The following is a 111185-nucleotide window of genomic DNA, read 5'->3' on the forward strand; positions in this document are numbered from 1 at the left end:
TACGATGTTTGCAGAATTCAGCACAACGAATGCCGCAAAGGCCACGATGAAGAACCCAAGCCCGGGCCGTTTCCGCCACAAAAGACCAAGGCACCCCAATAACAAAGGGATCGCGATTAATCCGAGCGAAAAGCCAATGAAACCGGCCCAATCAAAGCCCGATGCAACGCCTTCAGATAAGATAATGTAAAGCGGAAAGCCCGCCTGCAGACCCCAAAGCAGAATGAACGTGAACAGCACCCACCACCCCGTCCGGCGACGCGGGCGGGGGGTCGTATCCGTGTCTTCAGCCAAGGCTCATCGAGGCAGCGCTTTCGGGCAGTTCCTCGTCAAAGCAACGCTGGTAGAACTCTGCGACTGTCTGGCGCTCAAGCTCGTCACATTTGTTGAGGAACGAGACGCGGAAAGCGTAGCCCACATCGCGGAAGATCTCGGCATTCTGCGCCCAGTTGATGATCGTCCGCGGGCTCATCACGGTCGAAAGCTCGCCGTTCATAAATGCCGTCCGCGTAAGCTCACCCACCGTGACCATCTGGTTCATCGTCTTGCGCCCGGCTTCGGTGTTGTAATGCGGGCATTTGGCCAGAACGATGTTCACCTCGGCGTCATGGCTAAGGTAGTTCAGTGTCGCCACGAGGCTCCACCGGTCCATCTGCGCTTGGTTGATCTGCTGCACGCCATGATAAAGGCCGGTTGTATCGCCCAGACCGACAGTGTTGGCCGTGGCGAACAGGCGGAAGTTCGGGTTCGGCGTGATGATCTCGTTCTGGTCCATCAGCGTCAGCTTGCCGTCATGCTCCAGCACGCGCTGGATCACGAACATCACGTCCGCACGGCCCGCGTCGTATTCGTCGAACACGATCGCAACCGGGTTGCGTAGCGCCCAAGGCAGGATGCCTTCGTGGAATTCGGTGACCTGCTTGCCGTCGCGCAGCTTGATCGCGTCCTTACCGATCAAGTCGATCCGGCTGATATGGCTGTCGAGGTTTACACGCACCGTCGGCCAGTTAAGCCGCGCGCCGACCTGTTCGATGTGCGTGGATTTACCTGTGCCGTGGTAGCCCTGAACCATAACGCGGCGGTTGTTGTTGAAGCCAGCAAGGATCGCCATCGTGGTGTCGGGGTCGAACTTGTAGGTGCTGTCCACCTCAGGCACGCGGTCGGTGCGGTCAGCAAAGCCCTTCACCTTCATATCGGTGTCGATGCCAAACACTTCCCGAACCGAGATCTCTTCGGTTGGCTTTGCATCGATGTTCAAGCTGCTTCCGTCGGCCATGGTGCCCTCAAATTCGTCGGATATTCGCGTCGCGTCGGGATGCAACATATATCGGGGGGCTGCAAGGGGAAGGGGTGGTTGGATCGATGCAGAATTGTGATTGGAATTATAACGATTGGCGTGCTTCTGTCAGGGGATGGCGACGCCGCAAGACCTTGAAAACATTATGGCCCGGATCAAGCTCCGGGACCGCGCGGCATTCTCCGAGCTCTACTCCGCCACCTCAGCGAAACTTTTTGGCGTGGCCTTGCGTGTCTTGAAGGACCGCGCGGCGGCGGAGGACGTCTTGCAAGAGGTCTTTGTTAAGATCTGGAACAAAGCAGACCGCTACGCCGTGACGGGGCATAGCCCGATGACCTGGCTGATCACCATCGCCCGCAACACGGCGATTGATCGGCTTCGGGCGTCTGGCCCCGCGACAGAGGACGTGGATGAGGTTCTTGGCCTCGCCGCCGCCGGGCCAACGCCCGAACAGGCAGCGGTGGCTGCAGGTGAAGCCCGACGGATTGTCGAGTGTTTGGGGGAATTGGAGGCTGACCGCGCTGAAGCTGTGCGGGGGTTCTATTTGGAAGGCTATTCCTATCAGGAGGTCGCCGAGCGGTATGATGTACCGCTCAACACAATGAAAACCTGGCTGCGACGCAGCCTGATGAGCTTGAGGGAGTGCCTCGCGTCTTGACCGACCGCTACGACATATCGCCCGAGATGGGGGTCCTTGCGGCGGAATACGTCCTTGGCACGATGTCGGCTGAGACGCGAGCGGCATTCAAGGCGCGTCTGGTCAATGAGCCTGCTTTGGTCGAAGAGGTCCGCGCGTGGGAGGCTTATTTCGCCACAATGGCCGAGCTTGAGGTCGAGGAAGTGACGCCGCCTGCACGTATCCAACGGGCTTTGGAGGCTCAGCTTTTCGGTGAACCTGCCGGTGCGGTCGAGGCCGCCACGCAATCGATCTGGGAAAAGGTCTCGTTCTGGCGCGGCGTGTCCCTGGCCTCCAGCGCCGTGGCCGTCGTTGCCCTTGGCGTGGCCGTGCTGCCGTACATCCAGCCGCCCGATCCCGGTGCGATGCCTGAAGGGCTGGATGCCACAGGGATTCCGGATGGCACGATCCTCATGACGCATTTGATCCCGACCGAGAACAGTACCCTTGGCCTTGCCGTGACGCGCGAACCCTCAGGGCAGTTGCAGGTGCGCCGGGTCGCGGGCGACATGTCCGATGGCCGCGCGCAGGAGCTTTGGCTGATCGTGGGCGACGGTGCACCGGTCTCGCTTGGCCTGCTGGGTGAGGACCCGTTGACGACCATCGACCCCGATCCGCAGGTTGCCCGATTGTTTGAAGCCGGCGCGGTCCTTGCCATTTCGGATGAACCAGCGGGCGGCTCCCCCACCGGGGCACCCACGGGTGAGGTTCTTGCACTGGGCACGCTTGTCGCCCTCTGATCGGCTCAGAGGCCTGCCATCACGCACCTGTGTTCCCGGATTTTACATTTTATCGCAACGATTTAGCGGCATTAAGCAGCAATCATTGGGACTGCCTGAAACCTCCCATGCCGTCCAACCGTGACTCCCTGCAAGCCCGGCAATCCCGCCGGGCAATGGTTCCGTAATGGCGGGCTGCATGGTCAGGGAGGCGTGTGGACCCGTCCGGCGGAGGGAAGCGGACATAACCGCCCCTTCGCCACCCTTCTTGTCCCCAACCTCCCTGCACAAAGTCTGCGCGAGCCCGGCGGCCCTGTCCCGTGTCCCGGGGTGTCCCCTAGGTGCGCAGACAGAAAGGCCGGGCAATGCGCCCGGCCTTTCGACTGTCTCAATGTCGGTGCTGTGCGGTCAGCGTCAGTTCCAGCAGCTCACGCGAACCGTCATGTCGGCGGCCTCACGGCTCAGGTTTTCGCGGTTCAACGCACCTGCGGGCTGCCCAACCGTTAGACCAACGCCGGCTTCCTGCAACAGCGCGATCAGCTGATCCGAGCGCAATGCCAGTGTCACCTCATCGGGCAGGGTGCGCCCTTCAACCGTGCCGGGAAGGACCATGCCGATGACATTTCCGGTCACATCCAGAACCGGGCCACCGGCCTCGGTATCTGCCGTTGCCACTTCCAGCCGCTGCACGGTTTCTTCACCATTCACACCACGCAAATCGGCCAGACGTCCGAAGGTTGTCGAAGCCGCCGAAAGCGCGCCGCCGAAAGGATAGCCGGCGACTGCAATATCAGACCGCAACCGGGCCGGGCTGTCTGCCATCCGCGCAAAGCCAAGCGGTGCCAGCGCCTGTGTCGGGCGCAGCACGACAATCCCAAGTGCATCATCGCGGAACGTGACCGACGCGTCATAGGCATTGTCGATCAGGATTTGCTGGCACTGACCGGCAACTTCCGTTGTGGTCAAAACCGTGCCTTGCGCATCCAGGAAGAAACCCGTGCGCACCAGATCGGGGGAACGGACGGTAAGGCCGGAGACCATGTCGATGCTTTCATCCAGCCCCTCAGGCACCGCAGCCGGGTCCAACGCGCCGTCAACGGCCTGGAAGGTTTCCTGCATCATCGGCAGGACGCGGGCGATCTGATCGTCCGCCGAAGGCTCCCAGATCAACGTGAAACCCTTCACGGCCCCGCCCACAAGACGCGCTTCGGTGTGGCTGCGTAGGTCTTGCGATTGGCCCGTCAGCAGGAAGCTGTCACCCTGCCGTTCACGCTCACCTTCCAGGGGCACGATCTCAAGCGTTTGCATGATCTCATAAAGGCCAAACAGCGTCGCACGATCGCCCGGCTGACTGATCAACATGACACGCACGCCGCTATCGTTGATCTCTTCGTACTGCGCGAAGGGGAAGTTGTAGCTGTCGAACGCCACCATGGCCATTGGCAGGTCCATCTGGATGCCCGCGCGCTGATCCAGCACGTTCTGCATCCCCAACGCGGCGAGCTCGCCGTTATATTCGTTCAGCAACTGTGCGCGCTGGCGAGTCGTCAGAATACCCGTAGGCTCCATCCCGCGGTCAATCTGATACGCTTCCATTGAGCCGCGCGTGCCGGGGCCGAATGCGCCGTCGATGCCGCCGGTGTAAAAGCCGAACCACTGCAACGCGATCTGCAATTCGTCCCGCTGTTCGCGGGTCAGCTGGCCTTCCGACTGCCGCGCTTCTTGCGGTGTCTCGTCTGGGATATCAACCGGCTCTGGCTCTTCCTCGGCAACGGCCACTTCCTCGACCGCTTCTTCCACAGCAGGCTCTTCATTCAGCGCCGCTTCCGTCGAAACCGCGGTATCACCCTGCAACGTGTTCGTACCGACCGGGAAGAACTGGGTCGCATAAAGATCGCCATCTTCAAGGAACGAGTCCCGTGGGATCAGCCCCTGCGCCAGCAGCTGACGCAGCACAGTCTGGCCAACATCCGGCTCATACGGCCCCAGCGCCACAGCATAGAGGCCGGTGGTCGCCCGAAACCCGTTCACATTCTCAACCAGTTGCGAATAGGCCCGCACGCGCTGTTCGGCGGCGGCAAGGGATTGGTGCGCCTCAATCTGCACCCACACACGGTCCTGCGCCTGCGCGCTCCCCACAGTCAGAACGCCAAAAACGGCCACAAACGTCAGGGCGAGAGCCCCCCGCAAAATACGCATCGCCATGATTATTATCGAAACCCTGTTCTTAGATACCGTGTCTATCCGCGCGCCGGTGAATGCAGGCAGCAAGCGGTCCGAGCGCGACGTTATCTTTGCGCGCCTGTGAATGCACCCTGATTCCCGATAGTTTTCCACAAGGCGTGGCTTAGATGGGACATGCGCGCGACCGGCCCGCGTTGACCCTTGCGGCGCACGGGTCTACTCAGGCGCCGAACCCGACGCCGGAGCTTTGATATGGCCGAGCCCAACACCCCCCGTTCCTTTCAGGAGATCATCCTGAGGCTTCAGTCCTACTGGGCCGCGAAAGGCTGCGCGATCATGCAGCCCTACGATATGGAAGTGGGCGCGGGCACCTTCCACCCGGCCACCACTCTGCGCTCGCTGGGGTCAAAGGCGTGGGCCGCAGCTTATGTACAGCCTTCGCGCCGCCCGACAGATGGCCGCTACGGCGAAAACCCCAACCGGTTGCAGCATTACTATCAGTATCAAGTGCTCATCAAACCCTCGCCGCCCGATCTGCAGGACCTCTACCTTGGTTCGCTGCGCGCCATAGGGATCGATACCGATATCCACGACATCCGCTTTGTGGAAGACGATTGGGAAAGCCCGACCCTTGGGGCCTGGGGCCTGGGCTGGGAAGTCTGGTGTGATGGAATGGAAGTCAGCCAGTTCACCTATTTTCAACAGGTCGGCGGTCATGATTGCCACCCCGTCTCGGGGGAGCTGACCTACGGCCTCGAACGCCTCGCCATGTATGTCCTCGGCATCGACCACGTGATGGACATGCCCTTCAACGACCCCGACGCGCCTATCCCGTTGAAATACGGCGATGTCTTCCGCCAGACGGAAGAGGAATACAGCCGCCACAACTTCGACACCGCCACGACCGAGACGTTGTTGAAGCACTTCGAAGATGCCGAGGCCGAGTGCAAACACATCCTCGATCAGGCCCATGACGATCCCAAAACCGGCAAGCGCATCATCATGGCGCACCCGGCTTATGATCAGGCCATTAAGGCCAGCCACGTCTTCAACCTTCTGGACGCGCGCGGCGTGATCTCTGTCACCGAGCGACAAGCCTACATTGGCCGCGTCCGCGCGCTGACCAAAATGTGCGCCGACGCCTTCGTCCAGACAGAAGCCGGAGGCGCAGACGCGGCATGACGTCTGGAAAAATCCTCGTATCGGTGATCGTCGGCGTCACCGCGATCTTCGGGGCCGCTCTTTGGTGGTTCGTAAATTATGCATTCTATGAAGAACTCGACGATGTCGCCCTGATCGTGCAGCGCGGCGATGGCGCAGCCTTCGAAGTGCCCCTCGATCCCGTCGGAAATCAGGTCAGCGGCATCAACGCCGAAAGCTCCCCGCTGCGGTTCCGTGCCTGCTTCACCCTGCCAGCGGAGCAAGCAGCCGACCTGCTGACTGAGGCTTTCCCTTATGACGACCCCATCCCCTTGGGCGCGCCCGGCTGGTTCGAGTGTTTCGACGCCGAAACCATCGGCACCGCCCTTGAGGCGGGCGAAGCGCAGGCCTTCCTAATCCAGCGTGACATCACCCGTGGCATTGACCGCGTCGGTGCCCTCTTCCCCGATGGGCGCGGCTTCGCCTGGCATCAACTCAACGGCACGCTCGAATAGCCGCCTTGCCCAATCAACACACCGCGCGATAGACCGCGGTCGATACCATCCGCGCCACTGGCGCGCGCCCGATCACAGGACCAACCCGATGCCCGATCTTCTGCTGGAATTATTCTCCGAAGAAATCCCGGCCCGTATGCAGGCGCGTGCAGCCGATGATCTCAAGCGGCTGGTCACCGATGGTCTGGTCGAGGCGGGCCTGACCTATGCCTCCGCCGGTTCCTTCGCCACGCCGCGTCGGCTGGTGCTGACGGTTGAGGGGCTGACCGACGCATCCCCCACCACCACCGAAGAACGCCGCGGCCCCAAAGTTGGCGCGCCCGTCAAGGCCATCGAAGGCTTCCTGCGTGGGGCAGGGGTGGCGCGCGAAGATTTGGTGGAGCGGGAGGAGAAGAAGGGCAGCTTCTATTTCGCCCAAGTCACAACCGAAGGCCGCCCTGCGTCCGACATCATCGCAGATCTCGTCCCCGGCGTGATCCGCAATTTCCCTTGGCCCAAGTCGATGCGCTGGGGCGCGGGGTCCTTGCGCTGGGTGCGCCCGTTGCAATCCATCCTCTGCATCCTGTCTGATGAGGCAGGGGCGGAGGTCGTGCCGTTCGAGGTCGACGGCTTCACCGCAGGCAACACCACCGAAGGCCACCGTTTCATGGAACCGGGCAGTTTTGCCGTTTCGTCCTTCGCGGATTACGAGGCCAAGCTCAGCGCCGCCAAGGTGGTCCTGTCAGCCGAGGCGCGGGCCGAGACGATCTGGCATGACGCCACCAACATGGCCTTCGCCGCCGGTCTGGAAGTCGTTGAAGACAAAGGCCTTCTGGCCGAGGTCGCGGGTCTCGTCGAATGGCCCGTTGTTCTGATGGGGGAGATTGGCGAGGATTTCCTTGGCCTGCCGCCGGAAGTCCTGCAAACCTCCATGCGCGAGCATCAGAAGTTCTTTTCCGTCCGCAATCCGGCGACCGGTCGGATCGAGCGTTTCATCACCGTGGCCAACCGCGAAACCGCCGATCACGGCGCCACAATCATCGCAGGCAACGCCAAGGTGCTCTCCGCCCGTCTGGCCGATGCGAAATTCTTCTGGGACAACGATTTGCGCATAGCCCGCGACGGCATGGGCGCGTGGCGTGAAGGTCTAGCCAACGTGACCTTCGAGCGCCGTCTTGGAACGCAAGCCGAACGGGTCGACCGCATCGCAGCTTTGGCCCACGAAATTGCCCCCATCGTCGGGGCGGACCCCACGGCGGCTGAAACCGCCGCGCGCATCGCCAAAGCCGATCTGAACTCCGAAATGGTCTATGAATTCCCGGAACTCCAAGGGGTAATGGGCAAGTACTACGCGCTGGAAGCCGGCCTCGACCCCGCCATCGCCGCCGTCGCGGAAGAGCACTATGCCCCCCTCGGCCCCACCGACGACGTCCCCACCGCACCGCTTTCGGTGGCCGTCGCGCTCGCCGATAAGCTCGACCTGCTCACCGGCTTCTGGGCCATCGACGAGAAGCCCACCGGCTCGAAGGACCCCTTCGCTCTCCGCCGCGCGGCCTTGGGCGTCATTCGGATCGTCGAAAGCAGCGAATTGCGCCTTCAGCTCGACCGCTTCTTTGACGCGCAACTGGTGCGGCACAAGGGTGGCCTGATTGAGGATGTTGAAACCGACGAGGTCATGGATTTGCTTCGTGAGATTGCGGACCACGGCGTCTTCGGCGCGGCGTTCCGTGCTGTGAAAGAAGCGCGCGGCAAGGCCTCTGATGGGCTGGAGGAGATGGCATCACAAGTCCCTGACAAATCCGACGACCTCCTTTCCTTCTTCCACGACCGCCTCAAGGTCCACCTCCGTTCCGAAAACATCCGCCACGATGTCATCGACGCAGCACTCTCCAAGCCGCCCACCGATGACCTCACTCTCGTCGTCGCCCGCGCCCGCGCGTTGCAGGCCTTCCTCGACACGCCCGATGGCGAAAACTTGATCCAGGGCTACAAACGCTCCGCAAACATCCTCGCGCAGGCCGAAGAAAAGGACGGCGTCGAATATCGCTACGGCGCAGACGCCAAGTTCGCGGAAACCGACGAAGAACGCGCCCTCTTCACCGCCCTCGATACCGCCAATCAAGCTATTGCGCCTGCGATGGAAGCTGAGAACTTCGTCGACGCCATGTCCGCCATGGCCAAGCTCCGCGCGCCCATTGATGCCTTCTTCGAGGCCGTTCAGGTCAACGCCGACAACGACATCGTCCGGCGCAACCGCCTGAACCTTCTGCACGACATCACCCAGACCTGTGGCGCCATCGCAGATCTGTCGCGAATCGAGGGCTAATCCGTTTTCGCCGCGCCGCAGCGATCACTTTTCTTTGCAATCGCAGCATAAACGCTGCGTTCTGACACTATTTGCGTCCGCAAAACTGGACACAAAGCCTTCCGGTTGTATCGTGTGTACAAGTTTACCGGAGGCGAGCCGATGCTCACCACACCCGACTTTGTCGAAATCACCCAGACCGCTGCCATCCGCAAGGATCGGCACGGCAACCGTGCGAAATGCCTTCAGCGGCTGATCCGGCTTGATCTGCCGGTGCCCCATACCGTCGCGCTCAGCTTTGACACGGTGCGCGCGATTGCCGATGGGCGGATGCCCGACCTCGAAGCGCTCGTAGGCGTGTTCGGTGAGAATGCGTTGCTGTCCGTCCGATCTTCTTCGGAAACCCCGGATTGGGGCGGGCCGGGAACGATCCTGAATATCGGTATGGGCGATGAAGTGGCCCGTCAGCTTGCCGAAACCCACGGCACCGACGTCGCAGACGCTGCCTATACTTCCTTCATTCGGACCTTTGCCGTCGAAGTGCACCGTCTGGATGCCGATGAATTCGAAGGCCCAATCACCCCCCGCATCGCGAAAGAGGCCTATGAGGCCGAGATGGAAGAACCCTTCCCGCAGGACCCTACCGTCCAACTGGCCGAGGTTTTGCGCTCCATGGCGCGGGCCTGGGATGGCACAACCGCCCGCCTGCTGCGACAGGCGCAAGGCGCACCAGCGGATGCCGGGCTTGGCCTTGTGGTGCAGAAGATGGCGCTTGGTCCGGGGCAGGGGATTTCGGGGGCCGGCGTCGTGCAATACGTCTCGTCCGAGACTGGAGAGCCGCAAGTCACAGGCCGCTACCTCCCGCGCGGGCAGGGGCGTGAAGCGCTAACTGATGGGGAGGCTCAGTTCATCGAAGCCGATCCCCGTGGGGCCGCACTTGAGGACATAGCACCCGACCAGGTGCAGGCCCTCCGGGAGGCCGCCGCGCTGATGCGCATTCGCCTGCGCGAGGAAATGCAGACCGAATTCACCCTTATGGACGGTCAGCTTTCCATTCTCGATGCGGTGCGCGCGCCGCGTTCCGCCCGGGCGGAGGTCACAATCGCTGTGGCCTTGGCCGAAGATGGTGTCATCCCCCGCGAGGAGGCGCTTACACGCATTCCCCCGTTCACCCTGAACGGCCTTCTGCACCGCCAGATCGCGGCAGGCGTTGAACGTGATGTTCTGACCTCGGGCGTTGCTGCCGCCCCCGGCGCAGCCACTGGCAAAATCGTCTTTTCCGCCGCCGCAGCGCAGGCCGCCGCCGCGCAGGGGGAGCCCTGTATCCTTGTCCGCCGCGAAACCAGCCCCGAAGACATCCGGGGGATGCACGCCGCACAGGCGATCCTGACGGAACGCGGCGGCGCTACGTCTCATGCCGCAGTGATCGCGCGCGGCCTTGGCCTGCCCTGCGTCGCAGGGGCCACGCGCCTGCAACTGGATATGCGCAAGAAAACCCTGACCGTCGCAGGGCGTAAAGTGTTCCATGAAGGCGACATCATCACCATCGACGGTACGGCGGGTGAGGTGCTGGCCGGAAGCGTGGATATGGTGGAACCCGCACTAGGCGGGGCCTTCGCCACCTTGATGGATTGGTCCGACGAAGCCCGCGACATTGGCGTGCGGGCCAATGCCGACACGCCCGAAGATGCAGCCATGGCCCATCGGTTCGGCGTCGATGGCATCGGCCTGTGCCGGACGGAACACATGTTCTTCGATCCGGTCCGCCTGACCGTGATGCGCGAGATGATCTTTGCCGAAAACGCACAGGATCGCGAAGCCGCACTTGAACGCTTGCTGCCGATGCAACGCGCGGATTTCATTGAGCTTTTCAAGCTGATGCGCGGACAGCCCGTCACAATCCGCTTGTTCGATCCGCCCTTGCACGAATTCCTTCCCGGCGATCGCGAAGGCACGCGCGCTTTGGCTGAGGCGCTGGATCTGCCCGTCAGCCGCGTCTCTTCTCGCATTGAAAACCTGCAGGAATTTAACCCGATGTTGGGTCTGCGTGGGGTCCGGCTTGGCGTGACGATCCCCGAGATCTACGAAATGCAGGCCCGCGCGATCTTCGAGGCGACGATCAAGGTCTCCAAGAAGGGCGCGCCAATTGTGCCAGAGATCATGATCCCGCTCGTCTCCGCCCGGCGCGAAGTTGAGTTGGTGAAGGCGCGCATTGATGGCATCGCCGCTGAGGTGCGGGCCAAGTCGGGGGTCGAATTTGATTATCGCCTCGGCGTTATGGTCGAAACACCGCGCGCAGCGTTGCGGGCGGGCGAGATTGCCGAGCATTCCGCGTTCCTGTCATTCGGCACGAACGACCTCACCCAAATGACGTATGGCCTCTCCCGCGATGATGCCGGACGTTTCATGTCCGCCTATGTGCAGCAGGGCGTGTTTCCCGAGGATCCATTCCGTGAATTAGACGTCGAAGGGGTGGGGGAACTGTTGCTTTTAGGTTCCGAAAGGGGCCGTGCAGCACGCCCTGACATCACCTTGGCGCTGTGTGGAGAGCATGGCGGGCACCCCGAAGCGGTCGATTTTTCGCGCAAAGCGGGCTTTGATTATGTGTCCTGTTCGCCGTTTAGGGTGCCTGTTGCAAAACTCGCAGCGGCGCAATTTGCTATACGGGACAAAGGCTTGGGATAAGCTATTAAAGTATCGCTTTAACGCGGGCGGACCCAATAGCTAGGGGCAGGATAACCGATAAACGCAAGATTCAGAGCCGATTTTGTGAATTTTCCGAAATGCGTTACGTAGCCGAAAAAGGACAAGGGGTCCGGATCCGCTGAGCAGAGCGGGTCCATCAGGAACTCCTGGAAGGGTACGAAAATGATGCATCGGACTTTGGCCGCGTTTGGCGCGGGCCTACTCGGTTTGTGTGTGACCACTGGGGCAGTGGCGCAGAATGTAACGGAACTGGAAGTGACGCTTAGCACCTCGGCCACGGCCTCTGGCCTGTCTGGTGTGCTAGATCAGCTTATGGGCGTGGAAAATGCCTCGCTGTCCGGCGTGGCCGCCACGCGCCTGCGCACTTTAGCCTCGCCATTTTCCGGCGGTGCTGCGGATGATCCCCGCATCATGGATGCCTCCGCGCTTATGGCGTTGCCCACCCCGCGCGGCGGCGAAGGCTGGCGCTGTTTGACCGAAGCGCTTTACTTTGAGGCGCGCGGTGAGCCTGTCGAAGGCCAATATGCCGTGGCTGAAGTAATCCTCAACCGCGTGGATCATGCCAACTTCCCCGACAGTATTTGTGGCGTAATCAACCAGGGCACCGGTCGGCAATTTGCCTGCCAGTTCACTTATACCTGCGATGGCCGCCCCGAAAACATTGGTGATGACAATGCCTGGCACCGCCTTGGTCACATCGCCCGCATCATGATCGACGGCGCACCGCGTGATCTGACATCGGGGGCCACCCACTACCACGCTGATTTTGTGAACCCGCAATGGGCCTCGCTCTATCCGATGACGGCCGATATCGGCATCCACCATTTTTACCGCCAGCAATACTGACCCATTGGTCGGAATTGGCATGATACGCGCCGCAAGCTGGTCCTTGCGGCGATAATCTCCTGTGCTATCCCGCGCACGGCGGATAGCGAGGAGAGCCATGAGCGACGAGATTTCACAAGCCTTCGGCCACCCGTCCGAACGCGCCAAGGCCACAGCCGGCGACGTCCCCCGCGACCGTATCTCCATGACCGACCATGTGCGCGAGGTCGAAATCGGGGCATTTCAGGCCGAACGCGGCGTGACGCAGAAAATCCGCTTCGATGTCGTGGTTGAAGTCGAAACCCGCGCTGAACAGGCCGTCGATGATGTCGACCGCATCCTCAGCTACGACACGATTGTGGAGGCGATTGACGCGGCACTGCACGCCGAACGCGTGAACTTGCTGGAAACCCTTGCCGCCCGCATCGCCGATGGCATCATCGAACACCCCTTGGCCGCCCGCGTCTTCGTGCGCATCGGCAAGCTCGACCGTGGCCCATATACGCTTGGCGTTGAAATCGTTCGCACTCCGCCGCAAGGCCGCCGCCGCCTCCGCCTGCTGGCCGACGCCGCCCCGCACCCGGTCGTCGTGTTCCTTTCGAACGCGGCTGTGGCCCGGCCCGATCTCTCCAACCTCCTTGACCGGCTGGAAGAACTCGACGCCCCGCTAATCCTCTGCGTCGACACGCCCGACCTGCCGCATCCTGAGGCCGCCCACGCCATGCCACAGCGCCGCATTGAGCTTCTGGCAATTGAACAAGGTGCTTGGGTTCTTGCCGCGCGCGACCCGCGCTGCGTTGTGGTCGACAGCCGGACCGAGCTCGATTGGGCCATGAAACAAGGCCAGATCAGCGTCTGGGCGCCTTCAAAACTTGTGCTCGACGCCGTCGAAGGCCCGGGCGCCCATGTCACGGAACCGCTTGCGCTGACGCGTTGGCTGGCCGAGGCGTTTGAAGCCCAATCCTTGCTCCTCTTCGGGGCCGATGGACCGCAATCGTTCGCCGCAGATGCCCTGCCAAACCTGGCCGATATCAGCCCAAGCGCATAAGCAACTGCCCGTCCGCATTCTGTGCCTCCGCACGGAACCCGGCCTTCTCCATCACGCGCTTCGATGAATCGGATCCCCCCGATACCCGTCCAAAGAAACGATGCTCTTTCAAAGTGCCGCGCGCATGGTCCATGGCCGCCAAAAGGAACTCGCTGGCCAATCCCTGGCCCCACATGTCGGGAAGGAAGTGAAACAATACCTCCAGCCCATCATCACCGAACCCAAGCCGAAACCCGCCCACACCAACGTCGTTTCCCGCATGGGACAGCGTCCAGGGTGCAATCTGGTGCCGCCCCCAATCCTGCATGTCACGCTCCAGATCCCCCTCACCGCTTTCACGGAAGAGCCGCTTATATAGACCCAGCGCCAGCGGGTCTGGCGCGCGCCCCGTCAGGCGCAGCGTGCGGAAGGAAAAGCCATCATTCATCTTTCAAATCATCTCAGAGTTTGCCTTGGGCTGCGACCCTCAAGTTGATGGCCTTTCCAATGCTCTGCGGTCTTGCCCGTATTCCGACTTCAAGTTACCCGACGCCATGACCCAATATTTTCGCCCCATCCCATCTTGTGATCCCGCTCGCCCGAATGGGGCGATGTCGCTGGCTGGCGGCTGGTCTTGGTTTGACCGGGTCGAAGTGCTCGAACGCGACACTCAGCCCGACATCATCCCGGCGTCCAATGCGCCGGACTACGCGCTGGCCCGTATGACCGCTCCACGCCCTGCTTGCGGCCCGTTGGAGATGAGCAACCCGCGCCTGATGGGCATTCTCAACACAACGCCAGACAGTTTCTCGGACGGCAGCCGCTTCACCGAGATCGACACCGCTCTGGCTCATGCCAGAACCATGCTGGACGACGGCGCAGACCTTATCGATATCGGCGGCGAATCCACCCGGCCGGGGGCGGAAGAAGTGGCCATTGCCGAAGAAATCGCTCGCACTGCGCCCGTGATCGAAGCGCTGGCCCAACAGGACGCGGCCTTCATCAGTCTCGATACCCGCAAGGCTGCTGTGGCCGAGGCTGGATTGGCCGCGGGCGCTGGTGCACTCAACGATGTCTCCGGACTTCGGTTCGATCCGCGTCTTGCAGAGGTGGCGGCCTACAGCGGTAAGCCGTTGATCCTGATGCATTCCATTGAAACACCCGAAACGATGCAGGCCGCCGCTGAAACGGCCTACTCAGATGCGTTGCTCGACGTCTATGATGGCCTGCAGGCCGCAATTTCAACGGCGGTTGCGGCGGGCGTCGACCCGAACCGCATCATCGTCGATCCCGGCATCGGCTTCGGCAAGACCGAGGCGCAGAACCTCGCGCTCATTGCACGCCTGTCCCTCTTCCACACCCTGGGCTGCCCGATCCTGTTGGGCGTGTCCCGTAAAGGCTTCATCGGACGCATCTCGGGTGAGGCAAAGGCAGACCAGCGCGGAGCCGGATCGGCAGCAATCGGCCTGTGGGCCTTGGCGCAGGGCGTTCAAATTCTGCGCGTTCATGATATAAAGTTGCACAGACAGGCAATCGACCTGTGGAGCGCCGCCAACGCGGTGCAGTAAACGGAACCGGGGTACGAGCAGACATGACACGCAAACTCTTCGGCACCGATGGGGTGCGCGGGCAGGCCAATTCCTATCCGATGACCGCCGAAATGGCGCTCAGGATCGGCGCAGCCGCCGGCCGCTATTTCCGCCGCGACGGGGCCGCTGGCCATCGTGTCGTGATCGGCAAGGATACGCGCCTGTCGGGCTACATGATCGAGAATGCGCTGACGGCGGGGCTGACCTCCACGGGCATGAACGTTCTGCTGCTCGGGCCCGTGCCGACGCCAGCCGTCGGGATGCTCACCCCCTCGATGCGCGCGGATTTGGGTGTGATGATCTCGGCCAGCCACAACCCGGCAGAGGACAATGGAATCAAGCTTTTCGGGCCCGATGGCTTCAAGCTGGACGATACGGCCGAGCGGGCGATCGAAGATATGGCCTTGGGCGTCGTTGAACCTGTTCAGGCCACCAATATCGGGCGTGCCAAGCGAATTGATGATGGCCGCTTTCGCTATCTTGAGCGTGTGAAATCCACTTTTCCCTCTGCCTTGCGTCTCGACGGTTTGAAGGTCGTGATCGATTGCGCGAATGGCGCAGCCTACCGCGCCGCGCCAGAGGTGCTTTGGGAATTGGGGGCCGAGGTTATTCCACTGGGTGTTGAGCCCAACGGCCTTAACATTAATAGCGGTTGTGGCTCCACCAAGCCCGAAGCTGCCGCTGCGAAAATACGTGAAACCGGTGCGGATGTCGGCATTTGCCTTGATGGTGATGCCGACCGGGTGATCCTTATTGATGAAAACGGGGCCGTGGCCGATGGCGATCAAATCATGGCGCTTTTTGCGAACCGTTGGGCCGAAGATGGCCGCCTGAAAGGCGCGACTTTGGCCGCTACCGTCATGTCGAACCTCGGGCTGGAACGTTTCCTCGCAGATCGGTCAATCCGCCTGCACCGCACCGCTGTAGGCGATCGTTATGTCGTTGAAGCGATGCGGGCCAATGGCCTCAATCTCGGCGGCGAGCAATCGGGTCACATCGTGATGACCGATTATGCGACGACCGGCGACGGTTTGGTGGCAGGCCTGCAATTCCTGGCTGAGATGGTGCGCACCGGCAAACCCGCCAGCACGCTGACCCGCAGTTTCGAAAAGGTGCCGCAGCTTCTCAAAAACGTCCGCTACGGGGCAGGGGCCACGCCGTTGGAGGCCCCCGCCGTCAAGCAGGCCATTGCCGATGCCGAGGCGCGGCTAGATGGATCGGGCCGTTTGCTCATCCGCAAATCCGGGACCGAGCCGCTCATCCGCGTTATGGCCGAGGCCGAGGATGAAGGGCTGATGACAGAGGTCGTTGACCAGATCGTTGGGGCGGTTGAAGCATCGGTTTGAGCGTGCGCATCATTCAAGAATGAATAAGTGGAAGCGGCAAGCGGCCCATTCGCATTCATTCCTGAATGATCAACGTGATCCGCACCTCGTCCGCTTAACCCCGTGACGTGGCGTTTCGCTTTGGTTTCCTGCCGTCTGGGCGCAGGCTCGGCGCATGGAAATCTTCGACTTCGCCAAACAGATCTTCGACGCACAGCCCTTCACCCAGCTTTTGGGCGCAGACCTTCTGGAAGCGTCCCCGGACGGCGTCGTCGTCGCCCTCGATCTCGCCCCGCACCACCTGCAACAACACGGCATCGTCCACGGCGGTGTGCTCAGCACGATGGCCGACATAGCGCTCGCCTTTGCAGGCGGCCTCGCCATGGGCTCAGACGCGGTGACCTCAGAGTTCAAGATCAACTATATCCGTCCCGCAAAAGGCAACGGCCTGATTGCCAAGGCGCAGGCAATCGGCGTCACAAAACGACAAGCGTTGGTCCGCAGCGAGATATTCTGTGGCGAAACCCTGTGCTGCGCGGCGCAGGGCACGATCCTCAAAGTGTGACAGGCTCCCCGGCCACATAGACCTGCGCCACCGCGCGGTCATCGCCCATCATTATGGTTGGGAAAACAGCCTCCCAAATATCTTCTGCCCGTGCAGCCCGCTGCGCGATGGCAGGCGTGGAGGAAAGGTCCAGCACGCAGAGATCAGCCTCGATCCCGGGCTTCAAACTGCCGATCTTGCCTTCCAGTCTCAGCGCCTCCGCCGAGCCAGCAGTTGCCCGCCAGATCAGCTCCGCCGGGTGCAGCGCAGTCCCGCGTAGCTGAGCGACCTCGTATGCGGCGGCCATGGTCCGCAACATCGAAAAGCTGGACCCGCCGCCTGTATCCGTCGCCAGCCCCACGCGCATCCGGTCGGCCAGCCCCATGTCGAACAGGCCCGAGCCGATGAAGGTATTCGACGTCGGGCAATGGACCACAGCTGCACCAACCTCGGACAGTCGATCAATCTCGCGCGGTTCCATATGGATCGCATGGCCATAAAGGCCGTTGGCGCCCAAAAGGCCATGCGCTTCATAGGTATCAAGGTAGTCGCGCGCGTCCGGAAAAAGCTCCCGCACCCAGGCGATTTCATCGACCTGTTCACTGATATGGGTCTGCATCAGGCAGTCCGGATGCTCGGCCCAAAGCGTCCCCAGCGCGTCCAATTGATCCGGCGTGGAGGTGGGCGAAAAGCGCGGGGTGATGACGTAGGACAGGCGCTCGACCCCATGCCATTTGGCCAGAAGTGCCTTGCTGTCATCATGGGCAGATTGCGCCGTGTCGCGCAGGCCGTTCGGCGCGTTGCGATCCATGCAGGTTTTGCCCGTCAGCGCGCGCAGGCCGCGGCGCTGCGCCTCGGTGAAATAGGCATCGACGGAGGCCGGATGGATGGTGGCGTAGCTGGCGACAGTGGTGGTGCCGTTGGCCAAAGTCAGATCGAAATAGCGCGCTGCGATTTCAGCGGCATAGGCAGCGTCATCAAAGCGGGTTTCTTCCGGAAACGTGTAAGTGTTGAGCCAGTCGATCAGCCGCTTGCCCCAAGATGCAATGATCGCGGTCTGAGGGAAATGCGCATGGGCATCGACAAAGCCCGGCAGGATCAGGTTCTGACCATGATCGGTGATTTCTGCTTGAGGATGGGTGCGGCGCAAATCATCCGCCTCACCAATCGCGGCAATGTGCCTTTTGCGGATCAGAACACCGCCCCGGGACGTGTGGCGCAGGCCGGACGGCCCCGCTATGCGCGGGTCGGCCTCGTAGAACAGGCATTGCCCAAGGATCAGGCGGTCTTGCATCTTTGGCCCCTCGTGTCGTGCCAATTGATAGCCCTTCGCTGCGACCCGTGTTAGGCCAAAAGTGCGCAACGGACGGGGACCTCCATGGCAGAGCAGGCGGAAGAACTCATCGAAGATGGCCGCGATGCCTATGCGCTCGACATTTCGCTGAGAGCGGCCCTGCGGGATGCGGTTGCCGCGCAGGATGTTGACTCCATCGATGCCTTGATGGAACCGCTGCATCCCGCCGATATTGCCGACCTTCTGGAGCAAATCTCGCCAGCTGAACGAGAAGGCTGGCTGTCCCTTTGGTCCAAGGGGATCGATGGTGAGGTGCTGTCCGAGCTGGAAGAGGGGCTTCGCGAAGCGGTTCTGGAGATCCTGCCTGACCAAGTGATTGCGGACGCGGTGCGTGAGCTGGACTCGGACGATGTGGTCGATCTTGTCGAGGACCTTGAAGAAGAGCAACAGGAGCAAATCCTCGACGCGCTGGAACCTGCGGACCGCGCCGCCGTAGAAGCGGCGCTGAGCTACCCGGAAGAAACAGCCGGCCGCTTGATGCAGCGCGAGATTGTCGCGGTTCCTGAGCATTGGACGGTGGGAGAGGCGATTGACTATATCCGCGGGCAGGCAGGGCATCTGCCGGAGGAATTCTATCACGTCATTCTGACCGATCCGCGTATGAAACCAACGGGTTACGTGATGCTCGGGCGGCTTTTGGCGTCGGTTCGCGACGTCCGCCTTCTGGACATCACCGAGGACTCGTTTCGTCCGATTCCGGCCAACCAGCCGGAAGAAGAAGTCGCCTATGCCTTCAACCAATACCACCTGATTTCGGCCCCAGTTGTTGATGATGACGGGCGACTTGTCGGGGTGATCACCATCGACGACGCCATGATCGTGCTGGATGAAGAACATGAGGAAGACATTCTGCGTCTGGCCGGTGTGGGCGAGGAATCGAGCCTGTCAGACTCAGTGGCAGAGACCACGAAGCGGCGCTTTCCCTGGCTGTTTGTGAACCTTGTGACGTCGATCCTGGCTTCGCTGGTGATTGCGCAGTTTGAGGCGGCGATTGCGCAGATCGTGGCCTTGGCTGTGCTGATGCCGATCGTGGCGTCAATGGGTGGCAATGCGGGGACGCAATCGCTGACGGTGGCGGTACGCGCGATTGCGACGAAGGATTTGACGAGCTCCAACCTGATGCGAGTTATCACCCGAGAGGCCGGTGTTGGCCTGATTAACGGCGCGATTTTCGCAGTTGTGATGGGGATTGTGGGCGTCGTGTGGTTTGGAACACCGATGCTTGGCGTCGTAATAGGGGCCGCGATGGTGATCAACCTGCTGGTCGCTGGGTTGGCGGGAATTATGGTGCCGGTTGTGCTGGATCGACTGCGGATCGACCCGGCGCTTGCGTCAGGCGCTTTTGTGACGACCGTTACAGATGTGGTCGGGTTCTTCTCGTTCCTTGGACTTGCAGTGATATTGCTTCTGTAAGGACGTGATCCAACCGCTACTCGGGCCGTCTTGATGGCCCTTCCCCCTGCTTTCGTTAGCCCGGGATTTCCAGCGTCACGGTGCGTCCGTTGCGGACATATTGCAGCGTTGTCTCGCCGATTGCGGCCACTCGGCCCCCATCGAGACGGTCGCCAACAGCAACGCGCACAAAGCGGCCAGAGGACAGGCGCACAAGGGCGCGGCGATCAGAATTGGTGCCGGTCACGCCGATCAGGTTTACGTTCCGCAGGCGGATGGCGTTTCGCTCGGTCGCGGCGCGGCTGACATCGGCGTTCGACGGAATGTCAGGGCCTGGGGCGACGGCGGCAACTTCGACGGCGGTGGGCTGTTCGACTGGGCGCCGGTCCGCGCTGGCCACGATCTGCGAGATGTTTGAAGGGCGTGTAGACGGCAAAAGAGAGCGGGCCACGGCCAGATCGGTTCCGCCGATGGCTGCACTGACGGCGGCGTCCACATCCTCATCCGCGACGCCACCATCGGCGGGGAACAGGGAGGCCGCCGCGGCCGCTTCCTGTGGCGATTGCGGGCGCTCCGTTGGGCGACGCTCGCCCAATTCATTCTGTGTCAGGCCGCCAAGCACAGCGCGTTCGCGCAACTCCGCCAGGTTGGCAGGGCGCGCTGTCGGTCGAAATGTGCCCAGAACGGCATCGTCCACGTCGATTGCGGGCGTTTCCTCCTCAATCTCGCGGGGGCGCTGGCGGGCGGCGACGGGGGGCGTTCCAGACACAACGAAAGCCCCTTCGGGCGTCACAACCCCCTGAGGCGTCGCCGCGACGAGACCCTGATCTGTCAGGTCAAATTCGACACCGAAGGGCGGCGGGGGCGGGAAGCGGCGCAGCAATTCGCCGGGGTTCACACCGGGATCGGGCAGGGCGACGGCATCCAGCGCCGCGATCTGCGGGTCGATGGACGCGGTGTAGATGCGGTCCAGCAGATCGAAAGGGCGTAGATCGGGCCGCTCGGGCGAGCGTGCCCAAATGCCATCTTCCGCGTAAAGCGCTTCTGCCTCTTCAAGGCTGGGGTTCTGACCTTGATCAATGGGTGGCAGGGGCGGCAGATCCAACTCTGCATCGATATCGGGCAGGTCGCCTTCGTCCACGTTTGGGGCGAGCACACCTTCCGGGGTGCCGGAGTCATCGGGAAGGGCGGCGAGGTCGATCCCGTCGGCGGCGGCCTCATCTTCCAGGCTTGGCGTCGTAGTCCCGCCTATCGTGGGCGCTTGCGTGAAGACATCTGGCGCGTTGTCTCCCGTTTCTACACCGGCCACTTGCTCGTTGCCTCCAAAGCCAAACAGGCGAGCGACGGCACTGTTTGGCAGGAAAACCGCAGACCAGATTGCCACCAGCGCGAGAAGCAAGAGAAGCACAACCGTCAGGATCAGGCCTGTCTTAAAGGATGGGCCGGAGGACGGCACCGATTTGCGTGCCAACAGGCCGGAAGTAAAATTCTCATCCTCTGCCACGGCTGTGCCATCTGCGGCGACTGCCGTTTCGGGTTCGGGCGTCTTATCGCGCCGCAGAAGGCCACCTAGCCCGCCACCGGCTGCTGCAGGCCCTGCCGTTGATTTCGCGGCCCCGCCGCGTCCTCGCAAAGCTCCACCCAATAGGCCTTTTTTGGCGCCGGATGGCATTTCATCGGATTGGCCCGGTGGCGGTCCGTCAAAGGGGGAAGCACGCAGTTGTGGCCCGCTGTCCTGTTCTTCAGGTGGGCGTGGTTCAATCTCAACCCGTGGGCGCGGCGGTTGAGGAGCCGCGGGGCCGCCCGCCTTGGGCTTGGCTTTGCTTGCATTGCGGACGCGCTGCAACTGCTCGGCCAAACGCGGCATACCGGCATTGGGCCCGGCCGGCGCGTCACTTGCCGGAGCGGCGTCTTCGGCAGCCGTTTTTGCGTTGTCAGTCGTGCTGCCCGTGCCCTCTGGATGCGACAAGCCTATGCGAGAGCTGCGCTGTCCGACCAGGGACCCTGCGGGAGTATCCGGCGCAGCGACACGGCCCCTGCGCGCGGAGAATTGCGGCTCACCATCAGCTGGGGCTTCCAGCGCGGGTGTAGGCGCTTCGCCCCGGATGATCCGGGCCCGCTGGCGCGCCTCCCGCGCGGCGGGAGGAGGGGCTGGCGGTAACGGATCATCGCCACTCGCCGCGTCTTCTACGGGCTCGTCCGAGATCGGTTGGACCGGTGTGCTGATGTCGTCGATTGCAGGAATGTCGGCGAGGTCATCTTGCGACGTCATTGCGAGGGCTTCGGCCAGTGCCGGGTTTTGATCCTCGGCTGGCACCGGGGCAACGCCACGTGCCTGAACCGCATCATCAGCGGGGTCGTCAGTTGCAGCTTCCGCGGTCGCGGCAGAGGGCTCTTCATCCGCGTCCTGAGCTGCTAGCGGTTCGTCACGCGGTTGGTCGGCCTCAGCCTCCGCTTCAGCAGCCGTTGCGGCCTCGGCTTCTGCGTCTGTCTCGGGCGCAGCCTCGGCCTCGTTAGCGGGTTCAGGCTCCGCTTCAGGCTCAGGCTCTGGCTGACCATGTGTATCTGGCCCGAAAGCAATGCCATCGGCACTGAAACCAAACTGATCGGAATCGCCTTCAACATCGAAGGTCGGTACACCAGGAAACCGCTCCATCGGCGGCATGGCGGCAAAGCCGGCACCGTCAAAGCCGTACTGGGCGGCGAAGGCCTTGGCCTCTTCCAGCGTTTCGCGGGCAACGACCGCAATCTTCACGCGATCCTCTTCCAGCATCCGCCAGTCGTATTCGAGCTCGGTCACCGCATAGGGTGTCATCCCGTCCAGACCTTCTTCGATCCGGAAGGCGGTCAATTCAGGGTCCGAGGTCGGCGCGGTCAACGAGGTATAGAGCATTTGGTCATCGGGTAGGACCAGAAGCGTCTTGAAGTTATCGCCTTCGCGCGCGACGGCTTCTTCTCGCAATTTGGACAGAGCCGCCCCAAGGTCAGAAACCGCCAGTGGCGTCTCACCAATCATGGCCCAATGGCCAGCCGCCTGCCGATGGGCAAGTGCTATGCCATCTGCCGAAAGGAAGAGTGCGATATTCACCGTCAAGTCAGACCTCAGTCAATCGTACAGGGGCGTTGCGAAACCGCAACAATCGCCCCCTCTTACAGCGCTTTGCGTCCGGGGCAAACCATTCCATGGCCGGGTAAGCCCCATCGGCGGTCTTAGTGTAAATCTTTTGCCCGCCTCGCAAAAGGGGGCGCAGTCGGATGAAGACCGCGCCCCCTTCAGGCTTGTATCCGCGTCCGGCCCCAACCGTACGCGAAATTGGTTAATTTTCTCTTCTTACGCCGTGGCCGCAGAGAGTGCGCGGTCGAGATCGGCGATCAGATCGTCAGCATCTTCGGTCCCGATCGAGACCCGAACCACGTTCGGGGCCGCACCGGCGGCTTCTTGCTGTTCCGGAGTCAATTGGCGGTGTGTGGTGGAGGCCGAATGGATGATCAGCGAGCGCGTGTCGCCCAGATTGGCCACATGGCTGAAGATTTCGAGCGAATCGACCAGTTTCACGCAAGCCTCGTACCCGCCTTTCACCGCGAAGGTGAACAAAGCGCCTGCGCCCTTGGGGCAAACGGTTTTAGTGCGTTCGTAGTAAGGGGAGGATTCCAGACCCGCATAGGTCACGAAATCCACACGATCATCCTGCTCCAGCCAATTGGCGATCTTTACCGCATTCTCGACATGGCGCTCCATACGCAAGGACAGCGTCTCGATCCCCATCAGCGTGTAATGGGCGGCTTGCGGGTTCATCGTCATGCCCAGATCGCGCAGGCCGATGGCAATGCCGTGGAACGTGTAGGCCAATGGGCCGAACGTCTCGTGGAACTTGAGGCCATGGTAGGCAGGCTCAGGCGCCGACAGCGAAGGGAACTTGTCGGACGCCGACCAATCAAATTTCCCCGAGTCCACCACGCAACCGCCGGTGACGGTGCCGTTGCCAGTGAGGTATTTGGTGGTCGAATGCACCACCAGCGTCGCGCCATGTTCAATGGGGCGGTGCAAGTATGGCGTGGCGGTGGTGTTGTCGATGATCAGCGGAATGCCGGCAGCGTCCGCCACATCGGCCACAGCGCGCACGTCCATGATATAGCCGCCGGGGTTTGCGATGGCCTCACCAAAGACAGCGCGAGTGTTGTCGTCGATTGCGGCTTTCACTGCATCCAGATCGTCCATGTCTACGAACTTCGCCTCCCAGCCGAAGCGTTTGATGGTCTGGGAGAACTGCGTGACCGTGCCACCATAAAGGCGGGTGGAGACGACAACGTTCTTGCCGGGGCTCATCAGCGGGAAGAGCGCCATGATCTGGGCTGCGTGACCCGACGAGCAGCAGACCGCACCAACGCCGCCTTCTAGCGTCGCCACACGCTCTTGCAGAACGGCGACGGTCGGGTTGGTCAGGCGCGAATAGATGTAGCCGACTTCCTGCAGGTTGAACAAAGCCGCTGCGTGCTCGGCATCGCGGAACACGTAGGCGGTGCTTTGGTAGATCGGCGTCTGACGCGCGCCGGTGGCGGGGTCAGGCCGTGCGCCCGCGTGGATTTGCAGCGTGTCGAAACCGTAGCTGGGTCCGTCGGTCATGGGTATCTCCCTCGTCAAATGTTGGCGCGCTTGTAGAACAGGGTGCCTGTGGGCTGCAATCACCGCACAGAAAGCAAGGCCGGGCGTTCTTTAGCGCGGTCGCTTTGCCAAACACCTGTTCTTCCTGCTTTCAAAAACACATCTGGGGTTTGGGGCAACGCCCACCATCTTGAAAATCGGCTGCGGCGGCAGCCGCTCCTTTTGACAAAGGCCGCGACGGCTTGGCACTGGACGCCCGCGCACCAAACGGGCAAAACGCCAATCAAACGACCCATGCGAGGCCTGACCATGCTCGACTTCCTCAAACGCGCCGTTACCTGGTGGAATGGCCAGACACTCGGCACGCAGCTTTTCACCGCCCGCAATGGCGAGCGTGTGGGTGAGGATGCGCAGGGCAATATCTTCTACCGCAATGCCGATGACACCAAACGCTGGGTCATTTTCAATGGTGAGGCCGAAGCTTCCCGCGTGGAAGCCGAATGGCATGGGTGGCTGCACCACACTTGGGATGAGCCGCCCACCGACACGCCACTTGTCCACAAGGAGTGGGAAAAGCCGCACTTGCCGAACCTGACCGGCTCCACCGCCGCTTATGCGCCCGCAGGCTCCATCCGCCGGGCCGAACCGGAAGAGCGCCGCGATTATGAGGCCTGGTCGCCGGAATAAAGGTGCCGGGGAAAGGGTGCGGGAAACCTCCCCCTTGGCCTTGCCCTCCGCGACGGCTATCCCCGTTCCATGGCTGACACAGACTATTCCATAACCGAGATCGCAACCGGCGGCGCCGTTTTGGCCGCAGCAGTTGGGTTTTTCCTTTACGCGAGCGGTTCAGGCGGCGCTGCCAGCGGGTCTTCGTATGATCTTCAGGCGCATTTCCGCTCCGCCGAAGGGATCGGTATTGGCACCGAAGTGCGCTTGGGTGGTGTGCAGATCGGCACCGTGACGGACATGGAGCTGAATCCCGACACGTTTCTGGCAGAGACCACCATCAGTGTAACGGACAGCATTGTCCTGCCCGATGACAGCGCAATCGCCATCGCGTCTGAGGGGCTGTTGGGCGGATCCTTCGTTGAGGTGATCCCCGGCGGATCCCCCTTCAACATGGAGGAGGGGGGCGAGTTCATCGATACGCAATCCTCCGTCAGCCTCATCACGCTTCTGCTGCGGTTCTTTGGTGGAAGTGGAGACAGCTGATGCTGCGTGCCGGTTTGCTTTCAGTGTGCCTTCTCTCCCTCGCCGCGCCCATTGGCGCGCAGCAATTCGATAATTTCGACGGCGACAACACGTTCGAGGATTTCCAACTGGATACTGGTGACGGAGAAGGCACGGGCCTGACGCTGTCCGAGGATGGCGGCCTTGTCCCTGACGGAGGCGGAGGCGATATCCAGCTCAATCTAGGCGATGGTGGCTCCCAAGGCACCTTTGAGAGCTTTCCCGGCGTTTCTGGCCCGGTCACGTCTGTCAGCCAGCCAGCAACGGAGCAGGGCACCATCGTAACCCTGCGCGCGCTCGACAAGATGCTGGGGCAGCCCACAGATGTGGAGCTGTCCATGGGCCAGACGGTTGTGTTTGGCCGCATCGCGATCCGGGCGGTCGAATGTCGCTATCCGGCCGGTGATCCGGGCGGTGATGCGTTTGCACATCTTGAAGTGCTTGATCTGGAGGGGAATTCCCTGTTCGACGGCTGGATGATCGCCTCCAGCCCTGCGCTCAATGCGTTGGAACATTCGCGATACGACGTATGGGTTTTGCGCTGCACCGCGTGAGGCGTCAAAGCTGCAGCGGCGCGTCCTCCGGCAATGCATGAAAATCTGCTGGCAGCAGCAATGCACGGCTGAGTTCCGCGCGATAGTCTGTCCGCGGCAACTCCACAGCCCCAAGTGACATCAGATGATCTGTCACGAATTGCGTGTCGAACAGCGTAAAGCCCCCCGCGCGCAATCGGTGGATCAGATGGCCGAGGGCCAGTTTTGACGCATCCGTACGCCGCGAGAACATGCTTTCCCCGAAGAAGGCTGAACCCAACACCACGCCGAACACCCCACCGGCAAGGCCCTGTTCATCCCAGATCTCTACGGAATGGGCGAGGCCCTGGGCGTGCAGAACCTGATAGCAGGCCATCAGATCATGGTTAATCCAGGTCGGGTCGCGATCTGCGCACCCGTCGACAACGCCCGAAAAATCCCGATTGATATGAACCTTGTAGCCGCCGCGTTTGATGCGTTTGCGCAGCGATCGGGAGATGTGGAAGGCATCAAGCGGAAAGACACCGCGGCGCTGTGGATCGACCCAAAAGACATTTGGGTCGTCATTGCCCTCAGACATAGGGAAGATACCGGCGGCGTAGGCGCGCACCATCAACTCCGGCGTCAGGAGCGGTCGATCCTCTGGGTACATGTCATGCGCCATACACAACAAGTAGGCGTCATTTGTTAAAAGGCCCATAAAATTGTGCCTGAACGCGTTCGAGAGCGGTCTTTGCGACGCGTTTACCGGCCCTTAACGGGTATATGGTTGTATTGGGCTCATGGAATTACCAGCGCCTGTCTAGATTCGTCGGCAGGATTTAGATTGAGGTCTCGACGGCCGCTTCGATCTGACCCGTGGGTCGATGTCCGTCTGCTCCTCAATCACATAGCAAGGCGTTCACGTGCTTGAACGCTGTCTGCTGCATCAGAAACGGCGTTGCGGGTTCTCACCCCGCAGCGCCGTTTCGCTTAGCAGCTCAGTTCAAATTCTCTTCCAACCAACCTTCCAGCCAGTGAATTGTGTAATCACCGGTCTGCACTGCATCGGTCTGCAAAAGCTCATGGAACAGCGGCACGGTTGTGTCGATACCATCCACAATCAACTCACCCAGCGCGCGGTTCAGCCGCGCTAGCGCCTCGGGCCGATCGCGGCCGTGGACGATCAGCTTCGCAATCAGTGAGTCGTAGTAGGGCGGGATGCGGTACCCATCATAAAGCGCTGAATCCATCCGCACACCAAGGCCACCCGGCGCATGATATTGCGTGATGGTGCCGGGGCAGGGCGCGAAATTCGGCAGTTTCTCGGCGTTGATGCGAACCTCAATGGCGTGACCCTGAACCTGCAAGTCTTCCTGCTTGAAAGACATCGGCTCACCCGCGGCCACACGGATCTGCTCGCGCACGAGGTCCACGCCCATGATCGCCTCGGTCACGGGGTGTTCCACCTGAAGGCGGGTGTTCATCTCGATGAAGTAGAACTCGCCATCCTCATAGAGGAACTCGATCGTACCTGCGCCTTCATAGCCCAGATCAGCCACGGCCTTGGCGCAAGTCTCGCCGATACGAGCGCGCGTCTCCGGGTCGATGGCGGGGCCGGGCGCCTCTTCAAACACCTTCTGGTGGCGGCGCTGGAGCGAGCAATCGCGTTCGGCCAGATGCACGGCACTGCCTTTGCCATCACCGAAAATCTGCACTTCGATATGGCGGGGACGGCCAAGGTACTTCTCGATATAGACTTCATCATTGCCGAAGGCGGATTTGGCCTCGGACCGGGCGGAGCGGAAGGCGATTTCCATCTCATCGCGGGTCTTGGCCAATTTCATGCCGCGCCCACCACCGCCTGCGGTGGCTTTCACGATCACCGGGTAGCCGGCTTCATCGCCGACCTTGTAGGCCGCCTCAAGGTCCGGCACGCCGCCGTCGGAGCCGGGCACGCATGGCACGCCCAGTTTGATCATCGTGTCCTTGGCGGTGATCTTGTCGCCCATCATGCGGATATGCGCGGCAGACGGGCCGATGAACTTGATGCCGTGGTCTTCAACCGCCTGCACGAAGGCTGCATTTTCGGACAAGAAGCCATAGCCCGGGTGGATCGCCTCCGCGCCTGAGATTTCGCAGGCCGACAGGATCGCGGACATGGAAAGATAGCTGTCGGTCCCGGGGGCGGGGCCAATGCAGACCGACTCGTCTGCCATGCGCACATGCATCGCGTCGGCGTCAGCGGTGGAATGCACGGCGACCGTTTCAATACCCATCTCGCGCGCGGCGCGGATGACACGAAGCGCAATCTCGCCCCGGTTGGCGATCAGGATCTTGCGGAACATGGGGTGCCCCTTTCCGGTTTATTCGATGATCATCAGGGGCGCGCCGTATTCGACCGGGGCACCATCTTCGACCAGAATGCGTTTGACCGTTCCGCCGCGCGGTGCGGGGATCTGGTTCATCGTCTTCATCGCCTCGACGATCAGAAGAGTTTGCCCCTCGGATACCTTGTCGCCGACGCTGACAAAGGCGGGGGAGCCGGGCTCAGCCTGTAGATATACTGTACCCACCATCGGCGACGTCACGGCGCCGGGGGCCTGAGCGGGATCTTCTGCCGCCTCTGCCGGGGCGGCGGCGGCTGCGGCGGGTGCAGCGGCGGCGGCAGGTGCGGCGGCCATGGGGGCTGCGGCGACCGTTGCGGCCACGGGTGCTGCCATCATCTGGCGGGCGACGCGGACGTTCAGCCAATCGGATTCGGCGTATTCACGTTTCACATGCAGTTCTGTGAGGTCATTTTCCCGCAGAAGCTCTGCCAACGCCTTGATAAAGGCCACATCTTCGTCGCGTGTTTTCTCAGCCATGTTGCTCCTCGCCGTTGCCCTGCTGCCCGTCTCCGGGTCTCTTGGTCCATCGCGCTATAGCGCAGGGTTGACGCGGGGAAAAGCCGCCGCGTTCGGGAAGATGTGGGAGCAGGGCGCGGCGATTGCACGGGCAAAGTGCACAAAAACAGGGCGGCGGGCCGTTTCACGTGCAAAAAATCTGCCTCTCGCAGCATTTGATTTTTTACCATTTGATAAATTTTCGAAGTCGTGCCAGCCTGATTTGCAACCAAGCCAGTCGATCAGCGAGGGATATGCCGCATGACGAACAGCCCGTTCACGCCTGGAATTGCATCGGCGCGTTTGCCGGATGAGGCTTTGGCCGAGAACTTTGCCGACTTGCACGCGCCACTGGACGGACACGAAGCGCTGGTCGCCGCCGACCGCTGCTACTTCTGCCACGACGCGCCGTGCATAACGGCTTGCCCCACTGACATCGATATCCCCCTGTTCATTCGCCAGATCGCCACAGGCACGCCCGAAGCGGCGGCGGAAACGATCTTTCACCAGAATATTCTGGGCGGCATGTGCGCCCGCGTTTGCCCGACCGAAACGCTGTGCGAAGAAGCCTGCGTGCGCGAGGCGGCAGAAGGCAAGCCGGTGGAGATCGGGCGGTTGCAGCGGTTTGCGACCGACACCGTGATGGCCAAAGGTGTGCATCCGTTCGAGCGCGCAGCTTCAACGGGCAACAAGGTGGCGGTGGTTGGTGCGGGGCCGGCGGGCCTCGCCTGCGCGCACCGCTTGGCGATGCATGGCCATGACGTGACGATCTTTGACGCTCGGCCCAAACCCGGCGGGCTGAATGAATACGGGATCGCCAGCTACAAAAGCACCGATGACTTCGCGCAAGCCGAGGTGGAGTGGCTGCTGAAAATCGGCGGCATCGAGATGAAATACGGCACCGCGTTGAATGGCGACGTGACGATGGGCGCTTTGCAAGAGACGTATGACGCTGTCTTCCTCGGCATGGGCCTTGGCGGGGTGAATGCACTGCGCGCCGAAGGCGAGGGCCGAGACGGCGTGCAGGATGCCGTGAAATTCATCGCTGACCTGCGTCAGGCGGACGATCTTGGGACACTGCCGGTTGGCCGCAATGTCGTGGTGATCGGCGGGGGTATGACGGCGATTGATGCCGCTGTGCAATCGAAGCTGCTGGGGGCGGAGAACGTGACAGTGCTCTATCGGCGTGGGCGTGATGCGATGCCTGCCAGCGCTTACGAGCAAGACCTTGCAGCCTCCAAGGGCGTACGGTTCATCTTCAATGCGATGCCGCTGGAGGTGCTCGGGAACGGGGCCGCGACGGCCCTGCGCTGTGAATACACGAAGGTCGCGGGACGGTCTGTGCAAGGCACGGGCGAGACCTTCGACATCCCCGCCGATGAAGTGCTCAAGGCCATCGGGCAGACGCTAGAGGGCGCGCCGGAAGGCCTGAAGCTCGATGGCGGCAAGATCGCTGTGACCGGCGCGGGTCAAACCAGCGTCGAGGGCGTCTGGGCTGGGGGCGATTGCGCGTCTGGCGGCGAAGACCTGACCGTAACGGCGGTTGCCGAGGGCCGGGATGCGGCGGAAGACATTCATGCGAGGTTGAGCGGATGAAGCCAGCCCTCCTCGCATGTTCCATGCTGCTCGCAGCTGGCCCGGCTTGGGCGCAGGACGGCTGGTGGTGTGCAACGGATGGCGGGGAACGGCTGAGTTTTGATGCGGGAACCGTTTGGTTCAATGAACATACACACTGCACAGCGGACACTGCCGTCGAGCTGACCACAGCCAACGGCGATGCGTGGGATGGGCCCGTCTCGTGCGAGAATATCTACTTCGCGGGTCGTGATGAAGAAGGTGAATTGATCGTGCAGCGCGTGCCGGTTGAGGACGTGACCTGGATCAGCCTGACCGGTGCCGCCGATGGCACGCTTTACCTGCGCACAGACCCAGATGGCGACGACCACGCCTACCTCCCTTGTTGAGATTTTTCCGAAAGGAGCCCTGACCATGGCTGACCTGACCTCAAACTTCCTCGGTATCTCCTCCCCCAATCCGTTCTGGCTGGCATCGGCGCCGCCGACGGACAAGGAATACAATGTCCGCCGCGCATTTGAAGCCGGGTGGGGTGGCGTTGTTTGGAAGACGCTTGGCGCCGAGGGCTTGCCGGTCGTGAACGTCAACGGACCCCGTTACGGTGCGATTTACGGGGCCGATCGGCGGCTGTTGGGCCTCAACAACATTGAACTCATCACCGACCGCGACCTCTATACGAATCTTGAAGAGATCAAGCGCGTCAAAGCAGATTACCCGGACCGCGCGATGATCGTGTCAATCATGGTGCCGTGTGAGGAGGAGGCGTGGAAAGCCATCCTGCCGCTGGTGGAAGATACCGGCGCGGATGGGATCGAGCTGAACTTCGGCTGCCCGCACGGGATGAGCGAGCGCGGCATGGGCGCGGCGGTGGGGCAGGTGCCCGAATACATCGAAATGGTCACGCGCTGGTGCAAGCAATATTACTCCAAGCCCGTGATCGTGAAGCTGACGCCGAACATCACCGACATTCGCAAGCCAGCTGAGGCCGCGAAGCGCGGTGGGGCCGATGCGGTTAGCTTGATCAACACAATCAACTCGATCACCTCCGTAAACCTCGACACGATGTCGCCTGAGCCTTCGATTGACGGCAAGGGCAGCCACGGCGGCTATTGTGGCCCGGCGGTGAAGCCGATTGCGATGTCGATGGTGTCGGAAATCGCCCGTAATGGGGAGACGCACGGCCTGCCAATATCGGGCATTGGCGGTGTTACCACTTGGCGCGATGCGGCGGAATTCATGGCGCTTGGCGCGGGCAATGTGCAGGTCTGCACGGCGGCAATGACCTACGGCTTCAAGATCGTATCGGAGATGATTTCCGGCCTGTCGCAGTATCTCGATGAGAAGGGCATGAGCCTCGATGATCTCATCGGCAAAGCCGTGCCGAACGTGACCGACTGGCAATACCTGAACCTGAATTACGTGACCAAGGCGCGGATCTCTCAGGACGATTGCATCAAGTGCGGGCGCTGCTACGCGGCCTGCGAAGACACCTCGCATCAGGCGATTTCCATGAGCGAAGACCGCGTGTTCGAGGTGATCGACGCCGAATGCGTGGCTTGCAACCTGTGTGTGAACGTCTGCCCGGTGGAAGGCTGCATCACGATGGAGGAGCTTGCGGCGGGTGCTGTGGATGAACGCACGGGTAATGTGATTTCGCCCGATTATGCAAACTGGACGACGCACCCAAACAACCCAGGCGCGGTGAAGGCCGCGGAGTGAGCGTTGTTGGAATATAGTTTCTGTTCAGTTGCTTAGGGCGCGAGTAGCCGCGTGAAGAGCGTGTCGAGAAAGACCTCAGCCTCTGCAATCGGATCGCGGCCTTCACCCAGAACAGCTCGGACCTGAACGTCGAAATCGGCGTAGTGCTGTGTGAGCGACCAGATCGAGAAGATCAGGTGATGCGGGTCGATATCCGCGAGCTTTCCCGCCGCCGTCCAGCGCCGGAGGACCACGGCCTTCTCATCCACAAGTGCCTTCAGATCGGTTGCCAGCCCATCCTTCATGCGGGGCGCGCCTTGCACGATTTCCTGCGCAAAAAGCCTTGATTCTCTGGGGAAATCCCGGCTCATCTGGAGCTTGCGACGAACATAGGCGCGCAATTCCTGCTGCGGGTCGCCGTCTTCGTTCAGCTCCCGCAACGGGTCGAGCCAAGTGTCCACCAGCCCTTCCAGAAGGGTGACGTGGATTTCGTCCTTTGAAGCGAAATAGTAGAGCAGATTGGGCTTAGACAGCCCGGCCTCCTGCGCAATCTCATCAAGCGTCGCGCCACGAAATCCGTGTTTGGAGAAGACCTCCAAAGCGGCTTCCAGCACGCGGGCGCGGTTTTTCTCTTGAATGCGGGTGCGGGGTTTTGGTTCGCTCATCTGGCCATTCATTTCGTGCCCAATGTGTGGGCCAAATCCTCCCATCTGGGAGCATCTCCTCCCAAACGGGAGCAATTTCAGGCCGAGATGCTTCCATATAGGAGCATGTGCCAATCGTTTTCGTTGACTGGCCCTTGGCTTTTGCTAGCGTGGTCTTGACCATTTGGTCAAAAAGAAAATGTGATCCACGATGATCGCGGGGGAGACCGCCATGGCACTTGACCGTAGCAATCCAGTTCCAAATGACCTGAGCGCATTCTGGATGCCGTTCACCGCGAACCGGCAGTTCAAGCAGACCCCGCGCATGTTCGTGGGCGCGGACAAGATGCACTACACCACCGCCGATGGGCGGCAGGTTCTGGACGGAACGGCGGGCCTGTGGTGCTGCAACGCGGGCCACAACCAGCCGCGCATCGTGGAGGCGATCCAGAAGCAAGCCGCCGAGATGGATTATGCGCCTGCCTTTCAGATGGGCCACCCAAAGGCGTTCGAACTGGCCAACCGCCTGCGCGACTTGGCGCCAGAGCCGTTTGAACATGTGTTCTACACGAACTCCGGCAGTGAATCGGTTGAGACCGCGCTGAAGATCGCGATCGCCTATCAGCGAGCGATCGGGCAGGGCTCGCGGACCCGTTTGATTGGCCGTGAGCGTGGCTATCACGGGGTTAATTTTGGTGGCATCTCTGTCGGCGGAATCGTGAACAATCGTAAGGTTTTCGGTTCATTGTTGACGGGCGTGGATCATTTGCCCGCCACTCACCTGCCGGATCAGAATGCCTACACCAAAGGTCAGCCCGAACATGGCGCGCATCTGGCCGATGAACTCGAACGGATCGTCGCCTTGCATGGGGCGGAGACGATCGCGGCTTGCATCGTGGAGCCGATGGCGGGGTCGACCGGGGTGTTGATGCCGCCCAAGGGCTATCTGGAACGGCTGCGGGAGATCTGCACAAAGCACGGGATCCTCCTGATTTTCGACGAGGTGATTACTGGCTTCGGGCGGCTTGGCAGCAGCTTTGCGGCTGAGCATTTCAACGTGATGCCGGACCTGATCACCACTGCTAAAGGTCTGACAAATGGCGTTATCCCCATGGGGGCGGTGCTAGCCACGAAGGGCATTCACGACGCCTTCATGCAAGGACCAGAACACCTGATCGAGCTGTTCCACGGCTACACCTATTCGGGCAACCCAATTGCCTCGGCTGCCGGAATTGCGACGCTGGAGACCTACAAGGAAGACGGCCTCTTCGAACGTGCGGCGGAGCTTGCACCGTATTGGGAGGAAGGGCTGCATTCGCTGAAAGGCCTGCCCCACGTGATCGACATCCGGAACATGGGCCTGATCGGGGCGGTTGAGTTGGAGCCGATTGCGGGCGAGCCCACAAAGCGTGCGTTCCAAGCCTTCCTCGATTGCTACGACAAGAATGTCCTGATCCGCACAACGGGCGATATCATCGCCATGTCACCGCCGCTGATCATCTCGAAGTCGGAGATTGATACGTTGTTCGGCACGTTGGGAGATGTGTTGAAGGGGCTGCACTGAATGGCGCCTGTCTCGGATACCTCTGCCATGATCGCAGGCATGAACCCGGAGCGGATGCCGGGGCGGTGGGCGTTTCGCACAATTGCGGCTGAGGATTTGGCAGTTCTGTTGCCCGATGCGCTTGCCGTGTTTCGCGAGGCCGAAGGGATTTCAGCGCTGGTGCCCGCGAACACGGAAGAGGCCGCGATGGCGCAGATCACGCTCAAAGTGTTCTCGTCGCTCGAGGGTATCGGCCTGACCGCGGCGGTTTCCACTGTCTTGGCCGAGGCCGGCATCGCCTGCAACGTGATCGCGGCGACGCTGCATGATCATATCTTCGTGCCAGAAGACCGGGCGGATGAAGCGATAGCACTGCTCAAGGCCCGTGCGGCTGAGGAGGTCGCCTGATGGCAGAGGCGCGGGCCGAGACGCTGATTGATGATGACCGCGTGCGCGTCACACGGTTCGATTTCGCGCCCGGAGACGAAACAGGATGGCACGTGCATGGTATGGACTACGTGATCACCACGCTGACGGATTGCCAGATGCGGCTGAAAGAGCCGGGTGGAGAGACGCGCGAGGTGATGATCCCTGCGGGCACGGTTTACCGGCGCGAGCAGGGTGTGAAACACAATGTCATCAACGGCGGCGACGCGCCGATGACATTCATCGAGACGGAATTGAAGTAGGACGAACCCATGGCAGCGGCCCCCGGCGAAAACATGAAAATCAACGGCGAGCGCCTGTGGGACTCGCTGATGGAGATGGCCAAGATCGGCCCTGGCATCGCGGGCGGGAACAACCGCCAGACGCTGACCGATGAAGATAGCGAGGGGCGGCATTTGTTCCAGCGCTGGTGCGAGGATGCGGGCTGCACGATGGGCGTGGACGAGATCGGTAACATGTTCGCGCGGCGTGAGGGGACGGACCCCGACGCGCTGCCGGTTTATGTAGGCTCGCACCTTGATACCCAGCCGACGGGCGGAAAATACGACGGGGTTCTGGGCGTGCTTGGAGGCCTCGAAATCCTGCGCACGATGAATGATCTCGGCATCAAGACAAAGCATCCGATTGTGGTGACGAACTGGACCAATGAAGAGGGCACGCGCTACGCGCCCGCGATGCTGGCCTCGGGCGTGTTCGCTGGCAAGCATACGCTCGATTGGGCCTATGACCGCGTGGATGCGGACGGAAAACGCTTTGGCGATGAGTTGGAGCGTATCGGCTGGAAGGGCGAAGAAAAGGTCGGCGACCGCAAGATGCACGCCTTTTTCGAGTTGCACATCGAACAGGGTCCAATCCTGGAGGCTGAGGGTAAGGATATCGGTGTCGTCACCCACGGGCAGGGCTTGCGGTGGATCGAGTGCACAGTGACGGGCAAGGAGAGCCACACAGGCTCCACCCCCATGCACATGCGCAAGAATGCAGGGCGCGGTCTGGCACTGATCACCGAACTGGTCCACGAGATTGCGATGAAAAACCAGCCCAATGCCGTGGGGGCGATTGGGCATATCGACGTCTACCCGAACTCCCGCAACATCATTCCGGGCAAGGTTGTGTTCACCGTCGACATGCGCACGCACCTTCTGGACAAGTTGAACGCCATGGTGGCCGAGCTGATGGAGCGGGCGCCGAAATTGTGCGAGGATATCGGCGTGACCTTCGAGGCCGAGATCGTCGGCCAATTCGACCCGCCCGCCTTTGATGACACATGTGTCACAGCAATTCGCCAAGCCGCTGAAAGGCTTGGATATTCGCACATGGATATCGTATCCGGGGCAGGGCACGATGCGTGCTGGATCAATGATGTGGCCCCGACGGCGATGGTGATGTGTCCTTGCGTGGACGGCCTGAGCCATAACGAGGCCGAAGAAATCAGCCCCGAATGGGCGACGGCCGGCACGGATGTTCTGTTCCATGCGGTCGTGGAAACGGCGGAGATAGTGGAATGAAGTCAGGTATTTTGCTGGCGCTTGGTGCGAGCGTTGTTCTGGCAGGCTGTGTGTCGACAACACCGCAGGGTCAGTTCGAGGAAGCGTTGCCCGAAGAGGTTCTGGCCCTGGTGGCACCCGGGCAGGACGTCAATTCGGTGCGGCTGGAAGGCGACGGGTGCTACTGGTACCTGCATCACGGTCCAGTCGAGAGCACCTACCTGCCGCTTTTGACGCGGGATCAGCGGATGATTTGCGTGACGGCGTAAGGATATAACCAACGGGGGATCATATGAGTAAGGTCATCAAGGGCGGCACGATCGTGACCGCTGACCGCCAGTGGAAGGCGGATGTGCTGATCGAGGGCGAGAAGATCGCCGAGATTGGTGAGAACCTTTCGGGTGATGAGGTCATCGACGCCTCCGACGCCTATGTGATCCCTGGCGGGATTGACCCGCACACCCATCTGGAAATGCCCTTCATGGGCACAACGGCGGCGGAGACGTTCGAGACCGGGACCTTTGCGGCGGCGGCGGGCGGGACCACGATGTTGGTCGATTTCTGCCTGCCGGGTGAGGATGGTTCGCTTCTGAACGCGATTGATGAATGGGACCGCAAGTCGAAGGATCAGATCTGCGTCGACATCTCGTACCACATGGCAATCACCGGCTGGAACGAGAGCATTTTCAATGAGATGGAGGCCGTTGTTAAAGAGCGCGGCATCAACACGTTCAAGCATTTCATGGCCTACAAAGGCGCGCTGATGATCGAGGACGACGAGATGTTCGCCTCCTTCAAGCGCTGCGCTGAGTTGGGCGCGCTGCCGCTGGTCCATGCCGAGAACGGCGATATCGTGGCCGAGCTCCAGCAGAAGTATCTGGCCGAAGGTGTGTTCGGGCCGGAAGGGCATGCCTATTCGCGGCCGCCTGAGGTTGAGGGCGAGGCCGCGAACCGGGCGATCATGATTGCCGATGCGGCGGGCACGCCGTTGTACATCGTGCATGTGTCCTGCGAGCAGGCCCATGAGGCGATCCGCCGGGCCCGCCAGAAGGGGATGCGGGTTTATGGCGAGCCGCTGATCCAGCATCTGACGCTGGATGAGACGGAGTATTTCGACAAGGATTGGCAATACGCCGCGCGCCGCGTGATGTCGCCGCCGTTCCGGTCAAAGGACCATCAGGACGGGCTTTGGAACGGGCTTGCCGCCGGATCGTTACAGGTTGTCGCGACGGACCACGCGGCCTTTACAGATGAGCAAAAGCGCATGGGCGTGGACAATTTCGCCATGATCCCCAACGGGACCGGCGGGCTTGAGGAGCGGATGGCGATGCTCTGGACCAAGGGGGTCGAGACAGGCCGCCTGACGCCGGAGGAATTCGTGGCGGCGACGTCAAGCAACATCGCAAAGATCCTCAACATCTATCCGATGAAGGGCGGGATCAACGTGGGCGGCGACGCCGATGTGGTCGTCTGGGACCCGAAGCTAGGGCGGACGATTTCGACGGCGACGGCGAAATCCATCCTTGATTACAACGTGTTCGAGGGAATGGAGGTGTCTGCCTCGCCCCGGTTCACCTTGTCGCGCGGCGATGTGGTCTGGGCTGCGGGCCAGAACAGCCAGCCGCAACCCGGGCGTGGCCGGTTCGTGAAGCGGCCCCCGGCGGCGAGCCCGTCGCGGGCGCTTTCGAAGTGGAAGGCATTGAACACACCACGCAAGATCGAGCGCGATCCACTGAACATTCCGGCGGGGGTTTGAGTGGCATGAGGCCCATGCCGCGCGTGCTGCGTGTTGTTTTGGCCTATTGCGCAACGCTTTTGGTTTGCGCCTTCGGGTCTCTCGCCTTCGGCTTCGTGACGTCCGGGTCTTCAGCATGGCCGGGTGGGGCGACACTCTTCTTGGTATTTTGGCTGTACATGGTTTTTGGCCTGCTCTTCACCGTAGTTCCGTTCATCATTGCCCGCGCGACATTGGCCTATTTCGAACGTCGTGATGTGCGTGCCTTTGTCATTGCGGGTGGCTCTGTCGGGGCGGTGACAGGAATTGCGCTCTGGCAAGCATATGGGTTCACCTATGTCGGTGAAAGCGCATGGCCTCGGATGATGTCTTGGATCATTGGCAACGGGCTTTGCGGTGCCATTGCAGGTGGCGTGCAATGGATGGTGGAGCGGAAGCTGGGGCTTGGCGCGGACTGGCGCATATCGGGCACTATAGAGACAACGTAAATGACTGTAATCGCTGCTCAATCCCTTGATCTTACGTTCCAGACCAACGATGGCCCGGTGCAGGCGCTGTCGGATGTGAACCTTGAGATCAACAAGGGTGACTTCGTCTCGTTCATCGGGCCATCTGGCTGCGGAAAGACGACCTTCCTGCGCGTGATTGCCGCGCTGGAGCAACCCACTGGCGGGACTGTGTCTGTCAACGGTATGACACCGGACGAGGCGCGGAAGGCGCGGGCTTATGGGTATGTGTTCCAGGCGGCGGGGCTTTATCCGTGGCGGACGATTGAGAAGAACATCAAGCTGCCGTTGGAGATCATGGGATACTCCGCCAAGGACCAGCAGGATCGTGTGAACCACGTCTTGCAACTGGTTGATCTGGAAGGGTTCGGGAAGAAATTTCCTTGGCAGCTTTCGGGGGGAATGCAGCAGCGGGCCTCGATTGCGCGGGCCCTCGCTTTCGATGCGGATATCCTTCTGATGGACGAGCCGTTCGGCGCGCTGGATGAGATCGTGCGGGACCGGCTCAACGAAGAACTTCTGAAGCTTTGGGCGCGGACGGAGAAGACGATTGGGTTCGTGACGCATTCGATTCCAGAGGCTGTATATCTCAGCACCAAGATTGTCGTGATGAGCCCGCGTCCGGGGCGGATTACGGATGTCATCGAAAGCGATCTGCCGCGGGAAAGGCCGCTCGATATCCGCGACACGCCGGAGTTTTTGGCGCTGGCGCACCGGGTTCGCGAAGGCCTGCGCGAGGGGCATGCTTATGACGAGTGAGGACGGTTTTCCGGTATATGGAACCTGTAGTGAATCTGTAGTGCTTTTGTACCTACACGATTTTCGCACTGTTGAGCCCGCCCCCTCAGCCTTCTGTGCGGTGGCGCAATGAGCGGTCTCGCCATACGACCCGCTGAGGCCCCTGATATGGTGGCCTGTGCCGAGATCACCTCTGACTGGATCGCGACCCGCAATTGGGCGCGGGATCTGCACACGGCGGATGAGGTGATGGCTTTCTATACTGGGCCGGTCTTCGAGACCCGCGAGACATGGGTAGCGGGCGATCCAGTCGACGGCTTTTACACCTGGCACGCGGAAGACGGTGAGGTCACCGCGCTGATGGCGCGGACGCCGGGGCGGGGCATCGGCAAAGCCTTGCTGGACCATGCCAAAGCGACCTACGGGACCTTTGTGCTTTTCGTGATGCAAGACAACACGCGGGCGTGGTCCTTTTATTTGCGGGAGGGTCTTGTGGAGGTGTCGCGCACGGATGGCGACAATGAGGAAGGCTTGCCGGATGTCCTGATGAAGTGGGAGGCGGCATGAGCGCGGTTGAGGCTCAGCCACCCTGCGCCTTCTGCATGGCGATGCGGCGGATCAGCATGGCGATCCTTCCGGTGCTGACAGTTGTCGGGGTGATCGTGTTGATCTGGTATGCGGGCGCGTATTTGATGAACCGGTGGGTCACCTTGGACACGGCTCAACGGCAGGGCGTGGAGTTATCGTTTCAGGAGGTCTTCGCCGACACGATGGCGCAGGAGCGGCCGCGCTTGCCCGCGCCGCATCAGGTGGTGGCAGAGCTGTGGAATACGACGGCGGGGGAAGAGATTTTCCGCGAGCGGCGGGGAGAGTTGCGGCCAAATCCGCGCAACCTGCTGTTCCATGCGTTCCAGACATTAGCGCCGACGCTTTTGGGTTTTGTGATCGGCTCGTTAGCCGGGCTGCTGCTGGCCATCGGGATCGTGCACAACCGACCGATGGATTTGAGCGTGATGCCCTGGGCAATTGCGTCGCAAACCATTCCGATCCTGGCGGTCGCCCCGATTGTGATCGTGGTATTGAACGCGGTGGGACTGACGGGTGTGGTGCCGAAATCACTGATCTCGGCCTATCTATCGTTTTTCCCAGTAGTCGTCGGGATGGTGAAGGGTCTTCGCAGCCCGTCGGCGATGGATTTGGACCTGCTGCGCACATACTCGGCCAGCCGAACTGAGACTCTGTTCAAATTGCGGTTGCCGGCCTCGGTGCCGTTCCTGTTCGCATCCTTAAAGGTAGGGATCGCGGCGGCGCTCGTGGGAACCATCGTAGCGGAACTGCCGACAGGGGCACGGTTCGGGCTTGGCGCGCGGCTTCTGACGGGCAGCTATTACGGTCAGACGATCCAGATCTGGAGCGCGCTCTTCATGGCGGCGATTTGTGCGGCCTGTCTGGTGGCGATCCTTGGGTTGATTGAACGTACGACCCTGCGCCGGATGGGGCTGAACCGATGAGTGCGGCCTTGCGGAACATCCCGATCCTGCCCGTGGCGGCTGTCGTGGTGCTGGTCTTCGCCGGGTTCTACGACTTGCGGTTGTGGGTGCTGTTGGCGGTGTGGCTGGGGGCCTGGTACATCAACACACGGCTTGCGCGCAGTGACGGGCCGGTTGTGGCCGTCTGGGTGCCGGTGATCTTTGGCCTGACCTTGGTGGGCCTGTGGGAATTGACCGTGCGCCTTTACGAGATCAGCCCGGTGATCCTGCCCGCGCCCTCGGCCATCGCGTTGGCGTTTGCGCAGAACACCGACATCCTGTGGGCCGACTTCGTGCAGACGATCCTGAAAGGCGCTTTGGTGGGCTATGTGATCGGCTGCGGGGCGGCGTTTCTGGTGGCTTTGGCGGTGGATCGGTCGCCGTTTTTGCAGAAGGGGATGTTGCCGGTGGGCAGCTTCCTCGCCGCGTTGCCGATTGTCGGCACGGCGCCGATTTTCGTGATGTGGCTGGGGTTTGGCCCTGCGTCCAAGGCGGCGGTGGTCGTCGCCATGGTGTTCTTCCCGATGCTCGTGAACGCGGTGGAGGGGTTGAAGGCATCCGACAAGATGCAGCGCGATTTGATGCACACCTATGCGGCGTCTTATTGGCAGAGCCTTCTGAAACTGCGCCTGCCCACGGCCTTGCCGTTCCTGTTTAACGGGTTGAAGATTTGCACAACGCTTGCGCTCATTGGTGCTATCGTTGCTGAATTCTTCGGCTCACCGACCGTTGGGATGGGCTTTCGCATCAAGATCGAGGTCGGACGGCTGGCGATGGATGTCGTCTGGGCCGAGATTACTGTCGCGGCGTTGGCGGGGACCGGGTTCTATGGCCTGATGACGCTGCTCGAGCGGCAACTGACATTCTGGCACCCGTCGCAGCGGCGGGCGTAGAGCAAAATAATCAATGGGTCCAACTTGGAGGGAAAGACTATGAAAAAACTTACAATTGCAGGGGCCGCGCTTCTGGCTTCGGGCGGTATGGCATTGGCGGATGGGCATCTGGATGAGGTGAACCTGCAGCTGCAATGGGTCACGCAGGCGCAATTCGCGGGCTACTACGTGGCGCTTGAGAATGGCTACTACGAGGATGAGGGCCTTGCGGTGAATATCATCCCCGGCGGGCCGGACATTGCGCCGCCGCAGGTGCTTGCGGGTGGTGGCGCTGACGTGATGCTGAACTGGATGCCTTCGGCCCTAGCGGCGCGCGAAGGTGGCTTGCCGGTTGTGAACATCGCGCAGCCGTTCGTGCGCTCGGGCCTGATGCTGACCTGCTGGGCCGATAGCGGCATCACCGAGCCTGCCGATCTTGCGGGGGCCACGGTGGCGCATTGGTTCTTTGGCAACGAATACCCGTTCCTGAGCTGGATGTCCCAGTTGGGCATCGGCGTGGATGGCGGCGAAGATGGCGTGACCCTGCTGCAGGCGGGCTTCAACGTTGATCCGTTGATCCAGCGGCAGGCCGATTGCATGTCGACGATGACCTACAATGAATATTGGCAGGTGATTGATGCGGGTGTGACGCCGGAAGAGTTGGTGACATTCCGCTATGAGGATCAGGGCGTGGCAACGCTGGAAGACGGCATCTGGGCGCTGGAAGAGAACCTCGATGACCCTGAGTTCGTGGATCGCATGACGCGCTTTGTGCGCGCCTCGATGCAGGGCTGGGCCTGGGCGGCTGAGAACCCCGATGACGCGGCGATGATCGTGCTGGATTACGACGAGACCGGCGCGCAGACCGAGGAGCATCAGCTGCGCATGATGGGTGAGATTGCTTTGCTGGTTGAAGGTGGCGATGGCCGTTTGGACGAGGAAGCCTATCAGCGCACCGTTGATACGCTTCTGGCCGGTGGCTCTGACCCGGTGATCTCGGCGGCACCTGAGGGTGCTTTCACCCACGTCATCACGGATGCTGCGTTGGCTGAGTAATCAGCCGAATTACAGCGCCAAAGCGGCCCTGCGCGGCACAGCGTGGGGCCGTTTGCTTTTGGCGGACCGGATTGCCTCAGCGGCGGATGTCGACCGTTGGCGATGACGGATTGGGGGCGCCGCTGGTGTAAGGGCTTTCTTCGGGGCGCGATGTGTCCGGGCTATTGGGTTCGGTGCCGGTTTCATCCATTGCCGTAGGCGCTTCGCTCGTCGGTTCCGCCTCTTCGGAAGGGACGTTTGCAGGCTCAGGCAAATCCAATGGAACCATTGCCAGTGACTGGCGCGGCGGGTCCGGTGGTACGGGCAGATCGTCGTTATCGCCGACTTGAAAGACATCAAGCGGCTTGATGGGCTGCGCATTGGCTGCGGTGCTTGCGCGGGACTGTTCGGCGGCGGTGACAGGGTTGGCGGTTTCAGGGCGCCCGGTCACGTCGCCGGGTTTCAGCCGCGCCTCTGTTGGCGCCTGCGGAACGGTCAGTTCGGGCCGGGCGGGTGTATTTGTAATGTCCATATCTACGCTCCTCACACGCGATGCGAATTGTACCTCCACGACCCAACTGGCTATCCGACGCACCTTAATGCTTGGTAAATTTGCCTATGCGGCGTGGGGCAGATTTGTCTCAAAACTGACGGAGTGGGTTGGGCGTGAGGCGATAATTTAAATCTGTAAATTTCGTGTAAAGCTTGTAAAGTTGGAAGCATGGAACCAACAAATCCCCCCGACATCACCGGCAGCCGTATTCGAGAGCAGCGCCTTGCGCGCGGGCTGAAACAGGGGGCTCTGGCAAAGGCTGTTGGCGTCTCACCCTCTTACCTCAACCTGATTGAACACAATCACCGACGCATCGGGGGCAAGCTACTTCTGGAGCTTGCGCGGGTCCTGAACGTAGAGCCCTCGGTTCTGAGCGAGGGGGCTGATGCCGAGGTGAGCGCGCTTTTGGATGCGGCGGCGCGGTCGCAGGTTGGCCTTGGGGCGGAAACTGACCGTATTGACGAGATGGGCGCCCGTTTTCCGGGGTGGACGGCCCTGATCGCGGCACAAGAGGCGCGATTGCAGGCGCTCGATGCGCAAGTTGAGGCTCTGCGTGACCGGCTGAGCCACGATCCCGTCTTGGCAGAAGCGATGCATGACGTGCTTTCCTCGGTCGCCGCGATCCGCTCAACAGCGGATATTCTGGTGCGAGAGACGGATCTGGACCCAGCTTGGCGCGGTCGTTTCCACCGTAACCTGCATGAGGAGGCAGAACGGCTTTCCGATCAAGCGACGGGATTGCTGGCCCAGTTCGAGGCGCCCGATGCAGAAGGTGGATCGCCTGCAGAAACGGTTGAAGCGATGTTTGATGCGGTCGGCCACGTCTTCCCACACATAGATGCGCAGGGAGCCGGGGCCATTGAGGCCATTCTTGACCAGACCCCCGGAATGGAAAATGCGCCGACGCGCGCCATGGGGCAGGCCAGATTGATGGAATATGCGGGCGACGCGGCCCTTTTACCGATGGAGCCATTCATAGCGGCAGCAAAGGAAGTGGCCTTTGACCCAGTGGCCTTGGTGGCGCGATTGGGTGTTGGCGTGGCCCCTGTTTTGCGGCGAATGGCGAGTTTGCAGCCGGAAACCGGTGCTCCGCCCATGGGGCTGGCCATATGCGACGCGTCCGGTGCGATGGTGCATCGCCGTCGCCTTCCGGGATTCGCACTGCCACGAGTTGTGGCGGGGTGCCCGCTTTGGCCGCTTTACACAGCCCTGTCCCGACCGGGGCAGGCGGAAGAGGCGGAGATTGAAATGCCCCATGGCGCCCGGTTCAGCGCTTGGGCCGTGGCGGAGGCCAATGAAGGGCGCGCATTCGGGGCCGCGCCTGCCTTGAAGGGGATAATGCTGATCATGGAGGCCCGGCAAAGAGATCGGCCGATGCCAGCGATCGCCGCGGGCCCGGGGTGCGAGACCTGTCCCCGCGTCGGATGCGATGCACGACGCGGCGGCTATGCAGGTCCGTGACGCGAATTTCTTGCGTGTTGCCCAAGCATTGGGCAAAGTTGGAAAACCAGGCCCGGGGCGAACGACACTTACCCGGGGGGAGGACTGGGTATGACAATGGACATGCGACCATCTGATACGGCCCCGCGAACAGGGCCGGGGACCGTTCTGATCATCGAGGATGAAAGCAACATCCTCGAAGCGCTCACCTTTATCCTGAGCCGTGCGGGCTGGGATGTGCGCGGCCATGGCAAGGGCGATTCAGCGCTTGCAGAAGTCGCGCGGATTGGCCCGGATGTGCTGGTGCTGGATGTCATGCTGCCCGGCCAGTCGGGGTTCGATATTCTCCGCGCGCTGAGGGCCGAGCCAGAGACGCGCGATCTGCCTGTCGTAATGTTGACCGCCAAGGGTCAGACCCATGATCGCGATCACGCCATGGGACTGGGGGCGAATGCTTTCCTGACCAAGCCATTCTCGAACGATGAATTGCTGGCGGTCATCACGGATCTGGCCCCGGCCCCAACAGATCGGCCGGCCGCAGCCGGTCAGGGGTGAGCCATGGCCTCAAGGCTGTTTCTTGAGCGCCGCAGATACAGGCTCAACCGGTTGCAAGACGCAGCGCGCCTCTTGCCGATCCTCGGTCTAATCCTGATTTTTGGCCCGATCTTCATCCGCGGCACGGGTGACGAGGCGGAAAGCCTGTCTGTGACCCTGGTTTATTACTTCGGCATCTGGATCGGGCTTATCGTGCTTTCGGCATTGGTCAGTGTCGCACTGACGCGCCTTGGCGTTCAGGATGAGGCCGGCGGCCCGCCTGAGGCGGGGCCTGCGCAGCCGCCTGAGGCCGAGTAAAATGCTGAGTTTCAACGGCCTCGTCTCGATCTGTATTCTCTATGTATTGGTGCTGTTTGCCGTGGCCTTCTGGGCGGAACGCAGCGCCAAGGCGGGCCGGGTGCGGTGGCTGAATTCGCCGATCACCTACACGCTGTCCCTGTCGATCTACGCCACGGCATGGACGTTCTACGGCGCCGTTGGGTCGGCGGCCCGCTCGGGGCTGGAATACCTGACGATCTACCTTGGGCCGACTTTGGTGTTCATCGGTTGGTTCTGGTTGCTGCGAAAAATGGTCCGCATCGGGCGCGCGCAGCGGGTCACATCCATCGCCGACATGATCTCTAGCCGGTATGGCAAGTCTGGCGGATTGGCGGTGTTGGTGACGTTGTTGGCCGTGTTGGGGACAACGCCCTACATCGCGCTGCAATTGCAGTCGGTCACGCTATCCTTCTCGGTCTTCACCAATGCAGGTGCGGGTGAAGGCACATCGAGCACAGCGATGTGGATCGCAGCGGGGCTGGCCGTTTTCACGATCATCTTTGGCACCCGGTCGCTCGACCTGAACGAACGCCATCCCGGCCTTGTCAGCGCCATTGCGGCTGAGGCAGTGGTGAAGCTGGCAGCGATTGTTGCGGTGGGTGTGTTTGTTGTGTGGGGCGTAGCGGATGGACCCGGCGATATGCTGGCGCGGATTGAAGCCTCGCCTGTCGCAGAAACGCCGCTAAACGGCGCACGGTGGCTGGGGCTGACGGCCTTGGCAGGGGCCGCGATCCTGTGCCTGCCGCGAATGTTCCAGGTGTTAGTGGTCGAGAATTCGGACGAGCGGCATCTGGCAACCGCGGGATGGGCTTTCCCGCTATACCTTTTGTTGATCTCGCTTTTCGTGGTGCCGATTGCGGTCACGGGTATGAGCTTGCCCGGAACCGGAGACAATCCGGACCTGTACGTTCTAACCGTGCCGTTGAGCTTGGGGCAGGACGCGCTGGCGCTTTTGGTTTTTCTGGGCGGTTTCTCCGCCGCGACTTCCATGGTGATTGTCGCCGCATTGGCGCTTTCAACGATGGTGTCGAACCACGTGATTGTGCCGCTTTGGCTGCGCAGTTCACGCGATAGCGTGGTGTTGAGCCAGGACATGCGAAAAGTGGCGCTCACGGCGCGCCGGGTGTCCATCGCGGCGATCCTGTTTCTGGGATGGGTGTACTACAGCTTGTCCGGTGGCACGGCTGCTTTGGCCTCGATTGGTCTGATCTCGTTTCTGGGCGTATCACAGATTCTGCCCGCCTTGGTCGGTGGTATTCTATGGCGCGGGGCAACGCGGTTGGGGGCAGCGCTTGGCATCGGCGCGGGCCTGTTGATCTGGGCATGGCTTCTTTTGCTGCCCAATATCGCGGAGACGGGTGGTTTGATGCCCGAAGTGCTAAGCTCTGGCCCTTGGGGAATTGGTTGGCTTGCCCCGCATAGCCCATTTGGCTTGCAGGCCAGTGATCCGCTTTTGACAGCGATGGTCCTTTCGCTCGGCGTGAATACGGCGCTGTTTCTGTTGGGGTCGCTGTTCAGCTTTCCCAGCCCGCTTGAGCGGCTGCAAGGGGCGCAATTCGTCAATGTCTTCGACCATTCGCGTGCTGTGAGGGGATGGACTGGCGCGGTTGGTGCGGCGGATGATTTGCGAATCATGGCACAGCGGATCATGGGCGATGACCGGGCCATCGCCCTGTTCCGCGACGCCGCGCGGGCGCAGGGCCGAGACGGGGAATTGCCGGAGCCGACGCCAGATTTCCTCGCTGAGCTAGAGCGGGAGCTTGCAGGTTCCGTCGGAGTTGCGACCGCCCACGCCATGGTGGCGCAGATTGCCGGCGCAGCGAGCGTGAGCGTGGGTGATCTGCTGGCCGTGGCCGACGAGACGGCGCAGATCATGGAGTATTCCAGCCAACTTGAGGCCAAGTCAGAAGAGCTGGCCCAAACCGCAGGTCGATTGCGTGAGGTCAACGCAAAGCTGACCGAGTTGTCGGTGCAGAAGGATGCGTTCCTCAGCCAGATCAGCCACGAATTGCGCACACCCATGACGTCGATCCGATCTTTCTCGGAGATCCTGATGCAAGCCGACAAGGTGGACGATGCAGCACGGACGAAATTCTCACGGATCATCCACGATGAAAGCCTGCGCCTGACGCGCCTGCTGGATGATTTGCTGGATTTGAGCGTGCTTGAGAACGGTCGTGTGACCCTCAATATGGCTGAGGCGCAACTGGCAGACGTGTTGGACCGCGCCATTCATGCGGCGGGCGCGGAAGCGGGCGATGGCATCACGCTGGTGCGCGATCGGGCCAGCGAGGCCGTTGCGTTGTGGACCGATCCTGACCGGTTGGCCCAAGTCTTCATCAACCTGATCTCAAACGCACGGAAATACTGCGATGCCGATGTGCCGGAACTGGTGATTTCGGTCGTGGATACGCAACAGGGGTTGGAGATCGAGTTTTCGGACAACGGCTCAGGCATTCCAACCCGGCAAGAGGCCCTGATCTTTGAGAAATTTGCCCGCCTCGATACTGCGCGAGGGGCGCCGGGGGCCGGGCTTGGGCTCGCGATCAGCCGTGAGATCATGGCGCGTCTTGACGGGGATTTGATCTACGTGCCGGGGCAGGGCGGCGCGACCTTTCGCGTGCGATTGCCGGTGCGCGCCTTGAAAGCTGCGTAAGCGGATAAAGCAGGGGCGCATAAGGGCTTCGTTAACGGCTTTTGTGGCAAAGCTACGCGCACGAACCCCCGTATCCGTTTGCCAGAAGGCACAAATACGCCCATGCCCGCGACTGATCAGCGCCACGTTCTGGCCCGCAAGATTGCGGCGCATGCCGGTGTGCGGCATCGCCCGGATGATCTTGTTCCGGCACTGGAGGCGGGATTGACGCGCGCGGTGCGCCGGGCCGCCGCGCCGCTGGATGGGCTCAATGTGACGCTTGAGGCGGTCACTGTGACCATGCAGGCCAGTTTGGATTCAGCACTTGAGGCCTTGCCTGAACACGGCCTTATTGCTGCAACCGAAGACCGGGATGGCAGGCGGGGCCTGCTTGCCCTGGAGCATTCTTTGGTTGATGCCTTGATCGAAGTGCAGACGACCGGTCGCGTGGAAGACGTGCAGGGCCCGGCGCGCCCGGTCACACGCATTGATGAAGCATTGTGCCGCGACTTTATCGATCTGTTCTTCGCGGGGTTTGCCCACGAAACAAGCGCAGAAGCGGGGCGCGATTGGCCTGAACGCATCGCTTATGCCAGTCAGATCAAAGATCGAGGTCAGATCAACCTGCTTTTGCCCTCAAAAGGCTTTCACCTGCTGCACGTCAACGTCAATGCAGCCGGGCTTAAATCCGGCCGACTGCTGGTTTTGCTGCCCGCGGACCCAAGTCTGGCGCGTCGCGCCACTCAGAAATCCGATGCTAAACCAGCCACCCGTCCCGACACATGGGGAAGCGATGTGCTTGCAGCCTTAGGTCCGGCCCCGTTGTCCCTCAATGCGGTCTTACTCAGATTGCACATGCCATTGTCGAAAGTGCAGGACTTGAAGGATGGGGATCTGGTTCCTTTTGATCGCAGCGATTTGGAGACAGTGACGCTGGAAGACGACAACGGCCATATCTTTGCGCGGGGGAAGCTGGGGCAGATCGGCGGGCGGCGTGCAGTGCGGCTGGAGGCGAGGCGAAAGAAAGGGGCCGGTTCAAGCGAAGCGACGCCAGACTCTGGGCCGGACGCCCTGAAACGTGCCGCGAAGGCGTCAGATCAGATGTCGCCGGAAGCATTGATGCCGCAGGCAAATAGGCTGCCATTGGCAGACGGCCTGGGCGGTACAGCGGGTGCTGAGGCAGCGGCACCGCAAGCCATGCCTGATCTACCGATGCCAGACTACGATCCGGACGCGCCGACTGCGTGAAATCTCGGCACCTTTTGTGGATGTAGATATGCGCCCGTGGGGCGGACACGGCCAGCGCAACCAAACACCCAGATGGCTTGTGTTCTGTCATTGAGACCGCCAATCTCCGCCCATCGGGTCGGCGCGATGCTGATCTGTGCGTCGAAAGGGGAGCGCCAATGTCCATTTCCGAGTTCCGCAAGAAAGTGACCGGCGGAACAGCCTTGGCGGGCACGTTTATGAAGACGCCAAGTGTTGACATGTTGGAAGTATTGATCCTCTCGGGCCTCGATTTCGTGTGCCTCGATTGTGAACATGCCCCGTTCGACCGCGTGACGATCAGCGCGTGCATGGCGCTGGCCCGCGCGGCTGATTTCCCCGTTCTCGTGCGCGTCCCTTCCAGCGCGCCCGAAAATATCGGCAAAGCGCTGGACGATGGCGCGGTCGGCGTCGTGGTGCCCCATGTCACCTCGGCGGACGTTGCCGAAAAAGTCGCCCGCGCTGCTCGGTTCGGCCATGGCGGGCGCGGATATGCGGGCTCCACCAGATGGGCGGGTTATGCCACGCGGCCTATGCCCGACGTGCTGGCACAAAGCGCCGCCGAGACCATCGTGATCGCCCAGATCGAAGACCCGGAAGGCGTGGACACGGCGGACGCCATCGCCGCCACACCCGGCATCGACGCGCTGTTTCTTGGCCCCGCTGACCTGAGCGTCGCTTACGGCTATGACCACCAAAACAGTGATGAGCTGAATGCGGCCATGGAAAAAGCCGGCGCTGCTGCCAAGGCCCATGGCAAAGGTTACGTGACCTTTGTGGCCGACGCGGACCGCGCCGCTGCGATCCGCAAACATGGGTTTTCGATGTTTTTCATCGCCTCGGAGCATGCCTGGATTTTGCAGGGCGCGCGGGCGCAGGTTGCCGGAATTCGCGCACTGGACTAGCGGCGCACGGACACATTCCCGCCGCATTCGTCTCAAATCAGCCCCAATTCGGGCGGATTGTTTCCACGCAATCACCCTTGAAAAATCACACAGCCTCCGCCTTTGCGCCCTGCTTTTTAGGCAAATTTACTGTGTTCCGGCGACAAATGACCGGAACGCGTAACGAAAAAACCTAGTGCAAACGGCAATCCCCGGATGCTCCGCGCATCCGTCGTGCAGGAGAAAACCAATGATGAAATCCCGTTTCATCCCCGCAATCGTTCTTGGTGCAGCCCTGGCTGTGTCTGGCTGTGTCAGTGGTGTTGATGTGTCGCGCGAAGTCGCTTTTGACACGCCGCCGCCCGCTGTCGAAAACATCGTGATCCAGGATTGGGACGTTGTGGCTGTCGATGTCGACGTGCCGCGCACCCTGACGGTGAGCGAAGCCAACACCATCAAGCCGCGTGCTGACATCGTTTGGCGCGAAGACCCGATCGGTGACCGCCACACGCAGGTCGACGACCTGATGACTGAGGCGCTTACGCCCGCGTTTGAAGATGTGAATGGCTCGATCCCCGTGATTGTGAACATCGAAGTCACACGGTTCCACGCCCAGACACAGCGCGTGCGCTATTCGAATCTGCCGTCTGAGCAGGAGATCGAGTTCATCATGACGATCGTTCACGCCGAAACCGGTGTGATCCTGTCTGGTCCGGACGCGCTTGACCTGACCTTCCCGGCGCTCGGCGGCAATGACGCCATCGAAGCCGATGCCGCTGGCCTGACGCAGCGCCTGCGCATCACGCGTCGCTTGCAGGATTGGGTGCAGGCCGAATTCCTTGGCACCGTCGCGCCGAGCGTTCTGGTCGCCGCGGCTGAGTGAGCCTTTTCCCCATCTGAAGAACCCGGTAGAGGGGGCGCCATGACAGCGCCCCCTTTTCCTGTTCTGCGTCTGAAACCCAAGGCCGATGCTCGCCGCATTCGCCATGGCCATCCTTGGGCCTGGGCAGATGATCTTGTGCTAGACCGTCGCGCCAAGGCCGTGCCTGCCGGTGCGCTGGCCGTGTTGCAGGATGCGAACCGGGAGCCGCTTGGTCTGGGCATCGCAAGCGTTAGCGCGCGGATCGGGTTTCGGCTATTGGACCGCAACCCGGAGGCGGTGATCGACCGCGATTGGTTGGCCGGGAAAGTGACGCGCGCGCTGGCGTTGCGCACTGCCCTTTACGACGCGCCCTTCTATCGCCTGATCCATGCCGAAGGCGATGGTTTGCCCGGCCTGATCGTGGATCGCTTCGGCGATACGCTGGTGATGCAACCCAATGCGATCTGGCTGGAGGAACGGTTGGACGACCTTGTCGCCGTCCTGTCGGAGGCCACCGGCTGCTCAACCATCATCAAAAACGGAACCTCGCGCGCACGGGCGCTGGAAGGGCTGACGGAGGAGATGGCCGTGTTATCTGGCACCGCCCCGACTGCGCCCATTCCTGTTCCGATGAATGGTGCCACCTATATGGCAGACGTCATGGGCGGGCAGAAAACGGGCCTGTTCTACGATCAACGCCCCAACCACGCCTTCGCTGCCCGCTTGGCCGATGGCGCGCGGGTGTTGGATGTATTCTCACATGTGGGCGGCTTCGCATTGGCTGCTCTGGCGGCTGGAGCGCAATCGGCGCTGGCTGTGGACGCGTCTGCCCCCGCGCTCGAATTGGCCACGTCCGGGGCAGGGACCATGGGCCTCGCCAACCGCTTCACAACACTACCGGGCGATGCCTTCACCACGATGGAAGCTTTGGCCACGGACGGCGCAACCTTCGATCTGGTCATTGCTGACCCACCGGCCTTTGCCCCCTCCAAACCCGCGCTCGACAAAGGCCTGCGCGCCTATGAGCGGGTGGCGCGACTGGCAGCACCTTTGGTCGCAGAAGGCGGAACGCTGATCCTGTGCTCCTGCTCCCACGCTGCCGATGTCGGAAAATTCCGCGCCTCCTGCCTGCGCGGGGTCGGGCGCGCCGGGCGCGAGCCCCGGATCCTCCACACAGGCTTTGCCGGGCCGGATCACCCCGTCCACCCGAGCCTGAGTGATACGGGCTATCTGAAAGCCATCGCGTTCCGCTTATGATCGCAGTCCTTGATGCCTGCGTGCTTTACCCAACGGTGCTGCGCCAGATCCTTCTGGGCTGTGCGGAGCGTGGGCTATTCACGCCCATCTGGTCGGACCGTCTTTTGGAGGAGTGGCGTCGCGCGGCGTTGCGAAATGGCGGTGAGGCGGATGCGGCCCTGGCTGGGGCAGAGATGTCGCGCGCCAATGCCCGCTTTCCCAAAGCCCTCACCGCGCCCGGCGACGAGGCCCCACTTTGGCTGCCGGATCCTGCCGACATTCATGTGCTGGCCACAGCCATCGCTGGCAAGGCTGATACGATCATCACCCTCAACCTGCGCGATTTCCCGGCGCGCGAACTTTCCGGCCACGGCATTACCGCCCGCCCACCCGATGCCGTGCTGATGGATCATTGGCTGAGCGATCCCGATGCCGTGGAAGAGGCCGTGATGACCACCCATGCCGAGGCCGAGCGTTTGTCTGGCGAAACGCTGCCACTCCGCGCGTTGCTCAAACGCGCCCGCCTTCCGCGACTCGGAAAAGCGCTTACCCGCTGAACCCGCCCGTCACTCCGGTTGGCCGGAATCCTGCCACCGTGCCTCTAGCGCCTCGATGGCTGAGATCCGTTCTGCCGTTTTCGGGTGGCTCATCAACCAGGCCGGTGCTCCGCCGCCTTTTAGTCCGACAAGTCCTTCCAGCTTTTCGAACAGGGTCTTTTGCGGGCCGGTTCCGATCCCGGCTGAAACCAGCAGGGCGGAGGCATAGGCATCCGCTTCATACTCATCCTGACGGCTGAGCCGCGCGGCCAGAAGGGACGCGACCATACCCCCGATCCATGGGCCTATCCCCGGAATGATGCGTCCCAAAACGCCCGCCAGAACCGCGCGCACAGCGTTTTGCCCGGAGAAATCAATCATCCGCCGCCGTGTATGGCCGAGCGCGACATGCCCAAGCTCGTGTGCGATCACACTGGCAATTTCCTCGGCCGTCACTTCACCTGCCCGGTAGCGGTCATAAAATCCGCGGGTGATGAAAATACGCCCGTCCGGCGCGGCCAGCCCGTTCACGGCGTCCACCTCGTAGACGTTCACGCGGATTCGGTCGACGTCGAGCACTTTGGCAAATTTGTCGGTCAGCGCGATCAGCGACCGGTCTGCCAGCTCAGACGAGCGTGCGTCGAGTTCCCGCTTCGTGCGCCAGGACGAGAACAGGTACATCACCAGGCCATAGCCTACGGCCAGCAGGATCGGGGTCAGCTTCAACATGGGTCAGATATGGGGCCGGGCAGGGCCTTCGGCAATGCGCGTTACGACACAGTCAGCAGGTCCGTGCCGTGGCGCGAAAGGCGTTCTGCTCCGTCGGCGGTCACAAGCACCGTATGGCCAAGCGTCATGGCGAGGCCCGCGTCGCTGTCCATAACTATCATGTGTAGGAAGAAGGCCTGATTTTCCTGCATGATCAGTGGGTTGCCCTCATAAAACATCGGGAATTCCACCCAGATCGGGTTGTAGGCGATGCCCATGCCGTAGCCGCAGGCCTGGAGGCGCGCATGGCTGAGGCCGCGTTTATCGAAGACGTCGGCATGGGCGGTGTAGACGTCTGCCATCGGGCGGCCGGGGCGAATTGCGGCCTCGCACGCCTCCAACGCCTCTTCACAGGCGGCGTGCATCTTGCGCTGTTGATCCGAGGGCGTCCCGATGACGATCGTGCGCATGGCGGCCGCGTGGTAGCGCGCGGCCGAGCCGGACCATTCCAGCGTCAGCTGATCGCGCGCATCGAGGTGCCTGCGCCCCGCGAAAGACCGGCAGAGGAGTGCGTTCGCGCCCGAACCGATCACTGTTTCATTGCCCGCAGGCTCCCCACCCATGGACAGGATCGCCGATTGCATGGCGGCATGAATGTCGCCCTCGAACGCGCCGGGCGTCGTGGTTCGCAAGGCGGCATCTAGGGCGGCGTCGGTCATGCCCGCGGCCCGGCGGATCATGGCGATTTCCGCGTCCGATTTCACCCGGCGCAAAACGGGGATCAGGTCCGACGCATCGGTCAGGTTCGGCACCGCATCCGCAATGCTTTGACCATTCGCAAAGGTCAGCCCGGCTGTGCGCGTCTCCCACCCCAGCCGCTTTCCGGACAAGCCTAGATTGCGCAGCAGGTCGGCCAAGTCGTTCGCCGGAGCGGCGTCTTGATGCTCCGGCCAGATATGGATGCACTCGCACGGAAGGACTGAGGTATTTTGCGCCTGCCGCAGATCGGGCAGGCGGGTCAGCAGATCAATCCGCCCATCCGCGTCCAACACCATTGCCTGAAACATCGCAAAGCCGAACGTGTCATAGCCCGTCAGCCAATACATGCTTTCAGGCGCGAAGATCAGCAGTGCGTCGAGGTTGGCGTCACGCAACGCTGAAGCGGCATTTGCTTGCCGCATCGCGTATTCGGAGGGCGCAAAAAGAGGCGGCGTGGCCGCGAGGATTTCTGACATCTACTTCCCCAACTCCCGCATTCCGCGGTCAATGCCTTCCAGTGTCATTGGCACCATGCGCCCTCCGAAGATTTCGTCAATCATCTGGGTAGATTGGGTGTGGCGCCAATGCCGTTCGGGCGTTGGGTTAATCCACAGGTGATCGGGCCATTGCGTCCGCGCGCGCTGCAACCAGGTGCTGCCCGCTTCCTCATTCCAATGCTCATTTGCGCCGCCGGGAAAGGCGATCTCATAAGGCGACATGGCCGCGTCACCCACAAAGATGCATTTGTAGTCGGGGCCGTAGGTGTTCATCACCTCGTAGGTCGGGATTTGTTCGGACCAGCGACGGTGATTGTCGCGCCATACGGCCTCATACAGGCAGTTGTGGAAGTAGTAGTATTCGAGGTGTTTGAATTCGGCCTTGGCCGCGCTGAACAGCTCTTCCACCACCTTCACGTGATCGTCCATCGAGCCGCCCACATCGAGAAACAGGATCACCTTCACCGCGTTGCGGCGTTCGGGACGGGTTTTGACGTCGAGCCAGCCTTGTTCGGCGGTGGCGCGGATCGTGCCGTCGAGGTCCAATTCTTCCGCCGCGCCGTCACGGGCCCATTGGCGGAGGCGCTTGAGGGCAACCTTTATGTTGCGGGTACCCAGTTCCACGTCGCCGTCGAGGTTCTTGAATTCGCGCTTGTCCCAGACTTTTACGGCCTTGCGGTGGCGGCTTTCGTGTTGACCGATCCGCACGCCCTCTGGGTTGTAGCCATAGGCACCGAAGGGAGAGGTGCCCGCTGTGCCGATCCACTTGCTGCCGCCCTGGTGGCGCTTTTCCTGTTCCTTGAGGCGCTGGCGGAGGGTTTCCATCAGTTTGTCGAAGCCGCCCATTGCCTCGATCTCTGCACGTTCTTCCTCAGACAGGTGCTTTTCGGCGAGTTTCTCCAACCATTCGCGGGGGATTTCGGTGGCCTCCAGTACGTCATCGAAGCTGATGCTCTCCAACCCGGAAAAGGTATGGGCGAAGGCTTGATCGAAGCGGTCGAGGTGGCGTTCATCCTTCACCATCGCGGTGCGGGCGAGGTAGTAGAAGCCGTCGACGTCATAGGTGACGAGGCCGCGGCTCATCCCTTCCAGAAAGGCGAGGTATTCCCGCAAGGAAACGGGGATGCGGGCGGTGCGGAGGGTCTCAAAGAACGGCAGGAACATGCATGTGTTCTAGCGCGGACGGGCGGCGGCGTCGAACGGGAAATCGCAGGCTGCTCACGCGTGAGCAAGAAGGTTAAGCTGAAGAAATATAGAGACAATTCCGATCTCGTTTGCGAAAAACAAACCCCTGTATTCGCCTCGGGCTCCCGACACGGCCCTACCGAAACGCCGCCTGCATGGCGCGGCGTGCCTCGTCTGGTACCGTGAACCCGGCCGCGGACATTTCGGGCGTGGGCCATGTGCCGTTCAGCACATTTTCCGCGACCACCGCCGAATTGACCGGTGGCCAGACGGGCGCGCCCACCTCGATCTGCTCAAGGATCGCATTGCGAATGCGCCGGTCCGCGCGGCGGCGCGGTTCATTGGCGTAGATTGTGTAGGCCGGCAAAACGCCTTGGCCATGGACTTGCCACGGATTTCCTCCCGCCTCGATCACCGCTGCGATCACGTCCCATTCCCCGGTCAACATGGCAGAGCCAAGCGGCGTGCGCCCGTTGGAGGTCACGTGGTTGATGTCAGCACCGCCCGCGACCAACAAGCGGATCGCGTCGGCGCGTTCGAACAGGATCGCCTCGCGCAATGGTGTGTTCATGGCGGGATCGTGGACGTTCGGGTCTGCGCCTGCTTCCAGCAGTGCGGTCGCGTAGTCGGGATCATCGGCCAAAGCCGCGTACGTTAGGGGCAGACCAGTGATTTCTCCGTTCGGATTAGCCCCGAAGGCCAGCAGGGCCTGAAGCATCGGCAGATCACAGGCGGCAATTGCCGCGGTCAGTAGATCGGCGGAATTGCCGTTATAGGGGCGGGTTCCCTCCGGAAGCCCGGTCCGAACCTCCAGCAGGGCCGTGTTTGTGGCGAGCAGCGATTGTACCCCGGCGATATCGCCCTGACTGACGGCCTGATACATCGCTTCGCCGGATTGTCCGCCCGTCAGATTGGGTGAAACGCTTTCAAATGTAGGCAGGCGCACATCGGACTGGCGAAAGCATTGCGCGTTGGCGGAGGCGGTGTGCGACACGGTCACGGCTAAACCGACGGCGAGAGCGCTTAAATGCAATGAAAATACAGACATCGTGGAACCTCCTACCCTGGGTGCGGATACCGGCCGTGTACCGAGTGCACTCAGTCTGTGAACAATGTTCAATAAATATCCACGACATCCGTTCGGTTCAAGTCCGCAGACCGAAACATCGGGGCAGGGTTTCCCTTACCCGAACCGCTGCAAGGACAGCTGAACCCTGGAGGAGGGGTGGCTTACTGCGGGGCAGGGACGATCAGCATTACGATGGTGCCGATCAAAAAACCGATCAGCGCAAAGACCGCTGCCCATTGAGCGATGTCCTGCCAATTGCCTTTGCGCCGCCATGCCAAAAGCGCACCGACCAGAATGCCAATGCCTGCCCCAATGAAATTCAGCATGTTCCGCCCTAGTGTTTATTGCCCCGGCGACAAAGCCGCCACTTCGGTCAGGCGCGCGCCAACGGCGGACTGACCGCCGAAGCCATATCGACCCCAAGCAAGGGAGTCGAGGCGGACGGAGCGGGCCTCGGATGGGCGGCCTGCATCCTCCAGCGCTTCGGCGCGGATCATCATCAGCGTCGACAGAAGCGAGGCATTCTGGGCGCGTGTTGCGGCGGGCATGGCACGTGCCGTTAGCGTCAGCGCCTCGTCCACCTGACCGGCGGAAAGGGCGAATGCGGCCAGTTGCATATCGACATGGGCCGACTGAATGCCGCCGGGTGCGACCCGGTCAAACAGGACGGAGGCTTGCTGGAACGCTTGAATCGAGGCTTCCACATCACGGCTGAGCGTCAGGCGACCCAGCGCGAAATACGCGAAAGCTGTGCGCGTGTCGTTCCAGTTCTGGTTGCGCGCCAGCCGCACGGCCCGTTCTGCCGCGGCAATGCGCGCGTTGTCAGACGATCCCGGCCCAAGTGCTGTTTCGATGGCAGATATCCACGGGCGCGGGGTTTGTGATCCGCGCCCACCGCCCTGAGCGGAGCCGCCGCGCGGGTTCAGCCGCGACAGGATGCCGGGCAGGCGGGCGGCGACCTCGCCGCGTGTGAGGCCCGATTGAAGCTCATCATCGTAGTAGGCCCTTAGGATGAGCATGTCGAAGCCGGTGAGCACGGCGTTAAAATTGTCGTCGTTGAAGACGCTATCGGAGAGGCGGTAGAGGTCGTTAAGCGGTCCAAGTGCTTGGGCGATTTCCTCGTGCAGGCAATCGCGCATCTCTTGCGGAGCGACATCGGACGGGATGAAGACGGCTACCCGTTCGCGGGTGTCGAGTGTCGTCCAATCCAGTGTCCCGCCCGAGCGGTTGCGCCGGAATTCAGCCCACGAGCTCACGCGTGGAACGACGAAGCACGCCGCCTGCGGGACAACCCGCTGCATCCGGGCACGGGGCATGGTTTCAATGGTTATGGAGGCGTCGGAGGAGACGCGGGTGATGGAAATTCCGGCCTCTGACCGGAGGCGCGCGAGAAGCTGGTCAAGATCCGCGCTCATCGAGGCGGGGACGGAGCCGGTGATGGCCACCGTGACGGGGCCTTCAAAGCGGCTCATCCGTTCGATCAGGCGACCGGATTCCATCTGAAAGCTGAGGTCGAGGAAATCAGCGGCGATGGAGGAATTGGAGCGGGAGGGCGCCTGTGCGCGGGCCTGCCCAAACGTGTTCATCGGCGGCAGCGCTTCTGGCAGCGCTGCAACGCGCCGTTCGGCCACATCGGCGCCCGTGGTGGGTGCGCAGGCGGCGAGCACAAGGGCAGCAACAGGGATCAGGCGGGACAATTTACGGAACAAGGATGCGCCTCACGCTCGGGAGTATTTCATGAAATCAGTGGGCTGCGCGACGCGGTCGTAAAGCGTGCGTGCGGTGGTGTTGGATTGCCGTGTCATCCAGTATACCGTCGGGCGGCCTGCCGCGTCGGCATCGGCATAGACCGTCTCGATCAGGGCGCGGCCCACCCCTGTGCCGCGGGCGCGGGGCAGGGCGAAGAGGTCTTGCAGGTAGGTGACATCGGCCTCGCGCCACGTATGGGCGTGCACGATGATATGGACCAGACCGATCAGCCCTTCGGCATCCTCGGCGACCCAGCCCTGCATGTTGGCGCGCGCCGGATCAAGCAGGCGGTCAAACAGCAGATCATCGTGGGCGGGGTCGATATCGGCGGCATAAAAGTCGAGGTAACCGCGCCAGAGCACGCCCCAATCGGGCCGATCCCGCCGCCCGAGGGGGCGAATGTCGAACGCTTTGGTCAAGTGGCTTGCTACCTTACCTTCGGGTGCGGCGTGGGTGTCGAAAAATGAACCTGCCGCGCAATTATGGCAGGAATCGGGCAGCGCGGTAGGGGCGGTTCACATTTGTCCCGCCGTCTGTGGCGCGCGCGCCATGGGCATCGGCAAAGACCCGCCTTAGCGCTGACCGCGCGCCATGAAGGCCAACCGTTCAAACAGCGCCACATCCTGTTCGTTCTTCAGCAGCGCGCCGTGCAGTTTCGGCAAGGCATTGGCCCCGTCGCGTCGCAAATCCTCCGGGCTGAGGTCCTCGGCCAGAAGGAGTTTCAACCAATCCAGCACTTCCGAGGTGGAGGGCTTTTTCTTCAGCCCCTGCTGTTCGCGGATCTCGTAGAATTGCGTGAGGGCCGTGGTGAGCAGGTCTTGCTTGATGCCGGGGTGGTGCACTTCGACGATCTTGCGCATCACGTCTGCATCGGGAAAGCGAATATAGTGGAAGAAACAGCGCCGCAGGAAGGCGTCGGGCAGTTCCTTTTCGTTATTGGACGTGATGATGACGATGGGCCGGATATTGGCTTTGATCGTCTCTCCCGTCTCGTAAACGAAGAACTCCATCCGATCGAGTTCCTGCAGAAGGTCGTTTGGGAATTCGATGTCGGCTTTGTCGATCTCATCAATCAACAGAACGCATTTGCCCTCGGCCTCAAAGGCCTGCCAGAGCTTGCCCTTGCGGATGTAGTTCTTGACGTCATGGACGCGTTCTTCGCCCAACTGGCTGTCCCGCAGGCGCGAGACGGCGTCATATTCGTAAAGCCCTTGCTGCGCACGGGTGGTCGATTTGATGTGCCATTCGATGATCGGCAGGCCAAGCGATTGGGAGACTTGGCGGGCCAGTTCCGTCTTGCCCGTGCCGGGCTCTCCCTTCACCAGAAGCGGGCGTTCGAGTGTGACGGCGGCATTTACCGCAACGGTCAGATCGTCGGTGGCGACATAATCCTCGGTGCCCTGAAACTGCATGGCTTTTCCCTGTGAAAGAACGGCTTTGCAGACGGGTATGGGTTGTGTCCGGGAAAGGCAAGTCGCCCGTTTGCAACGTGATTTGGGCCCTAAAAGCACGCAAAAGCTGATCAACGGAAATTCATTTCACGTGAAAGTGGAATCTTGCTTTTCTGCCCGTGACAAAGCCGCGTCGCCCGTGTAATCGGACGCCCAAGGGCTGTATGGACTTGGCAAAGAGGCGAGATTCCATGAATGACACCAGCCTCTCTGAGGGGAGCACGATGAAAGCAGAGATTTTCCTGCCGGATGACTATCGCCCGGCCGAAGATGAACCATTTATGAATGACAAGCAGCTGGAGTATTTTCGTCGTAAGCTGCTGACTTGGAAAAACGATTTGCTGGATGAGAGCCGCTCGACGGTGTCGACCCTGCAAGACGGAACGCGCAACATTCCTGACGTCGCAGACCGCGCCTCGGAAGAAACGGACCGCGCGCTTGAGTTGCGTACCCGCGACCGCCAACGCAAGCTGATCGCCAAGATTGACCAGGCGCTGCGCCGCGTGGAGGAAGGCGAATACGGCTATTGCGAAGTGACCGGCGAGCCGATCAGCCTCAAGCGGCTTGATGCGCGCCCGATCGCCACGATGAGCCTTGAAGCGCAAGAGCGCCACGAGCGCCGCGAAAAGGTTCACCGCGACGACTGACCGCTTGGCGGATCACAGACGGAAGGGGCATCCAACGGGTGCCCTTTTTCTTTGGAGGCAGGTGCGTGTTGATCGGCAAACCCATTACGGTGATTGGCGGCGGGGTCGGTGGCTTGGCCGTGGCCTTGGCCTGCGCACAGGGAGGCGCGGCTGTTACCGTGCTGGAGCAGGCCGCTGAAATTGCTGAGGTGGGGGCAGGCATTCAGGTCTCGCCAAACGGATGGGTGGTTCTAAAGGCGCTCGGCGTGGCGGAGGCCCTTTCCGCGCAATCCATCCGCTCAACCGCCGTGCGCCTGCGGGATTTCCGGCGGGGCACCGAAGTGTTTGCGATGCCGTTGACCGGCCCGTTCCACCTTGTGCACCGGGCTGACCTGATCGACGTGCTGCACCATGCCTGTCTGGATGCGGGGGTGGAGATCCGGCTGAATGCCCAGGTGGCCGAAGTAGAGGTCGATGGCGCGGTCAACAGGCTCACTTTCGCAGACGGCGGCACTGAGGATCATGGCCTGACGCTGGCCGCTGATGGCCTGAATTCCGCCGCACGCCGCGCCTTTAACCCACGCTCCAAACCGTTCTTCACGGGCCAGGTCGCGTGGCGTGCCACCCTTCCGGGCCGCGATCTGCCGCCTGAGGCGCATGTGTTCATGGGCCCGGGCCGCCATCTTGTCCGTTACCCGCTGCGCGGCGGCGTGTTGACCAATATCGTGGCCGTGGAAGAGCGTGACCAATGGGCGGTTGAGGATTGGGCGCACCTAGATGACCCAAAGAACTTGCGCGCGGCGTTCACCGATTTCTGCCCGGAGATCAGAGACTTGCTGGCCGATGTTCAAGCCCCAAACCTCTGGGGCCTGTTCCGGCACCCGGTAGCGAAGATCTGGCATTCGGACAACCTCGCGCTTCTGGGCGATGCCGCTCATCCCACCCTTCCGTTCCTAGCCCAAGGGGCCAATCTTGCACTGGAGGATGCATTTGTGCTGGCGCGCTGTCTTTCGGACGAGGCAGAGACCAGTAAAGCGCTGGCCGCTTATGCAGGCTTGCGCAAACCGCGCGCCTTGCAGGTGATCGAGGCGGCCAATGACAATGCCACGAATTACCACTTGCGGCCCGGTCCCCTGCGCTTTGCAGCGCATTCGGCGCTGCGCCTTGCCTCACGCTACGCGCCGCATGTCGTTGCGAACCGTTACCGATGGATCCACGCCTACGATGCGACGCGGTAGGCGACCGGGGTGTAATCCCTAGTCGAGGGAATAGTCCGGGAGGGTATCGAACGCCTCTCTCAACTTTTCGCCCCAACCCGATGAAATTTCGGCAAAAAATGCATCATCCGCTTCGATGCGGCGGACAGGTCCGTGACGGAAGCTCTCAGTCGCATAGAGGTGCAGATCAAAGGGCATCCCGACGCTCAAATTCGCCTTGATGGTGGAATCGAAGCTCAGCAGGAGGAGTTTGACGGCCTCTTCAAAGCGCATCTCAGGGTCGTAGGCGCGCACGAGGATGGGCTTGCCATATTTTGTCTCACCAATCTGGAAGAACGGCGTGTCATCGCAGGCCTCGACGAAATTACCCTCAGGATAGATCAGGAACAGGCGCGGCTCACCGCCCTTGACCTGTCCGCCAAGGATCAGGGTCGCGCCGAATGGGCTGTCGGCTTGCGGGCCTTCCAGCCCGGATTGCTGGGAAATCACTTCGCGCAGCGTCTCACCCACCAGCTTGGCGACCTGAAACATGGAAGGCGCTTCAACGATCGAGAGCGTGCCGCGTTCTTCAGCCGGTAGGGCGCGCTCATTCAGCAGGCTGACCACGGCCTGCGTTGTTGCCAGATTTCCCGCCGTCATCAGGGTGATGGAGCGTTCGCCCGGAACCTCCCACTGGAACATCTTCTTGAAAACGCTGATATTATCGACGCCTGCATTGGTGCGGGTGTCCGACATGAACACCAGCCCGCGGTTCAACTTCATCCCGACGCAATAGGTCACGGCCCGATCCCCCAGATCCCGTTGCGGTGTCTATAGCACCGCTTGCTTAACGTTGGTTTACTGCTGTGCCACCTGAATGTCGACGGCCATGGCTTCCCCTTCCGCGCCGTAATGAAGGCCCGAGATCGGTGCGGCCTCCGCATAGTCCAGCCCAGTGGCCACGCGGACGTAGCGCGGGTCGGGTGAGATGCCGTTGGAGATGTCGAAGCCGACCCAGCCTAGGCCGGTCACATGGGCCTCTGCCCAAGCATGGCTGGCGTCCTGATGCACGCGGTCATTCATCATCAGGTAGCCCGACACGTAGCGTGCCGGGTGTCCAAGGGCGCGGGCGGCGGCCAGGAAGATATGGGTGTGATCCTGACAAACGCCTGCGCTTGTTGTCAGCGCTTGCTCAGCGGTTGTGCCGGCCTGGGTGCGGCCAATCTCATACGGCACGGCGCTGAGGATGCGAGCCGAAAGGGCGTGCAGACGGGCCACGTCTTCGTCCACATCTTCACGGAGGCCTTTGATCAAGGCGCGGACACCTTGCCCCGCACTGGTCAGGTCGGTGGACCGTTGGTAAAACCACAACGGCGCGAAGCCCGCATGTTTGCCGATCAAACCGGCATTGTCGGCGGTCTCGACATTGCCTTGGCAGGTGATCGTCACATCCGTTGCGCCGGGCGACAGCGAGACAAGGGTCACTTCGTTGCGGTGCTGATCTGTGAAGCTGGTCTCAACCTTGCCGCCTTGCACGGCCATCTGCCACGATCCTACGGATTGGCCGTTATGGTTCTTGGGCGTCAGGCGCAGTTGTTGCAGCCCGTAGGTGGCGGGGGCGGCGAAGCGGTAGGTGGTGGTGTGCTGGATGGAAAGTTTCATGGCCGTCATCCGAGGAACCTGAAATCTTGTTCGATCTGGCCACCGATCCGGCCTAGATCGCTCAGGAACTCAGTCAGGAATTCATGGAGCCCGTCTTCGAACACATCGTCGATGGTGCCGTGTTGCAGGCGCGCCTGGAGCACGTCGATCTGATCGTGGCAGGCGTAGCGCTGGCCATAGCTTTCCTCAAGATAACTGAGGTTTGAGCCGATCTTGCGGACGGAAAAGCGTAAGCTGCGCGGCATGCGTCCGTCGAAGATGAGGAAATCCGCAATGCCTTTGGGGGTGATGTCGCCTTGCGTCAGCCAGCGGTACGCACGGGCCCCAGCCACGGACCGCAGGATCGTTTCCCACTGCACGTTGTCGAGGTTTGAGCCGATCTGCGTAACCGACGGCAGCAGGACGTAGTATTTCACATCAAGGATGCGGGCCGTGTTGTCGGCGCGTTCAAGGAAGGTGCCAAGGCGGCAGAAATCGAAGATATCATTGCGCAGCATGGTGCCGTGCATGGCGCCGCGCACGAGGGCGGAGTGCTGGCGGATGCTGTTCAGGACCTCGGGCAGATGTTTGGGTGCGACGGGACGGGCGAGGGTTTCTTTCAGGCCCATATAGGCGTCGTTAATCGCCTCCCACACCTCACGGGTGAGCGCGGTTCGGGTCAGCCGCGCATTCTGGCGCGCATTGGCAATGGCCGAGAGGACGGAGGACGGATTGTCCTTGTCGCGCAGAAGGAAGTCGATGGCCTTGGCCTGCTCCACATCGCCGTGTTTGGCCGCGTAAAGCTGATCCACGGCCGCGGTTTGCAGGACGGAGTGCCATTCATCATCCGATCCAGCGGGCCGGGTCAGAGCGATGCGAAAGCCAGTTTCGATCAGGCGCGCGGTGTTTTCCGAGCGTTCGAGATAGCGGAAGAGCCAGAAGAGGCCGCCTGCGGTTTTGCCTAGCATTGCGTCACTCCTCCAACACCCAAGTGTCCTTGGTGCCGCCGCCCTGGGAGGAGTTCACCACAAGGCTGCCTTCCTTCAGTGCCACGCGGGTGAGCCCACCGGGCGTTAGCGTGATCTTGTCGGGGGACATCAACACGAATGGCCGCAGATCGACGTGGCGCGGGGCGAGGCCCTTGGCCGTGAGGATAGGGCACGTCGACAGCGCCAAGGTGGGCTGAGCGATGTAGTTCGAGGGCTTGGCCTCTAGCTTTTTGCGGAACGCCTCGATCTCCTTCTTGGAGGCTGCCGGGCCCACAAGCATCCCGTATCCGCCAGACCCATGAACCTCTTTCACGACCAGATCGGCGAGGTTGTCGAGGACGTATTTCAGCGCCTCTGGCTCGGAACAGCGATGGGTTGGCACGTTTTGCAGGATCGCTTTTTCGCCGGTGTAGAACTCCACGATATCAGGCATGTAGCTATAGATCGCCTTGTCGTCGGAGATGCCGGTGCCGGGCGCATTTGCAATCGTGATCCCGCCCGCGCGGTAGACATCCATGATGCCCGGCACGCCAAGCATGGAGTCCGGGTTGAAGTTCAGCGGATCGAGGAAATCATCATCGACGCGTCGGTATAGCACGTCGATCGCCTTGTAGCCTTCGGTCGTGCGCATCGCGATGCGCCCGTCAACAACGCGCAGATCATGGCCTTCGACCAATTCCACACCCATCTGATCGGCAAGGAAGGCGTGTTCGAAATAGGCGGAGTTGTGGATGCCGGGTGTCAGCACCGCCACCGTGCATTCACCCTCGCAGGCAACAGGTGAGCAGGCAGCGAGCGAGCGGCGCAGGCTGGTCGGGTAGGTGCCGACGGGTTGTACCTTGATGCGGCTGAACAGCTCCGGGAACATCTGGAGCATCGTTTCGCGGTTCTCCAGCATGTAGCTGACGCCGGAAGGGGTGCGGGCGTTATCCTCCAGCACAAAAAACTCGTCCTCGCCTGTGCGCACCAGATCGGTGCCGGCGATATGGGTGTAGACGCCACCGGGGGGCGAGACGCCGATCATCTGGGGCAGGAATGCCTCATTCTGGTCGATCAACTCGCGCGGGACACGGCCAGCGCGCAAGATCTCTTGGCGGTGATAGATGTCATAGAGGAACGCATTGATCGCGCGGACGCGCTGTTCGATGCCTTTGGTCAGCTTCGCCCATTCACGGGCCGAGATAATGCGAGGCACGATATCGAACGGGATCAGGCGTTCATCGGCCTCGGCCTGGCCATAGACGTTGAAGGTGATGCCTGTCCGGCGAAAGAAGCTTTCCGCGTCGCTGGATTTCTTGCGCAGATCCTTGAGATCTTCGCCGTTGAACCAGGTCGAGTATGCGCCGTAGGGCGCGCGTGGGTCCGGTTGCCCGGCGGTCATTTCGTCGAAAAATCGGCTGTTGTCGGTCATGTATCCTCCCGCCCTCAACGCTAACAGACGAGGTTCTGAGCGAAAGGGCCAGTGATTTCAGGTGAAATCGCAGTGGCTTGGAGGGAGGATGCCCAATTATTGTGCAAAATGCGTGGAGCGGATTTCCGCGAAATCCACACGGAATGTGCGGCATTCCGTTACGCTGCGGTGTCCATCCAAAGAGTGACGGGGCCATCATTGACGAGGCTGACCGCCATGTCCGCGCCGAACTGACCGGTCTCCACCGGGATGCCGAGCCCGCGAAGGGCTTCTGCGAAATGCAGATACAAACGCTCACCGTCTGCTGGCGGTGCGGCGTTCGAGAAGCCCGGGCGATTGCCGCGGGAGGTATCGCCGGCCAGAGTGAATTGGCTGACAACCAGCGCAGAGCCGCCCACATCCACCAATGAGCGGTTCATCTTGCCGTGATCGTCCTTGAAGATGCGCAGCTTGGAGATCTTGGCGGCGAGTTTGTCGCCCTCGGCCTCCGTATCGCCCTGCATCGCGCAGATCAGAACCAACAGGCCGGGGCCGGTTTGGCCGATTAATTCCCCCGCAACCTCAACCTTCGCCTCGGTGACGCGTTGGATCAGCGCCCTCATGCAAGCTCGTCCAGACGCGGCGGGTTTGCACCCGCGCGGCTTACGGTGATGGCGGCGGCTTTGACGCCAAGGGTCATCGCCTCGCGCAGCGTCTCTTCGGTCAAACCCTTGCGGATCATGCCTTTATCGAGCGCGCCTGCCTGTGCGAGGCCCGCCAGAACGCCGCCGTTGAATGTGTCACCGGCACCGACTGTGTCGACAACCTCGACCATGTGCGCGTCGACATGAACCTCGCCGCCTTCAAAATACGCCGTCACCCCGTCGCCGCCTTGGGTCACCAGCACAAGGGCCGGACCCTTGGCCAGCATCTGTTCGGCCAGCATTGGAATGCCGTGATCGCCCAACAGCCAGTGCAGATCCTCATCCGAGGCCTTGATGACGTCACAAGCCGCCAGCATCCGGTCCATCCGGGCACGGAAGCGGGCCTCATCCTTGATGAAGCTGGGACGAATGTTGGGGTCCATCATCACGACATGGCCCTGGCTCGCGCGTTCGGCCATCTCAGCATAGGCTTCTGCACAGGGTTCCACGGCAAGCGAGATGCCGCCAAAGAAGCAAGCCTTCGCGGCTTCCGGGATCGCGGGCAGGTCCGATGCGGTCAGCATCCGCCCGGCGGTGTTCTCATCATAGAAGGCATAGCTGGCCTGGCCGTCAGTCAGCGTCACAAAGGCCAAGGTCGTGGGCCGGTCTGAGCGGTGGGCGAGCGCCGAGCCAACGCCATTGGCCATCATGACGCCTGCCAGCCGTTCGCCGAAGAGGTCAGTGGAGAGGCCAGTGAAGAATTCTACCGTTTGGCCAAGGCGGGCCAAGGCCACGGCGGTGTTGAAGACCGATCCGCCGGGATAGGGCGCAAAGGCGGCTTCGCCTGCCTCCGTCTGGCGGGGCAGCATGTCGATCAGGGCTTCACCGGCGCATAGGATCATTGTGGACCTCCCTCAGTCGCGCGCCTTGTTAGCGGTAACGCGGCGAGGAGGGAAGTCGGGAAACGGCGGCTCGGCTGCGGAGAGGCCCGATCAGCGGTCCATCACCTCAAGCCCGTAGAACACCGCTGCACCGATGGCGATCGCAGCCACAACGGCGATGGCAATCTTGATCGCACTCCAAGGCCGCTCCCCCTGCACCTTGCCGGATTGGGCGTTGACCACGAAGCGGTAGGATTTGCCGCGATATTTGTAGGCCGCGATCCAGACCGGCAGCAGGATGTGCTTGAAGGTGGTCTTATCGACATGGGTGTTCATCGCATCGATCCGCTGTGCGTCTCCGCCAATGTCGCGGCGAATGTCGCGCTGAATCTGCGCATCCATGATCTGGCGTGCCTCCACCATGCCTTCGTCGAGTTCGACCGTGTAGCCCTCGGCCCGGAAACCGGACAGAAATTCGGGGCGATACTCGGCAAGGCCGGACAGATCCCAAGGGGCCAGCGCATCGGTGTAGCGCTTGGGCAGGGATTTCGAGGCCAGAACGAGGATGTCGTCGAAGAACCGGCTCACGCGGCCCGAGACGCGAGTCCAGCGGATGCGACGTTCCTGGCGTGGTTTGCCATCGGGGCCGTTGACGGTGACGTAGTATGCTGTGCCGCGCTGGCCGCGGTAATTGGTGTCTGTGTCCGCGTCATAGGTCCAGTAAGGGACGTAGATGCCGTTCAATTCACGCCCCTGACGGGCATATTCCTTCAGGCCGTTGGGTGCGAACCAGAGGCGGCCAAGCCAATCTTCCATGGCTTTGTGCGCCTCGCGTTCCTCAAGCTGGAACGGCACGAGGCCCTTTGGCTTGATATGGCGGTGGGTGCCGGTGTCTGTAACAACAGGCGTGGCGCAAAACGGGCAATCCTGGCTGTGCACATCGGCATCGAATTGAACCTGCGCGCCGCAGGACGGGCATTGGGAGACGCGGGTTTCCTCGATCTCCACATTGTCCATCTGGCCGCGCAGAGCGGCCTCAAAATCATTCTCAACTAGACCTTCGCCACCTTGATCGGGAGGCACTTCGATCGCTTCCTCGTTGCCGCAATGGTCACAAACCATTTTGCCCTCGGTCGGCGCATAGCGCATGTCCGAGCCACAGTTGGAGCAGGGAAAGCGGTGTTCGTCTTCGGGGCGGGCGGTCTCAGGCTCTTGGTCAAAGGTATCGGTCATGGAAGGGGTCTTTTGCGCGAATGAAGGGTGCAGTCACCATTTCGCGACTGGCCGCGTAACTCAAGCAAGGAAAACCGGATGTTTGCGGGTTAGAGGAACCGATGCAGAGCGCGCGGGGCCATGATGCGCAAAGCATTGTCGCGCAAACTGACATGTCGCCAGATGTGAAAGGCGGCATGGGCCAGCACGATCAGGGCAAGGGCATAGAACTGGTAAATGTGGAGCCATGAGACGATGGCGTGGGCTTGCGGCAGGTTCAGGGGCGGGGCGATGGGCAAGAACCCTCCGGCATGAAGCACAACGGCAGAGGTCAGGCCAAGGCCAAACCCGCCAGGGGCCACCAGAAACAGGCCCCAGATCAAGACCTTGTGCAGAATTGGATGAACCCGGCGCGCGACGGGCGGCAATTTCGGACCCGGGCGGGAGGCGAGGCCCTTTTGCAAATGTGAGCCTGTCCAGATCAGCGCCAGTGTCACAAAGATCAGCCCGTTTATGGAATGGAGTTGGAACCAACCCGGCCCCATGCGCCGCAAGGCATCGGGGTCTGCGAACAGGAACCAGATGAAAAAGGGGATGATCCCCCAATGCAGCCACTTCAGCACGGTCCTCCGGTGCGGAAGGCGAATTCTCATCGTGGATGCAGTGGCGGACATGAACGCTCCATCTATTGGGGTCAGTGTAGTCACGGGCCGCTTGCGCGGAAAGTTTCATCTGCGCTTGCGTTGCACAGAGGGGCAGCGTGCGAGAGAAGGGGGCAAAGCAGTCTGGCACCAAGGAGAACCGGCTATGATCACACTCGACCAAGCCCGCGCCATCATTTCCACAGCCCGCGCCAAAGGCCGCGAAATGGACCTCAAGCCGTTATCGGTTGTTGTGTTGGATGCAGGCGGCCATGTCCTCGCGTTCGAGCGCGAAGATGGCGCGGCCCCGGGGCGGTTCGAGATTGCGCAAGGCAAGGCCTATGGTGCCGTGATGCTGGGAATGCCCGGCAGCGCCCAGATGGCCCGAGCCGAGGCGCAGGCCTATTTCATGGCCGCTGTGAACGGGGTCTACGGCGGCAAAGTTGTACCTGTGCCGGGTGGCGTGCTGGTAATGCGGGATGGCGTTGTGCAGGGCGCTGTTGGTGTGACAGGCGACACGTCCGACAATGATGCCGAGGCCGCCGTCGCGGGCATTGAGGCTGCGGGATTTGAGGCGTCGGCCTGAAGGTGCAAGCCCGGGGGGGCGCTGCCCCCGTCTGTCCGCAGGCGGACAGCCTCCCCCGAGGTTTTTCTGGCAGGATGAACGTGCGCGGGCCTAGAGGATGAGCTTGACGGAAGCTGGCGCGCGCAGGCCGGGGCGGCGCAGGTAGCTCGGTGTTTCTGCCAATTGTAGGTCGGGATGGCGCGCGAAAAGGCGGTCGAGCGCGATGCTGGCCTCAATCCGTGCCAATTGCATACCGAGGCAGACATGCGGGCCGAAGCCGAAGCCAAGATGCGCATTTGGTTTGCGGTCGGGCATAAAGGTGTCCGGCGCTTCGAAGCGGGCCGGATCGTGGTTGGCGGCCAATAGCAGGGGGGCCACCATCTCACCCTTCTTGAGCGGGGCGCCGAGGATATCGGTATCTTCCGCTGCAAACATCATCTTCGTGGTCATCACGGGCGAGACGTGGCGCACGAATTCTTCGATCAGAAGGTGGCGCGTGTCCGGGTTGGCCTCGAAGTGGGCCCGTAGTTCAGGGTCGCTCGCCAGACCGACAATAGCCGCATTGATGAGGTGTACAGTGGTCTCATGGCCTGCGAGAAACAGCAGCAGCACCATTGAGAGCAGTTGATCTTCGGTCAGTCTTTGTCCGTCGTCCTCCGCGTGCACCAGAGCGGAAATCAGCCCTGGGCCGGGCGCCGCGCGGGCTTGCGCAAACATCTCTCGAAAGTCTGCCAGCACTCCGCGTAGGCGGAGAACGGCGTAGATCGCCTTGAGCGGGTTCGTCACGGAACTGAGCGGCGCGATGCGGCGGGTCAGTGCCGCCTGCCGATCTTCCGGGATGCCCAGAAGGGTGCAGATCGCAAGAAAGGGCAGGGGGCGGGTGTAGTGTTTGACGATATCGACTTGGCCGGATGGCGTTTCGTCGAGCAGTCGCTCCGCCAGTGACGTCAATTGCGGGCGCAGGTCTTCGATCGTGGCGCGGGCAAAGGCCAGTTCTACCAAGCGGCGCATCTGGCGGTGGGCGGGATCGTCCATCACGATCATTGTATCAAGCAGCGGCTTGAAGAAGCCCGGCATCCACCAAAACCGCTTGGCCAGCGGTTTGCCGGTGATCGGCCCCGGATCACGCCGGAAGAGATCGGGGTTTTTCAGAAGGGTCCGCGCGCCTGCATCGCTGGTTGTCATCCAGATCTGACCCACAATCGGGATTTTGACCCGGACCAGCGGCCCCTCGGCCCGCATTTGGGCCAGCATCGGCGCCGGATTGGCCAGAAAGTCAGGATCGTTGAGGCGGTAGACCATTTGAATGCCCATTTTCGCGTCATGTGCGCAAATGCGCCGCGACCTGCGCGCGGCCACGCCTTTTCCTTCGTGCGCTTGAGGGTTAGGTAAGGTTCCAACTGCATTATTGGAAGAACCATGCCCCGCCCCGTTATCGGAATTATCGGAAATCATTATCTCATCAATGATGAGTATCCGACCCATGCGGGCGGCACCATGAATTCTGAGGCCGTGGCCGAGGTGTCAGACGGATTGCCGATGATCATCCCCTCTGATCCGCGCTTTGTGGACGTGGATCATCTGCTTGAGGTCTGCGATGGCTTTTTGCTGACCGGTGGACGGCCCAATGTACACCCCGAGGAGTACGGTGAAGATTACACAGACGCCCATGGCATGATGGACCGCAACCGCGATGCGGTGGCGCTTTCGCTGGTGCGGGCCTGTGTTGAGCGGGGGCAGCCGTTTTTGGGCGTCTGCCGCGGCTTCCAAGAGGTCAACGTCGCGATGGGTGGCTCCCTCTACCCCGAAATCCGCGACCTGCCGGGGCGCATGAACCACCGCATGCCGCCCGATGGCACGATCGAGGAGAAATTCGCCCTGCGCCATGAAGTGACGTTTGGTGAGAATGGACCGTTTCACCGGCTGATGGGTGCGCAAACGGTGATGACAAACACGCTGCATGGGCAGGGGATCAAGGTGCCCGGGCCGCGCGTTGTGATTGATGGCCATGCGCCGGATGGGACGCCCGAGGCGATCTACATTGCCGATGCGCCCGGCTTTACGCTGGCGGTGCAATGGCATCCGGAATATCGCGCGGCGGATGATCCGGTGTCGCGCCCGCTTTTTGCGGCCTTTGGCGAGGCGGCGCGCGCATGGGCCTCCGGCGGCCGCCCTGTCGCCGTCAGTGATGTCGCCTGATCCGCGCCGATAAGGCTTGCCCCGCGACATTTGATTGATGCAGGCTATTGCGCATGAAACGGCAATAGGCGCGGCTTATGCGTCTTCCCTTTGCCGTGAGATTGCGCCCGCTTGGGTTCGTGTAATCGAACGGGGTTGCTGTCGATTGAAAGGCTCATTTCCCATGATTTTGAAACATTTCAGTACCTCATTGGCCGCATTGGCCTGCCTCACTGCACCCGCATTTGCCGATTGGGGGGCGAACCTGATCACGCTGGGGGCAGATGCGCCCGGCTCAACGGGCAGCGTTGAATGCGCCGCTGGCGGCGTGTCCGGCGCGGTTTGGGGCACGGGGACCTATACCTCCGACAGCTCAATCTGCACGGCTGCAGTCCATTTCGGCTGGATCACTCAGGCGGAGGGCGGGACCGTCAGCTTCCGCCAGGTTGCGGGCATGGATGCCTATCAGGGGACTGAGCAGAACGGCGTGACCTCGTCTGACTACGGAACCTGGGGGTCAAGCTTCCAGATCACCGGGGCCGAGCCACTTGCCGGCGCGCCTTCGCACACGCCGATTGACTGGAGCACCAGCCTTGATGCTGCCGGGATGGGCGACGATGCCGGTGCGTTGCACAGCTTCCTCTGCCCGCCGGGCGGGAATGCGAATGCCACGATCTGGGGCACGGATGTCTATACCTCGGACAGCCCGATTTGCGTCGCGGCCGTGCATCGCGGATTGTTGGACACAGATGCGGGCGGCGTTGTGACGGTTTTGGTTCTGGGAAATCAGCCCGCCTATACCGGTTCGGCGCGCAACGGTGTCACGTCCACAGACTACCCGTCATGGGATCGCAGCTACGCCTTCCAGTAAGGCATAGTCAGGCCCCGGCGCAGCATTGCCGGGGCCATCTCTTCAGGTCTGTTTTGCGCCGCGCATTTCCTTGATGTGCAGGCGGATCTTATCCCACTTCCGGCTCTCGGCAGTATTCTGCGCATCGCGGGCCTTTTGGGCAGCTTCGGCTTCGGCCTTGTCGCCATGTGCGGCGTACAGGGCATGGGCGTATTGAGTGATATCGCTTTGAAGCATCTTCCAAATCCTCCAGGTCAGGGGTTCGGGAGCTGTAGTATAGCATTTTGGCGCAGAATTTGCAGGCCCGGTGGGCGACCGACATCCCAAGCAGCGATATGGGTAATCTCCCCCAGTGTTCGGGCAGGGGGTGCTTTGTAGGGTTTGGTCATACCGCAGATAACGCGGTCGCACTCGAAACCCCTTCAGCCCGGCGCAAGCCGGGACATTGCATTACGAAAGACAAACCAATGATTAAAACTGCCCTTCTTACCACTGCCACCCTTGCGACCCTGACCCTTGGTGCAGGCGCTGCACTGGCCGACTCGCCACCGATCCCGCAGGCCGCTTGGGCCGCGTCCCCGGATAGCTTGAACCTGAATTCCCATGGTGGCCGCATCACGCATCTTTGCACGCCCGGCGGGGCGGCCCACACGATCTGGGGCGCAGGTGATTACACCTCTGACAGTTCGATCTGTACGGCAGCTGTTCATGCAGGCCACATCAATTTCCACAATGGTGGCCGCGTGGTTGTTGAGATCAACCAAGGCCGTTCGTCTTTCAATGGCGCAACCTGGAATGGCGTGACGTCGCAAAGCTATGGCCAGTGGCCGCGCAGCTTTCGGATTGTGGGGGCGGAGTTCGTCCAACCGGCCCCCGTCATCGGCGCGAGCACCAACCTGATCGATCTTGGCATCGCGGGGCAGGCGGGCTCGGTCCATTCCTTCGTTTGCCCGCCCATCGGCAACACCCCGTCGACGATCTGGGGCGACGGCGTCTACACGTCCGATAGCGCGATCTGCGTGGCCGCTGCCCATGCGGGTGTCATGCCTCGTTCGACGGGTGGCCGCGTTTCAATCACGGTCAGCGGTGGACGGTCCAGCTATGGCAGCGCACACCGCAACGGGATCCCATCGCAGCCTTATGGCAGCTGGGGCGCGTCCTACAGCTTCCGCTGATCCAACACCTGATCCATTTCAATCATCATCCGCCGCGCGAGGGACCCTTCGCGCGGCAATTTTTGCGCGGGCTCAGCCATATTGCGCGAGCATCTGGTTCAGATCGTCGAGCGTGTTGGCCTCCTGCAAAGGCTTGTCCTTGCGCCAGCGGGCCATGCGGGGAAAGCGAAGCGCGACGCCGGATTTATGGCGGGGGCTGGCCTGAATGCCCTCAAAGGCGATTTCAAAGACATGGTGCGGTTTGACGGCACGCACCGGCCCGAAACGATCAGTGGTGTTCTTGCGGACCCAAGCGGTGATCTCGCGGAATTCCTTATCTGTCAGGCCGGAATAGGCCTTAGTGAAGGGCACCAAATCATTGCCGTTCCAGACCGCGAAGGTGAAATCGGTGTAAAGCGTCGCCCGCCTGCCAGAGCCTGCCTGCGCATAGATCATCACTGCGTCGATGGTCAGCGGATCGACCTTCCACTTCCACCAATCGCCCTTCTTGCGGCCGGCGAGGTAAGGCGCGTTGAGACGCTTGAGCATCAACCCTTCCGCGCCGATATCGCGACTGATCGCGCGGGCCTCAGCCAATCCATCCCAGTCATTTGCATCCACGCGGGGGGAAATTCGGAGGGGTAGGTCAGAAGGCAGGGCCGTGATGGCCTCCTCAAGGATCGCGCGGCGGTCGGCCAATGGTCTCTGGCGCAGGTCCGCGCCCTGCCATTCGAGCAGGTCATATGCCATCAGAATGCAGGGCGCCTCGGCCAACAGCTTTTTCGGCACGGTTTTACGCCCGATGCGGGGCTGCAGCTTGTTGAAGCTGAGCGGGGCCTCCGCCGCGCGATCGTAAGCCAGAACCTCACCATCCATGACAGTGCCCGACGGCAGGAAATCCACGAGCTGCGCGAATTCCGGGAAGCGGTCCGTCATCAACTCTTCACCACGAGACCAGAGGTAGCGTTCGCCCCCGCGCAGAATAAGCTGACCACGAATACCATCCCATTTTCTCTCTGCCAGCCAGTCGCTTACGTCGCCAAGTTCATGTGGTTCCTGCTCCAGCTGATAGGCAAGGTAGAATGGATACGGACGGCTCAGGTCGGCGGTGGGATCAGGCGCTTCGATGAGGCTTTCCCAGCTGACATTGTCTGGCGACCAATCGCCCATCAGGCGGTGGGTCAGCTCGGCCTCTTCGATGCCCGTCGCCTTGGCGAGCGCCCGCGTCATCAGCTTTTGGCTGACGCCCATGCGCCAGCCGCCGGTGATGAGCTTGTTGAACACGAACCGCTCAATCGGCGGCAGACCGTCCCACGCCTCGAGGATTGTGGCCTTGCGCACGTCTTCTTCCGCATTGTCCAGGCCCCGCAGGGTGGCGATCCAGCCGCTGAGGCTTTTTTCGATGCGGGCCTTCGGCTCGGGCAGGACCAGAGCAATGGTTTCAGACAGGTCACCGACCACAGGGTAGCAAGCCTCAAACAGCCAAAGCGGAATGCCCGCGCGCTCAGCCGCCCATTCGCGCAGCTTCGTCGTGGTGATCGCCCGGCGGGGACGGCGACCCGACAGGAGCGCGATGGTCCATATCTTGTCGTCTTCGGGTGCCGTGGCGAAGTAATCGGCCAAGGCGGCCGTTTTCACGCTGGTTTTTGTGGTCTGATCCAGCGCAGTGAAAAGGGCGGCAAAGTCCTTCATGTGTGGGATTTGATGAAACGGGCGAGCTCCGCAATGGCGCGATCGGCAACTGGCATGAGCCCTGCGTGAAGGTGCCAGACATGCATCAACCCGGGCCATAGATCGAGCGTGGCATCGTCCATCGCGTCCACGATACGGGCACTGTCTTGGGCCAAAGCCTCCCCTTCGGCTGCCTGGATCAAGGTGGGGGGCAGGCCGGTCAGATCACCCAAAAGCGGAGATATGATTGGGTTGGTTCGGTCCAGACCGGGTAGATAGGCATCCTTGATCCGCGCGGGCCATTGCGGGGGAATGAGAAGCTCATTGCTGGCACCTTCAAACCGTTCCTCCACCTCACCGGAAAGATCAGCGACAGGTCCGATCAGGATTGCGCGCTTTGGCAACGGCAGGCCGGTGTCGCGCGCATGTTGCAGGACGGACAGGGCGAGGCAGCCGCCTGCGCTGTCGCCGCCTATAGCCACGGGGGGTGTTCCTGCCTCGACCAGCCGTTCATAGGCCGCGATGACATCCTCGCGCGCGGCGGGGAAGGGGTGTTCCGGTGCCAGCCGATAGAGTGGCGCGTAGGCGCGCAGACCGGCGGCTTTGGCGAGTGCTCCGATCAGTGGCGCGTGTGTGCGGGGAGAGCCGATGGTGAAACCGCCGCCGTGGATGTAGAGGATCACCGGCGCGTCGCGGTTCACCCCATCGGGGCGAAACCACAGGCCGTCCTGCTTGTCGCGGATCGGGAACATGCCCGAGGGCATCTTACCGCCAAGACGCGTGCTGATGGCGAAAAGCACCCGCAAGATGCGTTGCGGTCCAATAAACCGCAGGACGGCGCGTTCGAGTGTGCGAGCTTGGAACACAAAGAAACGATCAATTGCGCCAAGGTCTTTCATGCGGCGTTTTCCTCAGCTTCATCAAGGTCTTCGCCGCCAAACTCGGTCTGGACGATGCCCGCGTCATAGCCTTGCTCGGAAAGCCATTGGCTGAATTGTGCGGTGTAGCCGTGGGTCACGAAGACGCGCTCGGCCCCTGTTTGAGCGATGGCCCAGTTCAGACCCTTCCAATCTGCGTGATCGCTGACGACAAAGCCCCGGTCGGCCGCCCGACGGCGTCGGACCCCACGAAGGCGCATCCAGCCGGAGGCAAAGCCGGTGGAGACCGCACCAAACCGTTTCATCCACGCCGAGCCAAGGGCCGAGGGTGGGGCGAGCACGATGGCATTGGGATGGCTTTTGGCGTCGACGCCATCCACGACATGCACCGTTTCAGGCAAAGAAAGCCCCTGACCGCGCAGCACGTCGTTCGTGGCCTCGACCGCGCCATGTGTCAGGATCGGGCCGATGGACGGGTCTAGCAGTCGTAGAATGCGTTGTGCTTTGCCAAGCGCGTAAACACCCAGAACCGCACGCTTGCCGTCAGACACACATTGCCGCCACCAGTCGTGCAGATCGCGGGCGAGGACGTCTTGATGGGGCCAATCGTAGATCGGTAGACCAAAGGTGCTTTCAGTGATGAAGGCATGGCATTTGACCGGTTCGAACGGCTCACTCAACCCATCGTCGATCACTTTATAGTCGCCCGAAGCGACCCAGACCTCACCCCCGACTTCAACGCGGATCTGGGCGGAGCCGGGCACATGGCCCGCTGGATGAAAGCTGATATTTGCATCGCCAATGCGGTGCGTGACACCATAAGGCGTTGTTTCCACGCGGATATCGCCAAGGCGGTGACGCATGACAGGGGCTGCTGCATCGGTCGCCATATAGGCCCCCATTCCGGGGCGGGCATGGTCGGAATGGCCGTGCGTGATCAGCGCGCGAGGCACTGGGCGCCAAGGGTCGATATAGGCATCGGCGGCGGGGCAATAAATGCCCGCTTCGGTGAATTCCAGAACCATAAGGTCCAAGATAGGGCCTTAGACCCGCCGGGGCGAGGGGGTGGTTGCCCTGATTGGACCGGTCCGTGCTTCAAAGCGACGGAGTAGTTAGTCCTCCGGCGGCAGCAACGTGATTTCGCCCTCTGCCTCAAGCTCCCGGATGGAGGCAATCACTTCGGCCATGGCGGCCTCCCCCTCTTCGGGTTTGGGGGCGTTGCGCGCATCGGCATCGTCGCGCATCTGCTCGGCCAAGCGTTTCGACATGTTTTCCAACAGGAATTCCACAGTCAGCGGTGCCGCTCCCTTGCCTGCCGCTAGCGCGGTGACGGCAGTATCGCCGTCGACCTTGCGCATGATCAGGGGCACATCCGCAGGCTCCACCCGGGCCGGAATGTGGGGGAAGGCAAAGATCGATTTGCGCACTTCGGCTGCAAACGGCTCATCCCGGGCTTGTAGCCCTTCCAGCATACGGTCGCGGGCCTCTTGCGGTGTGGCGTTCAGGATCGCGCCGACGCGTTCGGCGGCGGCCTTTTCAAACGCGTTGACCGGCGCGGAATCCAGCACCCCGGCCAGATGCAAACCGATGCGTTCGACCAAGTCGGGCGTAATGGTCTCCGTCAGGGCCATGGAATGGGCAAGAATGTCCGAACGTTCAGCCGGAAGCTCCCCCAATAATTCAGCCGCCTTTGCCACGCCAAGCTTAGAGAGCAGGACCGAGCAGACCTCAGCGCTTTCACTGCTTAGCAATGGGCGCAACCGCTCCACCGGTTGGCGGGAAATCCGCGCCCAAGGATCGGTGGTGTCGGTCCGTTCAGCCGCCGCGCGCAATTTACCCAAGGCACCCGGTGCCAGATAGGGTTCCAGCAGCTCGACCGTCTCGGACAAATCGCGCGGGAAGCTCAGCGCCAGGTTGTCGATCTGCCGGGTGAATTCCTGCACCACTTCCGCAAGCGTCGGTTTGTCGACATTGCCAAGCGCGGCAATTGTATGGGCTAGGTTGTTCTGGTCTTCGGGAGGTAATTTACTGACCCCAAGCGACACCCCATGGCCCAGAAGCAGCCGGACAATCACGGCGGCCTTCTGTTTCTTGCTCAAACGGCGCGGGGTGACATCGACCATGCGAACGTCGCTGTCGATCTCGCCATCAAGCACGATGGTGGAATTGTCCGCGGCAAAAGGCTGTTGCATGTCAGGCGCCCCATTTCGAAACCCGGGGTCTTGCCTAAGGCCTGCGCGTTAAAAGAACGTAAGAGCGAGCGGCAAAGCCTGCTCAAATTTAACGAAAAAGGACCAGGGCAGTCACCCTGACACCGGTCCTTCATCTCAGTGAACGCGTTGCCGTTTAGCTGGAGGCGACGGCGACACAAGTCATCGACGCAGCATCCCACGTCGTGCCGTCGGCGCAGCTGATCGCGGCCTCTTGGCTTCCGTGGTCCCACATGCATTGGGCTTGCGCCATCATCGGCACCAGCATCAGTACCGAGGCGGTCAGAAGGGTCTTGATCGTCATATCGCGCGCTCCTGTTTCAAATCCTTGCACCTGAAAAGCTAGCACGGGTTGACCCTAGGTCAAAATCAACTCTCGCCAAAGACCCGCGCGAAGATCGTATCGACATGCTTGGTGTGATAGCCCATGTCGAATTTCTCGCGGATCGCGTCTTCGCCAAGGGCGGCAACCACTTCGGTGTCGGCCAAAAGAAGCTCTTGAAAATCAAGGCGTTCCTCCCAGACTTTCAGCGCGTTGCGTTGCACCATCGCATAGGCATCTTCGCGGCTGACACCGGCTTGGGTCAGGGCCAGAAGCACGCGCTGTGACATCACGAGACCTGGGAACTTGTTCATGTTCTCCAGCATGTTCTCGGGGAAGATCAGCATCTTCTCAACCACGCCCGCCAGCCGGTTCAGCGCGAAATTCAGTGTGATGGTGGCGTCGGGTCCGATCATCCGCTCGACCGAGGAATGCGAGATGTCGCGTTCATGCCAGAGCGCCACGTTTTCCATCGCGGGAACCACGGCCATGCGCACCAGACGGGCGAGGCCGGTGAGGTTTTCGGTCAGAACCGGGTTCTTCTTGTGCGGCATAGCGGAGGAACCCTTTTGCCCCATTGAGAAGAACTCCGCCCCTTCCAACACTTCGGTGCGCTGCATATGGCGGATTTCAACGGCGATGTTTTCGATGCTGCTAGCGATCACGCCGAGCGTTGCAAAAAAGGCGGCGTGGCGGTCGCGGGGGATCACCTGCGTCGAAATCGGCTCAGGCTCCAGCCCCAGCTGCGCGCAGACATGCTCTTCAACGCGCGGGTCGATGTTGGCGAAGGTGCCCACGGCACCGGAAATCGCGCCCGTGGCGATCTCGGCCCGGGCCGCCTGCATCCGGGTCTTGTTGCGGTCCATCTCGGCATAAAAGCGCGCGAAGGTCAGGCCCATCGTGGTCGGCTCGGCATGGATCCCGTGGGAGCGTCCAACCCGCAGCGTATTCTTGTGCTCCATTGCGCGGGTCTTCAGCGCCGCGAGCACACGGTCCAGATCGGCGAGCAGGATGTCTGCTGCTCGGACCAGCTGCACGTTCAGGCAAGTGTCGAGCACGTCGGAGGAGGTCATCCCCTGATGCACGAACCGTGCCTCTTCGCTGCCCACATGTTCTGCCAGATGGGTCAGAAAGGCGATGACATCGTGCTTGGTGACGGCCTCGATCTCATCAATCCGGGCCACGTCGAATTCGACGTCCTTTGCCTTCCACACGGCCTCCGCATTCTCACGCGGGATCACGCCCAGATCGGCCATGGCATCGCAGGCATGCGCTTCGATCTCGTACCAGATGCGGAACTTGGTGGCGGGTTCCCAGATATCGGTCATCTCGGGGCGGGAATAGCGGGGGATCATGGGCTTGCCTTTCCGTGGCTCTTTCGGCTGTCTGATAGGCGGATCACTTGAAGGGAACAAGGCGATGCGGGCAATTCTGGGCACAGTAGCACTGTCGCTGATCGTCGCGGGCACCGCGGACGCGCAAGACTGGATCTTGATGAATGGCGATGAGATTGCGGAGGTGCTGACCGACCGGTCCGTCACCTACGACAATGGTGCGACGCAGCGTTTCTTCGCCTCTGGCCGCACGCTTTACACCCATGGCGAACCAAGCTGGGGATCGTGGGAGGTGCGCGGAAACGAGTATTGCTCGCTCTGGCCGCCGTCACCGACCTGGGATTGCTACGTAGTGCAAAGCGCCAACCCCGATGAAATCGTGTTTCTGGATGATTTCGGCAACCGCTTTGAAGGCCGGATCGTAGTGGAATGATCACCCTCTCGGATCTGGAAGGGCGCTGGCACCTGTCGCGCGTGATCGAGGATGCGCGGGCGGGTATCACCGGGCGGCTGGAGGGGGAGGCCGTCTGGCGCCCTGACGCGGACGGGCTTGTTCAGGAAGAGGTCGGGCTGCTGAACTATGGCGATGCCCCGCCGATGCAAGCCTCGCGCCGGTATCTCTGGCGGTCCCGCGGCGGTGAAATCGAGGTGCTATTCGAAGATGGCCGGGCCTTTCACACCTTGCCCGATGCAGGGGCTGAGGCCGTGCACCATTGCGACCCGGACCTGTACCGCGTGACCTATGACTTCGCGTTGCCAGGTGCCTTTACGCAGGTCTGGCGCGTCACCGGCCCGCGCAAGGACGCGGTGCTGGCAAGCCGCTTCACGCGCCTCTAAGGGAATCCTTGCCTCAAAGCGGCCAAGCCGTGAAGCTGGCTGCATTTGACTGACTGGAGATTGCCCAAATGTCCGTTTTCCGTGCTTTGCCCTTGGCCCTCTGCCTTTCTTCGCCCGCCACGGCGCAAGAGGCGTTTACGTGGTACTACGACGCGCTTTACCCAATCGACCCCAACTCAGCCCAGTTGAACCTTGTTGCGACGCAAGCAGGTTTCGGCCCCGACACCCCCGAAGGACGCTTGCCGGGCGGTCTGATCTGGGCGCGGTGCTTGCCTTTCGTCGACGGTGGCAATGTGAGCCTCAGGTTTGACGCCTTCCCCGTCGCGGCACTGGCCGAGGATGAATATGCGTTTCAATTGAACGACGGCGCAGGCACGGTTCTGACCCTGCAAGGGCCACTGATTCCGCGTGGGCTGAATGAGCCGACCGGCGGGCTCGAGGTTCTTGTTGACCATGACGGCCCGGAAATGGCCATGCTGTCGTCCGCGCCCATCCTGACCTATGGAATTGTCGGTTTCACCGATTTTCAATTGCCGTTCGACCTGTCCGCGAACCAATCCTATGTCTCTGATTTTGCACAGGATTGCGGAGATCTGACCGAGACACTGAATGCCTACCCTCCAGCACCGGAGACGCCTGTTGCGCAAGTGCTGACGCCAGAGCTTGGCCCGGACATTTCGGGTCACGCGTGGACCCGTCTGACTCTGGTGGATGAATTCGACCCGGCCAACACCATCGTCAGCATGTCCTATGCCGTTCCAGAAAGTGATGACGTTCTCATTGCAGGCGAATGCGTGCTGGGGCAGGGCGATCCCTTTGTCTTGTTACAGATCGCCGCCGACGTTGCGGGTTTGCAGAACGGCGATCCCGTCGATCTTCGAGTGCAAATTCCCGACGGGCGGAGCGCGGTCCTTCAAAGCAACGTTATAGGGATCGGCGTGGAATTCGGCATCGGCGGTGTGGAGTACATTGCAGACATCTCTGATCCAGCCTGGCTTGTCATTGCGGGCGACCGGACCGTGCGATTTGACCGGCCCGAAACGGGGGCAGGGGTGACAATTGACGGAAATGGACCCAACACAATTGGGCCGTTCCTGGCCGATTGTGCCGAGGCCATGCAACTCACACCGGAAAGTGGCGGGCGTCCAAGCACACCCATCGACCCGCAACCCGGTTTTCTGGCGTGCGACAACTTTGGCCGCGTCGCCTCACGCGATACCGGCACCGCGCAAGTGGTGAATTTTATTAACAGCACGGACGCATTCCGCGCGCTCACGTGGATTGATCCGGCGGGTACGGTCGTGGATATCACAGCGCTCAATCCCGGGCAGGCCTCCGCGTTCACCACCGATCCCGGCCATGTCTGGATGGCGACCGATGGGCCTGGAAATTGCATGGAGATGATGCAGGTGCCCGCCGGAACCACCGATTATCGCATGACGGTCATTTCGCAGTAGTGACACGAAATCAAAGATTTACGGAGTAAGCCTCATGTGCTGACCGACCTAATTGTCCGCTTGCTTCGCGTCCTCGCTCTGAGCGATTAGTCGGTCTGCTTTCTTTCGCACAAGGACAGACCGCAGGTCATGCATCGCAAGCAAAAGCCGATCTGTGACGTCGTCCAGATCTTCGTCGCTGGCCCGGCTTTGCGCCCATTGTGTGGTCAGGTTCAGATAATCTACAGCGCGGTGAATATCGTCGATATCGCGTTCGGCCAGAACGGCGCGCCGCTCTTCCATCCAGTCCGCGATGACCGCGCTTTCTTCGTCGTTGAGGACATGGTCGCCATGGGGTTTGACGTTGCCGTTGCGGATGTTGACCACCGCGATTTCATCCATTTCGATCCGGCGTTGCCGGTTCTCGGTCGACACCCGAAAAACTGCCGCGCCGTTTTCACGGATGCGGAAGTAATAGTCGGGAAGTTCCGTCATGGGCTGGACCTGCTGCGCGCCTTAATTCATTAACAGGGACCATCCTGCCAAAGCGCGCAGCCGTCAACCCGTGGGGCCTAGGGTTTGCAGGCGACGATGAAATGCGACGGCATTTTGCGCGGGTAATCGCCCGTTTCCACAATCTCAAAACCGGCCTTTGTGATCATCCGTTCCAACGCACTGACCTTGAAGAACTGCACGTCAGACGGGGCTTTGCCAACCAAGCGCAGCAGGCCAACGAGCGGGCCTAAGAACCAACGTTTTCCAGCCATGCACGGCGTCTTGGAAATGAACCGCCCACCGGAGGGGAGTTGCGCATAAGCCTGCCGGATCGCAGCCTCCGGCTCCGCAAGCAGATGCAGCAGGTTAAAGGCGAGGATTGCGTCGAAAGGGCCATCAAGGCCCGGATCGCCGACCACACCCTGGACAGGCGACACGTTCGTAACGCCCGTATCCCAGACCTTTTCTTTCCCGATTGCGATCATCTCCGACGAGATGTCGGAGGCTGTGATATGTTCAACGTCCGGCGCCAGCAAAAGCGCGGTGGAGGAAGTGCCGCAGCCTATCTCAAGCACTCGGTCGGTTGCGTGTAGGTGGACCCGCGTGCGTGTCATCGTAGTTTCATAAGCCGCCATATCGCTGATCTTGCTTTGCGCGTATTTGCGGGCGGCGCCGTTCCAGAATGCGGCATCGGTTGTTTGGGTCATGGCGGTCATTCCGGCCTCCTTTGCGAGTGATCTGGGTATACGGCACCGCAGGCTTAAACAAAATTGCATGAAATCTAATGTATGGTATGCATTCATGCATGAACTGGGATGCGATCAGCTTTGATTGGAATCAGGTCCGTGCGTTTCTCGCGACAGCGGAAGAGGGCAGCCTGTCCGGGGCAGCGCGCGTGCTGCAAACGACCCAGCCCACAATCGGGCGGCAAGTCTCGGCGCTGGAGGCCGCGTTGGGCGTTGCCTTGTTTGAGCGTGTCGGTCGCGGTCTGGTGCTGACCCCCTCCGGCGCAGAAGTGCTGGAGGAAGTGCGCGCTATGGGCGACGCTGCCGCGCGTGTCTCGCTGGTGGCGGCAGGACGTAACGACACGGTTGCCGGTCGGGTCGCTATCAGTGTGTCGGACATGATGGCGATCCATGTGATGCCCGACATCCTCGGCGCATTGTCGGACGCCGCCCCTGAATTGGAGATCGAGTTGATCGTGACCAACGATGTCTCGGACCTTTTGCGGCGTGAGGCCGATATCGCAATCCGCCACATGGCACCGACGGAGCCAGAACTGATCGGGCGGGAGCTTTCGGGCAGCAAAGCGCGCTTCTATGCCAGCGAAAGCTTCGTCCAGCGCCATGGCAATCCGCGCACTATGGCAGAGGCACAGCATATGCCGTTCATCGGCTTTGGGCCGCCAGACGAAATGGCCCGCGAACTGGGCCTGCGCGGGATCGATCTGCCTGCCGGGTCCGGGCGGCTTTATTCCAAGACCATCTTCGCGGCCTGGCAAATGGTTTGCGCGGGTCTGGGGATTGGCATCATGGCCGATGATATCGCCGCCCGAAGCGCGGGCATTGTGCCGGTTCTTGCGGAAGAAGAGGTGATGCCGGTGGATATGTGGATCGTCACCCACCGCGAGTTGCGCCATTCCCGTCGGATCCGGCTGGTTTGGGATACGCTGCTGGAGCGGCTTGGGGGCTAGTCTCGTACCGGCGCAAGGCCCCGCACGATCCAGCGCTGCGCGACGATGAAGACAAGAAGTGGCGGCAACATGGCGACGGCGGCCAGTGCCAGGGACGGCGGAGAGCCAATGCGCAGCAGCGCCAGACCGCTGACCACAGTGGCACGGTCGGGAAGGGAGGGGGAGGCCACAAGGGGCCAGAGATATTGGTTCCATCCCAGCACAAAGAAGAACGCCAATAGGGCCGCAATCGCAGGCAGGCTGAGCGGCAGGTAGATGTCCCACATCGCGCGCAACGGACCCGCGCCATCAAGGCGGGCGGCCTCAAGGATTTCGGGCGGCATCTGCTTGAGCTGCGCGCGCAGGATCAGGGTGCCGAGGCCGGTTGCGGTCACGGGCAGGATCAGGCCGGTGTAGCTGTTCAGAAGGCCGAGGGCATCGGTGACAAGGATCGTGGGCAGCAGTCGGCTTTCGATGGGCAGGAATAGTGGCAGCAGGAGCAGCGCCATGAGGCCGGACGCATAGGGGATGCGGAAGAGCGACAGCGCGTAAGCAGCTAGGAAGGAGACGCAGGTTTTGACCAGAGCGACGCCTGTGGCGATGGCCAGCGAAGTGCCGAGCATCTGTGCGAGCGACGGGCGATGGGGTTGATCGGCGAGGAGTGGAGTGATCGCATTGGTGGAAAAGCCGGCGCTGAGGACAAGGGCGAGGGGGGCCAGCATCACGACGCAGCCGAGGATCAGGATCAGGTGGTCAGTGTGGCGCGCGTGGGGCATGGAACCGGCCTATAGGGGCGTGCGGGTCTGGGCAAGGTGGATGGGCGTGGCGGGCCCACCCGCCCACCCCGTTTTCGGGGTCGCCGCCCCTGTCGCACGTTGCGCGACTCCCCCGAGGTATTTGGAAAACGAGGAAAAGGGGTCGGTGCTCACGTGTGAGCAACTGGGTTAAGGAATTGAAATATATGTATTAAAAGACTTTTGTTAAAGAATTTTTAAGCTTTCGTAGGGTGTGTGGGGCCCAGTATGCGCTCGATAAGATGCGTGAGGGCTCCACCCGTCCCGTCATGCCCGCGCGCTTGCAGATCGTCGAGACCAAGAAAGGCCCCGTAGAACAGAACGGCGAGGGTGCGGGGATGGCCGCAGGCCTCCAGCAGGTCTGCGACATAGCCGATGCGCTTGCCATCAATCTCGGCCACGGCCCCGGCCACGTTAGGGTCATGGAGCGACCAGGCGCGGATCGCGGGTTCGATCAATAGACCGCCAAACCGATCCGGCGCGCCGTCATTGGCGATTTGCGCAAGGGCGCGCAGCTTGCCCTCGGCGGTCGGCATATCGTCCAGCGCCTCGACGATGCCGGTGAATGCCTTGTCCTGCCACAGCGCCAGCATGGCGGCGTGATAGGCGGGGACGTCTTTGAAATGGTGGTAGAAGCTGCCCTTGGTGGTTTTCAGGCGGCGGGCGAGAGCCTCGGCCTTGAGCGCCTGCGGGCCGGTTTCGGCAAGCGCGCGGAAGCCCGCGGCGACCCAATCTTCTTTGCGCAGGCGCTGAGAGCTGAGGCGATTTGACATCCGGGCACCATACGGTGGCGTATTGTTTTCCGCAATGAGGTGTTCCATACGGTAGCGTATGGAATCAATCGGAGGATGTCTCATGGACCGGAAACGACTGAACCTTGGCTACGCGATTGCGGGTGGACTGTTTGTGGCGACGGCGGCGATCCACGCATTTGTGGGCGGGCCGGAAGTAAATGCGCCGGTGCAGGGCAGTGGGCTTGATCCGCTCGTCCGCGCGGTCTCAGCCGTGGTGTGGCACGCTCTGACGGCGTTGTTTGTGGTATTCGGCGGCGCGCTCTTCTGGGCCGCGTGGCATGGAGCGCGGGCGCTGGTGATGACGGTGCTGGCAGTGAACGTGGCGTTCATCGCGCTGTTCCTGGCCATTGGGATCGTCGCACTTGGGACTGTTTGGCCGATGCCGCAATGGGTGCTTTTTGGCTTGATTTCGGGTGTTATGATCTGGGGCCTGCGTACGGACCGGGCGCGGGTTTGGGATACCGGACAGGTCAGCGCCTAGGCGGAGAGCCAATACAAAAGCAATGCTGTGCCGTAGATCAGATCCACGGCGCAGCAGCCCCATGTGTACCAGGAGAAAAACGGAACGCCGTGCCCATAATGCTTCGCCAGATCCCATAGGCCATGCGCGAAGATGGCGGCGATCACGAACAGCGGGTGGATCAGGAGACCGAGAAGGGAGGCGGTGATGAGCATCACCATCACAATCGTCTCGGTCGCGATCATCCGGCCCTGCGCGCGCGCCTCGACGATGTAGACGAAGTTCATCAGCACCGAAAAAACGCACGCAATCGCCCAGACATGGACGGGCGGCAAGGCGGCATGGGTCACGATTAACGCCGCAACATAGGCGCTGCCGAGCAGGAGGAGGAGCTTTTGCCGGTGCCGGAAGAAGGAAAGCGCGGTGGTCATGGCGTGATCCGTTTGCTGTGGTCAGTGTGATCCTGCGGCTTCCAGTGGCGGGAAGGTCAAACGGCTATTTTGCGCATGATGGGGCGGGGGGATCGGGTTGAAATGACGCGCCGGGCCTGAGACGGTGGAGCAAACGACAACGGGTTTCATATTATGCGAGTTTTGACGCGTGCCGCGATGGGCGCGATCCTGTTTGCACTGGCCGGTGGCGCGCAGGCGCAGGATTTGACCGGGGAAGTCTGGTCGGTCTGTGGCGATGATGGTGTGTTCACATGGCACGACACGCGGTTGGTGTTCACCGAGCAGGTGCCTGCGGACAACGGAATGGAGTTGTCAGGCTATTTTGATTGGCGCAGCTCTGGCGGGCATAACGGTCGTGAGCAGTTCACGGGCTTTATCGACGCAGACGGTGCAGTTGTGTTGCAGGGGTTGGAGATCGGCGGCACGAACCTTGTGACCTCGCGCTACCTTGCCCGACTTGCCGAGAGTGGTACGACGATTGTCGAGGGCGTTTGGCTGGACGGTGCGCCTGGGATTTGGGCAGCTGTGCGCGATGGCGGGGCCGGGACAGCTGAGCCGCTGTGCGAAACGGCGGCGCAACTGTCATAGGGGTCGCCTTAGCGCCGCCGTTCGGAATGACGGCGGCGCTGGCGGTGTTTTAGCTCAGCGAGGCGCAGAAATCCTGGATGCGGGTACACGCCTCTTTCAGGTTCTCGTCCGAGGTCGCGTAGCTGACGCGGAAGGCGGGCGAGAGGCCGAAGGCACCACCGAAGACGACGGCGACACCTTCTTCCTCCAAGAGCGCTTTGGCGAAGGTCTCGTCCGTGTCGATCACCGTGCCAGCAGGCGTGGTCTTGCCCATGCAGCCGTGGATCGAGGGGTAGACGTAGAAGGCGCCTTCTGGCGTAGGGCAGGTGATGCCCTCGGCCTGGTTCAGCATGTCGACAACCAGATTGCGGCGGCGCACGAACAGCTCGTTATTGGGGGCGAGGTAATCCTGCGGGCCGTTCAGCGCCTCGACCGCGGCCCATTGCGAGATGGAGCAGGGGTTGGAGGTGCTTTGCGACTGCACCTTGCGCATGGCTTTGATGAGCTCTTCCGGGCCTGCCGCATAGCCGATGCGCCAGCCGGTCATCGCATAGGCCTTGGAGACGCCGTTGCAGGTGAGCGTGCGGTCATAAAGGCCCGGTTCGACCTGCGCGGGCGTGGCGAATTCGAAGTCGTCATAGACGAGGTGTTCGTACATGTCGTCGGTCATCACCCAGACATGGGGGTGCTTCATCAGCACATCCGTCAGGCCCTTGAGTTCTTCGGCAGTGTAGCCCGCGCCGGTTGGGTTAGAGGGCGAGTTGAAGATGAACCACTTGGTCTTCGGCGTGATCGCGGCCTCAAGGTCTTCGGGCGTGATTTTGTAGCCGTTTTGCGAGGGGCCTTCGACGAAGACGGGCTCACCGCCCGCAAGCAGGACCATATCGGGGTAAGAGACCCAATAGGGCGCGGGGATGATGACCTCATCACCCGGGTTCAGGGTCGCCATCAGCGCGTTGTAGAGAATCTGCTTGCCGCCGGTGCCCACCGAGACCTGCGCGGGCGTATAATCCAGGCCGTTGTCGCGCTTGTATTTGGCGCAGATCGCTTCCTTCAGCTCCGGGATGCCATCGACGCCCGTGTATTTCGTCTTGCCCGCATCCATGGCGGCCTTGGCGGCATCCTTGATGTTTTCGGGCGTGTCAAAGTCCGGCTCTCCCGCGCCGAGGCCGATCACGTCCTTGCCCTGACGCTTAAGCTCAGCAGCGAGGTTGGAGACGGCGATGGTGGGTGAAGGCTTCACACGGGCGAGCGTGTCGGAAAGGAAGGGCATCGTGTCGCGTCCTTGAGGCTGGGTTTGCCCGGAAACGGGCTATATGAACGTGAGGCACTGATACGGGCGTGCCTGCACGCATTCAACCTATCTAAAGGACATTGTCATGGGCGATCTGTCGCTATCCCCCGATTGGTTCGACGCTGAGACCACCACCTTCGGCGACCGCGTCACAGGCGCACGTGAAGCGGCAGGGCTGGGCCAGGCGGAACTGGCAAAGCGGCTGGGCGTGAAGGTCAAGACCGTGCGCGGTTGGGAGAACGACCAGAACGAGCCCCGCGCCAACAAGCTGTCGATGCTGGCGGGTATTCTGGGCGTGTCGATGATGTGGCTTTTGAGCGGGCAGGGTGAGGGACTGGAAAGCCCCGAGGAAACACAACCCGTAGACGAGGATATGGAGCGTCTGCTGCTCGATATTCGTCAGATGCGGCAGGAACAGACCCATCTGGCCGAGCGTATGGGGCGGTTGGAAAAGCGCCTGCGGGCGGCACTGGCGGGAGCATGAGCGAGACGCCTGAGATCCGCCTGAAGCGCCTGCGGATGCGGGCCTGGCACCGGGGCATCAAGGAGATGGACCTGATCCTAGGTGGTTGGGCCGACCGGTACCTGGCGGATGCGGATGCTGAAACGGTGGACGCGTTTGAAGTGGTGCTGGCTGAGGCGGATCACGACCTTTATCAATGGGTGTCGGGGCAGGCGGAAGCGCCCGCCGCATTGGCCCCCATGATCGCGCGACTGGCGGCCGACATGAAGCCGACCCTCGGGCAAGGCGCCTGATTTCAAAGCGTTTTTCGCGTTTAACGGAATTTTTTCGTTTTTCACCGAATCTTGGGCGAAAGCAGTGATTGCGGAGCCTAAAATCATGAGTATGCATGCGCCCCTTGCGACGCCCGCCCAGACCGGAATTCTGGGGGCGTATCTGGATTCCCTTTCGATGGTGGAGCGCCTGCATCGGCTGCTTCTTGACGTCATCAAGGATGAATTCGAACGCCTCGGGATCCTCGACATCAACGCGGTTCAGGCGTTGCTTCTGTTCAATATCGGCGAGAACGAGGTGACAGCCGGTGAGTTGAAATCGCGTGGCTATTATCAGGGTTCGAACGTCAGCTACAATCTCAAGAAGCTGGTCGACATGGGCTATATGCACCATCAGCGGTGCGAAATTGATCGCCGCTCGGTTCGCGTGCGCCTGACGGAAAAGGGGCGCGATGTGCGCCAGACGGTAGACCAATTGTTCGCCCGCCACGCAGAGGGCCTTGAACGGCACGGCGTGATCGATGCGGATGGCTTTGATCGCCTAAACCATTCGTTGAAGCGGATGGAGCGGTTTTGGACCGATCAAATCCGGTACATCTACTGAGAGGTCGCGCGCGGTCGGCTGTTTAGGCGGCTCGCGCATGAAAGGGTCGGCAGAGCGGCAAGTGGAAATGGGTGGTTGGCGTCATGAGTCAGGCTGATCGAGAGGCCTGTGCCCGAAGACCGGGCAGTTACTGAGACACAGGATTTCGCGCCTTAGGCGGGCTCAGTTCGTCTCAATATCTGAAAGATCAGGGATATCGGGCAGGGAATAGCCCAATTCTGCCAGTGCGGGCCGAACCTGATTTTCCAGTGACCGTCGCACAATTGGCCCGCGGAAATGTAGCACGACGATGCCGTCGGCGTTGATGAAGAAGGTTTCAGGCATGGCGATAACGCCCCAGTCCCGGCCATTTACCGCGCTGGGATCTGCACCGATCAGATCGTAGGGATTGCCAAGTTCCTCCAGGAATCCAAGCGCCTGCCCCTCTCTGTCGCGGTAATTGACGCCGTAAAGCGGCACGCCAGCCTCGGCCAGATCGGTCAGGGTCGGATGTTCGGCCCGGCAGGGCGGGCACCATGAAGCGAAGAAGTTCAGGACGATGAGTTCTTCCCCCTCCAACGCATCACGCGTCAGCAATGGGGTGTCCCCAAGTGCGACAAGATCAAGGGGCGGGGCCGCATTGCCTTGCTGGGCAGAGGGCAGCGCGGTTGTATCCACACCGGCGCTCAGATCATCGCTGTTGTTCGCAAGCTGCCACCCGGCGATCCCAAAAAATGCGGTCGTCAGGGCAAGAGGCAGCACCATGAGCCAGTTGATTTTCATCTGACCCGGGCCTCTCGCTGGCGTTCCATCTCGGCCAAACGTCGTGCAACGGACCGCGCGCGGATGATCGAGGCGGCGATGACGGCAACCAGACAGACGATGGCCCCGGCATAGGCCGACAACACCTCAACCGCGTATTGGCCCAAATCCACGTTCATGCCATTTGCTCCTGCGCGATCAGGGCCTTGAGGCGGCGCGCGCGGATCTCTGTGCGGGTGCGGAAGAGCACAAGTGCCACGAACAGAAACACGAAGCCCGCCAGCGATGTCAGCATCGGATAGAGGAAGATGCTTGAGACGCCTTCGTTTTCCTCAACGCCGACGCCGACGGTGCTGACCGTTGTGCCCTGGTGCAGCCCTTGGTTCCAAAACACCAGCGCATAGCGGGAGAGGAGCGCAAAAACCGACCCGACAAGGCAGAGCACTGATGTCAGATCAGCGGCCTGATCCGGGTTTTCGATCGCCTCCCACAGGGCCATGTAGCCCAAATAGAAAAGGAACAGGATCAGGAAGGAGGTCAGGCGCGGGTCCCATTCCCACCATGTGCCCCACATCGGTTGGCCCCAGACGGCGCCTGTGAAAAGGGCGATCAACGTGAAGACCATGCCGACAGGCGCGGCGGCCTTGGCGGCAAGGGCGCTGACGTGATGGCGTCGGATCAGCCAGATGAGCGAGCAGACCAGCATCATGAACCATGCGTTGATCGCCATGATCGCGGTCGGCACATGGATGTAGATGATCTTTACGGTCGCGCCCTGACGGAAGTCATTGGGCGTAAAGAAGAAGCCCCAGACCAGCCCCCCGATCAAGCAGATCGCCGCAAGGCCAACAGCCCACGGCAACAGCTTGGCAGAGGTGGCCATGAACCGGCGCGGGTTCGCATATTCCCAGATCGACGACATGGGCGCGAACATAGGCGGGGCGATTCCGGGTCACAATGGGGCGTTGCGGCGCAAGGGCCGGACAAATGAGCGCGGCCCTTAGCGCAGATTGATGCGCAGGGAAGCTGCGGCGGCAAAAGGCAAAAGAGCGATTGCGCCCAATGTGATGCCGAGCGTGAGCAACAGCGGTGTCGTGAAGTCGAGGCCTTGCGCGCCGCGTGTGGCCGCCATGGCGCCGAACAGTAGGGTCGGCACGTAGAGCGGCAGGACCAGCAGTGACAAAAGCAGGCCACCGCGTTTGATCCCGACAGTGAGCGCCGCGCCGAATGTGCCGATGGCCGAAAGGGCGGGCGTGCCTGCCAGCAGAGAGGCCAGCAGTGGGACATAGGCAGGGCCGGGCAGGTTCAGGATCAGGCCAAGCAGGGGGGCAGCCACGACAAGCGGCAAGCCCGTTGTGATCCAATGGGCGAGGGCCTTGAGGGCGGCCAATGCCTCAAGCGGGAGGGGGGAGGTGGCCAGCAGATCGAGTGATCCATCCTCCCAATCCAGCTGGAAAATGCGGTCGAGCGACAGAAGGCAGGCGAGCAGGGCGCCAAGCCACAGCAAGCCTGCCGCGATTTCGGCAAGGCGGCCTGTTTCCGGCCCGATGCCGAAGGGCACAAGCGCGGTGAAGATAAGGAAAAACGCCAGCGACAGCCCGAACCCGCCACCGGCGCGCACGGCAAGCGCGAGATCGCGTTTGAGAAGGCCGATCATGGCAGTGCCTCGAACATGTCGTCGCCGAATGGGTCCGCCTGCGACACGCCTTTTGCGATGAATGGTGTGATGTCGAGGGTGCGGGCATTGGGCAGGCCAAGGTCGATATGGGTGGCGATGATGGCGGAGCCGCCGCGCTTTAGGTGCGCTTCGACGGCTGCCGCGAACCGGGTAGTGTTTTCGGCATCGAGCGAGACGGTCGGCTCGTCCAGGCACCAGATGGGCCGGTTGGTGACGAGCAGACGGGCAAGCGACAGGCGGCGCTTTTGGCCGGCCGAAAGCTCTCCCGCGCGGCGATGTGCGAGGGGGGCGAGGTCAAAGGCGATCATCGCGCCGCTCAGGTCATTAGTGCCGAAGACGCTGGCCCAGAAGGCGAGGTTCTCGGTCACGGTTAGCTGGGTTTTGAGGCCATCGGCGTGGGCGGCATAGGCAATGGTGCCGTCCTCCACTGTGATCGTCCCAGCTAGTGGTCGGGTCAGCCCGGCGAGGGTGCGCAGCAGCGTGGTTTTGCCCGCGCCGTTGGGGCCGCGCAGGATCAGCGCCTCGCCCGCGTTCACGGAAAACGACACGTTCGCAAGGACTTGCGCAGGCCCGCGGGCGCAGGCGAGATTGGTGACACTAAGCGCCATGGATGAAAGCGGTAGCGGGTTTGGCGGGGCTGTGGAAGGGGCGCGGTGGACCATCCATGCCGATGGGGCTTGTGGTTGGCCGGATTGGGGGCGCCGCTACTGTCGCGGCTGGTGACTCCGGCAAAGTGTTTTGAACTTGCGGAAGTCGTGAGGAGACAAGGCTTGCCAAGTCGGTATGCAATGGCATACAGAGCGCGCGAGACGATTTGTTCCATTGAAGGCGCGCCGCTCAGGTGGCACCCGGAGAGGGAACAGACCAATTCCGCAGCTAGACCCGGATAGAGGAGCGCATTTAATGCCCATCACCGTCGGCCACGATTCATCCAAGACCCGCAAGACACTGACCGTAGGGGGCCAGTCGGTCGCCTATTACTCCATCGAGGCGGCTGAGGCCGCAGGGCTTGGCGATTTCTCCAAGCTGCCCGCCGCGTTGAAGGTGGTGTTGGAGAACATGTTGCGCTTCGAGGACGGCAAGACCGTCAGCACCGATGACATCAAGGCGTTCAGTGAATGGGCCGAAAAAGGCGGGAAGAACCCGAGGGAGATCGCCTATCGTCCGGCGCGCGTTCTTATGCAGGATTTCACCGGCGTTCCGGCCGTGGTGGACCTCGCCGCGATGCGCGACGGGATTAAGGCGTTGGGTGGTGATCCGCAGAAGATCAACCCGCTCAACCCCGTGGACCTTGTCATCGACCACTCCGTCATGATTGACGAATTCGGCAACCCGCGCGCGTTCCAGATGAACGTCGACCGCGAATATGAGCGAAATATGGAGCGCTACACGTTCCTGAAATGGGGCCAGACCGCATTCAACAACTTCCGTGTGGTTCCGCCCGGCACCGGCATTTGCCACCAGGTGAACCTTGAATATCTCGCGCAGACGGTTTGGACGGATACCGATCAGACCGGCGCTGAGGTTGCCTATCCAGACACGCTCGTCGGGACCGACTCCCACACGACGATGGTCAACGGCGCCGCCGTTCTGGGTTGGGGTGTAGGCGGGATCGAGGCGGAGGCTGCGATGCTGGGTCAGCCGATCTCGATGCTGATCCCCGAGGTTGTGGGCTTTGAGCTGACGGGCCAGATGGTTGAAGGCACCACCGGCACCGACCTTGTTCTGAAGGTCGTGGAAATGCTGCGCGAACGTGGTGTGGTCGGCAAGTTCGTGGAATTCTATGGCGCTGGCCTTGATGGTTTGCCGTTGGCGGATCGCGCGACGATTGCCAATATGGCGCCCGAATACGGCGCGACCTGCGGCTTCTTCCCCATTGATGGCGAGACGCTGCGTTACCTGCGCACGACGGGCCGGGACGAGGACCGCATTGCGCTGGTCGAGGCCTACGCCAAGGAGAACGGTTTCTGGCGCGGCGACGACTATGCGCCGGTCTACACCGATACGCTGCACCTCGACATGGGGACCATCGTGCCCGCCATTTCCGGGCCGAAGCGGCCACAGGATTACGTGGCATTGACCGAAGCGAAGCAGGCCTTCCGCAGGGAAATGGAAGAGACCTTCAAGCGTCCGATGGATAAAGAAGTGGCTGTAAGCGGCGAAGATTACACGCTTTCTTCCGGCGATGTGGTCATTGCATCGATCACATCCTGCACAAACACTTCGAACCCTTACGTGATGATCGGCGCGGGCCTCGTGGCGCGCAAAGCCCACGCATTGGGCCTGAACCGCAAACCTTGGGTGAAGACGTCGCTTGCACCGGGCTCTCAGGTGGTTTCGGCCTACCTTGAGGCGGCAGACCTGCAAAAGGATCTCGACGCCATCGGCTTCAACCTTGTGGGCTACGGCTGCACAACCTGCATCGGGAACTCCGGCCCGATCCAGAAGGAACTGTCTGATGCGATTGCCGAAGGCGATCTGGTCGCCACGTCGGTCCTGTCGGGCAACCGCAACTTCGAAGGCCGGATCAGCCCCGATGTGCGCGCCAACTACCTCGCCTCTCCGCCGCTGGTTGTGGCCTATGCACTGGCCGGTACGATGGACATCAACATCGCAACCGATCCGATTGCACAGACGCCGGACGGCAAGGATGTGTACCTGAAAGACATCTGGCCCACCGCGCAGGAAATCGCGGAGCTGGTGGAGCAAACCGTCACCCGAGAGGCCTTCCAGGAGAAATACGCGTCGGTCTTTACCGGTGACGAGAAGTGGCAGGGTGTGGATGTGCCGCAGCAGGAAACCTACGATTGGCCTGCGACCTCCACCTACATTCAGAACCCACCGTATTTCCAAGGCATGACCATGGACACGAAGGCCATCGAGAATATCGAAGGGGCCAAGGTGCTGGCGGTGCTGGGCGATATGATCACGACAGACCACATCAGCCCGGCGGGATCGTTCAAGGATACCACCCCTGCGGGTCAGTATCTTGTGGAGCGGCAGGTGCCGGTGCGGGAGTTCAACTCCTACGGTTCGCGCCGTGGCAACCATGAGGTCATGATGCGCGGCACCTTCGCCAACATCCGCATCAAGAACGAGATGCTCGATGGCGTTGAAGGCGGCTACACGCTGGGGCCAGACGGCAGCCAGATGTCGATCTACGATGCTGCCATGGCCTATCAGGCCGAGGGCACGCCGCTGGTGGTGTTTGGTGGGGAGCAGTACGGGGCGGGATCGTCGCGCGATTGGGCCGCAAAGGGCACGAACCTGTTGGGTGTGAAGGCCGTGATCGCGGAAAGCTTTGAGCGTATTCACCGTTCCAACCTTGTCGGCATGGGTGTGATCCCGTTCGAATTCACTGGCGGCGACACACGCAAATCGCTTGGTCTGAAAGGGGATGAAACTGTCTCGATCCACGGATTGGAGGGAGTGCAGCCTTTGCAAGAGGTGCCTGCGACGATCACCATGGGCGATGGCTCAACCAAAGAGATTGCTCTGAAGTGCCGGATCGATACGGGCGTCGAGATCGAATATATCGAGAATGGTGGCGTTCTGCATTACGTGCTGCGCAACCTCGCCAAGGCGCCGATGGCCGCCGAATAACCGAAAGACCGGTCCGGTTTGGCCTTCGGGCCAGCCGGAGAAACGACCGCGATGCGGGGGCTTTCGGGCCCCCGTTTTCGTTTAACTTAGGGTTGCGGGATCGTACTGGGTGCGGACCCAATCCTCCATCCCGATGCCGGTTGCGTCATGGGTCGTTGCATATGCGTCGAGCAGGCGGTTCACGATGCGCGCTTTGCCCCACGGATTGTGAATAAAGCGCAAGCCAAGCTGTTTGCGTGCCTCGGGCAGAGGGACACCTTTGAAAGCATGCAGGTATATCACCGAGGCGAGGCCCGTCCGGTCAGACCCGGATTTGCAGTGAATCACCAACGGTTTAGGCATGGTCCGCAAATCATCGAACAATTTCAGCAGCTGCGCTTGATCGGGCAAGGCCAGGGCGCGCAACGAAACGGCTTCAAAAGGCAGGCCGAGGCGCGCGCAGGTTGCGGCCTCCATCTTGCTGATGTCGCCATTCAACCCGCGCAGCGACAGGATCGAGGCCGCGCCCATTGCCTGTAGCTGCGCAAGGCGGACGGGGCTTGGGTGGTTGTGACGCCAAACCTCCTCGTCGAGCTTATGAAAATTGGTCCAGATCGCACGCAAGAAGCCGTGATCCTTCAGCCAATACAGGCGACGCACCTCGGCTGGCGAGAATTGAGGCTCGGACGGGGGCGAGGGGGCAGCAGGCTCCATGACGTGCGCGGTATCACGGGCAGCGGCCCATCGTCCAGCGGGCTTGCACAACGCGGTGCGAGCGGGCCAGATGCGGGCATGAAGGGTTTTCCGGATCTCCCACCGCTTTGGCTGCTGCTTTTCATGGGGCTGGCGTGGCTTTTGGCGCGTTTTCTGCCGTTGGTCAGTGGCGTTGATCCTTTGATGCAAAGGCTTGGAGTACTTCTGGCGTGCGTTGGTGTGCTTTTCGTTTTCTGGGCTGCGCTGTGGTTCTGGAAAAAGAAAACCACGATCGAGCCGCACCACACACCCGGAACGCTGATCGTCGAAGGCCCCTATCGGTTGAGCCGCAACCCCATTTATTTGGGTATGGTTCTGATCCTGTCCGGCCAAGTGCTTTGGTTGGGCGCGCTGAGCCCGGCCTTCCTGATCCCACTGATTTTGGCCGTGCTGACGGTGCGTTTCGCGGTGCCAGAGGAGCGCGCGCTGTTGGAGGCATTCGGTGAGGAGGGGCAGGCCTATCTGAAGGCAACCCGCCGTTGGCTGTGAACGATCTTGTTACACGGTCTCGCAAACGCTTGATTGGCCAAATGCGAGGTGATGGCCTAGGTCTAGCGATGTAATTGCAAAGAACGACAGGCAAACCATGCGAATTCTTTCCTTGATAGCGGCCTTGGCCGGGGGCTTGGCGGCCTCCACGGCGCTCGCGGATGGGCCCGTTGTGGTGGAATTGTTTACATCGCAGGGCTGTTCGTCCTGCCCGCCCGCCGACGCGTTCCTGGCAGAGTTGGCTGACCATGATGACGTCATAGCGTTGGCCCTGCATGTCGATTATTGGGACTATATCGGGTGGGCGGATACGTTCGCGAACCCCGCCTTCACCGCCCGCCAGCACGCTTACGCCCATACGGCAGGGTCAACCGTAGTCTATACCCCGCAGATGGTGATCGGCGGCGTAGACCATGTTGTTGGCAATCAGCCGATGGACGTGGTCGACCGTATCACGGCACATCGGGACGCCGTGAACCCTGTCACGGTCGAAGCGGTGCCCGCGCAAGGGGGCTGGCAGGTTCGCGCTAGCTGGACCGGTGCATCAACCGAGATGCCCGCGATGATCGTGCAGGTTGTGACCTATATGCCCGTGCAGGAAGTCGAGATCACGCGCGGCGAGAATGCCGGCCTGACGACTGCGTATCACAACATCGTTCAATCTTGGCAGGCTGTGGCCGAATGGTCTGGCGCGGACGCCTTCGAAGCGCAGGTCAATGCGGCAGGGGACATGCCCCATGTCGTTATTGTTCAGGCCAGCGGGCACGGCGCGATCCTGGGTGCCGCGCGCCTGGACTAACGCGCGGTCCTATTTCTAGTCGTATGACGCTGACCTGAGCGCGGCTTTTTCGCGCCGCGCTGGCTTCCAGCGATCGTGAAGCCAGAACCATTGCTCAGGCTTGGCCCGCACACGTGCCGCCAGACTGTCGTTCAGGGCCTGTGTCATCGTTTCGGGGTCTGTGTGCGGAATCGGGGCCTCCAGCTCTATGTCGAAGTCGAGGCCATTTCCCAACCGTGTGGAATAGATCGGCACCAAAAGCGCATCGTATTTGAGCGCCATTTCCGCCGCAGCAGGTGAGGTGGGCGCAGGCTGGCCAAGGAAGTCGTGAATCGGCCCCCCAAAGAAGTATTGGTCGATCAGGATGGCTCCCTGTCCGCCACCGCGCAGATGCTTCACGAAGCCTGCCAAACCGCGCCTGTCCCGCGTGAATGCGCCGCCCCCGACATTCTCGATCGTCGCGATGTAATGGTCATTCAAATAGGGATTGTTCAGGGGGCGGTAGAGACCGCCCATTTGGTAGCCCCGCGCATTCAATGCGGCGCGTCCGGCCTGATAATTCCCATAATGGCCCGAGATGAATAGGATCGGCCGCCCTTCAGCGCGCGCCGTCTCGGCCGCCTTCCAACCGGGGCCATGGGGCTGCCAATTCAGGGCACGCGTCATCTGGTCGGCGGTGGCATAATTCTCCATCACCACTCGGCCCACATTGTCGGTGACGGCGCGGGTTATTCGGCGGCGTTCATCTTCCGCCATATCAGGGAAAATCATGGCGAGGTTGCGCTGCGCAAGACGACTACGCCCCGACAATGGCCCGACAATCCGCGAAAACAGCCAACCCATCGCGCGGACACGAAGCCCATGCGGCAAGCGCAGCGCGCACCAGATCAACCCACGCCAAAGCCGGTCCACGAGCCAATCGCGGACAGAACGCCCTCCGTCAGGAGCAGGTTGTGGGGTTGATTGGGCGATGGTTGAGGTCCCGTTTTTCAATTAGCCTTGCGACTGGGTTTAGGACAATGCCGGTGCACCATGACCTCAAGCCTGACCAGCCAGTCGATCAGGCCGTGTTCTGGGCGGCAGCGGCTTCCAGCGCCGGGCGCAATTGTTCGAACGGATAGCCATGAGATGTGGCGATCTCGATGATCTGATCCACAGGCACATGGCCTGCAGCCCCGAATGCCCACACCACGGTTGAGCGATTGCCGGACGCGCAATAAGCCACCACTGGCCCTTCGGATCCGGCGATGGCGTCGGCTTGTTCATCGACATTGTCTTGCGTGAGCGTATGGCCCTGAAACGGGTTGAAGACATACGCAATGCCGTGTGCTTCGGCTTCGGCCTGAATGGCGGCAGCCTGAAGCGGGGGCGGATTTTCCATATCGGGGCGATTGCAGATCAGCGTTTTCACGCCCTGCGCCGCCAATGTGGCGACATCTGAAGGCTCAATTTGCGGCGTGACGCTGTAGCCCTCGATGATCTGGCGCAGATCCATGGTCGGTTCCCCCGTTCTCGTACCGTATCGTACCGGGCGCAAAATGCCCCAAAGCCCGGGGAAGGGAAAGGGCCGGTTAGCCCCCCGGCAACAGGTTGACCCCCATCTGGTGTGCAAGGCCCAGAATGTCGAACGGCAACCAGTTCTCGATGATCAGGCCGTCATCGTCGAATTGGTAGAAATCCATCACGTCGATATGAACCTGTTGGCCAGTCGCGGGGATGCCAAGATAAGGCGCGGAGTGGGTGGCGTAGAGGCGTCCGCCCGTCACAGCCAGCGGGCCGTCGGCAATCCGCACGAAATGCCCTTTGGAATGCCGATCGGGGAAGGCGGCGCGGAAGGGCGCTTGGTGATGCAGGCGAAACCCCTCGACCCCGCGGCACATGCCAATGCCTGCGCTGGCATAATACATGAAGTTCGGATGCCAGTGATGCATCGGCACATTCGACACATCCGCGCCAATCCCAAGCGCTTGATGCATGTCGAGAACCCGTCCCATTGAGATGGCGCCGCTTTTTGGACTGGCAGCGCCCATTCGCACGCCCGCCCCATATCGCGGGCCCGGCCACATGCCGCGCGCACCGGTCTGTGGCAGGTCTGGAAAGCAGCCCGCCTGATCCATTAGGTCGAGGAAATCAGGCAGGATCCAGCTGCGCGCAATCTCACCGGCCTCGTTCAGGTGATGCACTTCGCTTATTCGTAAATGAACCACGCCGCCCGTGGGTGGAATGCCCAGAAGGGGCCGCGTGAACGTGCCCTGCCAATGGCCAAGCGACGCGACAAGGGGGGAGAAACGCGTCCCGGACATGCGCTCATCGGGGTGGTTCTCGCCCCCGATGAAGAATTCCGGTCGCCACGTGGCGTCGGGCAAGGCACGGCGCAAATCCGCATAGAAGCGCGCGATCTGATCCGGTCCATCCAGAGTTCCGTAAGGGTGGGCAATTTCAGCCACGGCGTCGTCTGCGAAGACCTCAGCCACGTCCTTCCCGTTGCAGAGCGCATCCAGATGTATCCAGACCATAGCCTTTTCGCCTGCCGATTCCGTCACGTCCGCGTCCCTTTTTGCAATCCTATGCAAAACCCTTGCGTCATGACGAGACGACTGTCTAGATGGCACCGACACATTCGCGGGTAAGGGGGGACGACCCATGGCACAAATCCGGTTGAACCACGTTTGTAAACGTTGGGGGAGCTTTGTCGGGGTGGATGATTTTCATCTCGACATCGCAGATCAGGAATTTCTTGTGCTGCTTGGCCCGTCAGGGTGTGGCAAGACCACGACCATGCGGATGATTGCCGGATTGGAAGACCCGACCGAGGGTGAGATCTGGATTGGCGATCGCGAGGTCACGAACCTGGACCCCAAGGACCGCGATGTAGCCATGGTGTTCCAAAGCTACGGCCTCTACCCGAACATGTCGGTTTGGGAGAACATTCGTTTCCCCCTGAAGGTGCGCAAGGTGCCGGAGAGTGAGCACGAGGAACGTGTCGCCAAGGCCGCGGCGATGGTGGAGCTTGAGCAATTCCTGGATCGCAAGCCTGCCGCCTTGTCCGGTGGTCAGCGCCAGCGCGTGGCCCTGGCCCGCGCAATCGTGCGTGAGCCGCAGGTGTTCCTGATGGATGAGCCGCTGTCGAACCTCGACGCGAAACTGCGCGTCAGCACGCGCGCCCAGATCAAGAACCTCAGCCATGAGCTGAAGGTGACAACGATCTACGTGACCCATGACCAGATCGAGGCGATGACGCTGGCTGACCGCGTGGTGGTGATGAAGGCGGGCATTGTGCAGCAGGTCGGCACGCCCACGGACATCTACGACAAGCCTGCGAACACGTTCGTGGCCGGCTTCATTGGTTCACCTGCGATGAACTTGATGGAAGGCGAGATCACCGACGGCACGTTCCACGGTGAGAATGTCGAAGTGCCGGGCGTATCCGGTGCTGGCAAGGTGACGCTCGGCTTCCGCGCCGAAGATGCGCATGTGACCGAAGCCGGGCAGGGCGCGATCAATGCGCCTGTCTATTCGATGGAACTGTTGGGCGACGCGACAATGGTCACGGTGCGCGCGGGTGGCGCGATGGTGGCAGTGAAAGCGGCCAAGGATTACCGGGCGCAGATTGGGGAGCCTGTCGGCATCGCCTTGCCAGACGGGATCACGCATCTGTTCGACGCAAGCACCGGGCAAAGGATCGACTAACGCGAAAGCGCTTAAGGATTTCGGGACATGTCGCTGAGCGGTGACACGTCCTTTTCTTTGGATGATGCAGGAAGGACGAAGACGATGAAGGGAAGCCGCCCGGAACAGGCCGCGCTGACGCGTGATACGGATATGTCGAAAACCGAGGACACGTGCGCCGTGATCGAGGGTATGGTCGACGGCCTGAACGACCACCGTATCGCAGATATCGGAGAGTTTTTCGCCGAGGGTTTTCGATGGATGGGCAATCGCGGCTGCGGCACCAAGACCGGCTTGCGGGAATTTCAGGACAATTGGCAAAAGCCGTTTCAAGCCGCGTTTTCCGACAAGGTCTGTGTGGATGAAGCGCGGCTTTACATGGGCGAATGGGCAGCGGCCTTTGGCCGGCAAGAGGCCGTGCATTCCGGTGAGTTCATGGGCGTGGCGGCGACCGGCAAACGCGTCACGATCCGCTACATGGATTTCTGGAAGGTCGTGGATGGCAAGATCGTCGACAATTACGTGATGGTCGATTTCCCGGACGTGTTGGCTCAACTTGGCGTTGATGTGTTTGGCGGCGAGGGCTGGGAAGCCTTTGACGAGGGCCGCAAGACGCCACCCGCGCCTTGATATGAAGGCGCGGCTTGCGCCGCATTCTTTTCTCCTCGCCTGCCTGCCTTGTAGCAGGCTGGCTCAGGCCAGCGGGCAATGCCCGCTGACGGGGTGCCTTCGCCCCCGTCCTTTCGAACTGGCTCGGAGGTTTTTGGGCAAGTTGAAAGCGCTGTGGCTATTCCCCGAGAGCGATGCCTTCGCGGCGCGGGTCTGCGGCGCCGACAAGTCCGTCGGGCGTGATGGCGATGGCGTGAAGGCCGGAATTCAAGCTGCGGATGTTGACCTCGTACCCCATGGCTTCGAGCGGTTCGGCCAACGCCTCGGCGTCTGTGCCTTCCTCCAGATCATAGGTGCCGAAGCGGTTGACGGCATGGGGCAGGGAGAGCGCGTCTTGCAGGTCGAGACCCCAATCGTAATGGGCGATAATGGCCGTGGCGACATAGCCGATGATGCGGCTGCCGCCCGGTGAGCCGATGGCGAGGATCGGCTCGCCATCCTGCATCACGATGGTTGGCGACATGGAGGAGCGGGGGCGTTTTCCCGGCTCCAGCCGGTTGGCGATGGGCACGCGATCACGGTGGGTGCGGAAGCTGAAATCGGTGAGTTCGTTGTTCAGAAGGAAGCCGCCGGGTGCCATCAGGCGGGATCCGAAGCCGTTTTCGATGGTCGTCGTCATGCTCAGCACATTGCCGTAGGTGTCGACGATGGAGATGTGGGATGTGCTGGGGAACTCAAAGCTTTCATCATCGGCCCAAAGCTGCGCGTGATCCCATGTGGGGGTGCCGGGTGCGACCTCTGACAGGGCGGTGCCGGGATCGAGGCGGTCGCCTTCGATCAGCTGCGCGCGTTCTTCCAGATAGGCGGGATCGACCAGCCCTTCGGTCGGCATGGGAACGAAATCACTGTCGGCCATGTAGCGGCCTCGGTCTGCAAAGGCGAGGCGCGAGGCGTCCCCGATCAGGCGCCAATCGTCCGGATTGTCCGGGCCTTCTAGGGTAAAGTTATCAACCATTCCAAGGATTTGGCCAACAGTAAGCGCGCCGGAGGAGGGCGGGCCCATGCCGCAGACATCCATGCCGCGGTACTCGGCGCAGACCGCCGGGCGTTCGATCACGCGGTAGGCTTCGAGGTCACGCAGCGAGAGAACGCCGGGATTGCCCTCGGCCGAGCGGACAGTGTCGATGATCCCTTCGGCGATGGGGCCTTCGTAAATCGCATCCGCGCCGTGGATCTGCATGGCGCGCAAGGTATCGGCGTAGGCGGGGTTTTGGAGCAACGAACCCTCGGCCAGTGGCGCGCCATCGGGCAGGAAATAGGCGGCGGTGGCAGGGAAGGTGGAGAGGCGCTCGGCGTCATTGGCGATTGCACCGGCCATGCGGGCGGAGACGCTAAAGCCCTCATCTGCAAGGGAAATCGCCGGGTCCAACAGGCTTTGCCAATTGGCCTGTCCCCAGCGGCGATGGGCATCTTCCATCAAGGCGGGCGTGCCCGGTGTACCCACGGAGAGGCCGCCGACAACCGCGTCGAAGAAGCCGAGCGGCTCACCAGTTTCGTCCTGAAACAAGGTCGGCGTAGCGGCATGTGGAGCGGTTTCGCGGCCGTCGAGCGTGGTCAATTCTCCGCTAAGGGCATCGTAATAAACAAGAAATGCGCCACCACCGAGACCGGAGCTTTGCGGCTCCACCAGTCCCAGAACGGCCTGCACGGCAACCATGGCGTCTGCGGCGGTGCCACCAGCGGCCAGAACATCGGCCCCGGCCTCGACCGCCAGCGGATTGGCGGCGGCGACCATCCAGTCTTGCGCCGTCACCGGATCGCCGGCGTCGCGCGCGGCCAGGGCGGCCATCGCACGCTCAGACAGGCCGGACGTGCCCGTTTCTGTTGCATCTTCAGGCGCGACGGCATCGGCGGCCTCTTGCGCGAGACCGGGTGTGACGAGCATGAGCGTGACGAAAATTGGCAGGACAGATCGCATGGGGCATCTCCGGGGCAGGGGTGTCTGCCGATCAGGATGGGCGATGCTGACGCAAAGTAAAGCGGTGCGTCCAAGATGGGCCAAAAGCCGCCGGTTCAGCCGAGGAAGACGCCCAACACCACGCACATCAGGCCGAGAACCGATAGCAAAAGCGCGCCCATGTTGATGGCAACGATCTTTTGCAGCTGCTGGCGCATCTCGGCATCGTCTAGGCCTGCCCGCTTGATGGAGAAAGCCGAATAGATACAATAGCCTAGAAGACCAATGCCGACCACCGCCATGGCTGTTCCCAGCAAGACCAACCAACCCATTTTGCGCGCTCCCTGACGTGTTTGGGGGACCTTAGCGCGCGGGCCGCGCACCGCAAGCCTTGCAGCCCGGGTGAGGCCCCGCTATCCGGTGTTTTCCAGCCGCAACTCATCTGAAAGGCCGCCTTCCATGGATGATATGTCCGACGCCTCTGCCCGCCCCGAAAGCTACCGTGTGACCGCCGATGAGCTGCGCCAGTTTATCGAGCGTTATGAACGGCTTGAGGCCGAGAAGAAGGACATCGCAGACCAGCAGAAAGAGGTCATGGCCGAGGCGAAATCGCGCGGCTACGACACCAAGGTGCTCCGCAAGGTTGTGGCATTGCGCAAGCGTGAGCCCGATGACATTGCCGAGGAAGAGGCGGTGCTGGAGATGTACAAGGAAGCGCTTGGAATGCGCTGAGCTGCGTACCAGTCACCTACGGCGTCAGCAGCGTGACTCCGGGAATGCGCGCGATGACGTCCAGATCGGCGTCATAGCTTTCCGACATTTCATTGATCAGAGCCTCATTCCAGCCGGGCAGATTCAGCGTTTCCTGAATCTCGGTGTCGAGCGCATAGCGTTCGAGGAAGGCCGCAAGGACGCGGCGGCGTTGGGTCTCGGTCTCCGGCGGATTGTCCGTGAGCCAGGTTTGCATCCGGGCAAACCCTTCTTCCTCCATGATGCCCTGCACCAGATCGTCTACACCATCGAGATCGGCTTGCGGGGCGACGCCGGCCAGCTCACGCATGATCTGACCCCATAGAAGCGGGGTGTCTTCGTTGCACCAAACGGTGATCCGGGCGTCGGGATGGGCCACCGACAGGCGGCGCAGCATCTCGGACCAGGCCACGGCATGGGGCTGCATGTTTTCAGTGAATTCTGCAAAGTCCGAGAAACGCGAGGCCTTGAACAGGGCAGGGATCAGGGTTCCGGGATCCCGCATTCCGATGAAGAATTCCGCCGGAGAGGTCGGGAAAAGGGCGCGCAACTGGGTCGTGGCGCGTTCGATCATCGGCCAGATTTGCGGGCCCTGCACGACAAGGCGATTGATGCACACAAAGCGAGGATCGGACAGGACCAGCCGGTCAACAGCGGCATCGTCCAGAATGGCATCGAGAAGGGCGTCTTGCACTTCCTCACCCGCAGCCCGCCCTTTGAGCGCACGGGCCGTGTCGCGCACCACGGCGCGGTAGCGGCCCGGTGGAGGCACCGCGATGCCGGCTTGTGCCAGACGGAGCCTGTTTTTGAGGAGCGACAGGATCAACTGATCGCCATCGGTGCAGGGGGCGCCAAGGTGAAAGACAACCTGCATTGGTAATGTGTCGCCTGTATTGGTGTTGAGCCTGCTTTGGGGGCTGTATACCGGCCCGACCGATCCTGTGCAAATTGTTGAGCGCTGCACCGCCGGATTGCCATTGCCCGAGCGTTACAAACTTGCTATCGCCCCACCGTGGTCGGTTTCCCGCCGGTCCGTGCCCCTATAGCTCAGCTGGTAGAGCAACTGATTTGTAATCAGTAGGTCCGCGGTTCGAGTCCGTGTGGGGGCACCATTTAATCCTTAAATATCAGCATGATGCACGGTTTGTGTGGTTTTGAGCGTCCTTCGTGTGCTCGTTTTGGAAGCGTAGTGGCAGCATCCGTTTCGCTTCTGTTCGTGCTCTCAGAGCAACATGCGGATTGCACGGAGGGAGTCGCACCGTGTGCAAAGGCAGTCCGCACCTACCCTCGCTTCGCTCGGCGCGTCTATCGCGCAGGATGTCGGCCTACCGGCAAGCGCCGCACCAAAGGTCACCCCCGAGGGGGCCATTCGCCATGGCCCCCTTCTCGATCCCCCTAGGCACTGCCCGATAGGACGGGGGGAGGGGAACGGCCCAAAGCGGACGCCAAGGAAGGGTTTGGTGCTGCATCGCAGCTTTCTAAAAGGGGACATCGACACATAGTGGTTTCGGCCTGCAAACAACGTACGGTAGTTGAAGGAGGTCTGAGAACGAAGCAACGCTTTCTTCTGTCCACGTTGCCGTTCCATCATTTGAAGTAGTTGGCGCGAAGCGAATTCCGATAACTTCGCCACCCTCATTCAAGATCGGAGCCCCTACAGAACTGAGCGAGGTGTTAGCGTCGTGCATAATCCTTCCGCGAAGCCCTGTCAGATGCTCTTCTAATCTACCATTTTTTTCTATTTTCTAAAACGGCTTCTCCATACCGTCTGTTTCCTTGTCGCAAGACAAGCTAAATCAAAACACCGGACGGTTCAATGGATCAGGTCAACACGATACTCAAAACTCCAGGTCGCGATTGGTGGGGTGCGGCCCTTCTTTGCGTTTGGATGCCGAGGCTCGGTGTAAGTTGCAGGAATTCGACATGGTTCCAAATCTCCGACTGCCCTTAAATACTTATTACAGTGTATTCCTCGCTTTAGAAGCTGCAAGAGATATGCCAATCACAAGCCAAGGCGGGCATCCCAATCGATTGGCCTCTGCCGCCAGGAGAACGGGTCATAGCACTCGAGTTTGGCAACATCGTCCCAAAGCGCTTGGCACTCTTCAAGAGGCTGTTCGTTCTTAGCCAAAAGCGGTTCCGGCATTGTTTTACGCAATTCAGCAAAAATATCGTTCATTTCCTTATAGTACTGATCCGCTGAAAGTGCGGCAGCCGTCAAAGTGAAGTAGGCAACTCGGTTGAAGTTAACATCATTCTCCCAATCACTAGGGGCATTTATGAAAAAGTCCGCAACCTTACTTCCAGGCAGCAAATAAAGATTGCCAAGCGTTATAACGGCCTGAAAGGCTTCGAGCCCTTCTGTATCCGCATGATTCTTACCACGAGGTGCGAGGACAGAAACAGAGCGCGTCATCCCTATTCGGCGGCGGCCGGAACTATCCTCCATGTGCCGATAAAAGTCGAAGTCTTGATACCCATCAAGTTCCATAAGCGACGAAAAAACCTGCTCTTGCGAAAACCACCTCTCCTTTTTCTTTGACCATTTGACATCCAGCCTTCGCTCTTGAATATGCCCACGGAAGTGAGAAATATCGAATAGAGATTGAACGATATCTCTGCAAACTGGCGTGTTAGCGTTGGGGACGACTAGAAGATCATTAAGTGAGTTTTCATTGTCGCCGTAAACTAACTCAAGTAGGTCCAATCTGGAGACTTCTCGCTTTGCCTCTCGAATGAACTGCTCCGTCGAAGTAAGGAGCATGGAGTCGACCATCCAAAAACCTTCTCGCTTCAACAATTCATCTGCGGAGCAAGAACTGCGTTTGCCAGATTCTTCGATCAAGAACATCTTGGTTCTGTTGAGCTCGGCCTCCTTCACTGCTTCAGTCTTTTTGGACTCCGAAGCGCCCCGCCCGGCAACGATTGGGTGCATCATTCGCGGCATTTGCTCGACGGCCCAAGTCAAAGAATAGTCTTCGTCATCGACCAAACGCTTTGTCTCAGTCTCCACGACGCTCAGCAAAAGGCGATTGATTGTTTGGACGGCCGTATCAAACTCGTCAGTTGTTTCCAATGCCGACCGTGCAACGTTCGTTTTGGGAGCTTCCTTACCAGTCATGTTGACAACTGCCAGGAGCGTACGATCAATTCCGCCGACCAATTGATTTTGGACAACGATACCCTCTACGCAAGTCATGATTGGCGGCAGCTTATCTTGACTTTGCTTAAGTGGTGAGCGTTCCGGGACTCGGATGAACTGCCAATCCTTGTAGTGAGAGCTATACGACATAGCGTATGCAATGGTTATGCCATTAGAGGATTTCTCTCGCACCTCGACCCGTTCTTCGGCATATCTTGCAACCGTGGTTTCCTTGTTTAAGTAGTCAGTCAGAGCATCCTTTGGCGTGGCGAAGCCAATTCGATCCGGATCAGCTCCATCAACTGACAAAGTCACCGAACATCTGGGAAAAAGAACATACGTTTCCAAAGTTCTCTGGATATTCATTTTCTGAGCAGATGCTCTGAAGCGAAGCACGAATTTACTGCCATGAGAACCAATTTCGTTGGCCACTTCATCCGATGACTTGTCTATCAGCTTGATCAGATACTTGCCGTGTACTGACCTCAATGAAATCTTACGTGCTTTTTCATCATCTGGGCTAACAGTAATTATTTCAACCTTGTCCGCGACCATGAAAGCAGTCAAGACACCAATGCCAAAGCGACTAATTGGCGTGAAGTTTGGAAACTCTTCCTTGAATTTAGGATCTTGATACTTCGAAGAACCAACTTTCAAAAGGTGGTTCTCAATCGTTGCCTGAGACATCCCCGTCCCATTATCGATTATGGTGAGCTCGCTTGTCTCGCTAGACCAGAAAACATGGATCTTGCCTTTTTCTTCCGAACCCTCTTTTTGATCATGGTACTTGAGCCTCACTGCATCTATCGCATTCTGCGTCAGCTCACGGACAACCACGCTGCTGTCATTGTACAAGGTGTGGCCGGTAAGAAGATCTAGAATCTTTTCTTGATCTATCTCGAACCCAAATGGCTCCTGCTCAAAGCCTGCCGCCTTTACGTGAGTGTCATCAATACGCCGCCATGGAAAAAGATACTCTTTTGGAGCTGTGGCTTTCGTTCGTTCGATGGCATCAAAAGTACTTTTAATTTGATCATTGGCATAGCGAAGATAGGCGTTGAGCCCAAAAAAACTTGCCTCCTCGTTGAACCTAGCAAAGACCTCGATTGTATCAGGTTGTTTTGAGGAAAGAATAGCGCCGTCGTCGTCAAGTTGCTTCTGCGGGCGCACACTTTTTACAGCATTTTGTTTTGCCCATTCAAGCTGACTGATTGGATCAGCTGGGTCAATGAGTCTATAAAGAGCCGACGGAGCGCGCCTTTCTGTGATTTGAATCAAGTCGATAGTGCGTAGCAATGCGGCAATATATTGTAAGTTCACTTCTTCTGAAGCTGTATTTCCATAAGGATGATCCTGGCGATATTTCTTTGTATCTTCGATATCATCAAGATTATGGCTCTCGCACACCTGCGCTAGATCAATGCGAAATTCCTCACCGAGCGGCGCCAATAATTCTTCAACCAACTGGACCTGAGCTTTGCAATAGCCAAGTTCGGAGCATGTATCGCCAGCAAGCCATACTTTAATGCGTGTAGCGTGATGATATCGTACAAATTCCTGGTAAAGCAGACGATCGCGTACTTCAGCATCAAGGCCTTCCAATTTCGCCTGATAGTCTCCGCCTCCGTCGCCGCTAAACAATTGATCACGACAGAAACTATCGAAGGTGGTCTTCGAGCGGTTTTTGAACTCATCCTCCGTAACGACAAGGCCCATGTCGTGAAAATAGATGCTGAGTACCAACATCAACCAGTCTCCATCTGACATGATATCTTTGGTATTGTTGGGAATTACCCAGTCAACTGTCGCAAGCATATCGTCAATATGAGAGATATCGTGTGTAGTATACTCCTTGAATATCAAATTCGCCCCAAAAGTAGACAAGATATCCTTCACAACCCGCCGAACTTCGGGGAGATTTACTGGAAATGCTGAAAGCTTCGTGGCTTTTTCTGCTCTTTTTTCTGCATCAAACTCTAAGGACATTCGGTTCTCACCAACTTGATTTGTAGGATATACACGCTTGATCTCGACGATAGAATAACCGCTTCGGAGAACGCAACCAAGACGGTTGCTACAAGGACGGCCTAACACTTCTTCCGAGTATGAGCACGACGTGCATATTGTAGCTTTTTGAGCAGAAACGGTTCACGCCATCGGCTTTCCGCCGGACTTGCTGACGACGATAATATCAATGTG

General features: G+C 61.0%; 116 protein-coding genes and 1 tRNA gene (1 of these 117 running past the window's edge). 62 read left to right on the forward strand and 55 right to left on the reverse strand.

The genetic code is table 11. The features are described 5' to 3' along the window. Together V8J81_RS04840 and cobS are read right to left on the reverse strand one after the other, a co-directional pair. Positions 1-294 carry the 5' portion of a hypothetical protein gene (locus V8J81_RS04840; RefSeq protein WP_368474617.1) on the reverse strand. The gene continues 18 nt to the left of window position 1, outside the view, so only the first 294 of its 312 coding nucleotides appear in the window; its start codon is at positions 292-294; its stop codon lies beyond the left edge, outside the window. Continuing rightward, entirely contained in the window at positions 287-1276 is a 990-nt protein-coding gene (cobS, locus tag V8J81_RS04845) for a cobaltochelatase subunit CobS (protein WP_368477600.1), read from the reverse strand. The genes V8J81_RS04840 and cobS overlap by 8 nt, the downstream gene beginning before the upstream one ends. Positions 1277-1412: 136 nt before the next feature. Between cobS and V8J81_RS04850 the strand changes: the two genes are divergently transcribed. Both V8J81_RS04850 and V8J81_RS04855 read left to right on the forward strand, forming a co-directional pair. After that, positions 1413-1955, forward strand: a complete 543-nt coding sequence (locus tag V8J81_RS04850; protein WP_368474618.1) for a sigma-70 family RNA polymerase sigma factor — start codon at positions 1413-1415, stop codon at positions 1953-1955. Further along, positions 1952-2713 carry an anti-sigma factor gene (locus V8J81_RS04855; RefSeq protein WP_368474619.1) on the forward strand — a complete coding sequence of 254 codons (762 nt, stop codon included), beginning with the start codon at positions 1952-1954 and terminating at the stop codon, positions 2711-2713. Before V8J81_RS04850 ends, V8J81_RS04855 begins: the two co-directional genes overlap by 4 nt. A gap of 393 nt (positions 2714-3106) precedes the next feature. On the opposite strand, the gene V8J81_RS04860 is transcribed toward V8J81_RS04855, so the two are convergent. Then, positions 3107-4897, reverse strand: coding sequence for a serine protease (locus V8J81_RS04860; RefSeq protein WP_368474620.1), 1791 nt, complete (start codon positions 4895-4897; stop codon positions 3107-3109). A 231-nt stretch (positions 4898-5128) separates the two neighbouring features. Here V8J81_RS04860 and V8J81_RS04865 point away from each other — a divergent pair, with 231 nt between their 5' ends. The 6 genes from V8J81_RS04865 to V8J81_RS04890 all read left to right on the forward strand — a co-directional run bounded on the left by V8J81_RS04865 (position 5129) and on the right by V8J81_RS04890 (position 13394). Beyond that, positions 5129-6058 carry a glycine--tRNA ligase subunit alpha gene (locus tag V8J81_RS04865; RefSeq protein ID WP_368474621.1) on the forward strand — a complete coding sequence of 310 codons (930 nt, stop codon included), beginning with the start codon at positions 5129-5131 and terminating at the stop codon, positions 6056-6058. After that, a complete protein-coding gene (locus V8J81_RS04870) occupies positions 6055-6531 on the forward strand; it encodes a DUF6446 family protein (protein ID WP_368474622.1) in 477 nt (158 codons plus the stop codon). The genes V8J81_RS04865 and V8J81_RS04870 overlap by 4 nt, the downstream gene beginning before the upstream one ends. A gap of 88 nt (positions 6532-6619) precedes the next feature. Then, entirely contained in the window at positions 6620-8836 is a 2217-nt protein-coding gene (gene glyS, locus V8J81_RS04875) for a glycine--tRNA ligase subunit beta (protein ID WP_368474623.1), read from the forward strand. Between the two features lie 141 nt (positions 8837-8977). Beyond that, positions 8978-11500, forward strand: a complete 2523-nt coding sequence (locus V8J81_RS04880; RefSeq protein ID WP_368474624.1) for a putative PEP-binding protein — start codon at positions 8978-8980, stop codon at positions 11498-11500. Between the two features lie 183 nt (positions 11501-11683). Then, a complete protein-coding gene (locus tag V8J81_RS04885; protein WP_368474625.1) occupies positions 11684-12367 on the forward strand; it encodes a cell wall hydrolase in 684 nt (227 codons plus the stop codon). A 97-nt stretch (positions 12368-12464) separates the two neighbouring features. Further along, positions 12465-13394, forward strand: a complete 930-nt coding sequence (locus V8J81_RS04890) for a dihydroneopterin aldolase (RefSeq protein ID WP_368474626.1) — start codon at positions 12465-12467, stop codon at positions 13392-13394. Here the strand turns inward: V8J81_RS04890 and V8J81_RS04895 are convergent. After that, positions 13378-13821, reverse strand: coding sequence for a GNAT family N-acetyltransferase (locus V8J81_RS04895; protein ID WP_368474627.1), 444 nt, complete (start codon positions 13819-13821; stop codon positions 13378-13380). The two genes, V8J81_RS04890 and V8J81_RS04895, sit on opposite strands and share 17 nt — an antisense overlap. 106 nt (positions 13822-13927) lie before the next feature. On the opposite strand from V8J81_RS04895, the gene folP reads away from it, so the two are divergent. The 3 genes from folP to V8J81_RS04910 all read left to right on the forward strand — a co-directional run bounded on the left by folP (position 13928) and on the right by V8J81_RS04910 (position 16852). After that, entirely contained in the window at positions 13928-14941 is a 1014-nt protein-coding gene (gene folP, locus V8J81_RS04900; protein WP_368474628.1) for a dihydropteroate synthase, read from the forward strand. A gap of 23 nt (positions 14942-14964) precedes the next feature. After that, on the forward strand, positions 14965-16308 hold the full coding sequence (glmM, locus tag V8J81_RS04905; protein ID WP_368474629.1) for a phosphoglucosamine mutase: 1344 nt from the start codon (positions 14965-14967) through the stop codon (positions 16306-16308). Between the two features lie 154 nt (positions 16309-16462). After that, positions 16463-16852, forward strand: a complete 390-nt coding sequence (locus tag V8J81_RS04910; RefSeq protein ID WP_368474630.1) for a PaaI family thioesterase — start codon at positions 16463-16465, stop codon at positions 16850-16852. Here the strand turns inward: V8J81_RS04910 and guaD are convergent. After that, positions 16842-18125, reverse strand: a complete 1284-nt coding sequence (guaD, locus tag V8J81_RS04915; RefSeq protein WP_368474631.1) for a guanine deaminase — start codon at positions 18123-18125, stop codon at positions 16842-16844. The two genes, V8J81_RS04910 and guaD, sit on opposite strands and share 11 nt — an antisense overlap. Positions 18126-18209: 84 nt before the next feature. On the opposite strand from guaD, the gene mgtE reads away from it, so the two are divergent. Beyond that, complete coding sequence (mgtE, locus tag V8J81_RS04920; RefSeq protein ID WP_368474632.1) at positions 18210-19598, forward strand: magnesium transporter; 1389 nt, start codon at positions 18210-18212, stop codon at positions 19596-19598. Positions 19599-19653: 55 nt separating this feature from the next. Here mgtE and V8J81_RS04925 read toward each other — a convergent pair whose 3' ends face one another. Both V8J81_RS04925 and V8J81_RS04930 read right to left on the reverse strand, forming a co-directional pair. Beyond that, entirely contained in the window at positions 19654-22671 is a 3018-nt protein-coding gene (locus V8J81_RS04925; RefSeq protein ID WP_368474633.1) for a hypothetical protein, read from the reverse strand. 237 nt (positions 22672-22908) lie between these two features. After that, a complete protein-coding gene (locus tag V8J81_RS04930; protein WP_368474634.1) occupies positions 22909-24201 on the reverse strand; it encodes an O-acetylhomoserine aminocarboxypropyltransferase/cysteine synthase family protein in 1293 nt (430 codons plus the stop codon). Positions 24202-24474: 273 nt separating this feature from the next. Between V8J81_RS04930 and V8J81_RS04935 the strand changes: the two genes are divergently transcribed. From V8J81_RS04935 to V8J81_RS04945, 3 genes are all read left to right on the forward strand, one after another. After that, entirely contained in the window at positions 24475-24867 is a 393-nt protein-coding gene (locus tag V8J81_RS04935; RefSeq protein ID WP_439649868.1) for an NADH:ubiquinone oxidoreductase subunit NDUFA12, read from the forward strand. 69 nt (positions 24868-24936) lie between these two features. Then, on the forward strand, positions 24937-25392 hold the full coding sequence (gene mlaD / locus V8J81_RS04940; RefSeq protein WP_368474635.1) for an outer membrane lipid asymmetry maintenance protein MlaD: 456 nt from the start codon (positions 24937-24939) through the stop codon (positions 25390-25392). Continuing rightward, positions 25392-25964: a DUF2155 domain-containing protein gene (locus V8J81_RS04945; protein ID WP_368474636.1), complete on the forward strand. Its 573-nt coding sequence runs from the start codon at positions 25392-25394 to the stop codon at positions 25962-25964. Before mlaD ends, V8J81_RS04945 begins: the two co-directional genes overlap by 1 nt. Before the next feature lie 4 nt (positions 25965-25968). Here the strand turns inward: V8J81_RS04945 and aat are convergent, their stop codons facing one another. The 3 genes from aat to accB form a co-directional block, all read right to left on the reverse strand. Next, a complete protein-coding gene (aat, locus tag V8J81_RS04950; protein ID WP_368474637.1) occupies positions 25969-26607 on the reverse strand; it encodes a leucyl/phenylalanyl-tRNA--protein transferase in 639 nt (212 codons plus the stop codon). Between the two features lie 316 nt (positions 26608-26923). Continuing rightward, entirely contained in the window at positions 26924-28270 is a 1347-nt protein-coding gene (accC, locus tag V8J81_RS04955; protein WP_368474638.1) for an acetyl-CoA carboxylase biotin carboxylase subunit, read from the reverse strand. An 18-nt stretch (positions 28271-28288) separates the two neighbouring features. Beyond that, a complete protein-coding gene (gene accB / locus V8J81_RS04960; RefSeq protein ID WP_368474639.1) occupies positions 28289-28789 on the reverse strand; it encodes an acetyl-CoA carboxylase biotin carboxyl carrier protein in 501 nt (166 codons plus the stop codon). Between accB and V8J81_RS04965 the strand changes: the two genes are divergently transcribed. Genes V8J81_RS04965 through preA form a run of 4 tightly spaced genes read left to right on the forward strand, consistent with a single transcriptional unit; the run spans position 28788 to position 32101 of the window. Next, on the forward strand, positions 28788-29072 hold the full coding sequence (locus tag V8J81_RS04965; RefSeq protein ID WP_368474640.1) for a hypothetical protein: 285 nt from the start codon (positions 28788-28790) through the stop codon (positions 29070-29072). The two genes, accB and V8J81_RS04965, sit on opposite strands and share 2 nt — an antisense overlap. Further along, positions 29069-30403 (forward strand): NAD(P)-dependent oxidoreductase, encoded by a 1335-nt coding sequence (locus V8J81_RS04970; protein WP_368474641.1) that lies wholly within the window; start codon positions 29069-29071, stop codon positions 30401-30403. Before V8J81_RS04965 ends, V8J81_RS04970 begins: the two co-directional genes overlap by 4 nt. A gap of 23 nt (positions 30404-30426) precedes the next feature. Continuing rightward, positions 30427-30771, forward strand: coding sequence for a hypothetical protein (locus V8J81_RS04975; protein WP_368474642.1), 345 nt, complete (start codon positions 30427-30429; stop codon positions 30769-30771). A gap of 25 nt (positions 30772-30796) precedes the next feature. Continuing rightward, on the forward strand, positions 30797-32101 hold the full coding sequence (gene preA / locus V8J81_RS04980; RefSeq protein WP_368474643.1) for an NAD-dependent dihydropyrimidine dehydrogenase subunit PreA: 1305 nt from the start codon (positions 30797-30799) through the stop codon (positions 32099-32101). A 32-nt stretch (positions 32102-32133) separates the two neighbouring features. Here preA and V8J81_RS04985 read toward each other — a convergent pair whose 3' ends face one another. Then, a complete protein-coding gene (locus tag V8J81_RS04985) occupies positions 32134-32745 on the reverse strand; it encodes a TetR family transcriptional regulator C-terminal domain-containing protein (protein ID WP_368474644.1) in 612 nt (203 codons plus the stop codon). A gap of 211 nt (positions 32746-32956) precedes the next feature. On the opposite strand from V8J81_RS04985, the gene aptA reads away from it, so the two are divergent. From aptA to V8J81_RS05045, 12 genes are all read left to right on the forward strand, one after another. After that, positions 32957-34288 (forward strand): omega-aminotransferase AptA, encoded by a 1332-nt coding sequence (gene aptA / locus V8J81_RS04990; RefSeq protein WP_368474645.1) that lies wholly within the window; start codon positions 32957-32959, stop codon positions 34286-34288. Next, on the forward strand, positions 34289-34675 hold the full coding sequence (locus V8J81_RS04995) for an ACT domain-containing protein (RefSeq protein WP_368474646.1): 387 nt from the start codon (positions 34289-34291) through the stop codon (positions 34673-34675). Next, the gene (locus tag V8J81_RS05000; protein ID WP_368474647.1) at positions 34675-34956 is read left to right on the forward strand and encodes a cupin domain-containing protein; all 282 of its coding nucleotides are present in this window, start codon (positions 34675-34677) and stop codon (positions 34954-34956) included. The genes V8J81_RS04995 and V8J81_RS05000 overlap by 1 nt, the downstream gene beginning before the upstream one ends. Positions 34957-34965: 9 nt before the next feature. Further along, a complete protein-coding gene (locus tag V8J81_RS05005) occupies positions 34966-36219 on the forward strand; it encodes a Zn-dependent hydrolase (protein WP_368474648.1) in 1254 nt (417 codons plus the stop codon). Then, positions 36216-36467, forward strand: coding sequence for a hypothetical protein (locus V8J81_RS05010; protein WP_368474649.1), 252 nt, complete (start codon positions 36216-36218; stop codon positions 36465-36467). The genes V8J81_RS05005 and V8J81_RS05010 overlap by 4 nt, the downstream gene beginning before the upstream one ends. Positions 36468-36490: 23 nt before the next feature. Then, positions 36491-37954, forward strand: a complete 1464-nt coding sequence (gene hydA, locus V8J81_RS05015) for a dihydropyrimidinase (RefSeq protein ID WP_368474650.1) — start codon at positions 36491-36493, stop codon at positions 37952-37954. Between the two features lie 5 nt (positions 37955-37959). Continuing rightward, a complete protein-coding gene (locus V8J81_RS05020; protein ID WP_368474651.1) occupies positions 37960-38421 on the forward strand; it encodes a hypothetical protein in 462 nt (153 codons plus the stop codon). Next, positions 38422-39198, forward strand: coding sequence for an ABC transporter ATP-binding protein (locus V8J81_RS05025; RefSeq protein ID WP_368474652.1), 777 nt, complete (start codon positions 38422-38424; stop codon positions 39196-39198). A gap of 108 nt (positions 39199-39306) precedes the next feature. Then, complete coding sequence (locus tag V8J81_RS05030) at positions 39307-39744, forward strand: GNAT family N-acetyltransferase (protein ID WP_368474653.1); 438 nt, start codon at positions 39307-39309, stop codon at positions 39742-39744. Between the two features lie 56 nt (positions 39745-39800). Beyond that, positions 39801-40688, forward strand: a complete 888-nt coding sequence (locus V8J81_RS05035) for an ABC transporter permease (protein ID WP_368477602.1) — start codon at positions 39801-39803, stop codon at positions 40686-40688. Beyond that, on the forward strand, positions 40685-41599 hold the full coding sequence (locus V8J81_RS05040; protein ID WP_368474654.1) for an ABC transporter permease: 915 nt from the start codon (positions 40685-40687) through the stop codon (positions 41597-41599). Before V8J81_RS05035 ends, V8J81_RS05040 begins: the two co-directional genes overlap by 4 nt. 39 nt (positions 41600-41638) lie before the next feature. Next, positions 41639-42634 (forward strand): ABC transporter substrate-binding protein, encoded by a 996-nt coding sequence (locus V8J81_RS05045; RefSeq protein WP_368474655.1) that lies wholly within the window; start codon positions 41639-41641, stop codon positions 42632-42634. Between the two features lie 76 nt (positions 42635-42710). Here the strand turns inward: V8J81_RS05045 and V8J81_RS05050 are convergent, their stop codons facing one another. After that, positions 42711-43145: a hypothetical protein gene (locus tag V8J81_RS05050; protein WP_368474656.1), complete on the reverse strand. Its 435-nt coding sequence runs from the start codon at positions 43143-43145 to the stop codon at positions 42711-42713. Positions 43146-43334: 189 nt separating this feature from the next. On the opposite strand from V8J81_RS05050, the gene V8J81_RS05055 reads away from it, so the two are divergent. From V8J81_RS05055 to V8J81_RS05095, 9 genes are all read left to right on the forward strand, one after another. Next, complete coding sequence (locus V8J81_RS05055; protein WP_368474657.1) at positions 43335-44627, forward strand: helix-turn-helix domain-containing protein; 1293 nt, start codon at positions 43335-43337, stop codon at positions 44625-44627. A 90-nt stretch (positions 44628-44717) separates the two neighbouring features. Then, complete coding sequence (locus tag V8J81_RS05060) at positions 44718-45161, forward strand: response regulator transcription factor (RefSeq protein WP_368474658.1); 444 nt, start codon at positions 44718-44720, stop codon at positions 45159-45161. A 3-nt stretch (positions 45162-45164) separates the two neighbouring features. Beyond that, a complete protein-coding gene (locus V8J81_RS05065; RefSeq protein ID WP_368474659.1) occupies positions 45165-45458 on the forward strand; it encodes a hypothetical protein in 294 nt (97 codons plus the stop codon). A gap of 1 nt (position 45459) precedes the next feature. Then, positions 45460-48135, forward strand: a complete 2676-nt coding sequence (locus tag V8J81_RS05070; RefSeq protein WP_368474660.1) for an ATP-binding protein — start codon at positions 45460-45462, stop codon at positions 48133-48135. A 102-nt stretch (positions 48136-48237) separates the two neighbouring features. After that, positions 48238-49362, forward strand: coding sequence for a FliM/FliN family flagellar motor switch protein (locus tag V8J81_RS05075; RefSeq protein WP_368474661.1), 1125 nt, complete (start codon positions 48238-48240; stop codon positions 49360-49362). Between the two features lie 158 nt (positions 49363-49520). Then, positions 49521-50285, forward strand: a complete 765-nt coding sequence (locus V8J81_RS05080; RefSeq protein WP_368474662.1) for an HpcH/HpaI aldolase family protein — start codon at positions 49521-49523, stop codon at positions 50283-50285. Between the two features lie 229 nt (positions 50286-50514). Then, positions 50515-51147: a DUF6778 family protein gene (locus V8J81_RS05085; RefSeq protein ID WP_368474663.1), complete on the forward strand. Its 633-nt coding sequence runs from the start codon at positions 50515-50517 to the stop codon at positions 51145-51147. A 39-nt stretch (positions 51148-51186) separates the two neighbouring features. Further along, on the forward strand, positions 51187-52383 hold the full coding sequence (locus V8J81_RS05090; protein ID WP_368474664.1) for an RSP_2647 family RNA methyltransferase: 1197 nt from the start codon (positions 51187-51189) through the stop codon (positions 52381-52383). Continuing rightward, positions 52380-52919, forward strand: a complete 540-nt coding sequence (locus V8J81_RS05095) for an RSP_2648 family PIN domain-containing protein (protein ID WP_368474665.1) — start codon at positions 52380-52382, stop codon at positions 52917-52919. Before V8J81_RS05090 ends, V8J81_RS05095 begins: the two co-directional genes overlap by 4 nt. Before the next feature lie 9 nt (positions 52920-52928). On the opposite strand, the gene V8J81_RS05100 is transcribed toward V8J81_RS05095, so the two are convergent. The 8 genes from V8J81_RS05100 to V8J81_RS05135 form a co-directional block, all read right to left on the reverse strand. Next, positions 52929-53627 carry a M48 family metallopeptidase gene (locus V8J81_RS05100; protein WP_368474666.1) on the reverse strand — a complete coding sequence of 233 codons (699 nt, stop codon included), beginning with the start codon at positions 53625-53627 and terminating at the stop codon, positions 52929-52931. 41 nt (positions 53628-53668) lie between these two features. Next, positions 53669-54841: a M24 family metallopeptidase gene (locus tag V8J81_RS05105; protein WP_368474667.1), complete on the reverse strand. Its 1173-nt coding sequence runs from the start codon at positions 54839-54841 to the stop codon at positions 53669-53671. Beyond that, the gene (locus V8J81_RS05110) at positions 54842-56026 is read right to left on the reverse strand and encodes a vWA domain-containing protein (RefSeq protein WP_368474668.1); all 1185 of its coding nucleotides are present in this window, start codon (positions 56024-56026) and stop codon (positions 54842-54844) included. Between the two features lie 157 nt (positions 56027-56183). After that, positions 56184-57095, reverse strand: a complete 912-nt coding sequence (locus V8J81_RS05115; RefSeq protein ID WP_368474669.1) for an ankyrin repeat domain-containing protein — start codon at positions 57093-57095, stop codon at positions 56184-56186. Between the two features lie 182 nt (positions 57096-57277). After that, a complete protein-coding gene (locus tag V8J81_RS05120; RefSeq protein ID WP_368474670.1) occupies positions 57278-57442 on the reverse strand; it encodes a hypothetical protein in 165 nt (54 codons plus the stop codon). Positions 57443-57457: 15 nt separating this feature from the next. Then, positions 57458-58825, reverse strand: a complete 1368-nt coding sequence (locus tag V8J81_RS05125) for a DUF2927 domain-containing protein (protein WP_368474671.1) — start codon at positions 58823-58825, stop codon at positions 57458-57460. A 9-nt stretch (positions 58826-58834) separates the two neighbouring features. Beyond that, entirely contained in the window at positions 58835-59284 is a 450-nt protein-coding gene (locus V8J81_RS05130; RefSeq protein WP_368474672.1) for a GNAT family N-acetyltransferase, read from the reverse strand. A 153-nt stretch (positions 59285-59437) separates the two neighbouring features. After that, entirely contained in the window at positions 59438-60277 is an 840-nt protein-coding gene (locus V8J81_RS05135; protein ID WP_368474673.1) for an AAA family ATPase, read from the reverse strand. A gap of 230 nt (positions 60278-60507) precedes the next feature. On the opposite strand from V8J81_RS05135, the gene dksA reads away from it, so the two are divergent. Together dksA and V8J81_RS05145 are read left to right on the forward strand one after the other, a co-directional pair. After that, positions 60508-60963 (forward strand): RNA polymerase-binding protein DksA, encoded by a 456-nt coding sequence (gene dksA / locus V8J81_RS05140; protein WP_368474674.1) that lies wholly within the window; start codon positions 60508-60510, stop codon positions 60961-60963. Positions 60964-61028: 65 nt separating this feature from the next. Further along, positions 61029-62180, forward strand: a complete 1152-nt coding sequence (locus V8J81_RS05145) for an FAD-dependent monooxygenase (RefSeq protein ID WP_368474675.1) — start codon at positions 61029-61031, stop codon at positions 62178-62180. An 18-nt stretch (positions 62181-62198) separates the two neighbouring features. Here V8J81_RS05145 and V8J81_RS05150 read toward each other — a convergent pair whose 3' ends face one another. The 8 genes from V8J81_RS05150 to V8J81_RS05185 all read right to left on the reverse strand — a co-directional run bounded on the left by V8J81_RS05150 (position 62199) and on the right by V8J81_RS05185 (position 69518). Then, complete coding sequence (locus V8J81_RS05150; protein ID WP_368474676.1) at positions 62199-62939, reverse strand: proteasome-type protease; 741 nt, start codon at positions 62937-62939, stop codon at positions 62199-62201. Positions 62940-62996: 57 nt separating this feature from the next. After that, a complete protein-coding gene (locus V8J81_RS05155; RefSeq protein ID WP_368474677.1) occupies positions 62997-63800 on the reverse strand; it encodes a transglutaminase family protein in 804 nt (267 codons plus the stop codon). A 5-nt stretch (positions 63801-63805) separates the two neighbouring features. Continuing rightward, positions 63806-64747 carry an alpha-E domain-containing protein gene (locus tag V8J81_RS05160; RefSeq protein ID WP_368474678.1) on the reverse strand — a complete coding sequence of 314 codons (942 nt, stop codon included), beginning with the start codon at positions 64745-64747 and terminating at the stop codon, positions 63806-63808. A gap of 4 nt (positions 64748-64751) precedes the next feature. Next, a complete protein-coding gene (locus V8J81_RS05165; RefSeq protein ID WP_368474679.1) occupies positions 64752-66179 on the reverse strand; it encodes a circularly permuted type 2 ATP-grasp protein in 1428 nt (475 codons plus the stop codon). Between the two features lie 158 nt (positions 66180-66337). Further along, on the reverse strand, positions 66338-66781 hold the full coding sequence (gene dtd, locus V8J81_RS05170) for a D-aminoacyl-tRNA deacylase (protein ID WP_368474680.1): 444 nt from the start codon (positions 66779-66781) through the stop codon (positions 66338-66340). Further along, on the reverse strand, positions 66778-67704 hold the full coding sequence (locus V8J81_RS05175) for a carbohydrate kinase family protein (RefSeq protein WP_368474681.1): 927 nt from the start codon (positions 67702-67704) through the stop codon (positions 66778-66780). Before V8J81_RS05175 ends, dtd begins: the two co-directional genes overlap by 4 nt. A gap of 90 nt (positions 67705-67794) precedes the next feature. After that, on the reverse strand, positions 67795-68916 hold the full coding sequence (locus tag V8J81_RS05180; RefSeq protein ID WP_368474682.1) for a TFIIB-type zinc finger domain-containing protein: 1122 nt from the start codon (positions 68914-68916) through the stop codon (positions 67795-67797). A gap of 89 nt (positions 68917-69005) precedes the next feature. After that, positions 69006-69518 (reverse strand): cytochrome B, encoded by a 513-nt coding sequence (locus tag V8J81_RS05185; protein WP_368474683.1) that lies wholly within the window; start codon positions 69516-69518, stop codon positions 69006-69008. Between the two features lie 184 nt (positions 69519-69702). On the opposite strand from V8J81_RS05185, the gene V8J81_RS05190 reads away from it, so the two are divergent. Beyond that, positions 69703-70122 carry a GlcG/HbpS family heme-binding protein gene (locus V8J81_RS05190; RefSeq protein ID WP_368474684.1) on the forward strand — a complete coding sequence of 140 codons (420 nt, stop codon included), beginning with the start codon at positions 69703-69705 and terminating at the stop codon, positions 70120-70122. 90 nt (positions 70123-70212) lie between these two features. Here V8J81_RS05190 and V8J81_RS05195 read toward each other — a convergent pair whose 3' ends face one another. Continuing rightward, positions 70213-71415 (reverse strand): cytochrome P450, encoded by a 1203-nt coding sequence (locus tag V8J81_RS05195; RefSeq protein WP_368474685.1) that lies wholly within the window; start codon positions 71413-71415, stop codon positions 70213-70215. A gap of 105 nt (positions 71416-71520) precedes the next feature. On the opposite strand from V8J81_RS05195, the gene V8J81_RS05200 reads away from it, so the two are divergent. Both V8J81_RS05200 and V8J81_RS05205 read left to right on the forward strand, forming a co-directional pair. Further along, positions 71521-72300, forward strand: a complete 780-nt coding sequence (locus V8J81_RS05200; protein WP_368474686.1) for a gamma-glutamyl-gamma-aminobutyrate hydrolase family protein — start codon at positions 71521-71523, stop codon at positions 72298-72300. A gap of 163 nt (positions 72301-72463) precedes the next feature. Next, positions 72464-73150 (forward strand): LCCL domain-containing protein, encoded by a 687-nt coding sequence (locus V8J81_RS05205; protein ID WP_368474687.1) that lies wholly within the window; start codon positions 72464-72466, stop codon positions 73148-73150. A 42-nt stretch (positions 73151-73192) separates the two neighbouring features. Here the strand turns inward: V8J81_RS05205 and V8J81_RS05210 are convergent, their stop codons facing one another. After that, positions 73193-73366 carry a hypothetical protein gene (locus tag V8J81_RS05210; RefSeq protein WP_368474688.1) on the reverse strand — a complete coding sequence of 58 codons (174 nt, stop codon included), beginning with the start codon at positions 73364-73366 and terminating at the stop codon, positions 73193-73195. Positions 73367-73596: 230 nt separating this feature from the next. On the opposite strand from V8J81_RS05210, the gene V8J81_RS05215 reads away from it, so the two are divergent. Further along, positions 73597-74304 carry an LCCL domain-containing protein gene (locus tag V8J81_RS05215; RefSeq protein WP_368474689.1) on the forward strand — a complete coding sequence of 236 codons (708 nt, stop codon included), beginning with the start codon at positions 73597-73599 and terminating at the stop codon, positions 74302-74304. A gap of 72 nt (positions 74305-74376) precedes the next feature. On the opposite strand, the gene V8J81_RS05220 is transcribed toward V8J81_RS05215, so the two are convergent. The 6 genes from V8J81_RS05220 to purB all read right to left on the reverse strand — a co-directional run bounded on the left by V8J81_RS05220 (position 74377) and on the right by purB (position 80719). Further along, the gene (locus V8J81_RS05220) at positions 74377-75975 is read right to left on the reverse strand and encodes an ATP-dependent DNA ligase (RefSeq protein ID WP_368474690.1); all 1599 of its coding nucleotides are present in this window, start codon (positions 75973-75975) and stop codon (positions 74377-74379) included. Then, on the reverse strand, positions 75972-76853 hold the full coding sequence (locus V8J81_RS05225; RefSeq protein ID WP_368474691.1) for an alpha/beta hydrolase: 882 nt from the start codon (positions 76851-76853) through the stop codon (positions 75972-75974). The genes V8J81_RS05220 and V8J81_RS05225 overlap by 4 nt, the downstream gene beginning before the upstream one ends. Next, positions 76850-77857, reverse strand: a complete 1008-nt coding sequence (locus tag V8J81_RS05230) for a ligase-associated DNA damage response exonuclease (protein WP_368474692.1) — start codon at positions 77855-77857, stop codon at positions 76850-76852. The genes V8J81_RS05225 and V8J81_RS05230 overlap by 4 nt, the downstream gene beginning before the upstream one ends. A gap of 87 nt (positions 77858-77944) precedes the next feature. Then, entirely contained in the window at positions 77945-79024 is a 1080-nt protein-coding gene (locus V8J81_RS05235; protein WP_368474693.1) for a FliG C-terminal domain-containing protein, read from the reverse strand. 154 nt (positions 79025-79178) lie between these two features. Next, a complete protein-coding gene (locus tag V8J81_RS05240; protein ID WP_368474694.1) occupies positions 79179-79346 on the reverse strand; it encodes an adenylosuccinate lyase in 168 nt (55 codons plus the stop codon). A 65-nt stretch (positions 79347-79411) separates the two neighbouring features. After that, the gene (gene purB, locus V8J81_RS05245; protein WP_368474695.1) at positions 79412-80719 is read right to left on the reverse strand and encodes an adenylosuccinate lyase; all 1308 of its coding nucleotides are present in this window, start codon (positions 80717-80719) and stop codon (positions 79412-79414) included. A 64-nt stretch (positions 80720-80783) separates the two neighbouring features. Between purB and V8J81_RS05250 the strand changes: the two genes are divergently transcribed. From V8J81_RS05250 to V8J81_RS05260, 3 genes are all read left to right on the forward strand, one after another. Further along, positions 80784-81131 carry a hypothetical protein gene (locus V8J81_RS05250; protein WP_368474696.1) on the forward strand — a complete coding sequence of 116 codons (348 nt, stop codon included), beginning with the start codon at positions 80784-80786 and terminating at the stop codon, positions 81129-81131. After that, entirely contained in the window at positions 81128-81535 is a 408-nt protein-coding gene (locus V8J81_RS05255; RefSeq protein WP_368474697.1) for a DUF6314 family protein, read from the forward strand. The genes V8J81_RS05250 and V8J81_RS05255 overlap by 4 nt, the downstream gene beginning before the upstream one ends. 68 nt (positions 81536-81603) lie before the next feature. Beyond that, the gene (locus V8J81_RS05260; protein WP_368474698.1) at positions 81604-82992 is read left to right on the forward strand and encodes a hypothetical protein; all 1389 of its coding nucleotides are present in this window, start codon (positions 81604-81606) and stop codon (positions 82990-82992) included. A 48-nt stretch (positions 82993-83040) separates the two neighbouring features. Here V8J81_RS05260 and V8J81_RS05265 read toward each other — a convergent pair whose 3' ends face one another. Both V8J81_RS05265 and V8J81_RS05270 read right to left on the reverse strand, forming a co-directional pair. Further along, positions 83041-83466, reverse strand: a complete 426-nt coding sequence (locus tag V8J81_RS05265) for a hypothetical protein (RefSeq protein ID WP_368474699.1) — start codon at positions 83464-83466, stop codon at positions 83041-83043. Between the two features lie 77 nt (positions 83467-83543). Then, a complete protein-coding gene (locus tag V8J81_RS05270) occupies positions 83544-84182 on the reverse strand; it encodes a class I SAM-dependent methyltransferase (RefSeq protein WP_368474700.1) in 639 nt (212 codons plus the stop codon). An 89-nt stretch (positions 84183-84271) separates the two neighbouring features. Here V8J81_RS05270 and V8J81_RS05275 point away from each other — a divergent pair, with 89 nt between their 5' ends. Next, positions 84272-85159, forward strand: a complete 888-nt coding sequence (locus tag V8J81_RS05275) for a LysR family transcriptional regulator (protein ID WP_368474701.1) — start codon at positions 84272-84274, stop codon at positions 85157-85159. Here V8J81_RS05275 and V8J81_RS05280 read toward each other — a convergent pair. Further along, positions 85156-85914, reverse strand: coding sequence for a carbohydrate ABC transporter permease (locus V8J81_RS05280; RefSeq protein ID WP_368474702.1), 759 nt, complete (start codon positions 85912-85914; stop codon positions 85156-85158). The two genes, V8J81_RS05275 and V8J81_RS05280, sit on opposite strands and share 4 nt — an antisense overlap. 215 nt (positions 85915-86129) lie before the next feature. Further along, the gene (locus V8J81_RS05285; RefSeq protein WP_368474703.1) at positions 86130-86705 is read right to left on the reverse strand and encodes a TetR/AcrR family transcriptional regulator; all 576 of its coding nucleotides are present in this window, start codon (positions 86703-86705) and stop codon (positions 86130-86132) included. Between the two features lie 82 nt (positions 86706-86787). Here V8J81_RS05285 and V8J81_RS05290 point away from each other — a divergent pair, with 82 nt between their 5' ends. Beyond that, positions 86788-87207, forward strand: coding sequence for a hypothetical protein (locus V8J81_RS05290; protein ID WP_368474704.1), 420 nt, complete (start codon positions 86788-86790; stop codon positions 87205-87207). On the opposite strand, the gene V8J81_RS05295 is transcribed toward V8J81_RS05290, so the two are convergent. Beyond that, on the reverse strand, positions 87204-87617 hold the full coding sequence (locus tag V8J81_RS05295) for a hypothetical protein (RefSeq protein WP_368474705.1): 414 nt from the start codon (positions 87615-87617) through the stop codon (positions 87204-87206). The genes V8J81_RS05290 and V8J81_RS05295 overlap by 4 nt on opposite strands. Positions 87618-87770: 153 nt before the next feature. On the opposite strand from V8J81_RS05295, the gene V8J81_RS05300 reads away from it, so the two are divergent. Beyond that, on the forward strand, positions 87771-88226 hold the full coding sequence (locus V8J81_RS05300; protein ID WP_368474706.1) for a hypothetical protein: 456 nt from the start codon (positions 87771-87773) through the stop codon (positions 88224-88226). Between the two features lie 49 nt (positions 88227-88275). Here V8J81_RS05300 and V8J81_RS05305 read toward each other — a convergent pair whose 3' ends face one another. Next, complete coding sequence (locus V8J81_RS05305) at positions 88276-89478, reverse strand: pyridoxal phosphate-dependent aminotransferase (RefSeq protein WP_368474707.1); 1203 nt, start codon at positions 89476-89478, stop codon at positions 88276-88278. 106 nt (positions 89479-89584) lie between these two features. On the opposite strand from V8J81_RS05305, the gene V8J81_RS05310 reads away from it, so the two are divergent. The 3 genes from V8J81_RS05310 (at position 89585) to V8J81_RS05320 (ending at position 90838) form a co-directional block, all read left to right on the forward strand. Continuing rightward, positions 89585-89983, forward strand: a complete 399-nt coding sequence (locus V8J81_RS05310; RefSeq protein ID WP_368474708.1) for a helix-turn-helix domain-containing protein — start codon at positions 89585-89587, stop codon at positions 89981-89983. Continuing rightward, positions 89980-90255 (forward strand): FAD assembly factor SdhE, encoded by a 276-nt coding sequence (locus tag V8J81_RS05315; RefSeq protein WP_368474709.1) that lies wholly within the window; start codon positions 89980-89982, stop codon positions 90253-90255. Before V8J81_RS05310 ends, V8J81_RS05315 begins: the two co-directional genes overlap by 4 nt. 85 nt (positions 90256-90340) lie before the next feature. Further along, a complete protein-coding gene (locus tag V8J81_RS05320) occupies positions 90341-90838 on the forward strand; it encodes a MarR family winged helix-turn-helix transcriptional regulator (RefSeq protein WP_368474710.1) in 498 nt (165 codons plus the stop codon). 162 nt (positions 90839-91000) lie between these two features. On the opposite strand, the gene V8J81_RS05325 is transcribed toward V8J81_RS05320, so the two are convergent. The 5 genes from V8J81_RS05325 to ccmA all read right to left on the reverse strand — a co-directional run bounded on the left by V8J81_RS05325 (position 91001) and on the right by ccmA (position 93865). Then, complete coding sequence (locus tag V8J81_RS05325) at positions 91001-91600, reverse strand: DsbE family thiol:disulfide interchange protein (RefSeq protein WP_368474711.1); 600 nt, start codon at positions 91598-91600, stop codon at positions 91001-91003. Further along, positions 91597-91758 (reverse strand): heme exporter protein CcmD, encoded by a 162-nt coding sequence (ccmD, locus tag V8J81_RS05330; protein WP_368474712.1) that lies wholly within the window; start codon positions 91756-91758, stop codon positions 91597-91599. Before ccmD ends, V8J81_RS05325 begins: the two co-directional genes overlap by 4 nt. Next, entirely contained in the window at positions 91755-92501 is a 747-nt protein-coding gene (locus tag V8J81_RS05335) for a heme ABC transporter permease (RefSeq protein ID WP_368474713.1), read from the reverse strand. Before V8J81_RS05335 ends, ccmD begins: the two co-directional genes overlap by 4 nt. A 78-nt stretch (positions 92502-92579) precedes the next feature. Next, entirely contained in the window at positions 92580-93236 is a 657-nt protein-coding gene (ccmB, locus tag V8J81_RS05340; RefSeq protein WP_368474714.1) for a heme exporter protein CcmB, read from the reverse strand. Then, positions 93233-93865 carry a heme ABC exporter ATP-binding protein CcmA gene (gene ccmA / locus V8J81_RS05345; RefSeq protein WP_368474715.1) on the reverse strand — a complete coding sequence of 211 codons (633 nt, stop codon included), beginning with the start codon at positions 93863-93865 and terminating at the stop codon, positions 93233-93235. The genes ccmB and ccmA overlap by 4 nt, the downstream gene beginning before the upstream one ends. A gap of 295 nt (positions 93866-94160) precedes the next feature. Here ccmA and acnA point away from each other — a divergent pair, with 295 nt between their 5' ends. Next, entirely contained in the window at positions 94161-96860 is a 2700-nt protein-coding gene (gene acnA, locus V8J81_RS05350) for an aconitate hydratase AcnA (protein ID WP_368474716.1), read from the forward strand. A gap of 81 nt (positions 96861-96941) precedes the next feature. On the opposite strand, the gene V8J81_RS05355 is transcribed toward acnA, so the two are convergent. Next, the gene (locus V8J81_RS05355; protein WP_368474717.1) at positions 96942-97553 is read right to left on the reverse strand and encodes a tyrosine-protein phosphatase; all 612 of its coding nucleotides are present in this window, start codon (positions 97551-97553) and stop codon (positions 96942-96944) included. A gap of 78 nt (positions 97554-97631) precedes the next feature. On the opposite strand from V8J81_RS05355, the gene V8J81_RS05360 reads away from it, so the two are divergent. Continuing rightward, on the forward strand, positions 97632-98081 hold the full coding sequence (locus V8J81_RS05360; RefSeq protein ID WP_368474718.1) for a methyltransferase family protein: 450 nt from the start codon (positions 97632-97634) through the stop codon (positions 98079-98081). 97 nt (positions 98082-98178) lie between these two features. Then, positions 98179-98880 (forward strand): DUF1223 domain-containing protein, encoded by a 702-nt coding sequence (locus tag V8J81_RS05365; RefSeq protein WP_368474719.1) that lies wholly within the window; start codon positions 98179-98181, stop codon positions 98878-98880. Between the two features lie 15 nt (positions 98881-98895). On the opposite strand, the gene V8J81_RS05370 is transcribed toward V8J81_RS05365, so the two are convergent. From V8J81_RS05370 to V8J81_RS05380, 3 genes are all read right to left on the reverse strand, one after another. Continuing rightward, positions 98896-99771 (reverse strand): lysophospholipid acyltransferase family protein, encoded by an 876-nt coding sequence (locus tag V8J81_RS05370; RefSeq protein ID WP_368474720.1) that lies wholly within the window; start codon positions 99769-99771, stop codon positions 98896-98898. Between the two features lie 148 nt (positions 99772-99919). Continuing rightward, the gene (locus V8J81_RS05375) at positions 99920-100354 is read right to left on the reverse strand and encodes a protein tyrosine phosphatase family protein (RefSeq protein ID WP_368474721.1); all 435 of its coding nucleotides are present in this window, start codon (positions 100352-100354) and stop codon (positions 99920-99922) included. 76 nt (positions 100355-100430) lie between these two features. Further along, a complete protein-coding gene (locus tag V8J81_RS05380) occupies positions 100431-101402 on the reverse strand; it encodes an ester cyclase (RefSeq protein ID WP_368474722.1) in 972 nt (323 codons plus the stop codon). 100 nt (positions 101403-101502) lie between these two features. On the opposite strand from V8J81_RS05380, the gene V8J81_RS05385 reads away from it, so the two are divergent. Further along, positions 101503-102549: an ABC transporter ATP-binding protein gene (locus tag V8J81_RS05385; protein WP_368474723.1), complete on the forward strand. Its 1047-nt coding sequence runs from the start codon at positions 101503-101505 to the stop codon at positions 102547-102549. Between the two features lie 84 nt (positions 102550-102633). Next, positions 102634-103158, forward strand: coding sequence for an ester cyclase (locus V8J81_RS05390; RefSeq protein WP_368474724.1), 525 nt, complete (start codon positions 102634-102636; stop codon positions 103156-103158). A 157-nt stretch (positions 103159-103315) separates the two neighbouring features. On the opposite strand, the gene ggt is transcribed toward V8J81_RS05390, so the two are convergent. Beyond that, positions 103316-105115, reverse strand: coding sequence for a gamma-glutamyltransferase (gene ggt / locus V8J81_RS05395; protein WP_368474725.1), 1800 nt, complete (start codon positions 105113-105115; stop codon positions 103316-103318). A gap of 95 nt (positions 105116-105210) precedes the next feature. Next, the gene (locus tag V8J81_RS05400) at positions 105211-105426 is read right to left on the reverse strand and encodes a hypothetical protein (protein ID WP_368474726.1); all 216 of its coding nucleotides are present in this window, start codon (positions 105424-105426) and stop codon (positions 105211-105213) included. Between the two features lie 127 nt (positions 105427-105553). Between V8J81_RS05400 and V8J81_RS05405 the strand changes: the two genes are divergently transcribed. Further along, positions 105554-105826: a DUF2312 domain-containing protein gene (locus V8J81_RS05405; protein WP_368474727.1), complete on the forward strand. Its 273-nt coding sequence runs from the start codon at positions 105554-105556 to the stop codon at positions 105824-105826. 16 nt (positions 105827-105842) lie between these two features. On the opposite strand, the gene V8J81_RS05410 is transcribed toward V8J81_RS05405, so the two are convergent. Continuing rightward, positions 105843-106718, reverse strand: coding sequence for a hypothetical protein (locus V8J81_RS05410; protein WP_368474728.1), 876 nt, complete (start codon positions 106716-106718; stop codon positions 105843-105845). 162 nt (positions 106719-106880) lie between these two features. Between V8J81_RS05410 and V8J81_RS05415 the strand changes: the two genes are divergently transcribed. After that, a tRNA-Thr gene (locus V8J81_RS05415) sits at positions 106881-106956 on the forward strand. 890 nt (positions 106957-107846) lie between these two features. Here the strand turns inward: V8J81_RS05415 and V8J81_RS05420 are convergent. After that, positions 107847-110972: an HD domain-containing protein gene (locus V8J81_RS05420; protein ID WP_368474729.1), complete on the reverse strand. Its 3126-nt coding sequence runs from the start codon at positions 110970-110972 to the stop codon at positions 107847-107849. Positions 110973-111185 lie beyond the last annotated feature (213 nt).

It is taken from the genome of Gymnodinialimonas sp. 202GB13-11 (assembly GCF_040932485.1).
Taxonomy (GTDB): domain Bacteria; phylum Pseudomonadota; class Alphaproteobacteria; order Rhodobacterales; family Rhodobacteraceae; genus Gymnodinialimonas; species Gymnodinialimonas hymeniacidonis.

Bases quoted from the DNA above. Each gene is read 5' to 3' on its own strand.
- V8J81_RS05100 (WP_368474666.1), bottom strand. From the start codon at position 53,627: ATGTTGAAGCTGACCCCGATCCTGCTGGCCGTAGGCTATGGCCTGGTG.
- V8J81_RS05050 (WP_368474656.1), bottom strand. From the start codon at position 43,145: ATGGACATTACAAATACACCCGCCCGGCCCGAACTGACCGTTCCGCAG.
- glmM (WP_368474629.1), top strand. From the start codon at position 14,965: ATGACACGCAAACTCTTCGGCACCGATGGGGTGCGCGGGCAGGCCAAT.
- V8J81_RS05260 (WP_368474698.1), top strand. From the start codon at position 81,604: ATGTCCGTTTTCCGTGCTTTGCCCTTGGCCCTCTGCCTTTCTTCGCCC.
- V8J81_RS04870 (WP_368474622.1), top strand. From the start codon at position 6,055: ATGACGTCTGGAAAAATCCTCGTATCGGTGATCGTCGGCGTCACCGCG.
- V8J81_RS04930 (WP_368474634.1), bottom strand. From the start codon at position 24,201: ATGACCGACGGACCCAGCTACGGTTTCGACACGCTGCAAATCCACGCG.
- V8J81_RS05310 (WP_368474708.1), top strand. From the start codon at position 89,585: ATGGGCGATCTGTCGCTATCCCCCGATTGGTTCGACGCTGAGACCACC.
- V8J81_RS04995 (WP_368474646.1), top strand. From the start codon at position 34,289: ATGGCGCCTGTCTCGGATACCTCTGCCATGATCGCAGGCATGAACCCG.
- V8J81_RS05240 (WP_368474694.1), bottom strand. From the start codon at position 79,346: ATGACGATCAAGACCCTTCTGACCGCCTCGGTACTGATGCTGGTGCCG.
- V8J81_RS04880 (WP_368474624.1), top strand. From the start codon at position 8,978: ATGCTCACCACACCCGACTTTGTCGAAATCACCCAGACCGCTGCCATC.
- V8J81_RS04985 (WP_368474644.1), bottom strand. From the start codon at position 32,745: ATGAGCGAACCAAAACCCCGCACCCGCATTCAAGAGAAAAACCGCGCC.
- V8J81_RS04965 (WP_368474640.1), top strand. From the start codon at position 28,788: ATGTTGCTCCTCGCCGTTGCCCTGCTGCCCGTCTCCGGGTCTCTTGGT.
- V8J81_RS05275 (WP_368474701.1), top strand. From the start codon at position 84,272: ATGAACTGGGATGCGATCAGCTTTGATTGGAATCAGGTCCGTGCGTTT.
- V8J81_RS05030 (WP_368474653.1), top strand. From the start codon at position 39,307: ATGAGCGGTCTCGCCATACGACCCGCTGAGGCCCCTGATATGGTGGCC.
- V8J81_RS05095 (WP_368474665.1), top strand. From the start codon at position 52,380: ATGATCGCAGTCCTTGATGCCTGCGTGCTTTACCCAACGGTGCTGCGC.
- dksA (WP_368474674.1), top strand. From the start codon at position 60,508: ATGAATGACACCAGCCTCTCTGAGGGGAGCACGATGAAAGCAGAGATT.
- V8J81_RS05390 (WP_368474724.1), top strand. From the start codon at position 102,634: ATGAAGGGAAGCCGCCCGGAACAGGCCGCGCTGACGCGTGATACGGAT.
- V8J81_RS05280 (WP_368474702.1), bottom strand. From the start codon at position 85,914: ATGCCCCACGCGCGCCACACTGACCACCTGATCCTGATCCTCGGCTGC.
- V8J81_RS05205 (WP_368474687.1), top strand. From the start codon at position 72,464: ATGATTTTGAAACATTTCAGTACCTCATTGGCCGCATTGGCCTGCCTC.
- folP (WP_368474628.1), top strand. From the start codon at position 13,928: ATGACCCAATATTTTCGCCCCATCCCATCTTGTGATCCCGCTCGCCCG.
- V8J81_RS05115 (WP_368474669.1), bottom strand. From the start codon at position 57,095: ATGTCTGTATTTTCATTGCATTTAAGCGCTCTCGCCGTCGGTTTAGCC.
- V8J81_RS05255 (WP_368474697.1), top strand. From the start codon at position 81,128: ATGATCACCCTCTCGGATCTGGAAGGGCGCTGGCACCTGTCGCGCGTG.
- V8J81_RS05325 (WP_368474711.1), bottom strand. From the start codon at position 91,600: ATGAAAATCAACTGGCTCATGGTGCTGCCTCTTGCCCTGACGACCGCA.
- V8J81_RS05090 (WP_368474664.1), top strand. From the start codon at position 51,187: ATGACAGCGCCCCCTTTTCCTGTTCTGCGTCTGAAACCCAAGGCCGAT.
- V8J81_RS05405 (WP_368474727.1), top strand. From the start codon at position 105,554: ATGGATGATATGTCCGACGCCTCTGCCCGCCCCGAAAGCTACCGTGTG.
- V8J81_RS05215 (WP_368474689.1), top strand. From the start codon at position 73,597: ATGATTAAAACTGCCCTTCTTACCACTGCCACCCTTGCGACCCTGACC.
- V8J81_RS04885 (WP_368474625.1), top strand. From the start codon at position 11,684: ATGATGCATCGGACTTTGGCCGCGTTTGGCGCGGGCCTACTCGGTTTG.
- ccmD (WP_368474712.1), bottom strand. From the start codon at position 91,758: ATGAACGTGGATTTGGGCCAATACGCGGTTGAGGTGTTGTCGGCCTAT.
- V8J81_RS05175 (WP_368474681.1), bottom strand. From the start codon at position 67,704: ATGATCCTATGCGCCGGTGAAGCCCTGATCGACATGCTGCCCCGCCAG.
- V8J81_RS05195 (WP_368474685.1), bottom strand. From the start codon at position 71,415: ATGGGCATTCAAATGGTCTACCGCCTCAACGATCCTGACTTTCTGGCC.
- mgtE (WP_368474632.1), top strand. From the start codon at position 18,210: ATGGCAGAGCAGGCGGAAGAACTCATCGAAGATGGCCGCGATGCCTAT.
- guaD (WP_368474631.1), bottom strand. From the start codon at position 18,125: ATGCAAGACCGCCTGATCCTTGGGCAATGCCTGTTCTACGAGGCCGAC.
- V8J81_RS05360 (WP_368474718.1), top strand. From the start codon at position 97,632: ATGAAGGGTTTTCCGGATCTCCCACCGCTTTGGCTGCTGCTTTTCATG.
- accB (WP_368474639.1), bottom strand. From the start codon at position 28,789: ATGGCTGAGAAAACACGCGACGAAGATGTGGCCTTTATCAAGGCGTTG.
- V8J81_RS04860 (WP_368474620.1), bottom strand. From the start codon at position 4,897: ATGGCGATGCGTATTTTGCGGGGGGCTCTCGCCCTGACGTTTGTGGCC.
- V8J81_RS05005 (WP_368474648.1), top strand. From the start codon at position 34,966: ATGGCAGCGGCCCCCGGCGAAAACATGAAAATCAACGGCGAGCGCCTG.
- V8J81_RS05355 (WP_368474717.1), bottom strand. From the start codon at position 97,553: ATGGAGCCTGCTGCCCCCTCGCCCCCGTCCGAGCCTCAATTCTCGCCA.
- V8J81_RS05285 (WP_368474703.1), bottom strand. From the start codon at position 86,705: ATGTCAAATCGCCTCAGCTCTCAGCGCCTGCGCAAAGAAGATTGGGTC.
- V8J81_RS05225 (WP_368474691.1), bottom strand. From the start codon at position 76,853: ATGAAAGACCTTGGCGCAATTGATCGTTTCTTTGTGTTCCAAGCTCGC.
- V8J81_RS05315 (WP_368474709.1), top strand. From the start codon at position 89,980: ATGAGCGAGACGCCTGAGATCCGCCTGAAGCGCCTGCGGATGCGGGCC.
- V8J81_RS05300 (WP_368474706.1), top strand. From the start codon at position 87,771: ATGCGAGTTTTGACGCGTGCCGCGATGGGCGCGATCCTGTTTGCACTG.
- V8J81_RS05155 (WP_368474677.1), bottom strand. From the start codon at position 63,800: ATGAAACTTTCCATCCAGCACACCACCACCTACCGCTTCGCCGCCCCC.
- V8J81_RS05040 (WP_368474654.1), top strand. From the start codon at position 40,685: ATGAGTGCGGCCTTGCGGAACATCCCGATCCTGCCCGTGGCGGCTGTC.
- V8J81_RS05320 (WP_368474710.1), top strand. From the start codon at position 90,341: ATGAGTATGCATGCGCCCCTTGCGACGCCCGCCCAGACCGGAATTCTG.
- V8J81_RS04910 (WP_368474630.1), top strand. From the start codon at position 16,463: ATGGAAATCTTCGACTTCGCCAAACAGATCTTCGACGCACAGCCCTTC.
- V8J81_RS05400 (WP_368474726.1), bottom strand. From the start codon at position 105,426: ATGGGTTGGTTGGTCTTGCTGGGAACAGCCATGGCGGTGGTCGGCATT.
- aptA (WP_368474645.1), top strand. From the start codon at position 32,957: ATGGCACTTGACCGTAGCAATCCAGTTCCAAATGACCTGAGCGCATTC.
- V8J81_RS05045 (WP_368474655.1), top strand. From the start codon at position 41,639: ATGAAAAAACTTACAATTGCAGGGGCCGCGCTTCTGGCTTCGGGCGGT.
- V8J81_RS05160 (WP_368474678.1), bottom strand. From the start codon at position 64,747: ATGCTAGGCAAAACCGCAGGCGGCCTCTTCTGGCTCTTCCGCTATCTC.
- V8J81_RS05230 (WP_368474692.1), bottom strand. From the start codon at position 77,857: ATGGTTCTGGAATTCACCGAAGCGGGCATTTATTGCCCCGCCGCCGAT.
- V8J81_RS05200 (WP_368474686.1), top strand. From the start codon at position 71,521: ATGCCCCGCCCCGTTATCGGAATTATCGGAAATCATTATCTCATCAAT.
- V8J81_RS04865 (WP_368474621.1), top strand. From the start codon at position 5,129: ATGGCCGAGCCCAACACCCCCCGTTCCTTTCAGGAGATCATCCTGAGG.
- V8J81_RS05025 (WP_368474652.1), top strand. From the start codon at position 38,422: ATGACTGTAATCGCTGCTCAATCCCTTGATCTTACGTTCCAGACCAAC.
- V8J81_RS05210 (WP_368474688.1), bottom strand. From the start codon at position 73,366: ATGCTTCAAAGCGATATCACTCAATACGCCCATGCCCTGTACGCCGCA.
- hydA (WP_368474650.1), top strand. From the start codon at position 36,491: ATGAGTAAGGTCATCAAGGGCGGCACGATCGTGACCGCTGACCGCCAG.
- V8J81_RS04895 (WP_368474627.1), bottom strand. From the start codon at position 13,821: ATGAATGATGGCTTTTCCTTCCGCACGCTGCGCCTGACGGGGCGCGCG.
- V8J81_RS05165 (WP_368474679.1), bottom strand. From the start codon at position 66,179: ATGACCGACAACAGCCGATTTTTCGACGAAATGACCGCCGGGCAACCG.
- mlaD (WP_368474635.1), top strand. From the start codon at position 24,937: ATGGCTGACACAGACTATTCCATAACCGAGATCGCAACCGGCGGCGCC.
- dtd (WP_368474680.1), bottom strand. From the start codon at position 66,781: ATGAGGGCGCTGATCCAACGCGTCACCGAGGCGAAGGTTGAGGTTGCG.
- V8J81_RS05410 (WP_368474728.1), bottom strand. From the start codon at position 106,718: ATGCAGGTTGTCTTTCACCTTGGCGCCCCCTGCACCGATGGCGATCAG.
- V8J81_RS04970 (WP_368474641.1), top strand. From the start codon at position 29,069: ATGACGAACAGCCCGTTCACGCCTGGAATTGCATCGGCGCGTTTGCCG.
- preA (WP_368474643.1), top strand. From the start codon at position 30,797: ATGGCTGACCTGACCTCAAACTTCCTCGGTATCTCCTCCCCCAATCCG.
- V8J81_RS05055 (WP_368474657.1), top strand. From the start codon at position 43,335: ATGGAACCAACAAATCCCCCCGACATCACCGGCAGCCGTATTCGAGAG.
- V8J81_RS05035 (WP_368477602.1), top strand. From the start codon at position 39,801: ATGGCGATCCTTCCGGTGCTGACAGTTGTCGGGGTGATCGTGTTGATC.
- V8J81_RS05305 (WP_368474707.1), bottom strand. From the start codon at position 89,478: ATGCCCTTCCTTTCCGACACGCTCGCCCGTGTGAAGCCTTCACCCACC.
- V8J81_RS05065 (WP_368474659.1), top strand. From the start codon at position 45,165: ATGGCCTCAAGGCTGTTTCTTGAGCGCCGCAGATACAGGCTCAACCGG.
- glyS (WP_368474623.1), top strand. From the start codon at position 6,620: ATGCCCGATCTTCTGCTGGAATTATTCTCCGAAGAAATCCCGGCCCGT.
- ccmB (WP_368474714.1), bottom strand. From the start codon at position 93,236: ATGATCGGCCTTCTCAAACGCGATCTCGCGCTTGCCGTGCGCGCCGGT.
- V8J81_RS05235 (WP_368474693.1), bottom strand. From the start codon at position 79,024: ATGCAACAGCCTTTTGCCGCGGACAATTCCACCATCGTGCTTGATGGC.
- V8J81_RS04975 (WP_368474642.1), top strand. From the start codon at position 30,427: ATGCTGCTCGCAGCTGGCCCGGCTTGGGCGCAGGACGGCTGGTGGTGT.
- V8J81_RS04890 (WP_368474626.1), top strand. From the start codon at position 12,465: ATGAGCGACGAGATTTCACAAGCCTTCGGCCACCCGTCCGAACGCGCC.
- V8J81_RS05295 (WP_368474705.1), bottom strand. From the start codon at position 87,617: ATGACCACCGCGCTTTCCTTCTTCCGGCACCGGCAAAAGCTCCTCCTC.
- V8J81_RS05105 (WP_368474667.1), bottom strand. From the start codon at position 54,841: ATGTCAGAAATCCTCGCGGCCACGCCGCCTCTTTTTGCGCCCTCCGAA.
- V8J81_RS05180 (WP_368474682.1), bottom strand. From the start codon at position 68,916: ATGACCGATACCTTTGACCAAGAGCCTGAGACCGCCCGCCCCGAAGAC.
- cobS (WP_368477600.1), bottom strand. From the start codon at position 1,276: ATGGCCGACGGAAGCAGCTTGAACATCGATGCAAAGCCAACCGAAGAG.
- aat (WP_368474637.1), bottom strand. From the start codon at position 26,607: ATGGCGCATGACATGTACCCAGAGGATCGACCGCTCCTGACGCCGGAG.
- V8J81_RS05365 (WP_368474719.1), top strand. From the start codon at position 98,179: ATGCGAATTCTTTCCTTGATAGCGGCCTTGGCCGGGGGCTTGGCGGCC.
- V8J81_RS05110 (WP_368474668.1), bottom strand. From the start codon at position 56,026: ATGTTCCTGCCGTTCTTTGAGACCCTCCGCACCGCCCGCATCCCCGTT.
- V8J81_RS05120 (WP_368474670.1), bottom strand. From the start codon at position 57,442: ATGCTGAATTTCATTGGGGCAGGCATTGGCATTCTGGTCGGTGCGCTT.
- V8J81_RS05420 (WP_368474729.1), bottom strand. From the start codon at position 110,972: ATGTCCTTAGAGTTTGATGCAGAAAAAAGAGCAGAAAAAGCCACGAAG.
- accC (WP_368474638.1), bottom strand. From the start codon at position 28,270: ATGTTCCGCAAGATCCTGATCGCCAACCGGGGCGAGATTGCGCTTCGT.
- V8J81_RS05000 (WP_368474647.1), top strand. From the start codon at position 34,675: ATGGCAGAGGCGCGGGCCGAGACGCTGATTGATGATGACCGCGTGCGC.
- V8J81_RS05250 (WP_368474696.1), top strand. From the start codon at position 80,784: ATGCGGGCAATTCTGGGCACAGTAGCACTGTCGCTGATCGTCGCGGGC.
- V8J81_RS05070 (WP_368474660.1), top strand. From the start codon at position 45,460: ATGCTGAGTTTCAACGGCCTCGTCTCGATCTGTATTCTCTATGTATTG.
- V8J81_RS05190 (WP_368474684.1), top strand. From the start codon at position 69,703: ATGATCACACTCGACCAAGCCCGCGCCATCATTTCCACAGCCCGCGCC.
- ccmA (WP_368474715.1), bottom strand. From the start codon at position 93,865: ATGGCGCTTAGTGTCACCAATCTCGCCTGCGCCCGCGGGCCTGCGCAA.
- V8J81_RS04935 (WP_439649868.1), top strand. From the start codon at position 24,475: ATGCGAGGCCTGACCATGCTCGACTTCCTCAAACGCGCCGTTACCTGG.
- purB (WP_368474695.1), bottom strand. From the start codon at position 80,719: ATGATCCCCCGCTATTCCCGCCCCGAGATGACCGATATCTGGGAACCC.
- V8J81_RS05290 (WP_368474704.1), top strand. From the start codon at position 86,788: ATGGACCGGAAACGACTGAACCTTGGCTACGCGATTGCGGGTGGACTG.
- V8J81_RS05085 (WP_368474663.1), top strand. From the start codon at position 50,515: ATGATGAAATCCCGTTTCATCCCCGCAATCGTTCTTGGTGCAGCCCTG.
- V8J81_RS05385 (WP_368474723.1), top strand. From the start codon at position 101,503: ATGGCACAAATCCGGTTGAACCACGTTTGTAAACGTTGGGGGAGCTTT.
- V8J81_RS05080 (WP_368474662.1), top strand. From the start codon at position 49,521: ATGTCCATTTCCGAGTTCCGCAAGAAAGTGACCGGCGGAACAGCCTTG.
- ggt (WP_368474725.1), bottom strand. From the start codon at position 105,115: ATGCGATCTGTCCTGCCAATTTTCGTCACGCTCATGCTCGTCACACCC.
- acnA (WP_368474716.1), top strand. From the start codon at position 94,161: ATGCCCATCACCGTCGGCCACGATTCATCCAAGACCCGCAAGACACTG.
- V8J81_RS05270 (WP_368474700.1), bottom strand. From the start codon at position 84,182: ATGACCGCCATGACCCAAACAACCGATGCCGCATTCTGGAACGGCGCC.
- V8J81_RS05060 (WP_368474658.1), top strand. From the start codon at position 44,718: ATGACAATGGACATGCGACCATCTGATACGGCCCCGCGAACAGGGCCG.
- V8J81_RS04850 (WP_368474618.1), top strand. From the start codon at position 1,413: ATGGCGACGCCGCAAGACCTTGAAAACATTATGGCCCGGATCAAGCTC.
- V8J81_RS05010 (WP_368474649.1), top strand. From the start codon at position 36,216: ATGAAGTCAGGTATTTTGCTGGCGCTTGGTGCGAGCGTTGTTCTGGCA.
- V8J81_RS05020 (WP_368474651.1), top strand. From the start codon at position 37,960: ATGAGGCCCATGCCGCGCGTGCTGCGTGTTGTTTTGGCCTATTGCGCA.
- V8J81_RS05375 (WP_368474721.1), bottom strand. From the start codon at position 100,354: ATGGATCTGCGCCAGATCATCGAGGGCTACAGCGTCACGCCGCAAATT.
- V8J81_RS05220 (WP_368474690.1), bottom strand. From the start codon at position 75,975: ATGAAGGACTTTGCCGCCCTTTTCACTGCGCTGGATCAGACCACAAAA.
- V8J81_RS05335 (WP_368474713.1), bottom strand. From the start codon at position 92,501: ATGTCGTCGATCTGGGAATATGCGAACCCGCGCCGGTTCATGGCCACC.
- V8J81_RS05075 (WP_368474661.1), top strand. From the start codon at position 48,238: ATGCCCGCGACTGATCAGCGCCACGTTCTGGCCCGCAAGATTGCGGCG.
- V8J81_RS05135 (WP_368474673.1), bottom strand. From the start codon at position 60,277: ATGCAGTTTCAGGGCACCGAGGATTATGTCGCCACCGACGATCTGACC.
- V8J81_RS05265 (WP_368474699.1), bottom strand. From the start codon at position 83,466: ATGACGGAACTTCCCGACTATTACTTCCGCATCCGTGAAAACGGCGCG.
- V8J81_RS04945 (WP_368474636.1), top strand. From the start codon at position 25,392: ATGCTGCGTGCCGGTTTGCTTTCAGTGTGCCTTCTCTCCCTCGCCGCG.